We start from the raw sequence: 110,667 nt of genomic DNA, 5'->3' as shown, positions 1-110,667 counted from the left end.
CGGGCACGACGATCGTCTCGATCCGCACCGGCTCGTCCTTGCCGGGTGCGATCACGCCGCGTACTTCCTGCGCCATGCTGCTGACTCCTTCATCGGCCGTGTCCGTCTTCCCCGACCCTACGTGGGAATGATCGCTTCCGCCGCCCGCCGTGCGGTGGGTCCGCCCCCGCGACGTAGCCTGGACCTCCGACCGACGCCGAGGGGGGCGACGTGAGCATCGCGGCAGAGGAATCCGGCCCGCCCGTCTGGCGGCTGCTCCTCGGATACGTACGACCGCACCGGTGGGCCCTGCTGGGCGGCGCCGTGCTGTCCCTGATGACCGGGGCGACGGGGCTGATGCTGCCGCTGGTGGCCCGGGACCTGATCGACGACCTCTCGGACGACCGGGCGATCACCGGCGCGCTGCTGCTGATGTCGGCGCTCGTGGTCGCCAACGCCGTGCTGGGGGCGCTGGGTTCGTACGTGCTGCGGCGCACCGCCGAGTCGGTGGTGCTCGGGGCGCGGCGCTCGCTGTCGTCGTACCTGCTGCGGCTGCGGATCACCGCCGTCGACCGCACCGAGCCGGGCGATCTGATGGCCCGCATCACCTCCGACACCACCCTGCTGCGCGAGGTGACCACGGACTCGCTGGTCGGTCTCGGCACGGGCGGGCTGACCCTGATCGCGACCGTGGTGCTGATGGGTTTCGTGGACCCGGTGCTGCTGGGTGTCACCCTGGGTGTGATCGCGCTCGCGGGCACGGTGCTGGGGGTGATCGTGCCGCACATCAACCGGGCCTCCCGGCAGGCGCAGGACGCGGTCGGGGTGATGGGTGCCTCGCTGGAGCGGGTGCTCGGCGCGCTGCGCACGGTCAAGGCGTCCGGTGCCGAGCCGCGCGAGGAGCGCGCGCTGCACGAGGCCGCGCAGGAGTCGTGGCGGCAGAGCGTGCGCGCCGCCAAGTGGTCGGCCGCGGCGGGCAACACGGCCGGGCTGGCCATGCAGATCGCGTTCATCACGGTGCTCGCGGTGGGCGGCGCGCGGGTGGCGACCGACGCCATCGACATCGGGACGCTGGTGGCGTTCCTGCTGTTCGTGTTCTATCTGATGGCGCCGATCCAGCAGGTCGTCGGCGCGCTCACGCAGTACCAGACGGGCAGCGCCGCCCTCGCCCGGATCCAGGAGGCGCTGCGGCTGCCCGCCGAACCGGCCGCCGAGCCCGCGCGGCTGCCCGACACCGGCACGGCGCCCGCCGCGCTCGCCTTCGAGGACGTCCGCTTCCGGTACGCCGACGACCTGCCGTACGTCCACCACGGGGTGACGTTCACCGTGCCCGCGCAGGGCATGACGGCGTTCGTCGGTCCGTCCGGCGCGGGCAAGACCACCGTCTTCTCCCTCATCGAGCGGTTCTACGACCCCGACTCCGGGGTGATCACGCTCGACGGCCGTGATCTGGCCGACTGGGAGCTGCCGCGGCTGCGGGCCGCGATCGGGTACGTCGAGCAGGACGCGCCGGTGCTGTCGGGTTCCCTGCGGGACAACCTGCTGCTGGGCAACCCCGAGGCGGACGACGGCACCCTGACGCGGGTGCTGAAGACGACCCGGCTCGACGGTCTGGTGTCCCGGCTGCCGGACGGGCTCGACACCCTCGTCGGGCATCGCGGCACCAAGCTGTCCGGCGGTGAGCGCCAGCGGGTCGCCATAGCCCGCGCCCTGCTGCGCCGCCCCCGGCTGCTGCTGCTCGACGAGGCCACCTCGCAGCTCGACGCGGTGAACGAGGCGGCGCTGCGCGACACCGTCGCCGACGTGGCGCGCACGACGACGGTCCTGGTCGTCGCGCACCGGCTGTCCACGGTGACGGCGGCCGACCGGATCGTGGTGATGGACGCGGGCCGGGTACGGGCCGTCGGCACGCACCGGGAACTGGTGACCGCCGATCCGCTGTACGCGGAGCTGGCGGCCACACAGTTCCTGGCGACGGCCGGGTGAGCGGCGCCGGGCGGCGCGGGGGCCGGGCTTGCCGTGCCCGGCGGGCCGGAGGACGCTCGTAGGAGGGGCCGTCCCGGCCCGCCGGAGGTCCGGGCCGCGGCCCCGCGGAGGAGGTGGGTCGTCATGACGACCGCGTCACAACCCGTCTTCGGCACCGACACGCTCCGCCGGGGCATCGAGGCGAACACATCGGCGCCTCTGGTGTCGCTCTACGCCGACGACGCGGAACTGCGCATCGTGGACCGCAACACCCAGCCCAGTCACCCCAAGGTCCTGCACGGCCGGGACGAGATCGCCGCCGTGCTGGACGACGTCTACAGCCGCGACATGACGCACACGCTGGAGGCGTGCGTCGTCCAGGGCGATCACGCCGCCTACTGCGAGAGCTGTCGGTACCCGGACGGGGTGCGGGTGCTGTCGGAGTCGATGCTCACGCTGCGGGACGGCAAGATCACCGGGCAGGTGATGATCCAGGCCTGGGACGAGTAGGAACGCCGGTACGGAGGTGATCAGCGCGTCCAGGCGCTGTACCGCATGACACGGCCCGCCCGCACACCGTACTCGGGCCGGTCGGTGGTGAACGTCTCCTCCAGGCCGGGGACGGAGCCCGTGGGCGGGTCCGGGCTCAGCAGACGGCGGACGCCGGGGCGGCCGTCGTACACAGGGGCCCGGCCGGTCCGGCACCCCTCCCGCCGGCAGCGGCCCTTCGGCGTCCGCCGGCGGCCGGGCGAGCGCGGCGGACTCGCGGGCGCCGGGCGTCCAGTGGCCCAGCAACCGCGCGGTGGCGTCGAGGAGTCCGGGGGCCGTCCGGATCTCGCCGCACGCCGCCTCGGTGAGGTGGGCCCGCGGCCGGCCGGCGCCGTGCGGCCTCCGGGCCGCGGCGGGACGCGCCGTCCGGCGCTCCGGTCGTCCGGTGATCGGCCGAGCCGGTGTTCCGCGCGGTGGCCGAGGGGCCGGCGCCGAAGCGAGGGCCTCCCCCACCGGACCGGCCGCACCTGATTTTGTCGTGTACGCGCTCTTGCCGCGGACGGTTCCCTTCCTTACTTTTCAGTAAGTTGCTTTTCAGGGCACGTGATCCCGGATTGTGGGGAGAGCCGTCATGCCGGTCCGCAGAACCAGGCACCTGTGCGCCATCGCCGCCGCGCTCGTCCTCACCGCCACGGCGCCCACCGCCGCGGCCGCCGACTCCTCCCCCGCCCTGCGGGAGGTGCTGTTCGTCGGCAACAACTGGGACGGCACCGCCGATGTCATCGAGTCCACCGGTGACTTCGCACGGATCGGCCGGATCGACGTCGTCCCGGACAAGGACGAGCGGATGGCCGAGATCAACGCCGACCCGATCCGCTGGATCTACTTCATGGCGATCCGCAACGGTGTCGGCGAGGGCCACGACCAGTTCGTCGACGACATGTACTCCACCCCGGACGGCACCTCGGTGGTGGTCTCCCGGCCGAGCTTCGCCGACGTGGTCTCCCTCGACCTCGCCACCGGGCGGATCAACTGGCGCTTCCCGGTGTCGGGTTACCGCTCCGACCACATGGCGGTCTCCCCCGACGGCAACCGCGTCGCCGTCTCGGCCTCGACCTCCAACACGGTGCACGTCCTGGACATCGCGACCGGTGACGAACTCGGCTCGTTCAAGACCGGCGACAAGCCGCACGAGAACGTCTTCGGCAAGGACGGCAAGCACATCTGGAACATGTCCATCGGCGAGGTGAACACCGCGCTCGACGCGACCTGGCTGGACTGGACGAAGGGCGACCGCCGCATCACGGTCGTCGACGCGACCACCTTCAAGCAGGTGAAGGTGATCGACATGCGGGAGCGGCTCGACGCCATCGGTCTGAAGGACCACTCGGACGCGGTGCGCCCGGCCGCGTTCTCCCCGGACGAGTCGAAGCTGTACTTCCAGGTGTCGTTCTTCAACGGCTTCTTCGAATACGACGTCGCCACCGACCGCATCACCCGCACCAAGACCCTGCCGAAGAACCCGGCCACCAGCGACGACCGCACCACCTGGGTCAACGACTCGCGCCACCACGGCATCACCATGCGGCCCGACGGCACCAAGCTGTGTGTGGCGGGCACCATGGACGACTACGCGACCGTCGTCGACCGCGCGACCCTCCAGCAGGGTCCGCTCGTCACCGCGTCCAAGCCGTACTGGGCGACCGTCAGCGGTGACGGCAGGTCCTGCGTGGTCTCCGAGAGCGGCGCCGACCGGGTCACCGCCATCGACTTCGCGACCGGCGAGAAGACCGTGTCCGTACCCGTCGGTGACCACCCGCAGCGGGTGCGCCTCGGCCATGTGGAGGCCGGCTGGTCCGGCGCGGAAGGCGGGCGGTAGGGCCCGGCCACCCGCCCCCCGCAAGCGGTGCCGGACCGCCGGACAACTCATCACATATTGCACCTATTCGGATACGGCAACCAGTACCGACACCGCTGCCGTCCGCCCGTCCACCTGGGGCCGGGGCAGTCCGTCCGGCCCCTCCAGCCCCCTGACTCACCCGACTCACCCGACTCACTTGTTCCTCACCGGTCACGGCGGGACGACGACCCGGCAATCGGGAGGAAAACCCGGAAATCAGGTGTGTGAGTCCCGCGGGAGGGGGTAGTCGCCCGGTATCACCTCCGATCGTGGGAAGGAGGTCCGTGAGAGCGCATCTACTCGCAATGCCCGGGCCGCTTCCACCGACACGAAGCGGCCCGGCCCGTCAGCGCGGGGGCAGCCGGTGGAGTTCCACCTCCGTGAGCCGGCCCCCGGTGACCGTGGCGGTCATATAAGTGCAGTAGGGCTGTCGGCGGCGGTCCGTCGGCGATCCCGGGTTGAGCAGACGGAGTCCCGTGGGAGCGGTGGTGTCCCACGGGATGTGACTGTGACCGAACACCAGCACGTCAACCCCGGGGAAGCGCGCGGCACACCGGCTCTCCCGCCCCCGCGCCGGACCCGTCTCGTGGACCACGCCGAAGCGCAGCCCGCCAAGCTCCGCGTACGCGATCTCCGGCAGCCGGGCCCGCAACTCGGGCCCGTCGTTGTTGCCGTACACGCCGATCAGCCGCCGGCTGCGGCTCTCCAGAAGATCGAGGGTGCCGGTGTCGACCCAGTCCCCCGCGTGGAACACGACGTCCACGCGGGGGAGTTCGTCCAGCAGCGGTGTGGGCAGCCGCTTGGCGCGCTTCGGCAGATGGGTGTCGGAGGTCAGGAGCAGTCGCACGAACGGCAGACTAGGCGGCGCCGTGCCCTCGGTGGGACGCCACGCCTCGAGTGACCCGGCGAGCACGCCGGTCGGCGGGTGCGGAAGGGCCGTCACGGCGGGCTCCCGGCGGCGGGGCGGAGCGGGAAACGCGGCGGCCGTGGCACTACGATCGGGCGACGCGCACCAAGCCCGCACGTTCGACGGCGAGAGACCCGAAGGGCCCAGATCCAGATGCCGGTCAAGGTCAGCGTCATCATTCCCGTGTACAACCCGGGGATCTACCTCGAGGACTGCGTCTCCTCGCTGCGGCGGCAGTCGCTGCCGCCCGACGAGTACGAGGCGATCTTCGTCGACGACGGCTCGACCGACGGGACACCGGCCCGGCTCGACCGGCTCGCCGCCGAGGACCCCCGGATGCGGGTGATCCACCAGGAGAACTCCGGCTGGTCGGGCAAGCCCCGCAATGTGGGGATCGACGCCGCGCGGGGCGAGTTCGTGATGTTCGTCGACAACGACGACTACCTCGGCGACGAGGCCCTGGAGCGGATGTACGCGTACGGCACGGCCCACGGCGCCGATGTCGTCGTGGGGAAGATGGCCGGCAGGAACCGCGGGGTGCCGGTGGAGTTGTTCCGCCGCAACCGTCCGCGGGCGACGGTCGGGAACGCCCCGCTGATCGACAGTCTCACCCCGCACAAGATGTTCCGCCGGGAGTTCCTCGACCGTATCGGGCTGCGGTTCCCGGAGGGGCGGCGGCGGCTGGAGGACCACGTCTTCGTCACCGAGGCGTACCTGCGCGCGGGCAACGTGTCCGTGCTCAGCGACTATGTCTGCTACTACCACATCAGACGCGACGACGCCTCCAACGCCGGTTTCCAGCGCTTCGACCCCGCGGGGTACTTCGGCAATCTGCGGGAGGCGCTCGACGTCGTCGAGCGGTACACCGAGCCGGGCGCGGTACGGGACCGGCTGTTCCGCCGCTGGCTGCGGGTGGAGATGGTGGAGCGGCTGCGGGGCCGGCGGCTGCTGGGGCTGCCGGACGACTACCGCAGGGAGCTGTTCGCGGAGATCCACAAGGTCGTCGTCGAGCGGTTCGGCCCGGGTGTCCCGGCCGGGTTGCAGCCGACGCAGCAGGTCGTCGCCGCGCTGGCCGAGGCCGACCGGTACGACGACGTGGTGGCCTTCGCCGAATGGGAGGCCGGGATCGCGCCGACGGCGACGCCCGTGGGCGTGGAATGGCACAACGGCTCGCTGCACATCGGTTTCACCGCCGAGTACACCTCCGCCCGCGAGCCGATGACCTTCCCCGCGGACGCCGCCCGCACCCCGCCGGCCGGCACCCCGGAGAACGTGGAGGAGGCGGTGGCGTGGGTGGGCGCTCGGACCGCGGCCGGGTTCGGACAGGCCACCGCGGACCTGCTGCTGCGTGAACGGTCCAGCTCCGCCCAGTACTTCCAGCCCGTGGAGGTCACCCGGGAGACGGTCCCCGTCGACGGCGGCGAGCGGGTGCGGCTGGTGCTGCGGGCGACCGCGACCGTCGACCCCGCGGAGCTGCCGGGCGACGGGGTCTGGGACGCCGTCGTACGGGTGAGGCTCGGGGGCTGGACCAAGGAGTGCCGGCTCGGCCCCGCCCTGCGCGCCACGCGCCCCGGGCCGTGCGCGGCTGTGACCGGCCGTCGCGCGGTCCTGCCGTACTGGACCGAGCCGCACGGGAATCTCTCGCTGGACACGGGCGTCAAGGGCAGGCGGCTCGGCCTGGTCGGTGTGCGGCGGCCGGACGTCACCGTCTCCGGGACCCGGCTGAGCGCCCGGATCCCGCTGCACACGGCCGGGGGCGCCCGGGTGGGGCTCAGGTTCACCGCTTCCGGCAGGACGCTGCACGCGTCCGGCACGCTCACCGGTGAGGCGGACGGGCCGGGCTCCCTGCTGGAAGCCACGCTGCCCGTCCGGCTCCCCCGGGGAATCTGGCGGACCGCCCTGAGCCCGGACCCCGATGCCGCGCAACCCGCTTGGAGCGAACTGCCGTTCGCGCTGCGCGCCGTCGGCGACCGGACGCTGGTGGTGTCCGTACCGCGCTCCGGGACGGTGCGGAAACTGGCGCGCGGGGTGCGGCGTGTGCTCGGCACCGCCCGTACGAAGGCGGCTTCCGTGATCAGCGGAAGGCGGTGACGGAGCGCGGGCAGCGGGAGGCGGCCCGGCTCCGCGAGGACACCCGGCACGCGGTGTTCCTCGCCGAAGGCCCCTAGCCCGCCTTCATGGCGCTCGGTGTCGGTCCCGGACCGGGAACGGTGACACCAGGACGGTCCGCGGCCCCGGTGCGGACGGCGGCGCCGTGAGGGGCCGCGCCTGCGCACGGATCCGGTGGGCCCGGCGTGCGGCGGCCACGGGGGCGGGCCCCGCCGTGGGGCCCGCCCCCGTGCCACTGACGCGCCCCGGAGTCAGGACTTGGCGTAACGCTGCTTCAGAGCGCTGCGCTTGTTGGAGCCCTCGGCGTTCTTGCCCTTCTCGATGATCACCAGGTTGTGGTAGAAGTGCACACCGACCACGTTGCGGTCCGTATAGGTCGGCTCGTAGCTCTCGTCCACGAACTCCTCGTAGTTCAGCCCGTCCGTCAGACGCTTCAGCAACCCCATGCTGGTGTCCTTCGCGTCGAGGTCCTCGCTGCCCATCCATTCGGGCCAGTACGACGACTGGGTGTCCTCGACGGCGTAGATGCCACCGTCCTTGAGCAGGGGGAAGAGCGTCTCGAACGTCGTGATCACATGCGGGCTGCGGTGGCTTCCGTCGTCGATGATGACGTCGATCTCGCCGATCTTCTCGGCGATGGCGTTCAGGGAATCGGGGTCGGACTGGTCACCGATGAAGGTCGTGATGCGGTCCTCGTCGACAAAAGACTTGTCCTGGATGTCCATTCCGAAGATCTGCGCGTTAGGGAAGAACGCCTTCCACATACGCAGCGACGCCCCGCCCTGGCCGGCCCGGTTGTATCCGCCGATCCCGATTTCCAGAAGGTTGAACTTCTCGTTCTTCAGGTGCTGGAGATGGCGCTGGTAGTGCCGCGTGTAACGGTGCGTCCCCCATTTGTCCGTCTTGAAGTGCACGGCCAGTTTGCTGAGGTCGTGGGAGATCGCGTCCAGCCCGGTCGGCTTGACCGGCGCGGCCGGCTTGCCCGTGATCTGCCGCTTCAACTGGCGCAGGACCCGCACGTTCCTCTCGCCCAACGCGGACTTCACCATTGGCCTGATCGACATCGCGAGACGTTCCTTTCACTGGGACAGCTCTTTGCGGATGGGGGGAGCGCTGCGGGCCGCGGGAGGGCCGCACCGGTGGCGGGCCGTATGCGCCGGTCGTCGAGGGCGTCGACGGTGGGGCGGCGGGATTCGGAACCGATCATCGTCCGCACGAAGTTAGTGCCGTGGAGCCCGTGGAGCCAAGGGGTACGCACCGCGGCGCCCGCACCGGGCGGTTCCCGCGGCACGGTCCGCCCGCCGGCGGGTTCGAAGCGGCCGCGGGCGGTGCGCGGGCCGGCGGGGCGGCCCTGGGCGCGGTGACGGGTCGGGGCGGGCAGGCCGTCGCCGTGTGCCGACTCCGTCCGGAAGTGGCCGAGTTCAGGGACGTCGAAGGTGCCGGCGCGGGTGAGCGCGTCCAGCACGGTGCCCCTCGGCACGCCGGACGCGAGCGGCGCACGGGGGCGGCGGCCGGCCTCCAGCGGGGCGACGGCGGTGTCCTTCCGGTGGCCCTGGACGGCCGTACGGCGCGCGCCGGCGCAAAGGCCGGCCGGATGCCGGACGGTGGGGGCGGTCAGCGCCGCGCGGGCCGGTCGCGGAGGATCTCCCCGGGGAATGCGCGCGGCCCGCGGACAGGATTCCGATCCGCCGCCGACCGTGTCCTCGGTCTCCGCGGCCGTGTCACCGACGACGGTCCCGGCATCGGTGGTGCCCGCGTCCTCCGGAGACTCCGGCTCGTGGAAGAGCACGGGCCCGTCGGCCACGGGCACTAATCGTCCGGCCGGGGTGTGGATGATCGGCCCCGGCCGGATTCCGGCACCGCCGGACAGCACGAGAGCCTTCATCCGGCTCACCATAGTCGTGTTCCGGCGGATGGAACATCACTTGCTTTACTCGTGCGCCACGAAATCCCGCGAGAGGGCCGATCGGCCACCCGAACGCGGGCTAATCATCGCCCCTTACGATATTCCCCTCCGCACTCGTGTTCGAGGTGGTGGAGGTGGTACCGCGGTCCACGGCGGGGAGGCAGGTCCGCAGCGGGTCCTCGCCCCGCAGTCGCCGGGCTCGCGCCCAGCCGGTCTCCGCCCGGCGGGGTCGGGGCTGGTCAGTGGTCTCCGAGATCACGACTCATCATCTTCCTTCTGTCCGCTGCCCCCCGGGTCCCCGGCGCCGCGCCGGACAAACACCCGTCCGCCGTACAGGCTTCCGCCTCCTCGACACCCCGGCCCGGACGGGGAGTTCCCGTCCGGGCCGGCGTCCTCGTCAGCGGTTGGGCCGGGCCACGCTGATGTCGCCCAGGGCGGACTCCGGGTCGCGCTCCATGGCGGTGTCGCCCAGCGAGACGACACCGACGGGGCGTCCGTCCTCGACGACCGGGATACGGCGCACGGCGTGTTCGCGCATCAGCCGCACCGCGCGGTCCAGGTCGTCGTCCGGTGCCACGGTCACCGGGTCGTCGCTGCACGCGCCGGCCACGGTGATGTCCTCGGGATCGCCGCCCCGGGAGACCGACCGCACCACCAGGTCGCGGTCGGTGACCAGTCCGCGCAGCCGGTCGCCGTCGGTCACCAGGACGGACCCGAGGTCGCGGTCGCGCATGATGCGGGCGACCTCCGCGACGGAGGTCTGCGGCCCGACCGTCACCGGCGCACCGGTCATGATGTCGCGCACGTGCTGTGCCATGACGTGTCCTTTCTCCTGTCCCTCGACGGCGTCCCGGGTACCCGGCGGGGCGGTACGGTCACCGGGCGCGGGCGTTCCCGGCCGGCGGACCCGGCGGCCGTCAGGGCCGCAGCACGAACTCCGCCCACACCTGCTTGCCCCCGCTGACCGGAAGGGTTCCCCAGCCGGCCGACACGGCCTCGACGAGGAGGATGCCGCGGCCTCCGGTGGCCTCCCAGCCGATGCTGGTGGGCTTCACGGGGGTGCGGGGCGAGGCGTCGGCGACCGCGAGGCGCAGCCGGTCGTTGACCAGGGAGATGTCGAGGCGGACCGGCCCTTCGGTGTGCACCAGGGCGTTGGTGACCAGTTCGGAGACGACGAGCAGGGCGCCGTCGACGTCCGCGGTCACCCCCCAGGAGCGCAGGGTGCGCCGGGTGAAGCGGCGGGCGTGCCCGACCGCCTGGGGCACCCGCCACACCGTCCAGCTCTCCCGCAGCGGACGGGAGGCCATGCCGTCGTAGCGCATCAGCAGCAGGGCGACGTCGTCGCTGCGCGGCGCCTTGCCGAGCAGGGCGTCCGCGACGAGCCCGAGGTGGGCGGGGTCGGCGGCGGACAGCTGCCGGGCGAAGCCGTTCATGCCCTCGTCGATGTCGGAGTCCGGGGACTCGACCAGGCCGTCCGTGGTGAGCGCGACCAACGTGCCGGGTTGCAGTCTGAGCGGGCTCATGGGGAAGTCGCTCTGCCGCACCACGCCCAGCGGCGGGCCGCCCTCGGCCTCCGCGATCTCGGTACGGCCGTCCGGGTGACGCAGCACCGGCGGCAGATGTCCGGCGCGGACGCACCAGGCGAAACCCTCCTCCATGTCGACGTCGACATAGCAGCAGGTGGCGAAGAGGTCGGTCTCCATGTCCATGAGGAGCCGGTTGGCGTGGGAGACCACCACGTCCGGGGGGTGGCCCTCGACGGCGTAGGCGCGCAGCGCGGTGCGCATCTGGCCCATGAGGGTGGCGGCACCGGCGCTGTGGCCCTGGACGTCGCCGATGACGAGGGCGACGTGGTTGTCCGGCAGCGGGATCACGTCGTACCAGTCGCCGCCGAGCTCCAGGCCGGCGGTGCTGGGCAGATAGCGGGCGACGGCGACCGCGCCGGGCAGCCGGGGCAGGCGGCGCGGCAGCAGCTGGCGCTGGAGCATGCCGACCAGTTCGTGCTCGGCGTCGAAGGCGCGGGCCCGCGTCAGGGCCTGTCCGGCGAGGCCGGCGGCGGCGGTGAGCAGGGCGCGTTCGTCGGGGCCGAAGTCGTGCGGGGTGTCCCAGCCGATCAGGCAGGCGCCGGCTATCCGGTTCCCGGCGGGCAACGGCAGCATGGCCAGGCCGCCGGGGCCCACCTCGGCGAGGGCGGTCTCCAGCGGGGAGCCGGCCGGCCAGATCCGGGCGCGTCCCTCGCGCAGGACGGCGGCGAGGGTGGGCATGGTGCGCACGGGCGCGTCGGGCCACTCGGTGCGCCACTCCGCGCGCCACAGATCCGGCCATGCCTCCGGTTCCGGCGGGTCGAGAACGGTGACGACGAGCCGTTCGCTCTCCAGCTCGGCGAGCGCGATGCGGTCGGCCCGCAGCGGCCGGCGCAGCGCGGCGACCACGGCCTTGCCGACGTCGCGGACGGTGACCGCGGTGGCGAGCGCGGCGGCGAGACGCTGGATCCGGGCCACGTCCGTGATGTCGGAGCGCAGCGTGGAGGCGTCGGCGACGGAGCCCACCAGCCGGGCGGGGCGCCCCTCCTCGCCCGGCACCAGCCGGCCGCGCAGCCGCAGCCACTTGGGCGGGCCGGCGGGCTGGAGCACCCGGAACTCCAGTTCGCGGTCGCCGATCGTCATGTGGTCGGCCTCGACGACGGACATCAGTGAGGGCAGGTCCTCCGGCACCGTCAGGCCCAGCAGGGTCTCGACCCGCCCGTCGAAGTCGTCCGGGTCGAGGCCGAACAGCTCCAGGATGTCCTCGCCGACCTGGACCCGCCCGGTGTCCATGGCGAGGCTGAAGCCGCCGGGCCGCAGGTCGGCGCCCTCGGCGGTGGCGGCCGGCGCGGGGAGGGCGAGGGCGTCGGCGACGAGGCCGAGGCAGCGGCGGTCGTCGGCGTCGAAGCCGCCGGCGCGCTCGCTGACCGCGAGCAGGCAGCCGCCGTCGTCGCGCAGGGGCAGCGCCGCCAGGAAGAAGTCACGGCTGGGCACGCGTCGTGACTGCGCCTGCGCGGCGAGGTCGTCCGGGCCCAGCCACACCGGCCGCCCGCGGTGGGCCTCGGCCACCGGGGTGTGCCCGGCGACGGGGTAGCTGTCCCGCACCCCGCACAGGGTCCGCGGCACCCCGACGGACTCCGCCAGGTACAGCAGCTCTCCGTCCGCGCCGGCCGTGTACACGGCGGCGAACGCGGCACCGGCGAAGACGAGGGCCTGCTCCAGGATCCTGCGCACCCGGTCGGACGACTCGGGGTCGGCCGCGATCGCCGTCAGGGCACCTTCCGCACGCAGCGTCCTCGTGCTGCGTCCCGCAGCGCCCTCACCGACCACGTTGGCCATTACAGCGCTTATGGGACACCCGCGCAGCCCCTGTGCGCGTTCGGCGGCCCCCGGGGTGCGCGGGGCGCGGAACACCCCGGGCGGTCCTACGGGCCGGGGTCCGGGGTATACGGGGGGTGCGTGACCCCGCGCTCTCCCCGTCGCTCGTCGTGCGCGACGGCCCGGCAGGGGGGAGATTGGGTCCCGGGGCCGGTGGCGCGGCCGTGCGAGGAGGTGGTCGGCGTGTCCGAGGGGCAGTCGTCCGCGCGGGCGCCAGTAGGCCGTCCGCTGCTGTCCCTGACGCTGGCCTCGATGATGGACGAGGTGCACGCCCACTCCGGGGCCGTGTACCTGCTCTCGCCGGACCATCCGGTGCTGGAGATGGCGGTGATGGCGGGGCTGCCCCGCGCCTTCGCGGCCCCGTGGGAACGGGTGGGGCTGAGCGCGCCGATCCCGGTCTCCGACGCGGTGCGCGAACGGCGGCTGGTGTGGGTGGGCGGCGAGGAGGAGATGGCCCGCCGCTATCCCCGGATCGCCGTGGTGCTGCCGTATCCCTTCTCGCTGGCCGCGCTGCCGGTGGCGACGGGGACGAAGGCGTACGGCGCGGTCTTCGTGACCTGGCCCGGCACGCATCCGCAGGAGCTGTCCGACTGGGAACGTGATCATCTGACCGCCGCCTGCGACCGGCTCGCGGTGCGGCTGGAGCGGGCCGCCGAGCAGAGCCTGCCGCTGGCACCGGAGCCGGATCTGCTGGCGGCTCCGCTGGTGGGCGGCGTGGCCGGCACGCTCGGCACGGTGGAGGCGGCACGAATGGTGTCCCGGCTGCCGTACGGCCTGTGCTCGCTCGATCTGCACGGGCGGGTCGGCTTCGCCAACGCCGCCGCCGCGGAGCTGCTGGGCGTGCCGGCGGACCGGCTGCTCGGGGCCCAGATGTGGGCGTCGGTGCCGTGGCTGAACGATCCCGTGTACGAGGACCGGTACCGGGCCGCGCTGTTCAGCCAGCACGTCACCTCGTTCGTCGCGCTGCGCCCCCCGGACGAGTGGCTGTCGTTCCGGCTGTATCCGGGTACCACCGGGCTCAGTGTGCGGATCAGCCGGGCGCGCGCGGTGACGGAGATGAACCGCGCGGCACCGCGGGCCAGGCAGGGGCAGCCCCGGCTGGTCACCATCAGCCAGGTACTGAGCCTGGCCGGTGCGCTGACCGAGACGGTCGGGGTGGAGGACGTGGTGCGGCTGGTGGCGGCCGAGGTCGTCCCGGCGGTGGGCGGCCAGGGGCTGGTGATCCTCGGGTCCCGGGCGGGCCGGCTGCGCGTGCTGGGGCACCGGGGGTACGCGGACGCGCGGGTGGTGGAGCGGTTCGACGGGATGCCGCTGTCGGAGCCGACTCCCGGCAGCCAGGTGCTGCGGTCCGGTGTGCCCGCCTTCTTCGAGAGCCGGAAGGAGATCGAGCGCCTGTATCCGGCGCTGCTGGTGAACCCGTCCGAGTTCGCGGCGTGGGCGTATCTGCCGCTGATCGCCTCGGGGCGCCCGGTGGGGACGTGCGTGCTGTCGTACGCGGCGCCGCACCACTTCACGACGGAGGAGCGGGCGGTGCTGACCAATCTGGCGGGACTGATCGCCCAGGCGCTGGAACGGGCCCTGCTCTACGACGTCAAGCACCGGCTCGCGCACGGGCTTCAGGAGGCGCTGCTGCCGCACACGCTGCCGTCGCTGGCGGGGATCGAGGCGGCGGCCCGCTATCTGCCGGCCACCCAGGGCATGGAGATCGGGGGCGACTTCTACGACCTGGTGCCGACGCAGGGGATGGCGGCGGCGGTGATCGGGGACGTACAGGGGCACAACGTGACGGCGGCCGGGCTGATGGGACAGGTCCGTACGGCGGTGCGCGCGTACACGGCCGTCGGGCAGGCGCCCGAGGAGGTGATGCGCAGCACCAACCGGCTGCTGCTGGACCTGGGTTCGGAGCTGTTCGCCAGCTGTCTGTACCTGCGGCTCGATCCCGCGCACGGGCGGGCCGTGATGTCCCGCGCGGGTCACCCGCCGCCGCTGCTGCGCAGACCGGACGGGCGGGTGCGGGTGCTGGACCTGGCCGGGGGCCCGCTGCTGGGCATCGACGGCTCGGCGGCGTACCCGTCGACCGAGGTCGATCTCTCCCCCGGTTCGCTGCTCGTCCTCTACACGGACGGTCTGGTGGAATCCCCCGGAACCGACTTCGAGGACGCCGTCGCCGACCTGTGCCGCCGTCTCACCGACCTCGGCGACCTGCCCCTGGACGATCTCGCCGACGCCCTGGTCCAGCACGGCGCGGACGCGGAGAACCGGCTGGACGACATCGCCCTGCTCCTCCTGCGTGCCCTGCCGGACGGCTGACCCGGCCTGGCCGCTTCAGGAGTGCGGGGCTGTGCGGCTCCGCCGCGTGAACGCGAAGGGGGTCCGGCGGAAAGGGGCGCGGGGAACTGCGCACGGGGGTCTGGGGGCGGAGCCCCCCGGGACGATGGGGGTACCTCCCGCTCATGGGGGTCCCCCGCTCGAGCGAAGCCGAGAGTGGGGGAGGGAAGGGGCGGCGGGGGCGAGAAAGGGCTCGGGATCCTAGGGCGACACGGGCCGCGGGACCACGAGGGACGCTCCGACGGCGTGGCAGACCACGGCCCCGGCTCCGCCGCAGGAGTGATGGAGCCGGGGCCGTGGTCGGGGCAAGGGTGCGTCAGTGGGTCCCGGTCAGGCCGGAGTCCTCCTGGGCACCCTGCTCCGCGCCGTCACCGGCGCCCGTGTCGCCGAGGGTCGCGCCGACCGCCGCCAGAGCCGTGGTGACCGGCTGGAAGAACGTCTCGCCGCCCGAGGTGCAGTCACCGCTGCCGCCCGAGGTCAGCCCGACGGCGAGGCCGTCCCGGGTGAACATCGAGCCGCCGCTGTCGCCGGGCTCGGCGCAGACGTTCGTCTGGATGAGCCCGGTGACCGTGCCCTCCGGATAGTTCACGGTGGCGTTCAGGCCGAGCACCTGGCCGTCGGCGAGCCCGGTGGTGCTGCCCATCCGGAACACCTCCTGGCCGACGGTGGCCTCCGCGGCTCCGGATATGGGGAGGGTCTGGTCACCGAGGTTCACCTCGCTCGGCGCGACGGTCGCGGGATCGTCGTACCGGACGAGCGCGAAGTCGCCCTCGCCGGGGAAGACCGCCTGGTCGACCGTGGCGATCGGCTGTCCGCCCTGCGCGTCGGACCACTGCTCGGCCGCGACACCGCAGTGACCGGCCGTCAGGAACGCCGGAGAACCGTCGCCCGCGGTGACGTTGAAGCCGAGCGAGCAGCGCGCCCCGCCCGAGAAGATGGCGTCGCCGCCGGAGGCGAAGGTCCTGAACGTGCCCGCGGACTTCTCGATGGTCGCCATGCCGGAGCCGAGGCTCTCGACGGTGGACTCCAGTCTGTTCCACTTGTCGCCGGTCACCGTGCTGTCCGCGGTGACCAGGATCTTGTTGGCGCGCGGGTCGACGGCCCAGGAGGTGCCCGGGATGGTCGCCTCCGACTTCAGCGTCCGCGCCCCGGCCTCCAGTTCGGTCATGCTGTTGTCGACCTCGCGGACGGCCGCGCCCGCCTTCTTGGCCTGCACGATCACGTTGTTGTCGTCGCCCGGTACGACGTTGACGACGAGCTGCTTGTTGTGGCCGTCGTAGTAGGAGCCGGCGAACGCGTCGCCGAGGAGCCCGGCGAGCCGCGAGGCGAGATCCGAGGCATCGCCCGCCTTCAGGGTCTTCGGCGCCGCCGCGGCGCCGTCCGGCGTGCCGTCCTGGGACGCGTTCGCGTTCGGGAGCAGGAACGCGGCGGCGCCGAGTGCCACCGCACCGCCCACCGCCATCACGGCCCTGCGCTTCGGAATTCGCTTGTGACTCAAACTTCTCGACCTCCTGGGGGGAACCGGAGTCGCGCCGGTGTTCGGCAACTGTGGGGCGCCCGGACGGCTGTTGGTACGCACGGGCCGCGAGGGGCGTTCAATCCCGTCCGGCCGGTCACACTCGGCGACCGGCCATGAGCGGTCGGTCGCCGTCACGTAGCGGAATCCTGGCTTCAGCGAATCTGCACATCGAATGCCCAACCCGGTCACCGGAGCCGGGATTCGTCCACAGGCCGACGGGCCGAGCCACACCTTTGGGGCCGGTGTGCCGGATTCCGGCCACCGGGGCGCAAGGGGCCGGACGAGTCGATGCGGTGGGCCATGTGAAGAAGTCGCCGCCGAGCCGTGCCCGCGTCTGCACGCCTGCACCCTCGTGGAGCACGAATTGCCTGGTGAGACGTTTGATTGATTGGAAGGCCGCGCCCGCCGCGTGCTTTGATCCATCGCACCGCAAGGCCGCTTCGGGCTCCCGGCGACGGGCGTCCGGCGCCCGCGGTCGCGGCCTTCATCCGTCACCGGAGGGGGCCGCTCTCCCCCCTTGTGAAATACCCATACGAAGGGAAGTTCCATCATGAACTCCACCCCCCGGGTCGAGACCGCCGAGATCTCCGACGCCGACCTCGACAACGTCTCCGGCGGCCTGTCCGTGAACGCCGTGAACACCCTCACGGGCGCGGTGGACGGCATCGCCCCGGTCTCCGGCCTGGTCGACACGGCCGTCGGCACCGTCGAGGGTGTCACCGGCCTGAACACCGCCCCGGTCACGAACCTGGTCGCCGGTCTCTGATCGCGCCTCGGTACCGCCGAGTCCCGGAGCCGCCCGCCGGCCCCGGGACTTCGCGGTGCCCCCGCGGTCCATACGTCACGTCGCACAGTTCACCCAGGTGAGGGAAGACCCGTGCAGTTCCGCCAACAGGCCCTCGCCAGGCTCCAGTCACCGGAGGAGCTCGACCTGCCGGTGCGCTTCGCGCGCCCGCAGGGCTGGCTGGTGCTGTCCGTGACCGTGGTGGCGATGGCGGCCGCCTCGGTGTGGGCGCTGACCGGCTCGGTGTCCTCCACGGTCGGCGCGCCCGCCGTCCTCACCTACGGGCAGGGCAGTTACGTCCTGCAGAGTCCCGTCGCCGGCCAGGTCACCGCCGTCCTCGCGGAGGAGGGCGAGCGGCTGCCCGCCGGCTCCCCCGTCCTGAAGGTCCGTACCGAGCGGGGCGACGAGATCGTCCGCACCCTCGACGCGGGCCGGGTCACCGCGCTCGCCGCCAGCACCGGGCAGATCATCTCCACCGGCGCGAACGTCGCCGCCGTGGAGAAGGTCGCCCGTGCGAAGACCCCGCTGCGGGCGACGGTGTACGTCCCCGCCGAGAGCGCCGCCGGCATCCCCGCGCACGCCCCCGTCGACCTGACGGTGCAGTCGGTGCCGAGCCAGGAGTACGGCGTGCTGCGCGGCGAGGTGACGTCGGTGGACCGCTCGGCGCAGTCCGCCCGGCAGATCGCCGCGTTCCTCGGGGACGCCCAGCTCGGCGAGCAGTTCACGAAGGAGGGCAGGCCGGTGGCCGTCACCGTCGAGCTGGAGAAGTCGTCCGGCACGGAAAGCGGCTACGCGTGGTCGTCGGCGGACGGTCCGCCGTTCGAGCTGACCTCGATGACCCTGGCCACGGGTTCGATCCGGCTGGCCGACCAGCGTCCCGTCGACTGGCTGCTCCCGTGACCACCGCCCAGGAGACGCGCGGCGGACGCCGTGCCGCCCCGCCGAAGCGCAAGGTGCCCAGGTCCCGGGTGAAGACGGTCCGTACGCCCACCGTGCTCCAGATGGAGGCCGTGGAGTGCGGTGCCGCCTCGCTCGCGATGGTGCTCGGCCACTACGGCCGCCATGTCCCGCTGGAGGAGCTGCGCATCGCCTGCGGCGTCTCGCGGGACGGCTCGCGCGCCAGCAACCTGCTGAAGGCGGCCAGGAGTTACGGGCTGACCGCCAAGGGCATGCAGATGGACCTGGCCGCCCTCGCCGAGGTGACGGCACCGGCCGTCCTGTTCTGGGAGTTCAACCACTACGTCGTCTACGACGGCATGGGCCGCCGCTTCGGCCGCCGCGGGGTCTACATCAACGACCCCGGCAAGGGACGGCGGTTCGTCCCGCTGGAGGAGTTCGACGGCAGTTTCACCGGGGTCGTGCTGGTGATGGAGCCCGGCGAGGACTTCACCCGGGGCGGGCGCAGGCCGGGCGTGCTCGGCGCGATGCCGGCCCGGCTGCGCGGCACGGCGGGCACCATGCCCGCCGTGGTGCTGTCGAGCCTGCTGCTGGTGGCGGTCGGCGCGGCGGTGCCGGGGCTCAGCCGCACCTTCATCGACGAGTTCCTGATCGGCGGCCGCACCTCCATGCTGGGCGTGCTGTTCACGTCCATGGGCGTGTGCGTGCTGCTCACGCTGGTGCTGACCTGGCTGCAGCAGGGCAATCTGCTGCGCGGCCGGCTGATCTCCTCCACCCTGTCCAGCGCCCGCTTCCTGCGCCATCTGCTGCGGCTGCCGGTGACGTTCTTCGCCCAGCGCAGCCCGGCCGACCTGGTGCAGCGGCTGCAGTCCAACGACGCGGTGGCCGAGACGCTGGCCCGCGACCTGTCGGCGGCGGGCGTGGACGCGGTGGTGGTCGTGCTGTACGCGGTGCTGCTGTACACGTACGACCCGCAGCTCACGTTCGTGGGCATCGGGGTGGCGCTGCTGAACATCGTGGCGATGCGGATCGTGATCCGGCTGCGCGCGACCCGTACGGCGAAGCTCCGCGCGGACAGCGCGCGGCTCACCAACACGGCGTACACCGGTCTGCAGTTGATCGAGACGCTGAAGGCGACCGGCGGGGAGGACGGCTACTTCCGCAAGTGGGCCGGGCAGCACGCCACCACGCTGGAGGAGCAGCAGCGGCTCGGGGTGCCGAGCGCCTGGCTCGGCGTCGTCGCGCCGACGCTCGCCACGCTCAACAGCGCGCTGATCCTGTGGATCGGCGGCATGCGGGCGGTCGAGGGGCACATCTCGGTCGGGCTGCTGGTCGCCTTCCAGGCGCTGGTCGCCCGTTTCACCGCCCCGCTGACCCGGCTCAACGGCGTCGCGGGCCGGATCCAGGACTTCGCCGCGGACGTGGCCCGGCTGAAGGACGTGGAGAACTTCCGGGCGGACCCGCTCTACGGCCGCCTGGGCACCGGCGAGTCGACCCGCCGGCTGCACGGCCACGTCGAGCTGCAGAACCTCACCTTCGGCTACAACCCGCTGGACAAGCCGCTGCTGACCGGCTTCGACCTGACCGTGGGTCCGGGAGAGCAGGTGGCGCTGGTGGGCGGTTCCGGCAGCGGCAAGTCCACGGTGTCCCGGCTGATCTCGGGGCTGTACACGCCGTGGGAGGGCGTGATCCGGATCGACGGGCAGCGCATCGAGGACATTCCGCGCGGGGCACTGGCCGCCTCCGTCTCCTTCGTCGACCAGGAGGTGTTCCTCTTCGAGGGCACCGTCCGGGACAACGTGGCGTTGTGGGACCCGTCGATCCCGGACGAGGCGGTGGTGGAGGCGCTGAAGGACGCGGCGCTGTACGACGTGATCCTGCGCCGGCCGGGCGGCATCCACAGCCCGGTCGAGCAGGACGGCCGGAACTTCTCCGGCGGTCAGCGCCAGCGCCTGGAGATCGCGCGGGCGCTGGTGCGCCGGCCGAGCATCCTGGTCCTCGACGAGGTGACCAGCGCGCTGGACGCGGAGACCGAACTGGTGGTGATGGACAACCTGCGCCGGCGCGGCTGTGCCTGTGTGGTGATCGCGCACCGGCTGAGCACGGTGCGCGACAGCGACGAGATCGTCGTGCTGGACCACGGCACGGTCGTGGAGCGCGGACGGCACGAGGAGCTGGTGGCGCGCGGCGGCGCCTACGCGGCGCTGGTCAGGGAGCGTTGAGATGACAACCGTGCACGGGAGTCAGGGCGGCGACCTCGTCCTGGGCGCGCTCGGGGCGCTGGGCACACCGGTCGACTGCTCCGGGTTCGGCCGGCTGGAACTGGAGGGGCCGCAGACGCTGTGGCTGATCGCGTCCGGTGCCGTGGACCTGTTCGCGGTGGACGCCGGGCAGCAGGGCCACTGGCACCATCTGGGCCGGCTGGAGGCGGGGTCGCTGGTGCTGGGCCCGGTGGCCGGTCCGGCGCACACGCTGGTGGCGCGTCCGCTGCGGGACTGCGTGGTGCGCCGCATCGCCCTGCGCGAGCTGTACCAGCCGGCGAGCACCCAGACCTGGTCGTACGACGAGTACGGCAACCCGCAGTACGTACCGCCGACGACGAGCCCCCTGGAGTACGCGCTCGCGCTCGGGGTGGGCCGTGGTCTGGCGGTGCTGTTCCAGGCGCCGATGGCCACGGAGCGGGCCACCGCGCCCGGCGACGACGACGTGTTCTGGATGCAGGTCCCGCCCGGCAGTGTGCAGTACGGCTCGCTGTACGGGGCCGAGGCCGCCGCCGATCTGCTGATGGATCCGGCCCTGTGGCAGAGCATGGTCGACCAGCAGTACCGGCTGATGACCACGCTGGACCGGTGGATCGAGCAGCTGGAACAGACGCACGAGACGCGGACGGCGGAGGGCATCGCGGCCGGTGAGGCGGTGCGTGCCCGGGCCGACCGGACGCTGCTCGCCGCGATCGGCAAGCGGTCGGGGCAGCGCACGACGGCGGCCGACACGGACGCCACGTACGCGGCCTGCGAGCTGGTGGCACGGGCGGCCGGGATCCCGCTGACCGCGCCCGCCCGGTCCGGCACCGGCGGGGACCGGCTCGATCCGGTCGAGCGGATCGCCCTGGCCTCCCGGGTGCGCACCCGTGTCGTACAGCTGGACGGCCGCTGGTGGCGGGAGGACGTGGGGCCGCTGGTGGGGCACCGGGTCCTGTCGGGTGCGCCCGTGGCGCTGCTGTGGCGGCGCGGCGGTTATGTGGCGGTGCATCCCGCGACCGGCCGGGAGACCCCGGTCGAGAAGGCGAACGCCGAGGAGTTCGAGCCCCGCGCGGTGATGTTCTACCGTCCGCTGCCCGAACGGCGGCTGAGCCCGCTGCGGCTGCTGCGGTTCTGCATGACGGGTACGCGGGGCGATCTGACCGGTCTGCTGCTGAGCGGTCTGGTGACGGTGGCGATCGGGGCTCTGGTGCCGCTGGCCACCGGCAAGGTGCTCGGCGAGTTCGTGCCGGAGGCGCGGACCGGACTGATCGTGCAGGTGTGTCTCGCGGTGATCCTGAGCAGTGTGGTGGCCGCCGCCTTCATGCTGCTGCAGAACCTCACCCTGCTGCGTCTCGAGGGCCGGGTGGAGGCGACCCTCCAGCCGGCCGTGTGGGACCGGCTGCTGCGGCTGCCGACCACGTTCTTCACCGAGCGTTCGACGGGTGAGCTGGCGAGCGCGGCCATGGGCATCAGCGCGATCCGCCGCATGCTGGCCGGGGTCGGTCCGACGGTGGTCCAGTCGGTCACCGTGGGCGCGGTGAACCTGGGGCTGCTGCTGTGGTTCAGCGTGCCGATGGCGCTGGCCGCGCTCGGGATGCTGGTCGTGATCGCGGGGGTGTTCCTGGGGCTCGGGCTGTGGCAGGTGCGCTGGCAGCGGCGGCTGGTGGTGCTCACCAACAAGCTGAACAACCAGGCCTTCCAGACGCTGCGCGGGCTGCCGAAGCTGCGGGTGGCGGCGGCGGAGAACTACGCGTACGCCGCCTGGGCGTCCCAGTTCGCCCGCGGCCGCGAGCTCCAGCAGAAGGCCGGCCGGATCAAGAACCTGACGGCGGTGCTGGGCGCGGTCTATCTGCCGCTGGTCACGCTGGCGATGTTCATGCTGCTGGCCGGGCCGGCCCGCGGCTCGATGTCGGCGGCTCAGTTCCTCACCTTCAACACGTCGGTGACGATGGTGCTGACCTCGGTCACCCAGCTCACCGGGGCGTTCGTCTCGGCGGTCGCCGCGCTGCCGCTGTTCGAGCAGATCAAGCCGGTGCTGGACGCCACGCCCGAGGTGCGCGCGGCGAGCACCCGGCCGGGCCCGCTGTCCGGGGCGGTCGAGGCGCGGCGGCTGTCCTTCCGCTACTCCGACGACGGTCCGCTGGTCCTGGACGACGTGTCCTTCGAGGCGCGGCCGGGCGAGTTCGTGGCGGTGGTCGGCCCCAGCGGCTGCGGCAAGTCCACGCTGCTGCGGCTGCTGATCGGCTTCGACCGGCCGGTGTCCGGCAGTGTGCTGTACGACGGCCAGGACCTGGCCGCGCTCGACCGGTCGGCGGTGCGGCGGCAGTGCGGTGTGGTGCTCCAGCACGCGCAGCCGTTCACCGGATCCATCCTGGACGTCATCTGCGGGAGCGAGCCGTACACGCCGGAGGAGGCCATGGCGGCGGCGGAGATGGCGGGCCTGGCCGAGGACATCCGGCGGATGCCGATGGGACTGCACACCATCGTCTCCGGCAGCGGTGCGGTCTCCGGGGGCCAGCGGCAGCGGCTGATGATCGCCCAGGCGCTGATCCGCCGGCCGCGGATCCTCTTCTTCGACGAGGCGACCAGCGCCCTGGACAACGAGACGCAGCGCGCGGTCATGGAGAGCACCAAGGCCCTGGAGGCGACCCGGATCGTCATCGCGCACCGGCTGTCGACGGTGCTCGACGCGGACCGGGTGGTGGTGATGGAGGGCGGCAAGGTGGTCCAGCAGGGCCCGCCCGCCCAGTTGCTCGCCGACACCGGCGGGCGGCTGCACGAACTGGTGCGGCGGCAACTGGCGTGAGGCGCCGGGCGGTCATGACCTCCATGTCAACGGCTGGTAACCATCCGGTCACGCCTGGGACGTCTCTTCGCCATATGCGGGGGCCGCCCGTTGCTCCGCGCGGTAAGTGGGTACCCACGGGCCATGCGGACCAGCGTGGTGGATGTCGGATCGAAGACCGTCAGACTCGTCGTGGCGGACACGGCGGGCGGGGCGCCGCTGCCGGTGCACACGGCGAAGTGGCCGCTCAGGCTGTCCGAGCAGGTCACGCCCGGGGAGCCGGTGCCGGAGCAGGCCGTGGAGCGCCTGGTGGACGCCGTCGCCGCGGCCAACAGGACCGCCGCGCGGTGGGGCGCCTCGGGTCCCCTGGCGTTCGCGACCGCCGTGGTGCGCGGCGCCCCGAACCGGCAGGAGGTGCTGAGCACGGTCCGGGCCCGCACCGGTGTCGACCTGTGCACACTGCCCGGTGAGGTGGAGGCCGAGCTCACGTTCCTCGGGGCCCGGCGCTGGATGGGCTGGCGCTGCGGACCGCTGGCGCTGCTGGACATCGGCGGGGGTTCGCTGGAGGTCGCCTTCGGGCGCGGCCGGCTGCCCGACTTCGTCGCCTCGCTGCCGCTGGGGGCGGGTCGGCTCACCCACGAGTACTTCGCGGAGGCGGACCCTCCGTCCCCGGAGCAGGTGCGGGCGCTGCGCCGGCGGGTACGTCACCAACTGCGGGACGTGGCGGCCCGGATCCGCTGGGAGGGGCCCCGTACGGCGGTGGCCACCTCCCGCACCTTCCAGCAGCTGGGGCGGCTGTGCGGGGCCGCGCCGGGGCGGCACGGCCCGTTCGTGGAGCGGGAGCTGTCCTGCGCCGACCTGCGGGTGGCGATCGACCGGCTGGCCGCCCTGCCCGCCGCCGAACGCGCCCGGCTGCCCGGGATCTCCGCCCCGCGCGCCGCGCAGAGCCTGGCGGGTGCGGTCGTGGGGCACACGGCGATGAAGCTGACCGGCCTGGGGACGGTGACGATCTGTCCCTGGGCGCTGCGCGAGGGGGTGCTGCTGCGCCACATCGAGGACGGCCCGTCCTGGTGGGCGGGGATCGTCCGTCTCAACGAGAAGGAGACGGCGGCCGACGGCCCCGTACCGCTGCGCATCGCCACCGCGCGCGGCTAACCCGGACGTACGACGAGAGGAGACACCCCGTGTCCGAGCGGGACGACCGCGAGAAGCCCGAGACGGCCGTCGAGGAGGTGCTGCGCGAGGTCGAGGAGGCCGAGCTGCGCGGCGAGGACTCCCCCGGACGACGCCGTCACCGGGGCGAGGCCGGGGAGGCCATCACCCCGAACACCGGAGCGCAGGAGGAGTCCCAGGGCGACTGATGCCGTCCTTCTACTGCGGTGGCGGGCCGAGGGGCCGCGCCTCCAGGGCCCGGGCCACGCCCAGCAGGTTGGCGGCCATGGCGCGGCCCGTCCTGCGGGACCAGTCGTGGCCGCTTCCGCCGTCCAGGAAGCTCGGTCCGGGGCCGGGGCCCTGGTTCCAGTAGGTCCACGCCTGGCCGGGGATGGTGTAGCCGATGTCCTGCAGGCCGCCGGTGATCTCGCTGATCACATGGTGCGCGCCGTCCTCGTTGCCGGTGACGACGACGCCCGCGACCCGGTTGTAGGCGACCGGCCGGCCGTCGTCGTCCGTCTCGGACAGCATGGCGTCCATCCGCTCCAGGACTCTTTTGGCGACCGACGACGGCTGCCCGAGCCAGGTCGGCGAGGCGATGACGAGGATCTCGGAGGCGAGGAGTCTCTCGTGGACGCCCGGCCAGGCGTCGCCCTCGTGCACGGCCTCGCTGACCACGCCCGGAGCGATGTCCAGGTCCACCGCGCGGACGACGTCGACCTCGACGCCGTCCTTCCGCAGCTGCTCGACGACGGTCCCGGCCAGCGCCTCGGTGTGGGAGGTCTCCGGTGACTTCTTGAGGGTGCAGTTGATCACTAGTGCCTTCACGTGGTCACGGAGTACCCCGCGGGCGGTCGGTCGCCACGCGGACACGGATGCCGCTGGGCCGTCCGGGTACCCGGGACGCATGGAACACCCCTGTGAAGAACCCCGGCTGCCCGCACCGCGCGGCCCCCTGAGCAGCGCCGTCGAGGACCATCTGAGAGGCACCGGCCCGCTGCCACCCGACGAGGAGATCGCCGCCGCCCCCGTGTACGGCGACGACCTCCAGCTCGCCCTGTACCTGTGCTACGAGCTGCACTACCGCGGGTTCGCGGGCGTGGCGGCGGACCTCGAATGGGACCCGGAACTGCTGCGCGTCCGCACCGCCCTGGAGGACCGCTTCCTCACCGCGCTCCGCGCGGACGCCCGGCGGCACGACGGCGTCGACGAGGCGCTCGCCGGTCTCCTGGTGGAACCGGTGGACGGCACGGGCGTCAGCCACTTCCTGCGCGACAAGGGCGAGTTGTGGCACGTCCGCGAGTACGCCGCCCAGCGGTCCCTGTACCACCTGAAGGAGGCCGACCCGCACGCGTGGGTGCTGCCCCGGCTGTGGGGGCGGGCCAAGGCGGCGATGGCGGCGGTCGAGTTCGACGAGTACGGCGGCGGCCGCGCCGACCGGGTGCACGCCCGTCTCTTCGCCGACCTGATGACCGATCTGGGACTGGACACGACGTACGGCCGTTATCTGGACGCGGCCTGCGCCGAGCTGCTCGTGACGGTGAACCTGATGTCCCTCTTCGGACTGCGCCGCTCCCTCAGGGGCGCGCTGGTGGGTCACTTCGCGACGGTCGAGATCACCTCGTCGCCCGGCTCGCGGCGGCTCGCCGAGGCGATGCGCCGCACGGGCGCGGGGCCCGCCGCCGAGCACTTCTACGACGAGCACGTGGAGGCCGACGCGGTGCACGAGCAGGTGGTGCGCCACGAGGTCGTCGCCGGGCTGCTGGAGGTGGAGCCGCACCTCGCGGCGGACATCGCCTTCGGCGTCGACGCCACCGTGTTCGCCGAGGACCGCCTCGGCGAGAGGCTGCTCGCGGACTGGAGCGCGGGCCGCTCGTCACTGCGTACTCCGCTGCCCCGGGAGTTCACCCATGCTTCTTGACGGCGGGGGTACCCGGCGGTCCGTGAGTCCACTGGCACCACCGGGCGTGTACGCCCCTCAGGAGGACACCGAGCTGCTGGCCGGTGCCCTGTACGACGAGCCCGTCCCTCCGGGCGCGGACGTCCTCGACGTGGGAACGGGATCCGGCGCGCTGGCGGTGGCGGCCGCCCGGCGCGGCTGCCGGGTGACCGCGGTCGACGTCTCCCGGCGGGCGGTGTGCGCTGCCCGGCTGAACGCGCTGCGGGCCGGTGTGCGGGTCCGGGTCCGGCGCGGCAACCTGTTCGAGCCGGTGCGGGGCGAGGCGTTCGATCTGATCCTCGCCAACCCGCCGTACGTCCCGGCGCCCGGCGACGGCTCGCCGCCGCGGGGCGCGGCCCGGGCCTGGGACGCGGGCGGTGACGGACGGCTCGTCCTGGACCGGATCTGCGGGGAGGCGCCCGTGCTGCTGCGGCCGGGCGGTGTCCTGCTGCTGGTGCAGTCGGCGCTCAGCGACCCGGGGCTGACGGTCGGGCGGCTGCGGGCGGCCGGGACGAAGGCCGCGGTGATCCGGCGCCGGCGCATCGCCTTCGGCCCGGTGGTACGGGGCAGGGAGCGCTGGCTGCGGGAGCGGGGGCTGCTGTCCGGGACCGAGGACAGGGAAGAGCTGGTGGTGATCCGTGCCGAACTCCCCGTCTGACACCCCGCGTCGCGTCACCGTCCAGCGCAAGGGGCCGCTGCTGGTGGAGGGCCCGGTGGAGGTCGAGCTGGAGGACGGCACGGTCGTCACCTCCGACCGCTTCCGGGTGGCCCTGTGCACCTGCCGCCGCAGCCGGCGGTATCCGTGGTGCGACACCAGCCACCGGGACCGGGCGTGAGCCCCGGGGCCGGGGGCCTGTGAGAAGCCCGGAGGCCGGCGGGCGGCCCCACTCCGCCCGCCGGCCTCCTTGCGCGGGATCGCACGTTCCGCGAGAGGGCCGGTACTCCCCAGTACGCCGGCCGTCGCGCGGTCACGGGAAACCGTGCGATCCCGGTCTCAGAACGCGAAGACGCTCGAACCGTGAGCGTTCATCACGCACGCGTTGGAGAAGACCCGCTCGTAGGAGACGCGCTGTCCGCGCCACACCCCGTCGACGGTGACGAGCACCGGGTCGTACTGCTTGGTGCAGAAGACGCCCTCTCTCATCGTCAGGGCGTCGAGGTCACCGCTGACGCGGTCCATCTCCGCACAGGCGTCCCCCGCGGCCGGGTGGGTGCCCGAGGGGCCCGGGGCACAGGTCAGGGTGACCGCGCGTTCCGGCGTGACGGTCGCCGCGCTGTCGCCGTGGCCCAGGGTGAGCACCAGGGCCGAGGGGGCGTAGAGCGCGGACGGGTCGCTTCCTTCAGCGGCCGGCGCCGCCCCGGACAGGGGTACGCAGACGGCTGCGGCCGTGAGGCCGAGGGTGGTGGCCCAGCGCGCGGTGTTCCGCATTGTGTGCATCCTTCCGCTCGTGTCGACGAGTCGCCGGCCCGTGCTCGGTCGGTGCCGAACCGGCGTGCCGGAGTCTGCCGAGTCCGCGCCGGAACTTCACATCGCACATACGGATTTCGGTAACCTTGCGTATTGAATCAGTGGCTCGAAGTCACGGAAGGTGCGAGGTGCCGCCCTGTAACCGCACGGACTCCGGGCACGCGAAGTGGCCAGATGGCCGGAATGCGGCTGCTCGTTAATCGGCCTGAAACATTCCGATTCCGCTCTCGGCGGACCGTTCCGTGATGCCTTGTGTTCATGGGCAGGGCGAGTAATCGTCATTACATGATTACGGCAGAGCAGCGAGAGCAACTGCGGGGCTGGTTCACCGGCCGGATCCCCGACGGTCTCTTCGAGGAGCTGACCGAGGTCACGGCCGACCGTGAGGAGATCACCGTCATCGGCCGCATTCCCGGTCCCCGGCCGGCGGAGGGCGCTTCTCCGGCCGAGCGGGAGGCGGCGGTCGAGGGCCGCGTCCAGGAGTTCCGGGAACGCACCCGGGAGGACCGGATCGCGGTCGCCCGGGACGCCGAGCACCGCTTCGGCCGGAAGGTCTCCTGGGGCGTGGAGTGCGACGGACGCCGCGCCCTGTTCACGCACGTGGCCGCGCCCGTCATGACCCGGCTGCGCCAGCCGGAGCGGCAGGTCCTCGACACCCTCATCGCGGGCGGGGTCGCCCGCAGCCGCAGCGAGGCGCTGGCCTGGTGCGTACGGCTGGTCCAGCGGCACACCGACGACTGGCTCACCGAGCTGCGCGAATCGCTGGAACACGTCCAGCGGGTGCGGGCCCAGGGGCCGGACAGCGGGCCCGAGGAGGCGGAGCCCGGTACCGCCGGCCGCTGATCCACGGCCGCCCGGCGCTGGACGCGCCCCGCGCATACCGGTCAGTATGCTCCGGGACGACGCGGCGCGACGAGACAGGGCGGGGCGGATGGCGAAGCACTGGGCCGACTTCCAGTACGAGATCTACCTGAACGGGATGACGAGGGCCGTGCCCCGGCTGCCGACCGATCTGACCCGGCTGGAGGAGCTGACCGAGCAGCGGCTCGGTCCGGGTCCGGTCGGGTACGTCGCGGGCAGCGCGGGCGACGGCAGCACCGCTCGCGCCAACCGGGCCGCGCTCGACCGCCGTCGGATCGTGCCGCGCGTGCTGCGGGACGTGCACGCACGTGATCTGTCGGTCGAGGTGCTGGGCCGGTCGCTGCCGGCGCCACTCGCGCTGGCGCCGGTCGGAGTGCTGTCGATCGTGCATCCGGACGCCGAGTCCGCCGCCGCCCGGGCGGCGGCCGCGCAGGGTGTGCCGTTCGTGCTGTCGTCCGCGTCCAGCACGCCGATGGAGCAGGTCGCGGAGGCGATGGGCGAGGCGGAACGCTGGTTCCAGCTGTACTGGCCGAAGGACGTGGAGGTGGCCCGGAGCTTCCTGGACCGGGCGAGGGCCGCCGGGTTCACGGCGCTCGTCGTCACCCTGGACACTCCCCTGCTGTCCTGGCGTCCACGCGACCTGGACCAGGCGTATCTGCCGTTCCTGCACGGGGTGGGCACCGCGAACTACTTCTCGGACCCGGCCTTTCAGGCGGGTCTGGCCAAGCCGGTGCACGAGGACCCGGACGCGGCGGTGATGCACTTCGTCGGCATGTTCGCCGATCCCGCCAAGTCCTGGCCGGACCTGGCGTTCCTGCGGGAACACTGGGACGGGCCGGTCGTCCTCAAGGGCGTGCTCCACCCCGACGACGCGCGGCACGCCGCCGACGCCGGGATGGACGGTGTGGTGGTGTCCAACCACGGCGGGCGTCAGGTGGCCGGGGCGATCGCCGCGGCGGACGCGCTGCCCGGCGTGGTGGAGGCCGTCGGCGACCGGCTCACCGTGCTCTTCGACAGCGGGGTGCGCACCGGCGACGACGTCTTCAAGGCCCTCGCCCTCGGCGCACGGGCGGTCCTGCTGGGGCGTCCGTACGTCTACGGGCTCGGCCTCGACGGACAGGCGGGGGTGGAGCACGTGATCCGCTGCCTGCTCGCCGAACTCGATCTCACCATGGCCCTGTCGGGCCACGCCACCCCGGCCACGATCGGCCCCGAAGCCCTCACGGGGGCAGCGGGCTGACCCGCCCCGGGCCGCACCACCACGGCGCGTGCCGGCGGTCGGGGCAGGGGATCTCCCGGCTCGAAGCCCTGCCCGGCCCGCACCGTCGCGGTGCGGCACCACCACGGCACGTCCCGAGCCGGGGCAGGGCGGCCTCCGGGACCGGACCCCCGCCCCGGCCGGAGGTCACGTCACCGGCTCGGCCAGCTCCGCGCGCCGGGCCGCCGGACCGCCGGTGCCGCTGATGGACAGGGAGTTCCCGGCCGTCCGTACCGGTTCGGCCGCCCAGCGCTGGTCCACGGTCCGGTCGCGTACCTTGACGACGATGTCGGCGTTCGCGTCAGGGGTCGCCGGGGTGAGGGCCAGCTGGACGTCCCAGCGGGGCACCAGCTCGCCCTGCACGGTGAGGTCGTACCGCACGTCGGCGCCCCGCTGGTCGCCGGGGTCGGCGCAGGTGCCGAGGACGACGACACCGGCGTCCTTGTGCGAGTCCAGGCACAGACCGGGGTCGGCCACGCTGCGCAGCAGCCCGTCGTCCTCGTACGTCCACTGCTGGGTCCACTCCGAGGAGCAGTCCGCAAGGCGGGTCCCGGAACCGTCCCGGGGCTCGCCCCGGGTGTCGAGGCACAGGCCGGAGGCGACGTTGCGCAGCCGCGTCCGTCCCGGTGCGGTGGGAAGCCCGGCGGCGCCGGGCGGGGAGGCGGACGGCACGGCCGCACGGCCGCCCGCCGCCCCGGTGGAGCCCGTCGGGTCGGCGGCACCTCCGTCCGGGGTGGAGGACCCGGCGATGAGCACGCTCACCAGCACCCCGGCCGAGACCGCGCCGATGCCGGTGAGCAGGGTCCTGGTGGAGCGCACCGGGTCCGGGAACGCGATGCCCGTCAGCCGGGCGGGGACGGGGATGCGGGACAGCACGCGGTACCGGCCGCCGCCGGACGGTCCGTCCCCGCCCCGGCGCCGGCGGCGGGCGGCGCGTCCGCCGCGCGGGCCGGCCGTCGTGCGCCCCGGACGCGAGTCGAGGTAGCGCCGGGCCCCCCACCCGAGCACCGCCTCGGCGATCAGCGGGCCCAGGCCGCCCTCGAAGTGGCTCAGTTGCTCGGCCGCGTTCCGGCAGTGGCGGCACTCCGCCAGATGCTGCCGGACGTCCGGCAGCAGGGCCCCGCCCCGGCGGATCGGGACGTCGAGGAGGCGGTTGTAGAAGCGGCAGTCCTTCGTCGGTGCCAGTTCCTGATGGGCGTGGACACAACCTTGACGGAATGTGTCACGTGCCTGTTCGAGTGCGCCCGACGCGATGGCGAGGTCCATGCCGAGCAGACCGGCCGGTACGGAAATCGGCTCGGCCTCGACCTCGGCGTGCCAGAGCAAACAGCGCGCGCGTGCGGGCAGCGACCGGAATGCCCGTTGAGCGAGGGAGCGATTTTCCGGAATCATGGTGTTCGCCGCGCGCATGCCGCGCCCGCCGGCCGGTTTCTGCAGTTCCGGCACAACTCCGGTTATCCGGTCGTCCGCGGCCCACTCGCGGACCGTGTCCCGCACCGCCACCAGCAGCGCGGGCCGGAGCGCGACGGCCGATTCGCCGACGGCGACCCGGTCCAGTACCCGGTGCAGGGCGGCCGCGGTGACCATGGCGGCGGTCTGCCCCGACGACGCGAGGCAGACGGCCGCGTAGTCGTGCATCGACTGCCAGTGCCGCGCCGTCAGGAGTGCGACGGAGTGGGCGGCCTCGCCCTCCGGACGGTTCCGCAGCCGGGCGGCGAGGAACTCGTCGGATTCCCCCGGATCCCCGCCGGGCGGGGGATACGGGGGTCGAGGGGGGTGGGGGGTGTGCACTGAGATGGTTCCTTCCCACAGCGCATGGTGCCATTCGAGGGTTTCCGACGCCGAAAAGGACGACCGATGGGTGCATACCTCTTTGGCGGGGCGCGGGGGGCGCGAATTCACCGACGGTGAATCGGACCCGGTTCATCGACTCGCGTGCGACCCCGGCCTTTACCCCCCGCACGGGTGGCTCACTCTCGCACAACCCGCGCTCGGCCAACAAGGCGCTCGGGCAACATCCGCGCGTTGACAGAAAGTCAGAAAGGGAGACCGGTCCGCGACCCGCGCCCCGGTTTTCGGCCCGGGTTTTCACGCCGTTCACATCCGGCCCGGCACAGGGGGTGTCCGGGAGCGCTCCCAGCGTCCGGCGCGGTTCAGATCTGCCAGGAGCGCAGCCGGTCGGCCGCGGCGTAGACGTCCGCCTCGCCGGAGATCAGGTCGCGCGCCAGATCGACCAGGGCGCCGTAGGGCGGGTCGATGCCGACCCCGCTGACGAACATGTAGGCGACCGCCGTGGCACAGGCGAAGCGGGCGTTGGCCGAGGGCAGCGGCCGGAGCACGGCGAGGGTGTGCAGCAGGGCCGCCGCCCGCCAGGCCGGGTCGGAGTCGACGCCCAGCCGGGGCGGGTCCACGCGGTGACGGGCGACGGCCGCGACGAGGGCGGAGAAGTCGTTGACGACGGGCTGGTCCGGGAGGACCTCCTCGTGCCGCTGGAGCAGCCAGGGCACGTCGATGTGGAGCACGGGTGCCATCGGTCAGGCGGCCCGCCCCGCGCCCCTGGCGGAGGCTTCGTCGTCCGGGAAGGCGGCGGCGAATTCGTCGGCGTGGGAGGCGAAGAACCGGCGGAAGGCCTCGGCGCCCTCCTGCAGGGCGCGGTGGCGGGCTATGTCCGCCGCGGCCGCCTCCCGTACGAGCGCCTTCATGGACGTACCGCGTTCCTTGGCGATCTGCCGCAGGTCCTCGAGCTCGCGGTCGCTGAACTCCACGTTGAGAGCTGGCATGCCTTCACGGTACCGCTCGGGTACTGGATCGTAAATACGCGCAGGTCAGACGATATGCGAGGGAGTACCGACGGGGGCCGGCGGCCGAGTGGCCGCCGGCCCCCGCGGGGAGGGGTGTCAGCCCTGGTCGGCCACGAAGGAGGCCATGCGGGTCAGAGCCGCGTTCCAGTTGATGGTGTGTTCGTTGGTGGACCAGGACTGGATGTCGTCGATGAAGCAGAACTGACCGACGCAGCCCTGGAGTTTCGACTGGGCGAAGGGGTCCTGGATGCTGGAGTTGGGTCCGCCGGAGAGCGTGCCGGCGGGCGGGGCCGGCAGGTTCGGGTCGAGCTGGTTCGCGTACCAGCGGCTGTGCTGGCGGTGCGCGTTGACCTCGCCGTAGCCGGTGACGTACGACATGTTCAGGGCGTTGCGGCCCAGGATGTAGTCCATGCTCTGCAGCGCGCCGTCCCGGTACTTCGAGGCACCGGTGAGGTCGTAGGCGGTGGCGAGGACGACCGCGTTGTTGAGGACCTGGTGGCTGGAGCCCCAGTCGTAGACGTTGCCGGGCGGCGCGTACGGCATGCCGTACGGGTGGGCCTTCAGCGTGGCCAGGTAGCCGTCGGCGCCCTTGATCACGGACTGGCGGACCTTGTCCCGGCCGGGAAGCCGGTTGGGCACGGTGGCGAGGTCGAGCCGGCCGGCCGCGGCGGTGCGCGCCCAGTCGAAGCCGAGGGGGCCGAAGATGTCCGCGGTGTGCACCGGGGAGTTCAGGACGTACTCCTTGAACTGACGTTCCCCCGTGGTGAGGTACAGCTCGGCGGCCGCCCAGTAGAACTCGTCGGTCACGGTGTCGTCGTTGTAGGCGCCGCCGCCGATGCCGTCGCTCGGGTCGGCGAGGACGTCCGGGTGGGCGAGGGCCGCCGCCCAGGCCTTGCGCGCGGCGGCCAGGGTCCCGGCCGCGAACTCCTTGTCGTAGGAGCGGTACAGCCGTGCCGCCTGGGCGGCCGTGGCCGCGAGGTTGAGGGTGGCGGCGGTGGTCGGCGGGTGCAGTTCCCGCTTCTGCGGGTCGTCGCTGGGCAGCAGCGGCAGTCCGGTCCACTGCTCGTCGTGGATCTTGTGGTGGGCCATGCCGGCCAGCGGCTCGCCCTCGGGGACCTGCATCTTCAGCAGGAACTCCAGTTCCCAGCGGGCCTCGTCGAGGATGTCCGGGACCTTGTTGCCGCTCTCCGGGATGTTCAGCGTGCCGTCGCCGAGCTTGTCCGCCTCACCGGTGCGGGCGTGCCGGGCGCGTTCGTAGGTGCTGAGCACCTCCCAGGTGCTGATGCCGCCGTTGACGACGTACTTGCCGTGGTCACCGGCGTCGTACCAGCCGCCGGTGACGTCGAGGGTGTAGTCGCAGGCGCCGGGCCGGCAGGGCACGTCGCCGTCGCCCTGGTTGGGGGCGACGTCCGCGTGTCCGGCCGGGCGGCCGTAGCCGGGGCGCAGGTCGTCGCGGATCGCCGTGCCGCTGCGCTGGGTGTAGTAGTACTTCGCCGAGTCCAGCCGCAGCCGTTCGTAGGCGCTCGCGTCGATGTCGAAGGGCCGGCTGGTCTCGCCGTCCACGACCAGGGTGTAGCCGGTCCCGCGCCCCCGGTGTCCGCCGAAGTCGATGGAGTGGACGTTCTGCCCGGAGGAGCCGTCGATGCCGCGCGGTACGGTCCAGCCGCGCCGGACGGCCCGGCCGTCGTCGTCCTCCAGCCGCCAGGGCAGCCGCTCGGTCGCGTCGGTGACCAGGGTGGCGTTCTTCGGCCCGGAGGGCAGGTAGGCGACCTGGTTGACGCGGATCCGGGGCCCGGTGTCGGGCTCGTACGGCTCGGGGGCGACCCCGCCCAGCAGGGACACGTCGTCCACGCAGAACCGCCAGGGGTCCGCGCTGCCGCCGAGCTGGAAGCCGACCTGGCCCCGGGCGGTGTCGACGGGCGAGGTGAAGGTGTACGAGTAGGTGTCCCCGGAGACGCTGACCTGCGGGGACACCTCGTAGTAGGTGTCGTACGGCTCCACCTGGAGGCCGACGATCGCCCGCACGACATGACCCGCGGGCGAGCCGGTGGCGCTGAACGAGAAGCGGTACGACTCGCCCTTCACCAGGGTGATGTCGTTCTGGCCGACGGCCGCGTCCCACCGGTTGGCGGTGCCGCCGGGGACGTCGGCGCACAGGCGGCCGTCGGACGGACCCGCGGTGACGTTCGCGGAGGCCCACCAGGGGTCGGTGCCGGTGTCGAAGGTGCCGTTGCGGACCTGCTCGACCTCGTCCGCCCCGGCCGGGGCGGCGGGCAGCGCGGTGAGCGCGGTCGCCAGCAGTCCGGTGAGGGACAGCAGAGCGGTTCTGCGTCTGTTCACGTCTGGGCTCCTGTTGGGGAGGGGCGAGGGTTTGGGAGCGCTCCCATTTCCGTACGCGGAACATGGTTGTGGCAGGTGTGACACTCCGTCAACGGTTGGGACAGGACTGGTGACGGTCACCCGGAGCGGAGGTTCGCAGTCCGCGCCGGGCCGCGACCCACTAGGCTGGAACTCAGGCGATACACCGGTTCACGGTGAGTGTGCGCGATGGAGTGGCGACGATGAGGCCGGACGACCCGTTCGACGATGCCGTGACGGCCCGGGCCGTCATCGCCGCCGACGGCACGCTCACGCGGTGGAGCGAGGGTGCGCGCCTGCTGCTGGGACACACGGCCGAGGAGGTCCTCGGCCGCCCGGCCGCCGACCTGCTGGCCGGGGGTTCGGGCCCGCCCCGGCTCCCGGCCGCCCGCTGGAGCGGCACCCTCGCCCTGCGGCACCGCGACGGCTCCACCGTCACGGTGTGGGTGCTCGCCCACCACAGACAGCCGGCGGACGACGGCCCCGGCGACTGGCTCGCCGTCACCCCGCTGGAGGCCACGGACCAGGAACTGCCCGACGACCCGCTGGTCAGGACGGCCGTGTTCCAGTCGCCCTGCGCCGCGATGGTCTTCGACGACGAGCTGCGCCTGCGCGGGGTCAACGACGCCATGGCCCATCTCCTCGGCCTGCCCGCCCCCCATCTGCGGGGACTCAGGCCCACCGACATCGGCGGGCGGCCGCAGCACACCGAACTCGAACGGCACCTGCGCCAGGTGCTGCGCACCGGCCGCCCGCACGACATGCAGACGTACATGAAGGCCACCGGCGAGAACCGTGCGCACGCCTGGCTGGCCCGGCTCGCACCGCTCACCGACCGGTCCGGCCGGGTGCGGGGCGTGTGCGCGACGGCCCACGACCTCACCGAGCAGTACCGGGCGCGGGAGCGGCTGCAACTGGTCAACGAGGCCAGCAGCCGCATCGGCACCACCCTGGACGTCACCCGGACGGCGCAGGAGCTGGCCGAGGTGTGCGTGCCCGCGCTCGCCGACTTCGTCAGCGTGGACCTGCTGGAGCCCGAGGAACCCGGAGGCGAGCCCACCGGCCCGCTGACCACGCCGGTCTCACTGCGCCGGGTCGCCCATCAGTCCCTCACGCCGGGCAGCCCCGAGTCGGTCGCCCGCACGGGCGAGGTGGTCGTCTACCCGGCCGCCGCGCCCCAGGCCGACTCGCTGATCGCCGGCCACAGCATCGTGGCCTCGGTGCCCTCCGGCGATCTCGACCCGTGGCTCGCGGTGGACGAGGCACGCGCCCGGCAGGTCCGGGAGTTCGGCGTCCACTCCATGCTGTCCGTCCCGCTCCAGGCGCGCGGTACGACCCTCGGGGTGGCCGCCTTCACCCGCTTCACCTGTCCCGAGGCGTTCACCCACGACGACGTGCTGCTGGCCGAGGAGGTCACCGCGCGCGCCGCCGTCTGCATCGACAACGCCCGCCGCTACTCCCGCGAGCGCGAGACCACCCTCGCGCTCCAGCGCAGCCTGCTCCCCCGCGCCCTGCCGCGCACGGCCGCCGTGGAGGCGGCCACCCGCTATCTGCCGGCCGCGCGCTCGGGGGTGGGCGGCGACTGGTTCGACGTGATCCCGCTGTCCGGGATGCGGGTGGCCATGGTGGTCGGGGACGTCGTCGGGCACGGCATCCAGGCGTCCGCGACCATGGGCCGGCTGCGCACGGCGGTGCGCACCCTCGCCGACATCGACCTCGCGCCCGACGAACTGCTCACCCACCTCGACGACCTGGTGCTCCACCTCTCGCACGAGTCGGGCGGCGACCCCGGGTCGGGCGAGGTCGGCGCGACCTGCCTGTACGCGGTGTACGACCCGGTGTCCCGGCGCTGCACCCTGTCCCGCGCGGGGCACCCCCCGCCGGTCCTGATCCCGCCGGGCGGTCCGGCCCGGCACCTCGAACTGCCCTCCGGGCCGCCGCTGGGCCTGGGCGGGCTGCCCTTCGAGTCGGTCGAGCTGGAGCTGCCCGACGAGGCGGTGCTGGCGTTCTACACCGACGGGCTGGTCGAGTCCCGCGGGCGGGACACCGAGACCGGTCACGCCCTGCTCCGTGAGGCGCTGTCCAACGCCGCCGGCCCGCTCGACGAGACCTGCGACCGGGTCCTGCACACCGTGCTCGCGCCGGGCGGCGCCACGGACGACGTGGCCCTGCTGCTGGCCCGTACCCACGGCCTGCCTTCCGCGCAGGTCGCCACCTGGGACATCCCCGCCGATCCGGCGCTGGTCGCCCCCATCCGCAAGCAGGTCCTCGACCAACTGGCCACCTGGGAGCTGACCGAGGCGTCGTTCACGGCGGAGCTGGTGGTGAGCGAGCTGGTCACCAACGCCATCCGGTACGGCGCCCCGCCCATCCGGCTGCGGCTGATCCACGACGCCTCGACGCTGATCTGCGAGGTGTCCGACACCAGCCACACGGCGCCGCACCTGCGGCGGGCCAAGACCTGGGACGAGGGCGGCCGGGGCCTGCTGCTGGTCGCCCAGCTCACCCAGCGCTGGGGCAGCAGACACACCGCCGACGGCAAGACCATCTGGTCGGAACTGGCCCTGGTGGACGAGATGTGACGCGAGGTGAACCATGGCGAACGGGTCACGGCACGCGACGGCGGCGGTGGCGGGCGCGCTGGCCCTGCTGGGCGCGCTGACCTCCTGCGGCACCGAGAGCGGAGGGGCGGGCCCTTCGCCGCGGCCCTCCGCGTCCGCCGGACGGCCGGCCGGGGACTCCCCGCACAGCGCCGTCCCGAGCGACGCCGCCGGCTCCACGAACGACCGGTCCCCGGCGTCCGCCGGGCACACGGACCGCCCGGTGTCCCGGTGCCGCACCTCCGAGCTGAGCGCCGCCGTCGGCCGGATGGACCCGGGTGCGGGACAGCGCAACTTCCCCGTCGTGCTGACGAACGTCTCCTCCCGCGTCTGCACCCTGTACGGCCATCCGGGCGCCGCCTTCGTGGACGCGGCCGGTGAGCGGCTGGGCCGGGACCCGGAGCGCACCCCCGGTGACCCGGCGACCGTCACGCTGCGGCCCGGCGCCAGTGCCTGGGCGGGGCTGCGCTACGCGAGCCCCGGCGTCAGCGGCGCCCGTACGGCCACCCCGGCGGCGCTCCTCGTCACCCCACCGGACGAACGGGACCCCCTGAAGGTGCCGTGGAAGGCCGGCGCGGTCCCGGTGTCCGGCAACGCGTCCTCGGTGTTCCTCACGGTGCTTCAGCCGGGCACCGGCCCCTAGGGCCCCTCAGTGACCGGCGACCGGGTGCGGGACGTAGGGCTGCCGGAGCTCCTCCAGCTCCTCGTCGGTCAGCTCCAGTCCGACGGCGGCCACGGCGTCCTCGATGTGATGGGGCCTGGCCGCCCCGACGATGGGCGCGGTGACCGTGTCCTGGTGAAGCAGCCAGGCGAGGGCGACCCGGGCGCGCGGTACGCCGCGCCGTTCGGCGATGCGGGTGACCGCCTCGACGATCGCACGGTCCCCCTCCTGGTACAGGGTGCTGCCGAACACGTCGGTGGCGCTGCGCCCGGTGGTGGCGTCCCAGTCCCGGGTAAGCCGGCCCCGGGCGAGCGGGCTCCAGGGCAGGACGCCCACGCCCTGGTCGGCGCAGAGCGGCAGCATCTCGCGCTCCTCCTCGCGGTAGAGGAGGTTGTAGTGGTTCTGCATGGACACGAACCGGGTCCAGCCGTGCCGTTCCGCCGTGTACTGCGCCTTGGAGAACTGCCAGGCGTACATCGAACTGGCCCCGATGTAGCGCACCTTGCCCGCCTTGACGACGTCGTGCAGCGCCTCCATCGTCTCCTCGATCGGGGTCCCGGGGTCCCAGCGGTGGATCTGGTAGAGGTCGACGTAATCGGTGCCGAGGCGGGTGAGGCTGTGGTCCAGCTCGGTCATGATCGCCTTGCGGGACAGGCCGCCACCGCCCGGGCCGGGCCGCATCCGGCCGTGCACCTTCGTGGCGAGCACGATGTCGTCCCGGCGGGCGAAGTCGCGCAGCGCCCGGCCGACGATCTCCTCGCTGGTGCCGTCCGAGTACACGTTCGCGGTGTCGAAGAAGGTGATGCCCGCCTCCAGCGCCTGCCGGATCAGCGGGCGGGACGCCTCCTCGTCGAGGGTCCACTCGTGGTTGCCGCGGTCGGGCGCGCCGTAGGTCATGCACCCCAGACAGATCCGCGACACCTCCAGGCCCGTCGAACCGAGCTTCACGTACTGCATCGTTGCTGCTCCTGTCTGCGGGAACGGTCGTCGTCAGGGGGAGCGTACGTGCTGGTGCGCACTCGAAGCCGGGGGCCGGCCCTCGCGTCGGTGCTGCGGCCGGTCCTGGGGCCGATGCGCTGGGTCTGCGTGGTGGTGCTGCCGGCGGCGTGGGGCGCGGCCGGCGCCGTACGCCGGTACCGGGGCCGGCGGCTCACCGCCCGTCCCGGAGCCGCTCCCCCGGACGCCGCCCGCGCGTTCCTGTCGCTGCTCGGGACCACCCTGCTCAACCCCACCACCGTGATCTACTTCGCGGCGCTGGTGCTCGGCTCGCGAAGCGGCGCGGCCGCCGGGCCGGTGGAGCAGGGCGTGTTCGTGGCGGTGGCCTTCGCCGCGTCCGCGAGCCGGCAGGTGCTGCTCGCCGGCGGCGGCGCCCTGCTGGGCCGGGCGCTGACCGGCCACCGGGGCCGGCTGGTGACCGCGCTGGTGGCGAGCGGCGTGACGGCGGCGCCCGCGCTGCGGACGGCGGTGGCGCCCGCCTGACGCCCGGTTCGGATGAATTCGGCGTGCGGTGGTGTTGCAGGAGTGATCGACTCGGTCGCAGTACACGAGAACGACGGGATGGATGCCATGCCCCTGCAAGGCGAGTACGAGCCCAGTCCGACCCAGTGGGTGCGCGAACAGGTGGAGTTGTACGAGAGTTCCGGCGGCACGAAGGGGACGACTCTGCAGGGCAGGCCCGTCATCGTGCTGACCAGCCGGGGCGCGAGGAGCGGCAGGCTGCGCAAGACCCCGCTGATGCGGGTCGAGCACGAGGGGCGCTACGCGGCGGTCGCCTCGCTGGGCGGCGCGCCCAAGCACCCGGTCTGGTACCACAACGTCAGGGCCGACCCGCGCGTCGAGCTCCAGGACGGGCCGGTCAAGCAGGACATGACGGCCCGTGAGGTCACCGGGGAGGAGAAGGCCGAGTGGTGGAAACGCGCCGTCGCGGCCTTCCCTCCGTACGCCGACTACCAGAAGAAGACGGACCGCGAGATTCCGGTCTTCGTGCTGGAGCCGGACGGACAGCGGGACTGAGCCCCGGGGAATTTCCCGTGTTCCGGTGTGCATGAAGCCCCGGGATCCGGGCACGCGTGGTTCAGGCCCCGCCGCGTTCCCCCGTCGCGGCGGGGCCTTCCCATGCCTCCCGCGCCTCCGGGGCCCCCCGCTCGGTGACGTCGAGGAATATCTGTTCCGCCTCGGGCACCGCACGGGCGATGGACCGCTTGATGCGTACGGCGACCTCCTCCACCCGCTCGCTGTCCATTCCGGGCACCAGGTCGACGCGGGCCGCCACCAGGGCGGTGTCCAGGCCCGTCTTCATCGTGAAGAGCGCCTCCACGCTGTCGATCTCGGGCTGCTCCTTCAGCAGCTCCCGGATCCGGTCGCTCGCCTCCGGGCCGGCGGCCTCGCCGATCAGCTGGTCGCGGGCGTCGCGGCCGAGCCGGAAGGCGACGTAGACCAGCAGCGCCCCGATGGCGAGCGAGGCGGACGCCTCCCACACCACCTGTCCGGTGATCATGTGCAGCACCATGCCCGCGATGGCCAGGGTGACGCCCACCACCGCGGTGCCGTCCTCGGCGACCACCGTGCGCAGCGCCGGATCGCGCAGTCCGCTGCCCAGGCCGCCCTGCCGGCGCACCTGGTACAGGGCGCGCAGCAGGGAGCCGCCCTCGGCGAGCAGGGCGACGCCGAGCACGACCAGTCCGGCGACATAGCCGTTCAGGTCCTCCTCGCTCCCGCTCCTGAGCGCCTCGACGCCCTGGTAGAACGAGAAACAGCCGCCCATCACGAAGATCCCGACGGCGGCGAGCAGCGACCAGAAGAACCGCTCCTTGCCGTAGCCGAACGGGTGACGGCGGTCGGCCGGGCGCCGGCTGCGCCGCAGCGCGGCGAGCAGGAACACCTCGTTCAGGCTGTCGGCGACCGAGTGCGCCGCTTCCGACAGCAACGCGGGGGAGGACGCGGCCAGTCCGCCGACGGCCTTGGCGACGGCGATCACCAGATTGGCTGCGAGTGCCACCAGGACGGTGATCCGGGTTCTGCGATCCGATCGAGTACTCACCCTCGGCCGATTGCCCCGGTCGGCCCACGCCACACCGTGCCGTCGGCGGAAAACGGGGAACGCGGTCACAGGGACGTACCGACGGCGGGAAGGAGACCATCATGGGCGGCCGCGACGACGGGGGCGGCGGCAACAGCGCGTACGGCAGGAAGGCGTTCAAGCGGTCGAAGGCCCACTTCGCGGACCGGATCACGGCGGACGGGCGGGACGGGTGGCCGGTGGAGGCCGGGCGCTACCGGCTCGTGGTCAGCCGCGCCTGCCCGTGGGCGAGCCGGGCGCTGGTGTCCCGGCGGCTGCTCGGGCTGGAGGACGCGCTCTCCCTGGCCGTCGCGGACCCGGTCCAGGACGACCGGAGCTGGCGCTTCACCCTGGATCCGGACGGCCGCGACCCGGTGCTCGGCATCCGGTACCTGAGCGAGGCGTACGACCGGCGGGAGACGGACTACCCGGGCGGGGTGAGCGTGCCGGCGGTCGTGGACGTGCCCAGCGGGAAGCTGGTCACCAACGACTACCAGCACATCACCCTGGACCTCGCGACGGAGTGGACGGCACTGCACCGCGAGGGGGCGCCCGACCTGTATCCGCGGGCGCGGCGCGACGAGATCGACGCGGTGGCGGAGGACGTCTTCCAGGACGTCAACAACGGCGTGTACCGGGCGGGGTTCGCCACCGGCCAGGAGGAGTACGAGGCCGCGTGCACGGCGGTGTTCCGGCGGCTGGAGCTGCTGGCGCGGCGGCTGGAGGGGCAGCGGTACCTGGTCGGCGACACCATCACCGAGGCGGACATCCGGCTGTTCACCACGCTGGTGCGGTTCGACGCGGTGTACCACGGTCACTTCAAGTGCAACCGGTGGAAGCTGGCGGAGAACCGGGTGCTGTGGGCGTACGCCCGCGACCTGTACCAGACGCCCGGCTTCGGTGACACCGTGGACTTCGACCACATCAAGCGGCACTACTACCAGGTGCACACCGGTATCAATCCGTCCGGCATCGTGCCCCTCGGTCCCGACCTGGCCGGCTGGACGACGCCCCACCACCGGGAGGAGCTGGGCGGCCGGCCGTTCGGGGACGGCACTCCGCCCGGTCCGGTGCGGGCCGGTGAGGAGGTGCCGGCGCCGGGGCGTCCCTGAGCCGCCCGGTCCTCCCCCACGATCCGTCCACCGACGAGACCATGCAGCCGATTGAGGAGATCCACGTGGCGAAGAAGAGCAAGAAGGCGAAGAAGAAGCTGCCCCTGGCGTACAAGCCGATCGGCTTCGCGCTGGGCTGGACCAGCGGCACCGTGGCGGGGATGGCGTTCCAGAAGACCTGGAAGGTGATCCGGCACGAGGACGACGCTCCGGACGCGCTGGACCGGGACCGCCGCTGGGGCGAGATCCTGCTGGCCGCGGCGATCCAGGGCGCCATCTTCGCGGTGGTGCGCAGTGCCGTGGACCGGGCCGGCGCCAAGGCCATCGAACGCTCCACGGGCACCTGGCCGGTCCCGGACAAGGGCGGTCGCGACTGAGACACCGTACGTACGGCCGGCCCGCCGCCCCCGTGGCGGCGGGTCAGCCCTGTTTGGGCGCCGTCGACGTGCCCCGGCGGATGGTGAAGGAGTGGCCCGCCGGGTCGGCGTAGACGCGTTCCTCGGTGGGTCCCGAGGCGTCGCCCGTCTCCACCTGGCGCCCGCCGAGGCCCACGATCAGGCGTTCCACCGCGTCCGGGTCGTCCACCACGAACTCCAGGTGCGCCTGGAGGGAGTTCTCCGGGCGGGGCCAGCTCGGGGCGGTCGCGTTCACGTCGCGGCGCAGCGCCAGCCGGAAACCGCCGGCGGCCCGGATCTCCACCCGGTTGACGTGGGCGTCGACGTCCTCGGTGGCCAGCAACTCCTTGTAGAACTCGGCGAGTTTCTCGGGTTCGGCACAGTCGAGCACCACCACGCCGGCCGTCACCAGGGTCATGTCTCCTCCGCGGGAGTCCGGGCGCGGGGCGCTGCTGCCCCGCCCTGTACGTGACACCTGTCCCCGCTCACCGGATTCAGTCATGTCCACGTGCGGGCGCGCACGCCTCAACCGGCCTACGCGGTAACGGAGATCGCCATCGGCCACCAGCCGTGCCGGACGACGGGGTCCCGCGCCGCCGGTGGCGGGGCGGGGAGTTCCAGCCGCGCCCTTCGAAGCGACACGGGGGGGTGTACGAGAGGGCCACGCGTATGAGTACGCACCACGAAGCGATCCGTCACGGAGCGGCCAACTCGCCGTGTCGGCAAGGACTTTATCGGGTCGGCGGCCCTGTGGATCACGTCCGTCCGCTGCCGGAAGTGAGGATGACGTCACGCTCCGACAAGGCTCGCCGGGACCGACCGACCGGTTCGGAAGAAGTCGGTCGCAATTCGAAGACATATGTCAAACGAACATGCTCAAATGCACTCGTCCGAAGGTAACTTGCAGGGTGTGAACCGGTGTTGGGACCGGTTCGCTCCCCCGTTGCACGGAGCAGGCTGGAGGCGATGGCGTCGTGCGGTACGAACCTGCACCGCTGACCCGGCATCTGCGCGTCCGCCACGACCGGGGGCACACGGTGCTGGAGCTCCGCGGTGAGATCGACATCGCCGCGGCCGCGGAGATCGTTCCGCACCTGGACATGGCGACCGCCGAACCGGACGCCCGGATCGTGATCGACCTGACCCACGTCGAGTTCTTCGACCTCTCCGGGCTGCGCCTGCTCTACCGGGCCCGGCAGCGGATCGCGGACGGATCCGGCCGGCTGCGCCTGGTGTGCGCCCACCCGCTGACCCTGCGCATGCTACGGATCACCGGCACGTCCCGTCTGCTGCCGCCGTGGCCGACCCTGGACGCGGCCCTGGAACGGCCTGAGGCCCCCTCGGGACCGGCCTGACCGCCGGATCCGCGGCCTGCCGCCCACCGTGCGCCCCCGCGTGCCCCCGGTGCGGTCGTCCGTCCCCCGACTGCCCTGTCTGTACCGGTGACTGAGGGGCATTCGGTCAGGAGGAAGGAGGGCCGTCGCCATGACGACTCCGACGACTCCCGCGAAGGGACCGATCGCGCGCGTACCCGGATGGGCGAAGGCGCTCGGCGCGGTGGCGCTGCTGCTCGTCGTGCTGTTCGCCGGGATCCGGCTGAGCCTGCTGCCGGGCCTGAAGGACCTGTTCGGCACGGAGACCGAGGACCGCTCCGGGCCCGCGCTGCTGGAGTCCATCCAGGACATCAGCCGTTACGACGCCGCCTCGGGCAACTTCCAGGTGGTGGTGGATCTGGAGAAGGACGCGAAGTTCCTGCCGGACGCCGTCCGCGGCACCCGCACGCTGTACGTGGGCGCGGGCACCGTCGACGCCTATGTCGACCTCGGGAAGCTGGACGAGGGCGACGTACGGGTCGACGAGGACCGTACGTCCGCCACGCTGCGGCTGCCCCACGCCCGCCTGGGCAAGCCTGCCCTGGACCCCGAGCGCTCCTACGCCGTGTCCAAGCAGCGCGGGCTGTTCGACCGGCTCGGCGACCTCTTCTCGGACAATCCGGGCAGCGAGCAGGCCGTCCAGAAGCTCGCCGTGCGGCACATCGGCGACGCGGCGAAGGAGAGCGGACTCACCACCCGGGCCGAGACCAACACCACGGAGATGCTCGAAGGGCTGCTGCGCTCCCTGGGGTTCGAGAAGGTGCGGGTCAGCTACGGCGAGTGACCCGCACAGCCGGGGGTAACCGGCGTACCACATACGGAAGTTGACGACTGGAGGACAGAATGGCCCGCGCCGTCCCGCATCCGCGCTCCCTGTTCCACCGGCGTCCGCGGCCGTCCGGGCGCGGCACCGCGGAGGGCGGCCCGGGGCGCCCGCTTCCGTTGTTCCCGCGCTTGCTGGCGATGCTGTGCGCCTTCGTGTTCATGGTCGTCTTCGCCGTGGTCCTGGCCCGGCTCACCCTGCACCCCTCCCCCGCCTCGGAGGCGCTGACCCACACCAATCTGCATCCGGGCCGCTCGCTGAGGGCCTATCTGGACCAGCCCGCGCTGCGCGACGCCGTCCGTCAGATCGGCGGCAACATCCTGCTCGGCGTGCCCTTCGGGGTGCTCGCGCCGGTCGTCGCACCACGCACACGGGGGTTCCTGCGGGTACTGGTGCTGACGGCCGTCGTGATGCTGCTGGTGGAGTGCGCGCAGGGCGCCCTGGTGACCGGACGCGCCTTCGACATCGACGACGTCATCCTGAACACCGGCGGGGCGTTGCTCGGTTACCTGCTGGTGGGCCGCCGGCTGAGCCGGGCCGTGCACGCCCGCCGCCCGAAGGCCTGACCCCTAGGGGGTCCGCGGGGCTCGGCGCAGGGTCCAGGTGAACTTGTCGCCGCCCACCCAGCGGACCACGTCCGGGTCGTCCAGGTCGTGGACCGTGATCCCGAACGCGGCGGCGGCGTGCAGCACGTCGGTGACGGTCCTCGCCTCGCCGACCACCTGTCCGTCGATCTCCACGATCCGGAACGGCGGAGTCCCGGGCTGTACCCCGAGCACCATGATCCGCGGGTGCGACATGTACGGGCTCGCGCTTTCGGTCATGCATCGAGGGTAGAGCGCGAACGGGGCGAACGCGGCGTACGGGTCCGCCGCCGGTCGTCGCCCTCCGGGCGCGGCGGGGAAGGCGATGGCCCGGGCGGCCTCACGGACGCCGCCGGGACGGCACGTCCCCGGGTGCGCCCGTGTGCGGGAGCGCCGGGTGCCGTCGGAGTGGCGGGCGGCTGGGGTGGTACCCGTACCACCCCCTCAAGGAAGGATCACGTATGGAACGGGCTGCCGTGTTCGACGTCGACGGCACTCTGGTCGACACCAACCATCTGCATGTGACGGCCTGGTGGGAGGCTTTCCGGCAGGCGGGGCACCGGGTGCCGATGCACGCCGTCCACAGGGCCGTGGGGCTGCCCTCCTCCGACCTGGTCGCCCATCTGCTGGGCGAGGACCGGGACACCGGCCGCGACGACGAGCTGAGCGCGGCGCACAAGGCACTGTACGGGCAGTACTTCGACCGGCTGCCCGCACTGCCGGACGCCGGCCGGCTGCTGGAGCGGCTGCACCGGGACGGCTGGACGGTGGTGCTCGCCACCTCGGCGGGCGGTGCCGAGCTGAGCGCGCTGCGCCGGGCGATCGACGCGGACGAAGCGATCGACGCGACGGCGAGCGCCGACGACGTGTCGGAGGGCAAACCCGCGCCGGAGCCCGTCGAGCACGCCCTGGAGCTGGCCGGGGTGCCCGCGGAACGGGCGGTGTTCGTCGGTGACACGGTGTGGGACATGCGGGCGGGCGGCCGCGCCGGGGTGCGCTGCGTGGGCGTGCTGTGCGGCGGCATCCCGCGCGCCGACCTGGAGGAGGCCGGCGCGGACGCGGTCTACGCCGGCCCGGCGGATCTGCTGGCGTCCCTGTCGGACAGCCCGCTGGCATGACGCGGGACATGGCACGGGTGCGGGAAAGGACCGGACGGGGCGACGCCGTGGGGCGGACGGCCCCGGTGACACGGGTGCGGGACGCCGTGCGGTGGGACGCGTGGTCCGTCGGCCGCGCGGCACGGGCCGCGTGGCGGGGGCCGGGACGGGAGCGGGATCTGCTCGTCCAGTCGCTGAAGGCCGCCGCGGCGGCCCTGCTGGCCTGGCTGCTGGCGCGGGTGTGGCTCGACGACCCGATGGCCCTCATGGCGCCCTGGGTGGCGCTGGTCCTGGTGCAGGCCACCGTCTACAGCTCGCTGATGCAGGCGGCGCGGCAGTTCACGGCGATCTGCGTGGGAGCCCTCGTGGCGTCGGGGGCGCAGGCGGTCACCGGCGACACCACGGGCGCCCTGGCGCTGTCCGTGCCGGTGCTGGTGCTGCTGTCGAACTGGCCGCGCTTCGGCGACCAGGGCATCTACGCCGCCACCACGGCCGTCTTCACCATCGCCACGGGAACGGTGAGCGCGGTCGCCGTCGGGCACCGGCTGGGGCAGGCGGCGCTCGGCGCGGTCATCGGTGTCGCCGTCAACGCGCTGGTCCTGCCGCCGATCCATCTGCGGGACGTACGGGAGAACCTGGCGGCGCTCGCCCGTGAGGCGGGGGACGTGCTGCACGCCGTCGCCGGGGATCTGCGCGGGGACGAGTGGGACGCGCAGAGCGCCGCGGACCGGCTCGGCGACGCGGCGCGGCTGCAGAGCCGTCTGGAGGCGCTGCGCTCGGCCCGCGGCTGGAGCAAGGAGAGCCTGCGGCTGACCTCGGGCATCCTGCGCGCCCTGTACCGGGCGCCGACGGAGGCTCCGCCGCCGGAACACGAGGACGAGCGGTTCAGCCGCGTCACCGGACACCTCACGGCACTGGCCCGCACGCTCGCGGTGGCCGCCGACGAGGACCGTACGCCCACCGCGCCCGACGCCGCGGTGCTGGGCTGCTACGCGGAACTGCTGGAGCTGCTCGGCGACGCCTGCCACGCGGAGGCCGGCCGGCTGCTGGGCGGCGGCACGCGCGTGGACACCCTCCTGGACGAGCGGACCGAGGCGGTGATGCGGGAGCTGCACGAACGGCTCCAGGACGGGCTGCGCGAACAGGCCGGGCAGGGCGCCGCGCGGACGGCCGTCCTGGGCACGCTGGTGCTCCAGGCCGAGAACCTCTGGGCCGACCTCGACAGCGGCGCGCGGGGCCGGTGACACACGTCACTCCCGCAAACGGCCGGACGCGGAACACTCGGGGGTGGTTCTCCGTTGAACAGACCGTGGGTGCGGACGGGACAGTGTCCCCGGGCCTCACCATTCGCCCACAGGGACGATCGTCCGGCTGAAGCCCTGTGGAGCCCCTCGCCGAGAGGCGACCGCCGTGCGCGCCCACCACCGAGCCGCCCCGGCCGTGATTCCCCCGTCGCGGCCGGGGCTTCCTCTTGCCCCGCGCCGGGCGTCGCTTGACTTCGAGAGCGCTCCAATCCGTAGCGTGACGGACATGAACGACAACAGCGGCGCACAGCACCCCATCGGCTCGGGCTTCGGCGCCCGCAGCACCGCGGACGACGTCCTCGAGGGCGTCGACCTGACCGGACGGCTCGCGCTGGTCACCGGCGGCTACTCCGGACTCGGTCTGGAGACCACCCGCGCCCTCGTCAAGGCCGGCGCCCGGGTCGTCGTCCCCGCGCGCCGCCCCGGCTCCGCGCGGGAGGCGCTGGACGGCCTGGAGCGCGTCGAGGTGTCCGAGCTGGACCTCGGCGACCTGGAGAGCGTGCGCGCGTTCGCCGACCGTTTCCTGGCGTCCGGGCGGACCCTGGACATCGTGATCGGCAGCGCGGGGATCATGGCCTGCCCCGAGACCCGGGTCGGGCCCGGCTGGGAGGCCCAGTTCGCCACCAACCACCTCGGGCACTTCGCCCTCGTCAACCGCCTGTGGCCGGCCGTCGAGCCCGGCGGCGCCCGCGTGGTGTCCGTCTCCTCGCGCGGGCACCACGCCTCCGGCATCCGCTGGGACGACGTCCACTGGGAGCGCGGCTACGACAAGTGGGGGGCGTACGGGCAGGCGAAGACCGCCAACGTGCTGTTCGCCGTGCACCTCGACCGCCTCGCCCGGGACCGCGGCGTCCGTGCCTTCTCCCTCCACCCGGGCGGCATCCTCACCCCGCTCCAGCGGCATCTGCCCCGGCAGGAGATGGTGGACCGGGGCTGGATCGACGAGCAGGGCAACCCGCTGAACCCCGAGGGTTTCAAGACCCCGCAGCAGGGCGCGGCCACCCAGGTCTGGGCCGCCACCTCGGCGCGGCTGGACGGCATGGGCGGGCTCTACCTGGAGGACTGCGACGTCGCCGGGCCGGCCTCGGACGACGACGGTCGCACCGGGGTCAAGGACTGGGCGGTCGACCCGGAGCAGGCGGCCCGCCTGTGGGAACTCTCGGCCCGCCTGACGGGCGTGAACGCCTTCGCGTGAGGGGTACTCGGCCGGTTCCGCGGAGCAGCGGCCGAGAGGAGCGGAAGGTGAGCAGCACAGCGGGCAGGAGGGTCGTCGTCACGGGCGCCACCGGCAACGTCGGGACCAGCGTGGTGCGGGTCCTCTCGCAGGAACCGGAGGTCGGCTCCGTACGGGGCCTGGCACGGCGGGTCCCCGACCTGTCGCTCCCGAAGACCGAGTGGTCGGCGGTGGACCTGGCCTCGGACCGGTCCGATCTCGTCGGGGAGTTCACCGGCGCGGACGCGGTGATCCACCTGGCGTGGGCGTTCCAGCCGACGCACGATCCGGCGGCCACCTGGCGCACCAATGTGCTGGGGGGCATGCGGGTGTTCGACGCGGTGGCCGAGGCGGGGGTGCCGGCGCTGGTGCACGCCTCGTCGGTGGGGGCGTACTCGCCGGGTCCGAAGGACCACGCGGTGGACGAGTCGTGGCCGACGCACGGCTGGCCGGACGCCGCGTACTGCCGGGAGAAGGCGTACCTGGAGCGGGCGCTGGACACGTTCGAGCGTGATCATCCGGAGACGCGGGTGGTACGGATGCGGCCCGCCTTCCTCTTCAAGCGGGAGTCGGGGAGCGAGCAGCGCCGCATCTTCGGCGGCCGCTTCCTGCCGGGTCAGCTGGCGCGGCCCGATCTGCTGCCCGTCCTCCCGGACATTCCGGGGCTGCGGGTGCAGGCGCTGCACACCGACGACGCGGCCCACGCCTACCGGCTGGCCGTGCTGTCCGCGGAGGCGCGGGGCGCCTTCAACCTCGCCGCGGAGCCGACGGTCGACGCGGAGCTGCTCGGGGAGATGCTCGGCACGCGCCGGGTACGGCTGCCGCGTACCGCCGCGCGCTCGGCGGTCGCCGCCGCGTGGGGGCTGCGGCTGCTGCCGGCGTCGCCGCATCTGTTCGACGCCGTGCTGAGGCTGCCGCTGATGGACTGCACGCGTGCGCGCGTGGAACTCGGCTGGCGGCCGGAGCACACGGCGACGCAGGTGGTGGAGGAGTTCCTGCTGGGCATGGAGCAGGGCGCCGGGGAGGACACGGAACCGATGAGGGGCCGCAAGGTCGGCTGAGCACCGGGTTTCACCGGTCCGCGCGGAGGTACCCGCGAGGGTCGCGTACGAACGAGAAGGGAGAGCGCCGTGACCGACCACCGCCTCGAAGGACCCGGCGAGAACGGTGCCGGTGTCCCCCGCGACCTGCCCGACCAGCAGGCCGGCCCCGGTGAGGACCCTTGGGAGGTCGCGCCCGCCGCGGCGGAGCGGGAGAGCGAGCGGAAGGCCGACGAGTCGGAGGAGCCCGAGTCCGGCGAGGCCGGGTCCGGCGTGCCGGACACGGACGAGGCCGGCACCGGCCGGCAGGGCGCCCCGCACTCGGCGTCCTCCAACCCGGAACAGCCCGTACCGGACGAGTCCTCCGCGTGACCGGGCCGTGCGGGGCAGGGCGGCGGCGTGCACGTCACACACGGCCGCCCCGCCACGCAGGGCCGTCGCGCCGGGCCCCGCGGCCTTCTGGGGGCGCGTCGTTCGGATCGTGCCGGGGTCGCGGGCCCTGGCACGCACTCCCCCGGAGGGAGGACCCCAGCGGCGTTGTCGTCGGTCCTCGGCTCCCCCACACTCGGCTTCGCTCCAGCGGGAGGGACCCCCATCGCCCCCGCTCGGCTCGGCTGCGAGGCGCCGTCGCCTGAAGCCGGCCTGACCCGAACGACACCCCTTAACGCGGGGTGCGTTCCTGGAGGGCCGTGTGCCAGGCGGGCGGCGGGGACTGCGGGTCCGGGTCGGGGCGGCGGCCGCCGCGGGCGAAGAAGTCGGCGAGCGGCAGGATCGCGGCGCCGACGGTGACCGCGTCGGGGCCGAGGCGGCCCAGTTCGATCGTCACCTTCTCGGCCGGGTGGCGCAGCGCGTACGACAGGGCGTGCCGGTGCACGGCCGGCAGGAAGCGGGCGCCGAGCTGGAGGCCGGCCCAGCCGCCCATGAGGATGCGCTCGGGCTGGAAGAGGTTGATCAGGTCGGACAGGCCCGCGCCCAGGTACTCGGCGGTCTCCTCCAGCACGGCGAGCGCGACGGGGTCGGGGGCGCTGTCGTCGGCCGGGTAGGCGGCGGCGAGCATGGCCGTCAGCGCCGTCTCCTCGTCCGTGCCCCCGGGCACCCGGCCGCCCTCCTCGCGCCACCGGGCGAGCAGCGACTCGGCGCCCGCGTACGCCTCCAGACAGCCGAGCGCGCCGCAGCGGCAGCGGCGTCCCCTGACCCGTACGGTCAGGTGCCCCCATTCGACCGCCCGGCCGTGTTCCACCTCGGGCGTGACCAGGCAGGCGCCGACGCCGGAGCCGAAGAGGACGACGAGGGCGTTGCGGGCGCCGCGTCCGGCGCCGAACCACATCTCGGCCTGGCCGAGGGTCTTGGCGCCGTTGTCGATGAAGTACGGCACCGTGCCGGGCAGCGGGGACCCGGCGCGCAGCAGGGATTCCAGGGGGACCGCGTCCCAGCCGATGGTCTGGCCGTGCACGACGGCGCCCCGGTCGGGGGTGTGCTCGACGATGCCGGGGACACCGATGCCGACGCCGAGCAGCCGCTCGGGGGCGAGACCGGCACCGGCGAGCACCTCGGCGATGCCGGAGCGGATGTGGTCGACGATGACCTCGACCTCGTAGCGCTGCTGCTCCAGCGGGCGCTGTGCGCGGGCGAGCTCGGTGAGGGTCAGGTCGAACAGTTCGACGCGGACCCGGGTCTCCCCCACGTCGACGCCGATCATGTGGCCGCTGACCGGTGCCACCCGCAGCAGGGTGCGCGGACGGCCGCCGTCGGAGTCGACGCTGCCGGCCTCCTCCACGAGGCCGTCGGCGACCAGGTCCGCGACGACGTTGCTCACCGATCCGGAGCTGAGCCCGGTCGCGGGGCCGAGCTCGAAGCGGCTCAGCGGGCCGTCGAAGTACAGCCGCTGCAGCACGGCCGTGCGGTTGGCCCGCCTGAGGTCGCGCACCGTGCGCCCGTTCCGCCCCGCCATGTGACTCCTTCCGAAACCCTGCCCGACCTGCAACATACCGCCGGGAACCGGCCGGGCGCGACTTTTCAGCACCCTTATTTCATGATGTGAACTAACAGGGTTCGCCGATGTCGTCCAATGCGGCCTCCAGCTCCGGGGCGACGGTGGCCTGAAGCCATCGTCCGTGCTCGTCCCCGCTCGCCCGCGGAACCGCCTCGGTGAGCATGATCAGGTAGAGGTAGGCGCGGTAGAGGGCGAGCCGGACACGGGCCGCCGCGTCGAGGACGGCCCGGCCCCCGGCCTGTCCGTACCCGGCGAGAAACGCCTCGTCCGTTCCGATGTCGCCGAGCAGCGCCAGGGAGACGAAGTCGGCGAGCGGGTCGCCCCAGAACATGCGCTCCCCGTCGACAATCCCGCCGATCCGGGCCTCCCCCGCCGGCGTGCGCTCCACCAGGATGTTGCCCGGCCACAGGTCGAAATGGACGAGGACCGGCACCGTGACCTCGTCGAGCGCCCCGGCGGCGGTACGGATCACGGCGGCCACCTCGTCGACGGGGCGCGGCAGCCGGGCGCCGTAGTCCCGGGCGTCGGCGAGGACGGCGTCGGTCATCGCGGTGAACGCGGTCCGCCAGTCGGGGGCGAGCGGGCCGAGGGCGCCGGACGGGTAGCCGAACCCCGGTCCGGTCACCCGGTGCAGCCGGGCCACCTGACGGCCGAGCTCCGCACGCAGCGCCGCCCGCTCCCCGCCGGCCGGCTCCACCCGCGTCCAGGGCTCGCCCGGACAGGCGGTCATCAGCAGGTACGGCACGGAGGTGTCACCGCCGGCGGACACGGCGTGCGGGGCGGGTACGCCGGCCTCGGCGGCTCCGGCGCAGAAGTCCGCCTCGGAGACGAGCAGGCGCCGCTCGTACCGGAGACCGGGGACGGCGGGCGCGGGCGGGACCTTGAGCACATAGCGGCTGCCGTCGGCGAGGAGGAGCTCCTCGACGGTGTTGTAGGTGCCCCCGCTCAGCGGGCGCACCCCGGTGAGCGCGCCGGACGGCAGTCCCGCCTCCGCGAGCACCCGGCGGGCCCGCTCCCAGGAGTCCCCCATCGTCCGCACCACTCCCCTTCGGCGACTGCGGTACAGCGTACGGAACGCACGGGGCCACGGTCCCCGGGAAAATCGCTGGCTCCCCCCGACGCCGGATATCTACCCTGAACCAGAAACCTAGACCCCCTAGGTTTCGAAAGAGCACGCCAGGAGACGACCCCCATGAGAGCACTCACCGAGCAGGACATCCGCGGTTCGTTCATCAACTGCTCGAAGGGTGAGGCCAAGCGGCTGGCCGTACCACGCGACCTGGGCGAACGCCCCTGGGACGATCTCGACTTCCTGGGCTGGCGCGATCCGGGCGCACCCGACCGCAGCTATCTCGTCACCGAGCGGGAGGACCGTCTCGTCGGGGTGGCCATGCGCTTCCAGCCGGCCCGGCGCGGCTTCCTGCACCGCAGCATGTGCTCCCTGTGCCTGACGACCCATCCGCGCGGCGGTGTCGCCCTGATGACCGCGCGCAAGGCGGGCCCGGCCGGCCGCGAGGGCAACTCGGTCGGCGCCTACATGTGCACCGACCTCGCCTGCTCCCTCTATCTGCGCGGCATGAAGGTCCCGGAGACCGGTGCCCGCTTCGAGGAGAGCCTCACCCTGGAGGAGCAGATCGCCCGTACCAGGGGCAACCTGTTCGCCTTCCTCGACAAGCTGTAGGCCCCGCCCGGCTGTCCTCCGGGTGACTGCTGTCGCAGGTGAGCACGTTCGTCGCGTCCGGGGAAGGGGAACCGTCCCAGGATGCAAGTGGTACGTGAGATGACAGCGCCGGCCCTCGAGTTCGTCAAGCGGCACCGGGACCCGGTGACCGTGCAGATGGTGAGGTCGGCCGCAGCGGCGACCGTCGCCTACGTCATCGCCCTGCGGCTGAGTCCGGAGGCCGCCCCGCTCACCGCGCCCCTGACCGCGCTGCTCGTCGTCCAGGTCACCCTGTACTCCACCCTCACCACCGGGGTACGCCGGGTGAACTCCGTGGTGACCGGGGTCGTGGTGGCCATCCTCTTCAGTCTGCTGGTGGGTCTGACCTGGTGGAGCCTGGGTCTGCTCATCCTGGCGTCGCTGATCGTCGGCCATCTGGTGCGGGTGGACGAGTTCGTGCCCGAGGTGGCGATCAGCGCGATGCTGGTGCTCGGGGTGACCACGCACGGGGACACCGCCTGGGCCCGCATCGTGGAGACCCTGATCGGAGCATTCGTCGGAATGGGGTTCAACCTCCTGCTCGCCCCGCCCGTATGGGTGGAGGAGGCCGGCCAGTCGATCGAGGAGCTGGCGCGCCGGGTGCGGCAGCTGATGCTGCGGATCGGCGAGGAGGCGGCGGGCCGTACGCCCCCGCACCGCGCGGCGGCCCGGCTGCACGAGGCCCGCCGCCTGGACCACGACATCACCGAGGTCGACGCGGACCTCCGGCAGGCGGAGGACAGCCTGCGGCTCAATCCCCGGGTGCGTGAGGGCCTGCTGCACCGGGTGGTGCTGCGCACCGGCCTCGACACGCTGGAGATCTGCACGGTGGTGCTGCGGGTGCTGGCCCGCACGCTGACCGACCTGGCCAAGGAGCGCGACCCGGACCGGCTGTTCGATCCGGAGACGGGCGCCGCCTTCGAGGAGCTGCTGTCCGAGATCGCGGACGCCGTGGTCAGCTTCGCGGTGCTGGTGACCACGAGCGTGAGCGCGAACGCCGAGTCGGCGGAGGAACGGCTCGCCTCCCAGCTGCGGCAGGCGGCCGCCACCCGGGACAGGCTGGCCCGGCTGCTCTTCGAGCAGGCCCGGCGCGACGCCCGCCAGTGGCAGTTGCTGGGCGCCGTGCTGACCGAGGTCAACCGCATCCTCGACGAGATGGACACCGAGCACCGCACGCGCCGGCTGTTCGAGGAACTGGACCGGCACTCGCAGGAGCAGCGCGAGCGGCTGCCGCGGCTCGCCCGGACGTGGGAGCGGCTGCGCCGCAAGCGCGGGGGCGCCTCCCACCGTTCCACGTGACGTACCCGGCCGGGGGCCACCCGTGCGGCCGGGGCCTCCGCGTCATCCGTCGCCGTCCGTGCGCTGCCGTTGCAGCGCACGGGGGCGGGAGGCGGCGCCCGCCTGGGCGAGCAGCACGTGCATGCGCTCGGTGAGCTGCGAGACGTCGTCGGCGGGCGCGTGGAACGGCAGGCGTACGTCGCCGTCCGTGCGGAGGCGTTCGATGCGCAGGGTCAGTCCGTGCCGGTCGACGGCGAGTGGCTGGACGCGGACCGCGCCGTGCAGGCTGCCGTGGTCGACCAGCCGGGTCAGCCGTTCGACCGCGTCGGCGTGGCAGCCGGCGAGGTGGGTCAGCAGCCGGGCTTCGGCGGTGGCGAGCCGGTCGGGCTCGGCGGCGGCGAACTCCTCGACGTCGACGACCAGGGCGCCGGACGGCTGCCGCAGCACCACGCGCGTGGGCCGGAGGACGAGGTGCCCGTCCCGCACGGCGAACCAGCCGGCCAGCCACAGCCGGGCGCGGATCCGGTTGCGCACGGGGACGGGTGCCACGTCGGCGAACTCCAGCACGGCGGACGGCTCGCCGCGGGGCGCGCAGAGCGCGGCGGCGAGCAGGGCGCTGTCCTCGGGCACGTGCAGCAGTACCCGCCCGTCGTCGGTCACGCCGTGCGCGCCGACGAGCTCCTCCCGGGTTCCCTCCGCGGTCACCGTGCAGGACCACGCGGCGGCGAGCACCGAGCGGGCCCGTTGCGCCGCACCGGGCGCGGCCGTCCAGCCGTGCGTGTCGTCAGCCATCCCCGAACCTCCTCTTAGGTAAGCCTTGCCTAACCTATCGAAGATCGGGGTGCGCGCCAACCGGGTCGCGTGATCTCCATGAGACCTTTCCGGGCGCGCCGGGGCCGGACGGGGTGAGGCACGCGGTCCGGCGCTTGCCGGGTGTCTCCTCCAGAGGGGACCCGGAGGAGGAACCCCCAGCCCGCCCGTGCCGCCCTGCGGCACGACTGCCCGCGGCTACCGCGAGTGAACGAGGCGGTCCGGGCCGGCCAGGATGTCCATGGCTGTGATGCGGTGGTCGGCGATGGTGACGGACATGACCGACCGGATGCGGCCGTCGACCACGCCGAGCAGGCCCAGGGAGTCGTTGGCCAGGGCCGTCCGGCCGGCCGCGCTGGAGCGGGCGAACATGACCGCCGCCTCGGCCACCGTCTTCGCGCCCCGGAGGATCTTGGATCCGGCCACGTCCCGGATCAGTTCGCCCGCGTCCGCCCGCGGCATCACGTCCGGTCGGTCAGCGAGCCGGGCATGCGGCAGGCGACCGCCTTGAGACGCCCGCGGTACTCCTCGAAGCGCTCCGCCGGCAACTCCTTGTCGTCGGCCACGGGGCTCACCGGGAGAACAGCTCGAAGGCGACCGCGGGCCGGTTCCCGAACCGCTTCCCCGTCTCCTCGGCGAAACCGGTCAGCAGACCGCGGGCGTACGCCTCCGGGTCCTCGTCGGTCAGCGCCTCGATGTAGGTCCGGTGTTCGAGCAGCGACGCGATCGCCCGCTCCAGCCCGTCCGTCGCGTCCACCGCGTGCGTGGGGCTGCCGGAACCGGCGACCGCCACCCAGCGGACGCCGTTCCAGGGTTCGAGGCCCCGCTCGGCCGGCTCCGGGAAGATCCAGCGGTTGCCGGCGTCACCGGCCGCGTCGAGCACGGCCCGCCCGACGGCCACGTGGTCCGGGGTGTTCCAGTAGGTGCCGCCCCAGGTGTCCCGGTGGTTCAGGGTGATCACCAGCTCGGGCCGGTACCGGCGGATCGCGGCGGCGATGTCCCGGCGCAGCGCGGGGCCGTACTCGACGACCCCGTCCGCGTGGTCGAGGAAGCCGACCTCCGAGACGCCGACCACGGCCGCGCTCGCCCGCTGCTCGCGTTCCCTGAGCGGGCCGCACTTCGCCGGCTCCAGGGTGTCGATGCCCGCCTCGCCGCGGGTCGCCAGCACGTAGGAGACCTCGCGGCCGGCGTCGGTCCAGGACGCGATCGCCGCCGCGCAGCCGTACTCGAGGTCGTCCGGGTGGGCCACCACGGCCAGGGCGCGCTGCCAGTCCTCGGGCATGGGCGGGAGTTGACTGGTCGTCGGCTCGGTCATGCCCGCAGACTAACCCGCCGCACCGGCATCCCGCCGGGTCCGCGCCCGGCCCCGGACTCACACCTCGTCGCGCGCCAGGGCGAGCAGCCGGTCCAGGACGCGGGGACCGCCGGCCCGGACACCGTCGTGCTCGAACTCGTCGGTGACCCAGGTGCGCAGGCCGCGGATCACGCGGGCCGTCTCCAGGGAGTGGGCGGTGTCGACGTACATGTCGTCGTGGTAGACGGCCGCCGCGACCGGGACCTCGTTGACGGCCAGGCGCGCCGGGTCGTACAGGGGCGTCCAGTCGGTGCGCGCGGCGAGCAGTCCGGCGGTCTCGCGCAGCGGGCGCAGCGCGGGGTCGCAGTCGAACATCCAGGGGTGGATGGTCTCGCCGGTGAACAGCAGCGGCTCGTCGCCGGCGAGCGTCTTGGCCGCGTCGAACCGCGGGAACTCCGCGCGCACACGCTCGGCCGACCAGGCGGTGGGGCGGGCGTCCTGGCCGTAGCACGCCTCGTGGACGAGTGCGTACAGCGGGTGCCCGGCGTACGACAGCAGGCCCTGCGCCTGCTCCTGGAAGGCGTCGGAGAGTTCGGGGCCGCCCGGGGTGCGGACGAAGGCGTCCTCCAGGAGGTGGTGCAGCCGGTGGCTGCCCTCGCCGCTGCCGAGCATCCGGCCGAGCGACTGGAACGCCTCGACGGTGAACCGGTAGCCGTTCGGGAGGATGACCTCGTGGGTGAGGAGGTGGTCGGCGATGCGGCGGGCGCGTTCGACGTCCTGCGGGTAGCGGGCGTAGTGGGCGGCGACCTTGCGCTCGACGCGCGGGTAGGCGGCCCGGTAGACGTCGTCGGCGTGGGCGTCGAGGGAGGGCAGTCCGCCGGTGATCAGGGCGGTGTCCAGGCCCTCGGGGGCGGTGGAGAGGTAGGCGACGGCGCAGAAGCCGCCGAAGCTCTGGCCGAGGACGGTCCAGGGGGCGCCGCCGGTCACCTCGGGGCGGATGGCCTCGCAGTCGCGCACGATCGAGTCGGCGCGGAAGAGGGTGAGGAAGTCGGCCTGTGCGGCGGGGCCGCCGCGCAGCGGGAGGGTCTGCCGGTTGGCGGGGGTGGAGGCGCCGGTGCCGCGCTGGTCGAGGAGCAGGACCCGGTAGTCCTCCAGGGCCCGGCCGAGCCATGCCTCCTTCCCGACGAAACGGTTCGCCCCGAAGCCGGGGCCGCCCTGGAGATAGAGCAGCCAGGGCAGGTCCTGGCCGGCCTTGTCACTCGCGACGGCCTCACGCGCGTACAGCTCGATCGTCTCCCCCGAGGGGGCGTCGTGATCGAGGGGCACGGTGAACCGGCGGTCGGTGAGGACCACGCCGGGCTGGCGGTAGCTGACGGTCAACGGGACTCCCGGGACGAACGGATTGTCGGACCGTGACCCAGTTCAGCACATGTCCGTCCGGCCAACGAGCCCAGGATCATGGAATTTTGCCGAATGTCCGTCAGCGGGCCGCCAGGCTGGAGCGCCGGACCACCAGTTCCGGGCGGAGCACGACCCGGCGGTGCTCGTGCGGCTCGGCCGCGTTCTCGCTCTCGGTCTCCTCCAGCAGCAGCTCGGCCGCCAGGGCGCCCATGGTGACCGCGGGCTGCCGCACCGAGGTCAGCGGCACGGCGGCCGCGGCGGCGAACTCGATGTCGTCGTAGCCGACGATCGCGAGGTCGTCGGGGACGCCGACGCCGGCCGCGTACATCGCCTGGAGCACACCGAGGGCGAGCAGGTCGTTGGCGCAGAAGACGGCGGTGGGCCGGTCGGCGAGTCCGAGCAGGCGGGCGCCCGCGTCGCGGCCGGCGGCGACGTCGAGCCGCTCGGTGGGCAGTTCGCGCAGGTGGTCGGGGCCCAGTCCGGCCTCGGCGAGGGCGTTCAGGGCGCCGGTGCGGCGGTCCCGGACCTGGTTCAGTCCGGGCGGGCCGCAGACGTACGCGATGGAGCGGTGCCCGGCGTCGACGAGGTGCCGCACCGCCAGCGCGCCGCCCGCCACGTCGTCCACGGAGACCGAGCACTCGGTGGTGCCCTCGGCGACCCGGTCGACCAGGACGAAGGGGATGCCGTGCCGGCGGAACGCCTCGATGTTGCGGCCGGTGGCGTCCGCCGGGGTGAGCAGGACGCCCCGCACCCGCTGTTCGGCGAAGAGGGAGAGGTACTCGGCCTCCTCGCCCGGGTTCTGGGCGCTGTTGCAGACCATCACGCCGAGCCCGGCCTCGCGGGCGGCGCGTTCGGCGCCGCGGGCGACGTCGACGAAGAACGGGTTGCCCATGTCGAGGACGAGCAGGCCCATGATGCGGCTGCGGCCGGCGCGCAGCTGGCGGGCGGACTCGCTGCGCACGTAGCCGAGCCGGTCTATGGCGGACAGCACCCGTGCCCGGGTCTCGGCGGCGACCGTGTCCGGGCGGTTGATCACGTTGGAGACCGTGCCGACGGACACTCCGGCGACGCGGGCGACGTCCTTGATACCCACCGACTGGGCCATCGGGCAGGGACCTCCAGAAAGAGCGGGGCGACGCGGCGGGCCATCACACTACCGGCAGCGCCGCCCCTGAGCGGTCACGGTCAGGCGGGCAGCCTGAGGTCGACTACGTGCGGGAGCGAGGGTGTCGTACCGGTGGACTTCTCCCGGTACACGGCCGACAGCACCCCGTCCCGGGCGACGCACATGTCGTCGACGACCACCCGGCGGGTGACGACGGCGCCCCGGCCGGCGGTGTGCCGGACCGCGTACCGCCGGCTGTCGGGCATGGTGCCGCCGGTGCAGGTGACCGACGGCCCGGACGCGGCGGCCAGGGCGGGGGCCGCCGCGGCGCCGAGGAGCACGCCGGCCGGGAGAGTGCGTCGTCTCATCGCGGGCTTTCGTCGTCAGGCGAGGTGGAAGACCTCGGTCAGCGGTGTCATCGCCTCGTCCGGCCGGGAGCCGTCGAGGGACTCGAAGAAGGGGGACATCTCGGCCTGCCAGCGGGCGTTGACCTCGGTGGCCTCCATGCCGGCCCTGGCCGCCTCGAAGTCCTCGGTCTCCAGGTAGCCGACGAGGAGGCCGTCGTCGCGCAGGAAGAGGGAGTAGTTGTGCCAGCCGGTGGCCGAGAGCGCCTCGCACATCTCGGGCCACACGGCGGCGTGGCGTTCGCGGTACTCGGCGATCCGGTCCTGTCGGACCTTGAGCAGGAAACAGACGCGTCGCATGAAGTACCGCTCCTTCAGGGGGAAGTGGGGATCAGAAGTCGAACTGGTCGATGTTCTCGGCGTTGAAGACGGTGGGCTTGCCGAGGTTGATCACGCCGTCCTTGCCGATGGTGTACTCGCCCATCGCGCCGGCCGTGAAGGTCTCGCCCTCCTTGCCGGTGATCTGGCCGGAGGACAGGGCGACGGCGGTGCGGGCGGCCAGCTCGCCGAGCTTGGCCGGGTCCCAGAGCTCGAACGCCTCGACGGTGCCGTTCTTGACGTACTTGCGCATGTCGTTGGGGGTGCCGAGGCCGGTCAGCTTGACCTTGCCCTTGTACTTGGAGCCGGACAGGTACTGGGCGGCGGCCTTGATGCCGACGGTGGTCGGGGAGATGATCCCCTTCAGGTCCGGGTACTCCTGGAGCAGGCCCTGGGTCTGCTGGAAGGACTGCTGGGCGTCGTCGTTGCCGTAGGCGACCTTGACCAGCTTGATGTCCTTGTACTTGGGGTCCTTGAGTTCGTCCTTCATGAACTCGATCCAGGCGTTCTGGTTGGTCGCGGTCTGCGCGGCGGACAGGATCGCGATCTCGCCCTTGTAGCCGATCTGTTCGGCGAGCAGCTGCACCTCGGTGCGGCCCAGGTCCTCGCCGCTGGCCTGCGAGACGAAGGCGTTGCGGCAGTCGGGGGTGGTGTCGGAGTCGTAGGTGACGACCTTGATGCCGTTCTTCATCGCCTGCTTGAGCGCGGTGCACAGGGCGCCGGGGTCCTGCGCGGAGACGGCCATGGCGTCGACCTGCTGCTGGGTCAGGGTGTTGACGTAGGAGACCTGGCCGGCGGTGTCGGTGGCGCTGGAGGGGCCGACCTCCTTGTAGGTGGAGCCCAGTTCCTCGACGGCCTTCTCGCCGCCCTTGTCGGCGCTGGTGAAGTAGGGGTTGTTGACCTGCTTGGGCAGGAAGCCGACGGTCAGGCCCTTCTTGGTGGCCGCGTTCGGGTCGGCCTTGCCGGCCGAGGCCGCCGCGCCGCCGCCCTCGTTCTTGACGTCCTCCTTGGTGGTGCCGCCGCAGGCGGTGGCGGCCAGGGCGAGCGAGGTGACGGCGGCGAGGGCCGCGCAGGTGCGGCGGATGGATGCCTTGCGCATGGTGGGTTCCTTAGAGGACGAGAAGGGCTCAGGAGGTGGGAGTGGGGGTCTTGGAGACCGGTGGTGACGCGGTCGCCCGGCGTCCGGCCCTCGCGACGGCGATCTGCCGGGCGACGCGCGGTCCCAGCACGGACAGCACCAGGAGCACACCGGTGACGACGATCTGCGACTGCGCGGAGACGTCCTGGAGGCTCATCACGTTCTGCAGCGCGCCGAGCAGGAACACACCGGCGATCGCGCCGCCGAGCGTCCCCTTGCCGCCGTCGAAGTCGATGCCGCCGAGCAGCACGGCCGCCACGACGGAGAGTTCGAGGCCGGTGGCGTTGTCGTAGCGGGCGCTGGCGTAGTGCAGGGCCCAGAAGACGCCGGTGAGGGAGGCCATCAGACCGGTCAGGGTGAACAGGATCAGCTTCTGCCGCCTGACGCGGATGCCGGCGAACCGGGCCGCCTCCTCGCTCGCGCCGACCGCGAACAGCGACCGGCCGAACGGGGTGGCGTGCAGGGCGACGACGGCGATGGCGAGCAGCACCAGGAAGGGCAGGAGGGCGTACGGAATGAACGTGTCGCCGATGCGTCCGGCGGCGAAGTCCAGGTACGGGGTGGGGAAGTCGGTCACCGCGTCGGAGCCGAGCACGATCTGCGCGATGCCCCGGTAGGCGGCCAGCGTGCCGATGGTGACGGCGAGGGACGGCAGCCCGAGGCGGGTCACCAGCAGGCCGTTGACCAGACCGCAGACGACGCCGATCACGAGGCAGATCGGGATGATCGTCTCGATGGTCATGCCCTGGTTCCACAGGGCGCCCATCACCGCGCCGGACAGGCCGGCCGTGGAGGCCACGGACAGGTCGATCTCGCCGGAGACCACGAGCAGGGTCATGGGCAGGGCGATCAGCGCGATCGGCAGGGTGTTGCCGATGAGGAACGACAGGTTGAGCGCGTTGCCGAAGCCGTCGACGGTGGTGAAGGACAGCAGCAGGACGACGACGAGCAGGGCGCCGACGACCGTGTCCCAGCGGACCGCGCGCGTGAGGGACTCAGGCATGGCAGGCGTTCCTCTTCTTCAGGGCCAAGGCCACGCGCAGCGCGACGATCCGGTCGACCGCGATGGCGAGGATGAGCAGGATGCCGTTGATGGCGAGCACCCACACGGAGCTGACGCCGAGGGCGGGCAGCACGCTGTTGATGGAGGTCAGCAGCAGCGCGCCGAGGGCCGCGCCGTAGACGCTGCCGGAGCCGCCGGTGAAGACCACGCCGCCGACCACGACCGCGCTGACGACGGTGAGTTCGTAGCCGTTGCCGGTACTGGAGTCGACGTTGCCGAACCGGGCCAGGTACAGGGCGCCGGCGAGTCCTGCGAGGGCGCCGCAGAAGGTGTACGCGGCGAGGATCCGCTTGCGCACGGGGATGCCGGCGAGCCGGGCGGCCTCGGGGTTGGAGCCGAGCGCGTACAGCTCGCGTCCGCTGCCGAAGTGCTTGAGGTAGTACGCCGTCGCCACGAGCACCGCGAGCGCGATGAGCGCCAGGTAGGGCACGGCCGAGATGCCGCCGGAGCCGAAGTCGACGAAGGAGCCGGGGAGGTCGGCGGCGGTGATCTGGCGGGAGCCGACCCAGATGGAGTCGATGCCGCGGATGATGTAGAGCGTGCCGAGGGTGACGACGAGGGCGGGGACCTGGCCGAGGCTGACGAGCAGGCCGTTGAGCAGTCCGAAGCCGATGCCGAGCAGCACGGCGAGGGCGACGGCTACGACCGGGTTCCCGCCGTCCTGGAGGTAGGTGCCGGCGGCGAAGGCGCTGATGCCGAGGGTGGAGCCGACGGACAGGTCGACGTTGCGGGTGATGACGACCAGGGACTGGCCGGTGGCGACCAGGACCAGGATGGTCGCGTTCAGCAGCAGGTCCTTGATGCCCTGTTCGGACAGGAACTCGCTGTTGCCGGCCTGGGTGACGGCGATCATCACCAGGAAGACGACCAGGATGGCGAGTTCGCGCATCTTGAAGACGCGGTCCACCAGCCGGGTGGCGCCGGCCTTGGGCACCTCGGCGACGGGGGCTTCTTCGGGAGCGGCGACCGTCATGCGGCGGCCCTCCCCGTGGCTGCGGCCATCACGGTTTCCTCGGTGGCGTCGGTGCGGGGGATCTCGGCGGTGAGCCGGCCCTCGTGCATCACCAGCACGCGGTCGGCCATGCCGAGGATCTCGGGCAGGTCGGAGGAGATCATCAGGACGGCGACGCCGTCGGCGGCGAGCTGGGAGAGCAGCCTGTGCACCTCGGCCTTGGTGCCGACGTCGATGCCGCGCGTGGGCTCGTCGACGATCAGCACCTTCGGGCCGGTGGCGAGCCACTTGGCGAGGACGACCTTCTGCTGGTTGCCGCCGGACAGGGTGTTCACCGTGTCGGCGATCCGGGCGTACTTGACCTGGAGCTTGACGGCCCAGTCGAGGGAGCGGCTGCGTTCGGCGCCGCGGTCCATCAGGCCGGCCCTCACGGTCGTACGGAGTCCGGTGAGGCCGATGTTGCGCTCGATGGACATGTCCATCACCAGGCCCTGGGCGCGCCGGTCCTCGGGGACCAGGGCGAGGCCCGCGGCCATGGCCGTGGACGGGGCTCCGTTGGTCAGTTTCCGTCCGTCGACCTCGACCTCGCCGGCGTCCCAGCGGTCGACGCCGAAGACGGCGCGGGCCACCTCGGTGCGCCCGGCGCCGACGAGTCCGGCCAGGCCGACGATCTCACCGCGCCGCACGTCGAAGGAGACGTCGGTGAAGACGCCCTCGCGGGTCAGCCGGCGCACGCTCAGGGCGATCTCGCCCGGCGTGACGTCCTGCTTGGGGTAGAGCTCCTCGAGGTCGCGGCCGACCATGCGGCGGACCAGGTCGTCCTCGGTCATGCCGGCCAGCGGCTCGCTGGAGATCCAGGCGCCGTCGCGGAGCGTGGTGACCCGCCGGCAGATCTCGAAGATCTCCTCCAGGCGGTGGGAGATGAACAGCACCGCGGCACCCTGCTCGCGCAGCGTGCGCACGACGCCGAAGAGGCGGGCGACCTCGCTGCCGGTGAGGGCGGCGGTGGGCTCGTCCATGATCAGGACGCGGGCGTCGAAGGAGAGCGCCTTGGCGATCTCGACGATCTGCTGGTCGGCGATGGACAGGCCGCGGGCCGGACGGTCCGGGTCGAGGTCGACGCCGAGCCGCTTCATCAGGGCGGCGGTCGCGTCGTGGGTGGCGCGGTGGTCGATCCGGCCGAGCGCCTTCCGGGGCTGCCGGCCCATGAAGATGTTCTCGGCGATCGACAGGTCGGGGAAGAGCGTGGGCTCCTGGTAGATCACGGCGATGCCGGCGTCGCGGGCGTCACCGGGGCCGTGGAAGACGACGGGGGCACCGTCGAGCAGCACCTGGCCGGTGTCCGGACGGTGCACTCCGGCGAGCGTCTTGATGAGGGTCGACTTGCCGGCTCCGTTCTCGCCGGCGAGGGCGTGCACCTCCCCGGGGAACAGCTCCAGGGAGACGTCCCGCAGGGCGCGGACCGCACCGAAGGACTTGGAGATGCCCTTCAGCGCGAGAACCGGGGCCGGACCCGTGTCGGACGGGTGGGTCATGAGGGCTCCTCGACGACGCCGACGGGAGGCCCCACGGCGTCGTGAAAGGTTTCAACTGGGTTGCCGGGACGTTAGGCGCGCGACGCATGTCACGTCAATGGGTCCCGGCCGAAAAACTTTCGACACCTTCAGGTCTCGGCCTGGTCACGGAGGATCGTCTGCGCCGAAGGGGTTGACACCCCTTCGGGAGACCCATAGCTTCCCGTTCTGAATCGTTTCACTCAGTGGTCGTTACGACCCGATGTCACAGGAGCCCTGACGTGACCGAGCTCGCCGCGGTGAAAGCCGCTCTCAAGACACAGGCCGTGGAGACGCCGTCCTGGGCGTACGGGAACTCGGGGACCCGGTTCAAGGTGTTCGCGCAACAGGGCGTCCCCCGCACCCCGCAGGAGAAGCTGGACGACGCCGCCCAGGTGCACGCGTTCACCGGTGTCGCACCGACCGTGGCGCTGCACATCCCGTGGGACAAGGTCGAGGACTACGCGGCGCTGGCCGAGCACGCCGAGGACCGCGGGGTGAGGCTCGGCGCGATCAACTCCAACACCTTCCAGGACGACGACTACAAGCTCGGCAGCATCTGCGCCCCCGACGCGGCGGTGCGCAGGAAGGCCGTCGACCACCTGCTGGAGTGCGTCGACATCATGGACGCGACCGGCTCCAAGGACCTGAAGCTGTGGTTCGCCGACGGGACGAACTACCCCGGGCAGGACGACATCCGGGCCCGCCAGGACCGGCTCGCCGAAGGGCTCGCCGAGGTGTACGAGCGGCTCGGGGACGACCAGCGGATGCTGCTGGAGTACAAGTTCTTCGAGCCGGCGTTCTACACGACGGACGTGCCGGACTGGGGCACCGCCTACGCGCACTGCCTGAAGCTGGGCGAGAAGGCGCAGGTCGTGGTCGACACCGGTCACCACGCCCCGGGCACCAACATCGAGTTCATCGTGGCGACGCTGCTGCGGGAGGGGAAGCTCGGCGGGTTCGACTTCAACTCGCGGTTCTACGCCGACGACGACCTGATGGTCGGCGCCGCCGACCCGTTCCAGCTGTTCCGGATCATGTACGAGGTGATCCGTGGGGGCGGGTTCACTCCCGAGGTGGCGTTCATGCTGGATCAGTGCCACAACATCGAGGCGAAGATCCCGGCGATCATCCGTTCCGTCATGAACGTCCAGGAGGCGACGGCGAAAGCGCTGCTGGTCGACCGGGCGGCGTTGGGCGAGGCACAGGCCTCGGGGGATGTGCTCGAGGCGAACGCCGTGCTGATGGACGCGTACAACACGGACGTGCGTCCGCTGCTGCGTGAGGTGCGGGAGGAGATGGGGTTGGACCCCGAGCCCCTGGTCGCCTATCGGCGGTCCGGGTGGGCCGAGAAGATCGTCGCCGAGCGGGTTGGCGGAGAGCAGGCCGGGTGGGGGGCGTAGGCGTCTGCCGGGTTTCTGTTTGTCGCGGGCTGCGGGCCGTTTGTGGCTGGTCACGCAGTTCCCCGCGCCCCTAGGTATGTGCACTCACCCCCTCAAGTAAGGACTGGATGTCATGGCGCCCCACACCGAAGCTGCCGCTCTGCTCGCTCGATCGCACCGGCTCGGTGCCGACCCCCGCAACACCAACTACGCCGGCGGCAACACCTCCGCCAAGGGCACCGGGACCGACCCCGTCACCGGGGGTGACGTCGAGCTGATGTGGGTCAAGGGGTCCGGGGGCGACCTCGGGACGCTGACCGAGACGGGGCTGGCCGCGCTGCGGCTGGACCGGCTGCGGGCGCTGACCGGTGTCTACCCGGGTGTCGAGCGCGAGGACGAGATGGTCGCCGCGTTCGACTACTGCCTGCACGGCAAGGGCGGTGCGGCCCCGTCGATCGACACCGCGATGCACGGGCTCGTCGACGCCGCGCACGTGGACCACCTCCACCCCGACTCCGGGATCGCGCTCGCCTGCGCGGCCGACGGGGAGAAGCTGACCGCCGAGTGCTTCGGCGACACCGTGGTGTGGGTGCCGTGGCGGCGGCCCGGTTTCCAGCTCGGGCTGGACATCGCCGCCGTGAAGGAGGCCAACCCGCAGGCCATCGGCTGTGTGCTCGGCGGGCACGGCATCACCGCGTGGGGCGACACCTCCGAGGAGTGCGAGCGCAACTCGCTGCACATCATCCGCACCGCCGAGGAGTTCCTCGCCGAGCGCGGCCGGCCGGAGCCGTTCGGCCCCGTGATCGAGGGGTACGAGGCGCTGTCCGGGCAGGAGCGGCGGGAGCGGGCCGCCGCGCTGGCGCCGTACGTCCGCGCCGTCGCCTCGCAGGACCGGCCGCAGGTCGGCCACTTCGACGACTCCGACGCCGTACTGGACTTCCTGGCCCGTGCCGAGCACCCGCGGCTGGCCGCGCTGGGCACCTCCTGCCCGGACCACTTCCTGCGCACCAAGGTCCGCCCGCTCGTCCTCGACCTGCCGCCGTCCGCCCCGCTGGACGAGGCGGTCGCCCGGCTGAAGGAGCTGCACGCGGCCTACCGCGAGGAGTACGCCGCCTACTACGCGCGGCACGCGCAGCCCGATTCTCCCGCGATGCGCGGCGCCGACCCGGCGATCGTGCTGGTGCCGGGCGTGGGCATGTTCAGCTTCGGCAAGGACAAGCAGACCGCGCGGGTGGCCGGCGAGTTCTACCTCAACGCGATCAACGTGATGCGCGGGGCCGAGGCGGTCTCCACGTACGCGCCGATCGAGGAGTCGGAGAAGTTCCGCATCGAGTACTGGGCGCTGGAGGAGGCCAAGCTCCAGCGGATGCCGAAGCCCAAGCCGCTCGCCACCCGGGTGGCGCTGGTGACGGGTGCGGGCAGCGGGATCGGCAGGGCGATCGCCCAGCGGCTGGTGGCCGAGGGCGCGTGCGTCGTCGTGGCCGACCTGAACGGGGAGAACGCCGAGCGGGTCGCCGAGGAGCTGGGCGGGTCCGACAAGGCCGTCGCCGTGACCGTCGACGTGACGTCGGAGGAGCAGATCGCGGATGCCTTCAAGGCCGCCGTGCTCGCCTTCGGCGGGGTCGACCTGGTGGTGAACAACGCCGGTGTCTCGATCTCCAAGCCGCTCCTGGAGACGACCGCGAAGGACTGGGACCTCCAGCACGACATCATGGCCCGCGGTTCCTTCCTCGTCTCGCGCGAGGCGGCCCGGGTGATGACCGCGCAGGAGCTGGGCGGCGACATCGTCTACATCGCGTCGAAGAACGCGGTGTTCGCCGGCCCGAACAACATCGCCTACTCGGCCACCAAGGCCGACCAGGCGCACCAGGTGCGCCTCCTCGCCGCCGAGCTGGGTGAGCACGGCATCCGCGTCAACGGCGTCAACCCGGACGGCGTGGTGCGCGGCTCCGGGATCTTCGCGGGCGGCTGGGGTGCCAAGCGCGCCGCCGTGTACGGGGTGCCGGAGGAGAAGCTGGGCGAGTTCTACGCCCAGCGGACGCTGCTGAAGCGCGAGGTGCTGCCCGAGCACGTGGCGAACGCCGTGTTCGCGCTGACCGGCGGCGACCTCACCCACACCACCGGACTGCACGTCCCGGTCGACGCCGGCGTCGCCGCCGCGTTCCTGCGATGAGTGCCGTGAAGTCCTACGCCGCGGTCGACCTCGGTGCGTCCAGCGGACGCGTCATGGTCGGCCGCGTCGGCCCCGACAGCCTGGAGCTGACCGAGGTCAACCGCTTCCCCAACCGGCCGGTGCGCGTGCCCGAGGGGCTGCGCTGGGACGTCCTGGCGCTGTACGCCGGGGTGCTGGACGGGCTGAGGGCGACCGGCGCGGTGGACTCCGTCGGCATCGACAGCTGGGCCGTGGACTACGGGCTGCTGGACGCGGACGGGGCGCTGCTCGGCAACCCGGTGCACTACCGCGACGGCCGTACCGACGGGATCGCGGAGAAGGTGTGGGCGACCCTGCCCGCCGGGGAGCTGTACGCGGCGACCGGTCTGCAGTACGCGCCGTTCAACACGCTGTACCAGTTGACGGCGGCCCGCGGCTCGGTCCAACTGGCGCAGGCCCGGCGGCTGTTGCTGATTCCGGATCTGCTGACGTACTGGCTGACCGGCGAGCAGGGCACGGAGCTGACCAACGCCTCGACCACCCAGCTGATCGACCCGCGCACCCGCGACTGGGCGCACGGGGTCGCGGAGCGCCTCGGCATCGACCTCTCGCTGTTCGCGCCGCTGCGCCGGCCCGGGGACGCGGCCGGGGTGCTGCGGCCCGAGGTCCTGGAGGAGACCGGGCTGACCGGGCCGGTCCCGGTGACGGCGGTCGGCTCGCACGACACCGCGTCCGCGGTGGCCGCCGTCCCGGCGGACGGCGAGCGGTTCGCGTACATCTGCACCGGCACCTGGTCGCTGGCCGGTCTCGAACTGGACGCGCCGGTGCTCACCGAGGAGAGCCGGGCCGCCAACTTCACCAATGAGCTGGGGCTGGACGGCACGGTCCGCTATCTGCGCAACATCATGGGCCTGTGGCTGCTCCAGGAGTGCCTGCGGGCCTGGGGGCAGCCGGATCTGGGCGCGCTGCTGCTCGACGCGGCCAAGGTGCCGGCGCTGCGGTCGGTGGTGGACGCCGGGGACGCGGCGTTCCTCGCGCCCGGGCGGATGCCGGAACGGATCGCCGAGGCCTGCCGGGACTCGGGACAGCCCGTGCCGGCCACCCCCGCCGAGATCACCCGGTGCATCCTCGACTCGCTCGCCCTGGCCCACCGCAAGGCCGTCACCGACGCGCAGCGGCTCGCCGGGCAGTCGGCCGACGTGGTGCACATCGTGGGCGGCGGTACCCGCAACGCCCTGCTGTGCCAGCTGACCGCCGACGCCTGCGGGCTGCCGGTGGTGTCCGGGCCGACGGAGGCGGCGGCCCTGGGCAACGTGCTGGTGCAGGCCCGTGCCCACGGACTGGTCGGCGACCTGGCCGGGATGCGGCGGCTGCTCACCCGTACGCAACCGCTGACGCGGTACGAACCGCGCGGCGGTACGCAGCGGTGGCAGGCGGCGCAGGCCCGGCTCGCCCGGGGCTGACGCGGTCTCCCCCGGGCCCCCGCTCCCCCACTACCCTGCATTCACCCGATGATCGATCTCACTAGGAGCCGCGATGCGTGTCGCACTGTTCCTGACCTGTGTCAACGACACGCTCTATCCGGACACCGGGCGCGCCGTGGTGAAACTCCTGACCAGGCTGGGCGTCGACGTCGACTTCCCGATGGCGCAGACGTGTTGTGGCCAGGCGCACTACAACACGGGCTACCGGCACGAGGCCGAGCCACTCGCCCGGCACTTCTCCGATGTCTTCAAGGACTACGAGGCGATCGTGACGCCGTCCGGGTCGTGCGGGGCGATGGTGCGGGAGCTGTATCCGCGGATGGGTGAGCGGGCCCGGGCGGAGGGCCGCGGGGACACCCTCGCGGCGACGCTGGCGCCGGTGGTGCCGAAGACGTACGAGCTGACGGAGTTCCTGGTGGACGTGCTGGGGGTGACGGACGTCGGGGCGTACTACCCGCACAAGGTGACCTACCACCCCACCTGTCACGGGCTGCGCGGTCTCGGTCTCGGCGAGCGGCCCCTGCGGCTGCTGCGGGCGGTGAAGGGGCTGGAGCTGGCCGAGCTGCCGGGCGCCGAGGAGTGCTGTGGCTTCGGCGGCACCTTCGCGCTGAAGAACTCCGACGTCTCGGCGGCGATGGGCACCGACAAGGTGCGCAACGCCGAGTCGACGGGCGCCGAGGTGCTGTGCGCGGCGGACAACTCCTGTCTGATGCACATCGGCGGAACGATGACCAGGCTGCGGACCGGCATGCGCCCGGTGCACATCGCGGAGATCCTGGCGAGCACGGAGGAGGAACCGGCCGTATGAGCGGGACGTATCTCGGGATGCCGGCGTTTCCCGAGGCCGCCCACGAGGCGGTCGGCAACGCGACGCTGCGCGGCAATCTGCGGCACGCCACGCACACCATCCGCGCCAAACGCGCCACCGCGGTCGCCGAGGTGTCCGACTGGACCGAGCTGCGCGAGGCCGGCAAACGGATCAAGGACCACACGCTCCGTCATCTCGACCGGTACCTCGAGCAGTTGGAGGAGTCGGTGACGGCGGCGGGCGGCACCGTGCACTGGGCCACGGACGCCGACGAGGCCAACCGGATCGTCGCCGGACTGGTGAAGGCGACCGGTGAGTCGGAGGTCGTCAAGGTCAAGTCGATGGCCACACAGGAGATCGGCCTCAACGAGGCCCTGGAGGCGGAGGGCATCGCCGCCTACGAGACCGATCTGGCCGAGCTGATCGTGCAGTTGGGCAAGGACCGGCCCTCGCACATCCTGGTGCCGGCGATCCACCGCAACCGCGGGGAGATCCGGGAGATCTTCGCCCGCGAGATGAGCGAGTGGGGCCGCCCCGCCCCCGAGGGGCTGACGGACACGCCCGCCGAACTCGCCGAGGCGGCCCGGCTGCACCTGCGGGAGAAGTTCCTGCGCGCCAAGGTGGGCGTCTCCGGCGCCAACTTCATGGTCGCCGAGACCGGCACGCTGGTGGTGGTGGAGTCCGAGGGCAACGGGCGGATGTGCCTGACCCTGCCCGAGACGCTGATCTCGGTCGTCGGCATCGAGAAGATCGTGCCGACCTGGCAGGACCTGGAGGTGTTCCTGCAGACCCTCCCCCGTTCCTCGACCGCCGAGCGGATGAACCCGTACACGAGCACCTGGACCGGCACCACCGACGAGGACGGCCCGCGCGACTTCCACCTGGTCCTGCTGGACAACGGCCGCACCGACACGCTCGCCGACGAGGTGGGCCGGCAGGCACTGCGCTGCATCCGCTGCTCGGCCTGTCTGAACGTGTGCCCGGTGTACGAGCGGGCCGGCGGCCACGCCTACGGCTCGGTCTACCCGGGCCCGATCGGCGCCATCCTCAGCCCTCAACTCCGGGGAACGGGGAGCGAGATCGACGCCTCCCTGCCGTACGCCTCGTCGCTGTGCGGGGCCTGCTACGAGGTGTGCCCGGTCGCCATCGACATCCCCGAGGTGCTGGTGCACCTGCGGGAGCGGGTGGCGCAGGGCGGGGAGGTGACCCGGGGCGGCAACAAGGTGGTGCTCAAGCCGGCCAAGGGGCACGCCGCCGAGCGTGCCGCGATGCGCGCCGCCCGCTGGGCGTTCACGTACCCCGGAGCCCTGCGCACCGGCCAGCGCCTCGCCTCGCGCACCCGCCGCCTCCATCCGCGCACCCTGCCGGGCCCCGGCCGGGCGTGGAGCGGGACCCGGGACCTGCCGCCGGTGCCGGCGGAACCGTTCCGGGACTGGTGGCAGCGTACGCGGAGCGGGAAGGGAGCGGCCAAGTGAGCAGCAGGGAACGGATCCTGGGCCGGGTACGGCGTGCCCTCGCCGACGTGCCGAAGGACGACACCCCGTACGAGCGGGCGGTCGTCCGTGACTACCTGCGCGAGCACGGTGAGCGCACCGTCGAGGAGACGGTGGACCTGCTCGCGGAGAACCTGGCCGACTACCGGGCCGTCGTGCACCGTACGGACGCGGCCGGGCTGGCCGGGGTGGTCGCCGGGCTGCTCGCGGCGCGCGGCGCGTCGTCGGTGCTGGTTCCGCCCGGCCTCGACGAGGGCTGGCTCGCCTCGACGGAGGTGACACGGGTGGCGGACCGGGCGGAGAGCACCCCGCAGGAGCTGGACCGGGTCGACAGCGTGGTCACCGCCTGCGCGATCGCCGTCGCCGAGACGGGCACGATCGTGCTGGACGGCTCCCCCGACCAGGGCCGGCGCCGGATCACCCTGATCCCCGACCACCACATCTGTGTGGTCCGGGTCCCGGACCAGGTCGTCTCCTCCGTCCCCCAGGCCCTCGAACGCCTCGACCCGGCCCGTCCGCTCACCTGGATCTCCGGCCCCTCGGCGACCAGCGACATCGAACTCGACCGGGTGGAGGGCGTGCACGGACCGCGCACGCTGGAGGTCGTGCTGGTCGGGTGAACCCCTCCGGGGGGTGTCCCTGACTACACCCCCCGATACGGGCTCTGCGCCCAGTGTGGTGCGGCCGTCTCCTCCGTAGCGTCTTCGACAGGGCACAGGACGTGCCGGACGGAGGAGATGACGATGTTTCGCAACGGGTCACGACGCGACCACGACACGGGACCCGCCCCCGAGGCGCTGCGGCTGGTGAAGGTCAGCAAGTCCTACGGGACGGCGGACAGCGCCGTGACCGCCCTCGACGAGGTGACGCTCGGCCTGGCGCGGGGCACGTTCACCGCGGTGATGGGGCCGTCCGGCTCGGGCAAGTCGACGCTGCTGCAGTGCGCGGCGGGTCTGGACCGTCCGGACAGCGGGATCGTGCGGGTCGACGGGACCGAGCTGACGGGCGGCGGCGAGGCGGAGCTGACGAGGTTCCGGCGCGGGCGGATCGGGTTCGTGTTCCAGCAGTACAACCTGCTGGAGACGCTGACCGTCGCGCAGAACACGGTGCTGCCGCTGAAGCTGGCCGGCAGGCGCGTGGACCGGAGGCGGGCCCGGGAGATCCTCACCGCCGTCGGCCTCGGCGACCGGCTCGGGCACCGGCCCGACCAGCTCTCCGGTGGTCAGCGGCAGCGCGTCGCGATCGCGCGGGCGCTGGTCACCGAACCCCGGGTGATCTTCGCGGACGAGCCGACCGGCGCCCTGGACACGCGCAGCGCGCGGGAGGTGCTGGCGCTGCTCCAGCGGGCGGTGCGGGTGCACGGGCGGACCGTGGTGATGGTGACGCACGACCCGGTCGCCGCCTCCTACGCCGACAGCGTGCTGTTCCTCGCCGACGGCCGGCTCGCCGGCCGGCTGGACGCGCCGACGGCGGACGCGGTGGCCGAGCGGCTGGCACACCTGGGCGACGACACGATGGCGGGGGTGTGAGCCGTGTTCGTACTGGCCCTGCGGTCGGTCCGGCATCGTCCCGGACGGTTCCTCGCGACGCTGCTGTCCGCCTTCCTGGGCGCGGCGATCATCATGGTGTTCCACTCGATGCACGACACGGCCGGGCAGCCGGGCGTGGACCCGGTGAGCTCCGACACCCTGGGCACGGCGGCCGGCGTCGTCGGCGGGTACGGCACGCTGCTGGTGTTCTTCGCCGTCGCCTCGACGCTGACGGTGAACGTGCGGCAGCGGACGGCCGAGCTGGAACTGCTGCGCTGCTCGGGGGCGACCCCGGCGCAGATCAAGCGGATGGTCGTGGGTGAGGCGGCGGCCGTGGCCCTGGTGGGCGCGGCGCTGGCGATCGGCCCGGCGATGCTCGGCGGGCGGGCGCTGCTGGACATGTTCCAGGACGGCGGCCAGGTCGCGCGGTCGGTCGAGTACTCCTTCGGGCCGATCGCGCTGCTGAGCGGCGTGGACATCACGCTGCTCGCGGCGGCGGGCGCCGCGTTCCTCGCCGTGCGGCGGGTGACGCGGCGCGGTAGGGAACGAGCGGGGGCACGGCGGCTCCTGACGTACGCCGCGCTGGCCACCGGCGCCGCGGGGGCCTGCGCCACCTTCTTCCTCTCCGCGACGGACGAGATGCTGATGGCGCCGGCCGCATACGGGGCGATCCTGCTGTCGGTCGGTCTCGCGCTGCTGTCGCCGCGGCTGCTGAGGGGCGTGCTCCACCGGCTGCCGCTGAGCGGTGCGAGCGGCTGGCTGGCCGTGCGCAACCTTCGTGAGCGGTCCGGGGAACTCGCCGGGATCCTGGTGCCGCTGATCATGTTCACGGCGGTGTCCACGGCGACGATCACCATGCAGGCGGTGGAGAGCGACGCCGTCGCGGCCTCGGGCCTGGTGAAGTCGGTCGACGCGAAGAACCTGGAGACGCTCAACCTCACGGTCGTCGGCATCATCGCCGTCTTCGTCTGCGTCATGCTGGTCAACTCGCTGTACGCGGCGACGACCTACCGCTCCCGTGAGTTCGGGCAGCAGCGCCTGGCGGGGGCGACTCCGGGGCAGGTGCTCGGTGTGGTGGGTACCGAGGGGGTGATCCTCACGGTCACGGGGGTGCTGCTCGGCACGTCGGCCGCGCTGGCCGGGGTCGTACCGTTCACGGTCGTCCGCACGGACGGGGTGCTGCCGGACCAGTTCCTCGGGACGTGGCTCGCCATGGTGTCGGTGACGGCGGTGGCGACCTTCGGGACGAGCCTGTCCACGGCCCGGCGCGTGCTGCGCACACCGGCGGTGCGGGCGGTCGCGCCGGCCGCGTGACTGGTCGGCCCCGGAGCGCCGGGGACCGCTCACCTCACCACCGGAGCAGGGAACTCACCGGGACGGCAGGTCCGAGCGCTCGGAGCGTGTGTCCTTCGCCGGAGAAGCCGTGACCGAGGGGATCGATCCGACAGAAGGGGCGGGCGATGTCCAGCTCGCGGGGGCCCTATTGGTTTCGTCAACCTGTTGCGGCGGGTTGACGAAACCAATGGAGGCACCCCCGGGAAAGAACGGGCCTGCCGAGATCGGGCTGCGGCCTGGAACGACGACTACGGCTTCGGCCGGGTGAACGCCTCTCAGGCCATCGCAATGGCCGTCCGGATGGGGCCGTGAACGACGCGGCACGTACGGTGTCGGCGTCCACGAGCTCACGGGGATCATCCACGGCACCGTCCGCCGCACCGACACCATCACCGAACTCGACCACGGCGGCCGGGCCGTCCCCGGCGGCTCCGGGAACCGCACCGGTTCGGCTGTCCCGCTCCACCATGTAGAACGGCAGGTCGAGAAGGAACTGCTTTTCGTCGGAGTCAGGGGTGTCGTCGAACGCCTTGAGCGCCTCCGCGTGGGCCTCGTCGGTCAGTGACCTGGCCCGCGCCCGTACGGTTTCGACGCATCCCGAGGCCGGCAGCTCACCGTGCATCCTCTGTGCTTCCTCCTCTGTGCGCTCGGCCCGGGTCTTACCCAGGAAGCGCTCCACCTGTGCCCGCTGCACGGCGGTACGGCTGCGCATGTATTCGATGAGGACGAGCGTGCGCTTGCCTTCCCACAGGCCCCCGGAGATCTCCTTGCCGTACCGCGAACAGGAGAACCGCCCACGCCGGGTTCGGACCGAGCGCCCACCGGCCGGCCATCAAGTGCCGCAGTGCCGGCAGGTTGGTCGCACCGCCGAAGGTTTTCCGGACCGGAGGTGTCCGGGCAGGTTCCGTTCCGGCGGGTCGAGCACGCTCTTCCTGCCGTCGCCGGCGAGGAGAGGGACGGGAAGCGTGCCGCGCACAGTCGGCCGAGTGATCAGGGATGGTGGCCGCCGCCCGGCGTCCGGGATCGGCAGTCGGCAGTCGGCAGTCGGCAGTCGGCAGTCGGCAGTCGGCAGAAGACTGACGCCGCTCGACCGTCGGTGCCGAGAGGAAACCCGAGGAAAGATGAATTCAAGATCCGTCCACCATGTTCCACGAGGCATTCACCGGTTCCGGTGTCCGCGTAAGATGGAAGGAGATCTGCGATTCGATGGCAACCGTGGTGAACATTACGGGTCCGACGCAGAGGGCAACCACTCCAGATTCGAGGCACTCCGGGAAAGCCGCGCGTTTCCTCCCCGTCCGACGCACCGGAATGACACGGCGCCGCGCGCGATCTCAGCAGACGGAAGGAGGCGGCGATGGCCAGGTACCGCGAAGCCACATGGCTCCCCATACCCGAAACCACCACCCAACCCCGCATCACCCCGACCCAGCTCATTCTGCACAGCACCGCCGCACCGTGGTCACCGAAGCGCCTGCGGGATTTCTGGAACGAGAGGGGCGTCACCACCGAGAGCCACTTCGGGGTCGGGTACGACGGGAAAGTCGGACAGTTCATGGACACCGGCGTCCGCGCCGATGCCAACGCGTCCGCGAACAACCGCGCCATCTCGGTCGAGACCGCAGCCGACACCGAGAACAGCGATCCCTGGACTCCCGACCAGATCGAGGCCCTGGTCGAGATCATGGTCTGGGCGCACCGGACGCACAGAATTCCGGCGCACGTCTGTCATTCCGACACCGATCCCGGATTCGGTATCCACCGCATGTTCAGGAAGTGGTCCCTCGACGGGACGGAATGCCCTGGAAACGCGCGTGCCAGGCAGTTCACCGACACGGTGTTCCCCAGGTTCCTGGAATCCCTCGGGGACGCCCCGGCACCGGCCGGCCCCATCGTGGAACTGGAGAACCTGAGGTACGGAAAGACCAATGGAGACGTCACCGACCTCCAAAGGGCCCTCATCAGGCGCGGAGAGAAGATACCCGCCGGAGCGACCGGGTACTACGGGGACCAGACCAGGGCCGCCGTCGCGTCCTTCCAGAGGAAACAGGGCTGGACCGGCGCCGACGCGGACGGCATTCCGGGAACCGAGACCTGCGCACTCCTCGACCTCAGGGTGGCGTAGTCATGGCAACCACGATCAACTACTCGCACGTCGCGTTCGGCAGGAAGGATTCCTGTGTCCAGGCCTTCCAGAAAGCCCTGATCGCCAAAGGATACAAGATCGCGAACGGGGCGACCGGGTACTACGGGGACCAGACCAGGGCCGCCGTCGCGTCCTTCCAGAGGAAACAGGGCTGGACCGGCGCCGACGCGGACGGTCTGCCCGGACCCCAGACCTTCACCAAGCTGGGTCTCGCCAACAGTTCCCAGCACCCCGGAGGCGGAGGGGGTGGACGAGTGCCCTCCCCCGTCCCCCGATACTCCGTCAGTTACCCCTACGGTGTTCCCAACCCCCGGTACATAGCCGGCTACCACACGGGGAACGACTACGCGGCTCCCCGTGGCACCAAGGTCGTGGCGGTCCGGGACGGGACCATAGAGTGGTCCAACGACAACGGCGGCGCGTACGGTCGGTGGGTGGGCCTGCGCGTCGGCAACGGCCGTACGTACGTCTACTGTCACCTGTCCGATCGCTCGGTGCGGGCCGGGAACAAGGTCAGGGCGGGCCAGGAGATCGGCGCGGTGGGCTCCTCGGGCAAGACCAACGGCCCCCATCTGCACTTCGAGGACCGGCCTCACGGCGGAGGCTACGGAGCGGTCCGCAAACCCACCTGGTGACCTTGGCAGACCGGGCCCCCGGCCACCGGGGGGCCGGCCGCCGGTGTGCTTCAGGCGACGCGGGAGGACCGGCGGGAGAGGGCGGGCCTCGGGTCGAGGAAGTCACCGTAGGCCGAGAAGGCTTCCGCGGTGAACGCCTCCTCGGGCACGTCGGCCCGGCGGAACTCCACGCAGGAGGTCTGGGGTTCCGCCGTGCTCGCGCCGAAACGGCAGGCGATCCCGGTGAGCCTGATGGTGATGAAGTCCGCGATCTGGGAACCGAACCGGATGGGCCTGCCGGCGATGGTGATGTCCCCGACGCCGAAACCCTTCTCCGGTGGCACCTGGTAGACGGCCCTGACGCGGTGCTCCGCGTCCCCCCTGAGATAGGTCCAGTAGCTCTTGGGATCGGACCCGTCGGGCGTCTCCCAGCCGTCGGTGGACAGGTCGTCGAAGTACAGGCCGACGGGATCGGCGAGGGTGATGTCGGCTCTCCGGCGGGCGAGGGCGTTGACGCCGGCACCGATGTGGGGGTCGCTGTTGCGGTCGGGGGCTCCGTACTTGCCGCAGGCGATGAGCTCCTGTTCGGTGGTCAGCTCCGTACCGTCGACGACGCGCCGGATGGTGGCCGCGGCGGCCAGCTCGATCTCGGCGCCGAGGGTGTTGTTGCGCTGGATGAGGTGCATGGCGCCGTGGCTCGTGGAGTCGTTCCACTTGTTGCGTGGCCGGTATCGGCCGGTGGGGGAGAACAGGTCCTCCGGACGGACGTCAGGACTGATGTGGTGCCGGTAGAGCTCGATGAGCTTCTGCGGGTTGGTCTCCGCGAGCACCTCCCAGTACTCGGGGCCTTCACAGGTGAACGTGACCTGTGTGATCTTGTTCGTGCTGTCGCGCGTGACGCTCCATTCGCAGTACTCGTCCTGGACGTCGCGGCTGGCGTCGGCGCGTTCCCACCGCTGGACGTCGGAGTTTGACGTGATCTTGACGGTACGGGGGAACGCGGTCCAGCTGATGGTCGCCAGGGTGGCGTCCTCGGCTGTGTCCGTGCTGGTCAGGTTGTAGAACTGGGGTCTCGGACTGTTGTGCAGCACCTCGTGGGGGTCGGGTCCGGTGATGGACGTGTCCACCGTGTCCGAGATGAAGGCGTTCCACGCCTTGCGGCCGAAGTCGTCGAGGTCGTCGAGGTTTCCCGGAGGGGCGTAGGCATCGAGTTTCGTCATGGTCCGTTCCTTCCTTCCGTACGAAGCGGACGGCGTGGTGGCCGAGCGCATGGGCGGTGGTTCAGGGCAGGGGGACGGTGGTGGCGTCCTCGCGCATCGCCAGCGGCGGCACGTCGGCGGAGATGTCGGTGACCGGCAGGGTCAGCTGGAACTCGTTCAGCCTCATGGCCCGGAACCGCCGACGGCGGGATTCGGCGAGGCGGACGCAGTCGTCGAAACCGTCTTCGGTGCGGACCCGCGCTGCGGCCGTGCGCAGGTAGGCGTCCACGCGTTGTCCGAACACCGCCCGCCAGGCGTCGTCGGGCACCTGCCAGTGCGCGGCGAAGCGGCCCTCGGGGCTGTCGGCGGGCAGGTCGCGTGCGGCATCCGTGATGGCCAGGGCCATCCGGTCGCACAGCGCCGAGGGCTCGGTCGCCACGGTGGGCGCGTAGCGCATGAGATGTGCGCGGGGCAGGCTGAAGACCGGATTGGGGAAATCGACCATCAGCACGCAGGCGGCGAACTTCGCCGAGAGCAGCCCGTTGCGGATCATCTGCCGTACCACTTCGTTGTCCTCGTGAGCGGCCTCGGGCACCACGAAGGCGAAGAAGGTGTCGCCGGGCCGGCGGAAGGCGATACCGCCGTCCTCGGCCCGCTCCTCCAGCCGGAAGCCGAACCGGGTCAGGCTCGCGCGGTACCGGGCGGCGGGTACCGCGGGCGGTGCGGCCCGCGTCGTCAGGCCGAGGTCGTCCAGGAGGACATCCTGATTGAGCCAGAACCCCATGGGGAGCACCAGGTCGGACGACTCCGGGGTGATGACGCTGCTCTGTCTGTCCGTGCTGGCGAGGTTGACGGTGGTGGTGGTGAACAGGTGGCGGAGCAGGCGGTCGGGATGTTCGACGACGCCGTTCGCGGTGACCGCGGCGAGTCGCGCGGCCGTCCATCTGGTGACCAGCGACCTGACGGTCAGCTCCAGCTTCTGGGCACCTGTGACCTGCTGGTAGAGAGGATCACGGCGCAGCGGGTCGTCGTCGGCCAGCCGGATCGTGGCCCTCTCGGACTGCCAGTTGATCCAGGGGATCCTGAGTTCCTTCATCACGGCGCTTCCGTTGACATGGCTGTCGAAACAGCCCTTGCCGCGGGAGTCCGGCTCCAGGGCGTCCCAGGAGTTGCCCGCCCACACCCAGGCCGGGCCGAGGCGCATATAGAAGTTGAAGACCTTCGCCTCAGGGTCCCAGGCCGCGACCTGGAGGAACGCCGCGGCCTGGTCGCCGCCGGCCTGGGTGCTGATCAGCAGGTCCGGCTGGCCGGCCCGCACGGCCACGGTGATGGCGAAGCGCAGGTCGCGGTGGAGTCCGGGAGCGGTGTCCGGCGCGATCTGCCCGGCTTCACCGACCAGGTACACCCGCCGAGAGGCGGCGACCGTCCCCGGCAGTCCGGACAACAGCTCATGCACCGTCATCGGGAACACGCTCTTGTGGAAGAACTCGGTGGCCATCGGGTCGTTCAGGCCGGCGAGCTCTTCCGCGCTCACCGGTCGTGCCTGCTCGTCCCTGCCGCTGACCCTGCGGTACAGCTGCCCTGCCACCAGCGCGGAGGGGTCGGTTCCGCAGGCCTCGTCGGCCCCGTCGTGTCCCGTCTCAGCCGCTTCCGGAAGTGCCGTCTCAGCGGCCCTGCGGTCACTCTCGAGCGTGCCGTCGGCGGTCGGCCGGCGCCACGCGGTCGTCCGCCGCACCTGGCTGCGCTCGTGGTGCACGACGATCCTCCCGCCGAATGCCTTTGACACGAAAATCCTTGTTCATCCCGCTTCAGGAATTCTCATGGCCGCACGGGCCGATGGCCACCGCGGTGCTCCGAGCTGATGACCTCGCTCTCGTCCCGCAGGCCACTCCCGCCGTGCCGACGGCGGCCCCGGCATCCCGCTCCGGGGACCGGGCGGGCCGCCCGCGCGGGTTCCGGCCGATACCGCGTGCGGGCACGGGGCCTCCCGCCGCGCGGCGGGAGGCCCCGTGCCCGCGGTCCCCCGGGAATTCGCTCGGCCGCGGCGGACGGTACCGGTGGTCCGGCGCGGACCGCCTCCGCCGCGGGACGTCTCTCCCGGACGCCGGGCGCTCCGGGGTGCGCGCTCATGGGCTCGTCCCGGGAGTCCTCCGAAAGCCCCTGACGGGTCCGCCGGAGCGTCGAGGCCGTGCCGGCGTATCGGTCATGACCTGCCGGCGGCGCCCGACGGCCTGGAACGAGGCCGGGGTGCGGGGAAGACGCATCAGGTGCCGCTGATGAGGCTGCGGTCGGCGAAACGACCGGACTGGTCGCGGGCGGTGATCGGCTCTTCCCACGTGCGGGCGGCCCGGCGCGGCCCAGAAGCGGTCCCAGCCCGGTCGACCGCGCCCGGCCGGGCAGTAAGCGCCACGTCCTCACCGACGGCCGGGGCATCCCGCTCGCGGTGTCGCTGACCGGCGGAAACCGCAGGCGACGTCACCCAGCTCCTGCCCCTGCCGGACGAGGTCCCACCGGTCGCCGGCGTCGTCGGCAGGCCACGGCGAAGGCCGGACATGCTCTTCGCGGACCGCGACCACGACACGTACCGACGGCTGCTGCCGAAACGCGGTATCCGGCCCGTGATCGCCGAAGGTGGCCAGCCGCACGACTCCGGCCTGGGCGTCTTCCGCCAGGTCGTGGAGCGCACCATCTCCTGAGCCGCACGGCTTCCGCCGCCTGCGGATCCGCTGGGAGAGGCGCGACGACATCCACGGGGCCTTCCTCGGCCTTGTCACCCGCCTCATCACCCATCGACACGTCCAACGCCTTTATCAGGACCTCTCAGTCGGCCTTGGCGTATTCCTGGGCCATGCCGCCCGCGAAGTCGTGCACCACGACCTGGTCGTCGCCGACGACCCACGCGTCGTGGCCCGGTGCGCAGACGAAGACGTCGCCGGGGCCGACCTCCTGCTCCGCGCCGTCGTCCATGCGGATGTGCATGCGGCCCCGGACGACATAGCCGTTGTGGTGGATCCGGCAGCTCTCCGTCCCCGCGATGGGACCGACGGACTCGGACCAGCGCCACCCGGGCTCGAAGGTGGCCACGGCGAAGTCCAGCCCTGTCATGTGGACGGCTTCCAGGTGTCCCCTGGGGAAGTCGCGCCTCTCGTCCGGCTTGTCCATCGTCTTGATCTCGAGCATGACCCTGTTCCCTTCCGACCGTCTCCCTGCACGGCCGGGTCCGGTCTCCGTCCGCCTCGCACGGCACCGGCGGGGGCCGGGCCCCACCACTCCATCGTCCGCCTGTCCACTCGGGGCCGCCATTCGGGTGAAGCCGGTCCGTCAGTCGCCCGGACCGCAGAGCCGGGCGAAGCGGCCGGCGTCGATGTTGCCGCCGGACAGGATCAGGCCGACGCGGGGCGGGAGGGGGCCCGCGCGGCCGGTGAGCAGTGCGGCGAGCGGGGTGGCGCCGCTCGGCTCCAGGACGATCTTCAGCCGCTCGAAGGCGAACCGCATCGCGTCCCTGATCTCGTCGTCGCCGACCAGCACGATCCCGTCCAGGAGCCGCCGGTTGAGGGAGAACGTCAGCTCGCCCGGGGTGTGCAGGGCCTGGCCGTCGGCGATGGTGCGCGGGACCGGGATGCTGACGCGCCGGCCCGCCTCCAGGGACCTCTTGGTGTCGTCGCCGGCCTCCGGCTCCACGCCGATCACCCGGGTCGCGGGGTGCAGGCCCTTGACGGCGGTGGCGCTTCCGGCGATCAGCCCCCCGCCCCCGACCGGCGCGAGCAGAGCCCCCAACTCCCCTGTTTCTTCGACGAGTTCGAGGGCCGCCGTGCCCTGCCCCGCGATGACGTGCGGGTGCTCGTAGGGCGGGATGAGGGTCAGGCCCCGCTCGGCGGCGAGGGCCTCGGCGACGGCGACACGGTCGCCGCTGTAGCGGTCGTAGGTGACGATCTCGGCGCCGTACCCCTCGGTGGCCGCCCGCTTCGACGGCGGGGCGTCCTCGGGCATGACGATGACGGCGGTGGTGCCCAGCTCCCGGGCGGCCAGGGCGATGGCCTGGGCGTGGTTCCCGGAGGAGTAGGCGGCGACGCCCCGGGAGAGCCGGTCGGGGGTGAGCCGGGAGGCCGCGTTGTAGGCGCCGCGGAACTTGAAGGCGCCCACCCGCTGGAAGTTCTCGCACTTGAGGTGGACCTCGGCGCCGACGAGCGCGTCCAGGGTGCGGGAGCGCAGCACGGGCGTGCGGTGGGCGACGCCCTTGAGGCGTTCGGCGGCGGAGAGGACGTCGTCGAGGGTGACCGGCGGGGTGGTGGTCGTCACGGGGTGCCTCCAGCGGGGGTCGGGTCGGTCGTCGTCCGGGACTGGGAGAGGTAGCTGTACGCGGAGGCACGGGAGATGCCGAGCCGGCCGGCGACCTGCTCGACCGCGCGCCGTACGGCGAAGACACCCCGGGCGTCCAGGTCCCGGAACAGCCGCAGCCGTTCCTCGCGGTCCAGCTGGGCCCAGCCCCGCTGCCGCAGCGGCTGGTGGTCGTCGACGATGGCCTCGACCACGGAGTCGATGTCGTCGCCGAAGGTGGTCGTCGGCGGTTCGGCCGGGCCGCCGACGAGGCCGGCGAGCGCACCGAGCAGGGTGTGCGCCTGACTCACGGCGGTGACGTCGACGTTGACGCACAGGGCGCCGAACACCGCTCCCGTGGAGTCCCGCAACGCCATGGTGGAGGACTTCACGAGGGTGCCGGTCGCGGTCCGGGTGAGGTAGTTGAGCTCGTCGGCGGCCTCGTCGCCGCGGGCGAGCATCCGCATGCCGATCTCGCTCATCGCTCCGCCGACCGTCCGCCCGGTCACGGAGCCGGCCACGGCGACCACCGATTCCTCCGGGCGCCGGTAGTCGTGCAGCACCACCTCGCAGACCGGCCCGAACGTCGCGGCGATCCCGTCGACGACCGGTGCCAGCGCGGCGAGGATCGCCTCCCGTCCGGCGTCCAGGTCTTCCGCGGCCGCCATGGCCCACCTCCTGTCGGCGTCACCATTCTTCGTCAGACTACACGTCCAGACGTTGGACTGTCAGTCCAGGCGTGTGTCGGGTACGGCCGTGCCCGCCTCCTCGGCCTCGGCGATGAGGGCGGTGAGCGTCATCCGCGCGCGGGCCACGCGGGAGCGGACCGTGCCGACCGGGCAGTCGCCGAGCGCCGCCGCCTCGGTGTACGGCAGTCCGAGGAGCTGTGTGAGGACGAACGCCTCGCGGCGCTCCTCCGGGAGGCGGTCCAGCAGGTCGAGCAGCACGATGCCGTCGTCGAATCCGGGCAGCCCGCGCGGCTGGGCCCGTTCGACGGTCAGCTGCCAGTCGGACACCTCGGCCTTCCGGGGCCGTACGGCCGTGTACCGGTGACTGTCGGCGACCGCGCGGCGGGCGATGGCCAGCAGCCAGGTGCGGGCCGAGGAGCGTCCCTCGAACCGGTGCAGGCTGCCGAGTGCCCTCAGGAACGTGTCCTGGGTCAGATCGTCCACCGCCTGCGGGTCGGCGCACAGATGGGCGACGTAGCGGATGACGTCACGGTGCAGGGCGCGGACGAAGCGGTCGACGGCGTCGGAGTCACCGCCGCGCGCGGCCAGCGCCCAGGCCGTCGCCGCGTCGTCGGTGGGTCTTCCGGCAGGGGTGGGCAGGGTGGAAGTGATCACCTGAGGTCCTTCGCGGGAGAACCGGGAACCACGGGCGTGCGCGGACCCGGTCGGCGGGGATGCGGCCGCGGGCGGTACGCGGAGCAGGGCTGTACCGGCACACGGCCGGAGCCCGGGGCGCGCAGGGGCGGCCCGGGGTGTCACCGGCTGCCGTCAGACGGCAGCGGCCCCGGCGGGCGGACCGCGCGAGGTGATCGCGTGGACGAGGAGGAGGAGACGCGGCGCGCGGTCCGAGCGGCGGCGCCGGCGGACGCGGGGGGACGGACGGCTCGGCGGCACCGGCGCGAGGAACAGCGGCCGCACCGGGGCGGCCAGCCATCCGCCGACGGTCCGCAGCACCCGGAACACCGCCCGCTCGCCGTACCCGAGCCACAGGCCGCACAGCAGCGCGGCCAGCAGGTGGGCGGCGAGCATGCCGGCGGAGGAGTCACCGGAGGGCGCCATGTGCCCCTCCATGCCCGTACCGGTCCCCATGGGCATGGGCATGGAGTGCATGCCGTGCGGCACCGCGCTCCCGTCCATGGGGTCGGCGTGGGCGGGCTCCACCAGGGAGAAGGCCGTGTGCAGAATCGTCTGGGCGGCGACGGCGACGGCGGTGATCAACGGCAGTCCGCGCTCACGCCCCGCGAGTCCCCAGCCCAGGGCACCGGTCACGGCCCAGCCGGCCGCCAGCGTCCGGAGGGGAACGTGGTCGCCGGACATCATGACGTGCCCCAGGGCGGCGAGCACGACACAGACGGCCGCGAACACCGCGGCCCGTCCCGTGCGAGCACCCCACCCAGCAGTCATGGCCCCTCATCGTCGCATCCGGGCGCCCACCGGCCACCCGTGGATACGGTCCCTCCCACGCCCGCAACTCATTCCCCGGCATGTGATCCAGAACACCTTTGCCGGGCACCGGAGTCGGCCCGTGACCACGTCCGTCCCCCGAGCGAGCTACGGGCAAGTGTCCACTGCACGGTGACGATTCCCGGCCGCCGGATCCGTAGCGTCCGTTGCGACACGCGGCACCGGGCCGTGGATCCGACGAAGGAGTCATCGATGAGAGTGGTCTGGCAGATCCTGGCCGTGGCGGCGATCTCCGCCATAGGGGGACAGAGCGTGAACGCGGTGCGGGACAACCCGTGGCTCACGCTCGCCCTCGGAACGCTGACCGCCGTGCTCTCGGTGCCGGTCTACCGGTGGGTGGTGGGGCGGACCGAGCGCCGGCCGGTCACGGAGCTGGACCCGGCCGGTGCCGCGCCGGCGTTCGGCCGGGGGACGCTGATCGGCGTCGTGATGTTCGGCATGGTCATCACGAACCTCTTCACCTCCGGGAACTACGAGGTGCACGGCCTGGGTTCGCTGAGCGGCACGGCCGGACTGTTCGGCTTCATGGCCGCCGCCGCCGTCACCGAGGAACTGCTGTTCCGCGGGGTGCTGTTCCGGATCGTCGAGGAGTATCTGGGCACCTGGATCGCGCTGACGCTGACCGCGCTGCTGTTCGGCCTGGCGCACCTGCCCAACCCGGACGCCACGGTGTGGGGCGCCTTCGCCATCGCGATCGAGGCCGGTGGCATGCTCGCCGCCGCGTACGTCGCCACCCGCAACCTGTGGGTACCGATCGGCGTGCACTTCGGCTGGAACTTCGCCGCGGGCGGCATCTTCAGCACCGTGGTCTCGGGCAACGACACCGAGCAGGGACTGCTGGACTCCACGGTGTCGGGCAACAAGTGGATCACCGGTGGTGACTTCGGCCCGGAGGGGAGCGTGTACTCGGTGCTGTTCGGTGTGCTGCTGACGATCGGGTTCCTGTGGCTGGCCCACCGGCGCGGCAATCTGGTGCCCCGCCGCCGACGCGCGGAGCGGATCGACGCCACCGCTAGACTGCCCCGGTGACCGCTCCTCACCGGCTCCGGGAACGGTGGCACCGGCTGGACGTCACCGTCAGGGATCTTCTGCTCGGGCTGCTCGTCCTCTCGTTGTCGCTGTGGCCGGACTTCCAGAACCACGGGACGCTCCTCGGCGGCGTTCCGGAGCGTCCCTTCGACGCCCTCGCCTTCGTGGCGGTGGCCCTCCAGGCCCTTCCGCTCGCCGTGCGCCGGCGGTGGCCGGCCGTCTGTCTCGCCCTGGTGGTGGCCGGGTTCGCCCTCGACCAGCTCCGCGGCTACCACTCCCCCGCGGGCATCGCGCTGCCCATCGCGCTGCTGAGCACCGGGGCGTACCTGGAGCGGTACCGGCGCACCACCGCGGTCCTGTGCACCGTCGCCTACGTGGCGCTGACGGTCACGTTCCACCGGCTGGGTCCGGGCGAGCCGGCGAGCGAGTTCGTGACGTTCTACCTGGCGGTGGCCCTCGCCTGGGGCATCGGGGCGTGGCTGCGCTCCACCCGGATCGCTGAGGCCGAGCGCCGGCGCCGTGTCGCCGAGGACTCCCGGACCGCCGAACGCGCCCGGATCGCCCGCGAGTTGCACGACGTGGTGACCCATCATGTGACGGCCATGGTCGTGCAGGCCGAGGCGGCCCGCTATCTGACCGCCGCGCCCGACCGGCTGGACCGGACACTGACCGCCGTGACCGACACCGGCCGTCGGGCCATCACCGACCTGCGGCACCTGCTCGACCTGCTCAACCCCGACCACGGCCCCGGGGCCAGGACACCGCCGGCCGGCCGGCTCCTCACGCTGGTGGAGCAGACCCGCCGGGCCGGGCAGCCGGTGGAGTTCACCGAGGAGGGCACGCCGGCGGCGTCGACCGGCAGCGCCGATCTCGTCGCCTACCGGGTCGTGCAGGAGGCCCTGACGAACGCCCTCAAGTACGCCCACGGCGGCGCCACCCGGGTCGTGGTGCGGCACAGCGAACGGCAGATCACCGTGGAGGTCGGCACGGACGGTTCCGGCACCCCGGTGTCCTCCTCCCCCGGCGGGAGCGGCCGGGGCCTGGCGGGTCTGCGGGAGCGCGTCGACGTCCTGGGCGGCGACTTCAGCGCGGGACCGGAGGCGGGTGGCGGCTTCGTCGTACGGGCCCGCATACCGACGGGGAACACGGTGACGGCGGGGGCGACGGCGGAGAACACGGTACCGACGGGGAACACGGCATGACCGCACCGATCCGGGTCCTGGTCTGCGACGACCAGATGCTGATCCGCACCGGCCTGGTGACCATCATCGACGCCCAGCCCGACCTGGAGGTGGCCGGCGAGTGCGGTGACGGGCAGGCCGCCGTCGACCTCGCCGGCCGGCTCCGTCCGGACGTCGTGGTGATGGACGTACGCATGCCGGTGCTCGACGGCATCGAGGCCACCCGTCTGCTGGCCGGCGCGGGGGTGCCGCATCCGGTGAAGGTGCTCGTGGTGACGACGTTCAACCTGGACGAGTACGTCTACGAGGCGCTGCGCGCGGGGGCGAGCGGGTTCCTGCTCAAGGACGCGCCGCCGGACCGGCTGCTCCACGGCATCCGGACCGTGGCCATGGGCGCGGCGCTGCTGGACCCGGAGGTGACCCGCCAACTCGTGGGCCGGTACGCCGCCCGGATCCGCCCCGCCGAGGGCGGGGCGCCGCGGGACCTCCCCCTGACCCCCCGCGAACTGGAGGTTCTCCGCCTCATCGCGGACGGCCTGTCCAACAGCGAGATCGCCGCGGCCCTGCTGATCAGTCAGGAGACCGTGAAGACCTTCGTCTCCCGCATCCTCGCCAAACTCGGCCTGCGCGACCGCGTCCAGGCCGTGGTCTACGCCTACCGCCAGGGCCTGGCGACCTGACCGGCCGGTGCGTGGAATACGGGGCCGTCCGGGCCCGTTGTCGGCCTCGAAGGAGGCCAGAAGTGGACACCACGTACTACGACCACGGGACGCCGGCCGAGCGCTGGGAGCGCGCCGGGATGTTCTTCGACGCCAAGGACTACGCCGCCGCCGCGCGCGTTCTCGGCGGGCTGGTCGAGGAGGTGCCGGAGCAGACCGGGCCGCGGCTGCTGCTGGCGCGCGCCTACTACCACTCGGCGCAACTGCGGCGCGCGGAGGCGGAGCTGAGGGTCGTCGTGGAGCGTGACCCGGTGGAGCACTACGCCCGGCTGATGCTGGGGCGCACCCTCCAGCGGCAGGGACGGGACGACGAGGCCCGGCCGCACCTGCGGATCGCCGCCGCGCTGGGCGGCTCCTTCGACGAGGAGTGAGGGCGGGCCGGTGCCCGGTTCCCCGCGACGGGGAGCCGGGCACCGTGCGTCAGCGCGCCGCCGTGCCGCTCGTGTACGTCCGCCGGCCCCGGCGGTGGGCCACCTCCCCGAGCACGATGTCGACGGCGAGGAACACCGCCAGGGGGATGCCGAGGAGCGGGACGAAGTAGCCCAGGACGGCGATCGCCGCCAGCAGGGGGACGAGTACGTACGGCGGCACCTGCTGCCAGGCCCCGCGCGGGACCGGCCGGCCGAAGGCGGAGCCGCGGCCCCGCTGCCACCACATGCGGTAGCCCCACAGGATCAGCAGGATCAGGGTGAGGGCCAGGGCCATCAGGGCGATCTGGTTCACCAGACCGAACAGGTTGCCGGTGTGCAGGTCGATGCCCCAGCGGGTGAGTTTCGCGAGGACCGGGTAGTCGTCGAACCGCAGGACGTCGGTGACCTCGCCGGAGGCGGGGTCGACGGCGACCGAGTCCTGCTTCTCGGGCCAGCTGCGCTGGATCTGCCGTACGACGTACGCGGACTTCTCGTCGGCGGGCGGCACGATCTCCACCGGGTCGCCCAGGCCCTCGGCCCGTGCCGCCCCGAGGACCTTGTCCAGGCCGACCCCGTGCGCCGCGTCGCCCGCCGTACCGCCGGCCGCGTCGTGGCCCGCGTGTTCGCCGGCCGCCTCGGCCGACACCGAGGGGGTCTCCTGGCCGAGGGAGGTGCGCAGCTCGCCGATGTTCGCGCCGGCGTAGGTGGACCAGGTCAGGCCGGTCGCCGAGAGGAAGACGAAGCCGGCCGCGGCCCACACGCCCACCCCGCCGTGCAGGGCCAGCGTGCGGCGCCGCCCACTGGTGCCGCGCAGCTTGCGCAGGGCGCGGCGCCGGGAGAACCACAGCACCAGTCCGCCGCCCGCGATCACCCACAGCCAGCTGGCGGCGAACTCACTGTAGAGGCGGCCCGGTTCGCCCAGGTGCAGATCGCGGTGGAACTCGTCGATCCAGGTGCGCAGGGGCAGCGCACCCGTGGAACCGTACTGTTCCAGTTCGCCGCGCACCTTCGCGGTGTACGGGTCGACGAACACGGCCAGGGTGTGGTCGGGGTCCACACCCGGTGTGCCGGACAGCATCACCCTGGTGGTGGCGTCCGCCTCGGGTGAGGGGCGTACGGCGGAGACCGTGCCCTCGGGGTGGGCCTCGCGGGCGGCGGCCACCTGCTCGGACACGGGCAGCTTCCGGTCGCCGACGGGAACGGTCAGCTCGTGGTCGTAGACGATCTTCTCGGCCTGGAAGGAGGCGGCGTACAGCAGGCCGGTGAGGGCGGCGACGAGGAGGAACGGCGCGACCAGGACGCCCGCGTAGAAGTGCAGGCGCAGGACGAGGGGGCGCAGGCCGGTCCGGGCGCTCTTCGCGGGTGCGGGTTCGGGGGCGGGGGGTTTCGGTGCCTCGTCCGTGGGGGTCGAGGGAGCGGTGGTCATCGGTGGGGTTCTCCCGGGGGCGTCTCGGCGGGCGGGGTGGTGGTGCAGTAGTCGGGGCGGCGGGGCGTCCGGTTCCCGGGAGTTGCATGTGACCTGCGCCACACGCGGGAGGCGTGCGATCCTGACGGGATGGGAACTCCGGACGATCGCGCGCCCCTGGCCGAGCGGGTCGAGCAACTGCTCGCCGTGAAAGGGCCGTTGCCCATAGTCGCGGCCGGTGACCCGGTGCTGCGCGGTGGTACCGAGCCGTACGACGGGCAGTTGGGGCCCGAGCTGCTGGCCCGGTTCGTGGCGGCGCTGCGGGTCACCATGCGCGCGGCGCCGGGCGTCGGGCTGGCCGCGCCGCAGGTCGGGGTGGGGCTGCGGATCGCGGTGATCGAGGATCCGGCACCGGTCCCGGAGGAGGTGCGCCTCGCGCGCGGGCGGGTGCCGCAGCCGTTCCGGGTGCTGGTCAATCCGGTGTACGAGCCGGTCGGCACCCGGCGGGCCGGGTTCTTCGAGGGGTGCCTGAGCGTGCCGGGGTACCAGGCGGTGGTGGCACGGCCCGCCGAGGTGCGGCTGCGGGGGCAGGACGAGCACGGGCGGGCGCTGGACGAGGTGTTCACCGGCTGGCCCGCGCGGATCGTGCAGCACGAGACGGACCACCTCGACGGCACGTTGTACCTCGACCGGTCCGAGCCGCGCTCACTGTCGTCCAACCGGTTCGTGATGGAACGCTGGTCGCAGCCGACGCCGGAGCGGGCGGCCCGGGAGCTCGGCTTCGAGCTGCCGTGACCGCGTCCCGGTCGGCGTCGGCGTCGGCGTCGGCGTCGGCCCAAGGGTGGTTCGCCCCCGCCGCCCCTTCCCTTCCCGTCCCTGGGGGCTTCGCCCCCAGCTCCCCATCGGCCCTGAACGGGCCTCGTCCTCAAACTCCCCCAGAGGGGGTACCCCCGGACGGGCTGGTTGTGGTCAGGCGTCCCGGTAGGCCTCCAGGAGGCGGAGCCAGACCTCGCTGATCGTCGGGTAGGACGGGACCGCGTGCCACAGGCGGGCGACCGGGACCTGGGCGGCGACGGCGATGGTCGCGGAGTGGATGAGTTCGCCGACGCCGGGGCCGACGAGGGTGAGGCCGCGCAGGATCTCCTCCTCGAGGTCGACGATCATGCGGGCGCGGCCCTTGTAGCCGTCGGCGTACAGGGCGGCGCCGGCGACCGAGGACAGGTCGACGTCGACGGCGCGGACGCGGTGGCCCGCCCGCTGCGCCTCGGACAGGGTGAGGCCGACGGAGGCCGCCTCCGGGTCGGTGAAGACGACCTGGGGGACGGCGGCGTGGTCGGCGGTGGCGGCGTGCGCGCCCCAGTCCTCCGCGGATACGGGCTCCCCGGCGGCCCGGGTGACGATGGCGGCGCCCGCGATCCGGGCCTGGTACTTGCCCTGGTGGGTGAGGAGGGCCCGGTGGTTGACGTCGCCGACGGCGTACAGCCAGTCATGGCCGGTGACACGGAGGCTGTCGTCCACGGTGAGCCAGGAGCCGGGCTCCAGGCCGATCGTCTCCAGGCCGATGTCGTCGGTGCGGGGGGCCCGGCCGGTGGCGAAGAGGATCTCGTCGGCCTCGATCCGGTCACCGTCGTCGGTGACGACCAGGACCGTGCCGTTCTCCCTGGTCACCGACTTCACGGAGGTACCGGTGCGGATCTGCGCGCCGGCCTCGGTGAGCGCCTCGGCGACCATCTCGCCGGCGAACGGCTCCATGCGGTTCAGCAGGCTCTCGCCGCGGACGAGGACGGTGACCCGCGAGCCGAGGGCCTGCCAGGCGCAGGCCATCTCGGTGGCGACGACCCCGCCGCCGACCACGACCAGCCGGCCGGGCACGGACTGCGCGCCGGTGGCCTCGCGGCTGGTCCAGGGCCGGACCCCGTCGAGTCCGGGCAGGTCGGGCAGCCGGGCGCGGCTGCCGGTGCAGACGGCGACGGCGTGCCGGGCGGTGAGGACCCGCCTGCCGCCGCCGGCGTCCGTGACGGTGACGGTGCGCGGGCCGGTGAGCCGTCCCCGGCCGCGGTACAGGTCGGCTCCGGTGCCCTCCAGCCACCGGACCTGGCCGTCGTCCTTCCAGTCGGAGGTGAAGGAGTTCCGGCGGGCGAGTACGGCGTCGGCGTCCAGGGGCCCCTGGACGGACCGGCTCAGGCCGGGGAGGCGCAGGGCGTCGGCCCGGGCGATGACCGGGCGCAGCAGGGCCTTGCTGGGCATGCACGCCCAGTAGGAGCACTCGCCGCCGACCAGTTCGCTCTCCACGACCGCGGTGGTGAGTCCGGCGGCGCGGGTGCGGTCGGCGACGTTCTCGCCCACGGGTCCGGCGCCGAGCACCACGACGTCGTAGGCGGTTGATTCCGGTTGCGTCGATTGCGTTTCCGTCATGGCGTCAGTCTGGTGGGTGGTGTGCGCTGTGGCCACATGGGTAGGGGCGCGGAATACGTGACCGCCCGGCCGTGTTGTGCCGACGGCCCGACCCGACCCCAGGAAGAGGGAACGCGCGATGAGCAGCACCGTGGAGCTCACCAAGGAGAACTTCGACCGGACGGTCACGGACAACGAGTTCGTACTGATCGACTTCTGGGCGGCCTGGTGCGGTCCGTGCCGCCAGTTCGCGCCGGTGTACGAGAAGGCGGCGGAGGAGAACCCGGACCTGGTGTTCGGCAAGGTGGACACCGAGGCGCAGCCGGAGCTGGCCGCGGCCTTCGGCATCCAGTCGATCCCGACGCTGATGATCGTGCGTGACCAGGTCGCCGTGTTCGCCCAGCCGGGTGCGCTGCCCGAGGCCGCTCTGACGGACGTCATCGGGCAGGCCCGCAAGCTGGACATGGACGACGTCCGCAAGCAGATCGCCGAGCAGCAGGCGCAGCAGGGGGAGGCGCCGGGCGCCTGAGACGGCCTCGGCGGCGGTGAGGGGGCGGTGGGGCGGGTTCTCGCCCCCGCCGCCCCTTCCCGTCCCTGGGGGCTCCGCCCCCAGATCCCCGTTCGCGCCCACGCGGCGGAGCCGCACATCAGCACAGCCCCGCGCCCCTTCAGTCAGCTGGACTCGCGTCGGACCACCGACGCCCCCAGCACCTTGTGGGCCTCGGGGGCCGTGGCCGGGTCGCGTACCGCTCGGTCGACCAGTCCGGCCAGTTCGCGGCCGGACGGCAGTTCCAGGTGGACGGTGCTCAGGCGGGGGCGCAGCAGTCGGCCCAGCATCAGGTTGTCGGCGCCGATGACGGCGGTCTCCTCCGGGATGCGGACGCCCTCGTCCTGGAGCGCTCGCATCAGCAGCATCGCGTACTCGTCGTTGTACGTGAATACGGCGTCGAGGCCGAGCTCGCGCCAGCGGGCGGCCAGCCGGGCGGCGGCGCCCTCGTCGTGCGCCAGGGGCAGCTCGGTGACCGTGGCGTCGGTGCCGCGCAGGGCGGCGCGCACGCCGGCCAGGCGGGGCGCGGAGAACGCCTCCAGGCCGGGCTCCCTCGGGACGACCACGCCGATCCGGCGGCGGCCCCGGTCGAAGAGGTGGGCGCCGGCGCTGTGCCCGACGACGTCGTGGTCCATGAGCAGGGCGTGCGCACCCTCGACGGGCTCGGGACCGAGGGTGACGACGGCCCGCGCCCCGGAGCGTTTGAGCACCTCGACGCCGCGCGGGCCGAGCCCGGAGCCGGGTACCAGGACCGCCACGGGCCGCAGCTCGGCCCAGGCGCGGGCGGCCTCGTCGTCGTGCAGGCCGACGGTGCCGTACTGCACGACCGTGTAGTCGAGGCCGGCGAGGGAGCTCTGGAGATCGTTGATGAACTGGCTGTAGAGCGGTCCGACGGGGAAGGCGGGCGCGGGCATCAGGACCGTACGACTGTGTCCGGCGCGCAGGCTGCGGGCCGCCGCGTGCGGCACGTACCCGAGTTCCTTCGCGGCCTCGCGGACCCGGCGGCGGGTGGGCTCGCTGATCCGGACGGCACCGGCGTTGTTCAGGACGTAGGAGACGGTCGCGCGCGAGACGCCGGCCAGGCGGGCCACATCGGCACTCGTGGGTACGGAGCGCGTCGGTGCGGGGGACGCGGGCGCGGGCGTGTTCGTTATCTGCACCATGACGTACGGCATCCTTGCAGAAGCCGTAACCGGGCATTCAGGCGGGTGAGTTGATACACCGTCAGCGGCCGGGCGCCTGGCCCGTCACCCGGTCGACCAGGTCCAGCCACGCGGACTCCAGCCGCTCCGGCGGCATGCCGCACTGACGTATCAGGTGGTGGATCAGGGCGGGGTCGAGCTGGGCCATCAGCGTGTGGGCGAGGAGCTCGCAGTCCGCGCCCGGGACCGCCTCACGCAGCAGCAGGGCCACGTGGTGGCGCAGGACGCGGCGGGGCGGGCTGGTGAAGCGGCGGCCGGCTTCCGGTTCGGCCGCCAGTTGCAGTTCCAGCTCCTCGGCGGTGCGGCGGAGCATCGCGAGGCCGAAGGCGCGCAGCCGTTCGACCGGGGGCGCGCCCGGCCCGAGCGGCGGGGGTCCGGTGAGGAAGGCGGCCTGGAACTTCTTCTCGGAGTGGTCGAGGAGGGCGGTGAGCAGACCGGTGCGGTCGCCGAAGCGGCGGAAGACCGTCCCCTTGCCCACGCGGGCCGCCGCCGCGACCTCCTCCATGGTGATGCCGTCGGCCCCGCGCTCGGCCACGAGCAGCGCGGCCGCCTCCAGCAGGCGGGCCCGGTTGCGCGCGGCGTCGGCGCGCAGGCAGGGCTCGTCGGGGTCGGTGCCGAGTTGCGGCAACTCCTGCGGCTGTACGGGGTCCTGGGATGCCGGGACGGGCGGCGGCGCGGCGGACATGAAGCCAGCGTAAAGCATCGGGAAGAAACTGGACCGCGGTCCGGTTAGGATGCTACAAAGAAGAAACGGACCCCGGTCCGGATTGTTTCGGCAATATTTCAGCGCCCCCCCCTGGAGTTTCCCCATGTCTGTTCGCATCCTCGCCCTCGTCGGCAGCCTCCGCGCCGGTTCGCACAACCGTCAGCTCGCCGAGGCCGCCGTCAAGCTCGCCCCCGCGGGCGCCGAGGTGGCGCTCTACGAAGGGCTCGCGGAGATCCCCTTCTACAACGAGGACATCGACGTCGAGGGCACCGTGCCGGCCGCCGCCGTCACGCTGCGCGAGGCCGCCGCCGGCGCCGACGCGCTGCTGCTCTTCACGCCCGAGTACAACGGCACGATGCCGGCCGTCCTGAAGAACGCCATCGACTGGCTGTCCCGCCCCTACGGCGCCGGCGCCATCAGCGGCAAGCCGGTCGTCGTGATCGGTACCGCCTTCGGCCAGTACGGCGGTGTCTGGGCCCACGACGACGCCCGCAAGTCCGTGGGCATCGCGGGTGGCAAGGTGATCGAGGACATCAAGCTCTCCATCCCCGGCTCGGTGACCCGCTTCGCCGAGACCCACCCGGCCGACGACGACGAGGTCGCCGCCCAGCTGACCGAGGTCATCACCCGCCTCCACGGCCTCGCCGGCGAGCCGGCCGCGGCCTGAACCACCCCGAAGGGGCCGGAGCACTCGCTCCGGCCCCTTCACCGTTTCCGCCCCGCCGCTCGCACCCCCGGAGAGGCTGGACATCAGCCCCTCCGGGGGTGCCTCCTCCGGGGGAGGTCGAGCAGCGGGGTCCGGGGCGGAGCCCCGGGTTCGGGACGGGAAGGGGCGGCGGGGGCGAAAAACCCCTCACCCGACGGGAACCGGCCCCGTGTCCGAGAAACTCAGGCAGCCGCCGACGCGGACCGCCCGTCACGGTGGATCGGCGTTCGCGAGCCCGTCAGGGGAACCCCCGTACCACCCCGACGGCTGGCGACGATCTCCGCCGCGATGGACAGAGCCGTCTCCTCCGGAGTACGCGCACCGAGGTCGAGGCCGATCGGAGAGCGCAGCCGGGTCAGCTCCCGCTCCCCCACCCCCGCCTCCCGCAGCCGCCGCTCCCGGTCGGCGTGGGTGCGCCGGGAACCCATCGCGCCGACGAACGCCACCGGCAGCCCCAGAGCCACCTCCAGCAGCGGTACGTCGAACTTCGCGTCGTGGGTGAGGACGCACAGCACCGTGCGCGCGTCGGTCTCCGTGCCCCTCAGATAGCGGTGCGGCCAGTCGACCACGATCTCGTCGGCCTCCGGGAAACGGGCCCCGGTCGCGAACACGGGCCGCGCGTCGCACACCGTGACGTGGTAGCCGAGGAACTTGCCCACCCGCACCAGCGCCGCCGCGAAGTCGATCGCCCCGAAGACGATCATGCGGGGCGGCGGCACCGAGGACTCCACGAGCAGGGTCAGCCCGCCGGGGCAGTACGACCCGTCCTCCTGGACGCGGACCGTGCCGGTGCGGCCGGCCTCCAGCAGGGCCCCGGCCTCCCCGGCCGCCGCCCGGTCCAGTTCGGGAACCCCGCCGAGGCCTCCCTCGTACGCCCCGTCCGGATGGACGAACAGGGCCCTGCCGAGGAGCTCCGCCGGGCCTTCGACGACCCGGGCGAGCGCCCCCGGCCCGCCCCGCAGGACGGTCGACAGCGCCACCCCGAGCGCCTGCCGGGCGGGGGCCCGCCGGCCGACCGGGGTCACCATGATGTCGATGACCCCGCCGCAGGTCAGGCCGACGGCGAAGGCGTCCTCGTCGCTGTAGCCGAACCGTTCGACACGGGTCTCGCCGTCCGCGAGCGCCCGGGCGCACAGTTCGTACACCGCGCCCTCCACGCACCCGCCGGACACCGAGCCGATCGCCGTGCCCTCGCGGTCGACGGCGAGGGCGGCACCGGGGCCGCGCGGCGCGCTGCCGCCCACGGACACCACCGTGGCCACGGCGAACTCCCTGTCCTCGGTCAGCCAGCGGTGCAGCTCGCCGGCGATGTCAAGCACGTGGTCCTCCCGCCTCCAGTACCCGGTCCGGACGGATGGGCAGGTTCCGGTGCCGTACGCCGGTCGCGTGCCAGACCGCGTTGGCGACGGCCGCCGCCGCGCCCACGATGCCGACCTCGCCGATGCCCTTGATGCCGACGGGGTCGTCGGGGTCCGGGTCGTCGACCCAGTCCGCCTCGACCGCCGGCACGTCGGCGTGGGTGGCGACGTGATAGCCGGCCAGGTCGGCGCCGTAGAGGCCGCCGAAGGCCCGGTCCCGGACCGCCTCCTCGTGCAAGGCCATCGAGATGCCCCAGGTCATGCCGCCCACGAGCTGACCGCGCGCGGTGAGCGGGTTGACGATCCGGCCCGCCGCGAAGATGCCGAGCATCCGGCGCACCCGCACCTCGCCGGTGGTGACGTCCACGGCCACCTCGGCGAACTGCGCCCCGAAGGAGTGCCGCTCCTTCTGGGCGAGGCCGGCGAGGGCGGCGGTGGTGTCGGACCGTACGGTGATGCCCTCCGGCGGCACGACGCCTCCCGGAACGAGCCTCTCCCGCAGTTCCCCGGCGGCGGCCGTGATCGCCCAGGCCCAGGAGCGGGTGCCCATGGAGCCGCCCGCGATCCCCGCCGGGCCGAAGTCGCTGTCGCCGATGCGCACCCGGACCCGGCCGGTGGGCACCCGCAGCGCGTCGGCGGCGACCAGGGTCAGCGCCGTGCGCGCCCCGGTGCCGATGTCGGCCGCGGCGATCCGCACGGTGAAGGTGCCGTCCGCCTCCGCGGTCACCGCGGCCGTCGACGGAAGGGCGCCCGAGGGGAAGGAGGCCGCGGCCGTGCCCGTGCCGAGCAGCCAGCGCCCCTCGCGGCGCGTCCCCGGGCGCGGGTCGCGGCCGGCCCAGCCGAAGCGGCGGGCGCCCTCGCGGAAGCAGGCGGCGAGGTTGCGGCCGGCGAACGGCAGCCCGGAGACCGGGCCGCGCTCGGGATCGTTGCGCAGCCGCAGCTCGATGGGGTCGACCCCGCACCGCTCGGCCAGTTCGTCGAGCGCCGACTCCAGGGCGAACGATCCGGGCGCCTCGCCCGGCCCGCGCATCCATGTCGGGGACGGCACGTCCAGCCGTACGACCTCGTTCGAGGTGCGGTGGGCGTCGGCGTCGTACATCACGCGCGCCACACCGGCGCTCGGCTCGACGAACTCCCAGACCGTGGACGTCTGGTTCAGTGAGCGGTGCTCCAGGGCGCGCAGCCGGCCGTCGGCGTCGGCGCCGAGCCGGACCCGCTGGACGGTGGGGCTGCGGTAGCCGGTGAGCGAGAACATCTGGCGGCGCGTCAGCACGACGCGGACCGGCCGCTGCAGGACGGTCGCGGCCATCACGGCGGACACCTGGTGGGCCCGTACGCCCTTGCTGCCGAAGCCGCCGCCGATGTGCTCGGAACGCACCCGTACCGCGGACGCGTCCAGTGAGAACATCCGCGCGAGCTCGTCGGCGACCCAGGTGGTGCCCTGGTTGGAGTCGACGACCTCGAGCCGGCCGCCGTCCCAGAGGGCGGTCGCCGCGTGCGGTTCCATCATGCCGTGGTGTTCTTCGGGCGTGGTGTACTCGGCGTCCACCACATGGGCCGAGGCGGCGAGTCCGGCCTCCAGGTCGCCCTTCTCCGTCACCGCGGGCATGTGCCCGTCCGCCGCGTAGGCGTCCGGGCGGTCGCCGGAGAGCGCGACGTCGTGCGGCTCCTGCTCGTAGGTGACGACGAGCCGCTCGGCGGCCTCCCGGGCCTGCTCGGACGTCTCGGCGACGACCAGCGCGACGGGCCAGCCGGCGTGCGGGACCCGGTCGTTCTGGAAGACGGCGGCCGTCGGGTCCGGCGGAACGCCCAGCATCCCGATGTAGTCGATGTCGAGGCGCGGGGCGTTCCCGTGGTGCAGGACGGTGAGCACGCCCGGCATGCCGAGCACCGGCTCGGTCTCCACCGACAGGATCCGGCCGCGGGCGACGGTGGACAGCACCAGCCAGCCGTGGGCGAGATCGGCGAAGGGTATCTCGCCGGCGTACCGGGCGGCGCCGGTGACCTTGTCGCGGCCCTCGACGCGGGTGTGCGCGGTGCCGACGGCTCCCGCCGTCGTGGCGCCGGTCGTGGCGGTGGTCATCGGGCGGCCTCCTCGGCGAGTTCGGAGAGCACGGCCACCACGAGGTTGCGCATGAGGGTCACCTTGTATCCGTTGTCGGGCAGCGGCCTGGCGGCCGCGAGTTCGGCGTCCGCCGCCGCCGCGAAGTACTCCGCGGTGGCCGGGGCGCCGTTCAGTACGCGCTCGGCGGCGCGGGCCCGCCAGGGCCGGGACGCCACGGCCCCGAGGGCGAGGCGTGCCTCGCGCACGACTCCCCCGCTGACGTCGAGGGCGGCGGCGACCGAGCCGATCGCGAAGGCGTACGAGGCGCGTTCGCGGACCTTGCGGTAGCGCGAGCGGGCGGCGACCGGCACGGGCGGCAGGGTGACGTGGGTGATGAGCGCGCCGGGCGGCAGGGCGGTCTCCCGGTGCGGGGTGTCACCCACCGGGAGGTAGAGGTCGGCCAGCGGCAACTCCCCCGGCCCGTCGGCGGTCTCGTAGGAGACGACCGCGTCGAAGGCGGTCAGTGCCACACCCATGTCGGAGGGGTGGATCGCCACGCAGTGGTCGGAGGCGCCCAGGACGGCGTGGTTGTGGTGTTCGCCCTCGACGGCGGGGCAACCGCTGCCGGGCGCCCGCTTGTTGCAAGGCTTGGTCACATCGGTGAAGTAGCCGCAGCGGGTGCGCTGGAGCAGATTGCCGCCGACGGTGGCCATGTTGCGCAATTGCCCGGAGGCACCGGCGAGCACGGCCTGGGTGAGGGCGGGGTAGCCGGTGCGGATGCCGGGGTGCGCGGCGAGGTCGCTGTTGGTGACGGTGGCGCCTATGCGCAGTCCGCCGCCGTCGGCCGGTTCGATCCGGTCCAGCGGGAGGGCGCGGACGTCGACGAGCCGGGCCGGGCGCTCGACGCCGTTCTTCATCAGGTCGACGAGGTTGGTGCCGCCGCCGAGGTAGCGGGCGTCGGGGTCGGCGTCGAGCAGCGCCACCGCGCCGGAGACGTCGTCGGCGCGCCGGTAGTCGAACTCCCTCATGCCGCGGCCTCCTCGGTCTCGTTCCGGCTCTCGGCGGCCGCGCGGGCGACCGCCTCGACGATCTGCACGTACGCGCTGCAGCGGCACAGGTTGCCGCTCATGCGTTCCCTGATCTCCTCGGGGGTCAGGGGCGGCGGTCCCGCCTCGGGACGCACGTCCCCGGTGACGGCGCTGGGCCAGCCCGCCGCGTGCTCCTCGATGACGGCGACGGCCGAACAGATCTGGCCGGGGGTGCAGTAGCCGCACTGGAAGCCGTCCAGGTCGAGGAAGGCCTGCTGCACCGGGTGCAGCCGGTCCCCGTCGGCCAGGCCCTCCACGGTGGTGATCTCGCGTCCGTCGGACGCGACGGCCAGTTGCAGGCAGGACACGGTACGGCGGCCGTCGACCAGGACCGTGCAGGCGCCGCACTGTCCCTGGTCGCAGCCCTTCTTGGTACCGGTCAGGTCGAGGCGCTCGCGCAGCGCGTCGAGCAGGGTGGTGCGGTGGTCGACGGACAGCGTGTGCTTCTCGCCGTTGATGTTCAGGGTGACGCTGCTGGACGTCGAGGGGGCCATGAGCAGCCTTCTTTCACGGATCTGGAAGGCGGAACGAGTCGATGACATGGGGCTGTACGGAAGGCGGGGTGTCCGGGACCATGCGGAAGAGGGGAAGGGCCGGGAACACACCGGTCGTCGGGGGCATGCCACCGGGTGTCCCGCCGTCCGTGTCCGCCGATACGATGGACCCGAAACGGACAGCTGTCCGCTACCCCTGAAAACGTAATGGACAGTTGTCCGGTTAGCAAGGACGGGTTTCGGTCACGACCCGGGAGGAGGGCCAGTGGGACACAAGGAGGAAGCGTCCCCGTGCGCGCGGACACCGCGGAGCGCGGCGGCGCCCCTGCGCTCGGACGCGCAGCGCAACCGCGAGCGCATCCTGGAGGTGGCCCTCGTCGAACTCACGCGCTCGGCGGACACCCCGCTGAGCGTGATCGCCAAGAAGGCGGGCGTCGGACAGGGCACGTTCTACCGGAACTTCCCCAGCCGCGAGGCACTCGTCCTGGAGATCTACCGGTACGAGATGCGGCAGGTGGCGGACAGCGCGGCGCAGTTGCTGAGCATGCTGGAGCCCGCCTGCGCGCTGCGCGAGTGGATGGACGGGCTGGCCCGCTTCGCCATGGCCAAGGCCGGGCTGGCCGACGCCATCCGGCAGGCCACCAGCGGGCCGGGGAGCCCGGCGAAGCCGGGACACAGCCCGGTGACCGAGGCGGCGGAACTGCTGCTGCGCAGCTGCGAGGAGGCCGGATCCATCCGCCCCGGCGTCACCGCGGACGACCTCATCCTCGCCATCGGCGGCCTCTGGCAGCTCGACCCGGCCGAGGACTGGCAGCCGCGCGCCACCCGGCTGCTGGACCTGGTCATGGACGGGCTGCGGGCGGGGGCACCGGGGCGGTGATCCGCCGGCCCGACGCGCCGGCCGGAACGCCGGCCCGCCGGTGGACGGCCCCCTGCCGGCGCCTCCCCGGCGGGCCCCGCACGGACACCCGCGCGGCATGGACGCCGTCCGCTCCCGGGCGACCGCCGCGGGGCGTGGCCGTGAGGCGGAGGAGTACGCCGGCGCGCCGGGTCTCCCCCTCGCGAGCGTGGTCGAACACGGCGGCCGGCGACGGCGCCGCGGCCGGTCGTGCCGGATCCCGCGGTCCCGCGTGGTCCGCCGGACCGGCCCTACCGGGGCTGTCGGGGCTGCCGCTGGTGCAGCGCGTCCAGGACGTCGTCGTCCGTCAACTGGTCGAACTCCTCGTACCACTGACCCACGGCCATGAACGCGGCCGGCTCGTGCAGGCACACCACCTCGTCGGCCTCGGAGCGCATCAGCGCGACGCCCTCCGCCGCGCCGACCGGAACGGCCAGCACGAGGTGCCCGGGGTCCTGTGCCCGCAGGGCGCGCAGCGCGGCGCGGGCGGTGGAGCCGGTCGCCAGCCCGTCGTCGACGACGACGACGGTCCGTCCGCGCAGCCCGGGGGCGGGGCGGCCCTGGCGGTAGCGCTGTTCGCGGCGGCGCAGCTCGGTGCGCTCGCGCTCGACGACGGGCGCCAGGTCGGCCTCGTCGATGCCCAGCCGCCGCAGGGCGTCCTCGTCGAAGAGCGGAACCCCGTCGCCGGCCATCGCGCCGACGCCGAACTCCTCGTGGAAGGGGGCGCCGATCTTCCGTACGACGAGGACGTCGAGCGGGGCGTCCAGTGCCCCGGCGACCTCGACGGCCACGGCGGCACCGCCGCGGGGCAGGGCCAGCACGACGGGGTCGGGCAGGGCCCCCTCGTCCTGCCTCTCCCGCAGCCGTGCGGCCAGTTCGCGGCCGGCCTGCCGGCGGTCACGGAACCGCATGACGGATGCCCTCCCTCCGTACCGGAGACGGCACCTGAAGCACCTGGTCCGCACCCGTGTACCCCGCTCTCCGGCACTCGAAGCGCACGGCGCCCGGCATGGGTGCGCGGTCGTCGGGCAGGCGGATTCCATGGTCGGTGACACGAGCGACTACGGGCAGGCGCGGCGGCCGGACGAGAGCGGGCACCGGGCGGTGGCGCAGGAGGACGAGTTCCGGATCGAGGCGTGGGCGACGAGCCGGGAGAACTGTCTGGCGGAGGCGGTGGCGGCGATGGTGGAGTGCTTCGCCGACGTCTCCGGGGTGCGGCCGACGGACGTGGGCCGCGTCCGGCTGGCCGGGGCCGGTGACGACGATCTGCTGGCGGCGCTGCTGGACGAGATCCTGTACCGGCTGGAGGAGTACGGCCAGGTACCGGTCGACGTGGAGGCGGACGAGACCGACGACGGCCTCGACATACGCCTGGCGGTGGCCGCCCTGGCCGACGTACGGGTCACCGGACGGATGCCGACGGCCGTGGCCTGGGAGGAACTACGGATCCACCCGGGCCCGTACGGCTGGACGTGCGCGCTCACGGTGGACGGGTGACAGCGGAACCAGCCCCTCCGGCGTTCGAGGAGCGGGGTCCCGGGGCGGAGCCCCCGGGACGGGGCGGCGGGGCGAAAAACCCGCGCTCAGTGCGTGGGCGCCGCCGCGCTGATGTCCGCCAGGGCGGAGTGCGGATCCTCCGTCGTGGCGAGATCCCCGAGACTCACCACCCCCACCGGACAGCCACCGCGTTCCACCACCGGGAGCCGCCGGACGGCGTGCCGCCGCATCAGCTCCACGGCGTGATCGGTGGTGTCCTCGGGGTCGAGGGTCACCAGGGGCGGGCGCGTGCAGAGGGAACCGACCGTCGTGGCCTCCGGGTCGCACCCCTCGGCGACGCCCCTCAGCACGATGTCGCGGTCGGTGAGCACACCGAACAGATCACAGTCGTACGCGACGAGGACATCGCCGATGTCCTGCTCGCGCATCAGGCGCGCGGCCCGCGCCACCGTCGTCATGGGTTCGACGGACGCGGTGTCCGTGGACATCACGTCCCGTATCCGCGTGGTCATGGGCACCTCCCGGTACGTGGCCGGCCTGGACTCCCCGTGTCCGTCGCGTAGCCCGCCGCGCGGCGCGTAAACCGGCCGGCCGGGGGCGGGCGTGCGGAACACGCCCGCCCCCGGTCCGGCTACACGGTTACACGGCCCCGGGAACCTCCTCGGTGACGCCGTTCAGCGGCGAGGCCGGGTCGGTGCCGTACGGGAGGGTGATGGCCTCGAGGCCGTGGCCCGCCGGGTCCCGGAAGTAGACGCCGCGACCGCCGTCGTTGCGGTTGATGCGGCGGGGGTGCCTGCCGTGCGGATCGGCCTGGAGGGGGATCCTGGCGTTCACGAGCCGGGTGAGGATCGCGTCGAACTCGTCCTCGGAGACGAGGAACGCGTAGTGCTGCGCCGGGATGTCGATGTCGACGGTCGCGAAGTCCAGGGTGACTCCGTTGGCGGTCGTCACCGGCAGGAACATTCCGGCCGGTTCCCCGACCTCCAGGCCGAGGACGTGGGCGAGGAAACGGGCGGACTTCTCCCGGTCACGGGTGAGAACGATGGTGTGGTTGAACTCGACTGACACGAGGGCAATGCCTCCACGGGCATCCGCGGCGCCTCCATGCCTCACCCGGCCGGTGACCGGCACGCGATGCCGCGCCGAGGAGCCTAGACGGCACATCCGGCGGCTGTCGAGCCGTCGACCGGGGGCGCCGGTACGCAAGGCGCGGGTCAGGCCGGGGCGCCGTGCCCGCCCTGGGCCGCGGTGGCCTCGTCCACGCGGCCGGCCACCCAGTCCAGGAAGTCCCCGACCGCCTCCCCGGGCAGCGCGGGCGCGGACTCGCGGGGGCGTTCGAAGCTGCGCAGCGCGTCCGTGATCAGGGGCCGGAAGTCCGCCTCCGCGTCGGCGACGATCCCGGCCGCCGCGCGTTTGGCGAACCAGTGGCCGGTGCGGCACCACACCACGGAGCGGCAGCCGTTGAGCACCCGGTTGTCGGCCGTGTGCCCCTCCCCCTCGGCGTGTTCCCGCACGGAGGCGCGGAGCGCGGCGAGCACGTCGGCCCGCTCCGGTGCGGCGATCACGTCCCGTACCGGCCCGCCGAACAGCGACAGACCGGCCTGGTGGGCGAGGGAACGGTCGAGGACGTACCAGAACGCGGGCCCCTCCCCGGGGTCGTGGCTGACCCGCTCGGGCAGGGACGGTCCGGTGTTGAGGTCCATGAGGTACCCCGCGCCGCCGGACGGACGGCAGGCGAAATCGGCCGGGTAGACGACCAGTTCCAGTCCGGCCGCGGGACAGGCCAGGGCGGGGTGGGCGAGCGCCCCGGCCAGTTCGGGCAGGGCGCGCCGGGGAAGCGAGCGGTCCACCACGACGGTCACGTCGACGTCGCTGCGTCCGTGCCGGTAGTCGCCGAGCGCGAGGGATCCGACGGCGAGGACGCTCACCAGGCGGGGGCCGCAGACGGCGCGCGTGCGGTGGACCAGCTCGTCGAGGTAGGGGCGGACCTCACGGGGCGGGACGGGGGTACGGCTCATGGGACCAGTGTCGGCCCGCGGGTCCGCGGCGCGTCAGTTCCACAGTTCGTCGCTGCCGCACACCCGCGCGCCCATGTTGCGTTCCATCATCCGCAGGGCGGCGTCCGCGAGGTCGGCGTGGATGTGGGCGACGGCGTCACGGGGGACGGTCACGTCGAAGTGGCGGATGTGCGCGTCGAGCGACGAGTACAGGACGCACTGCTCCGTGACCTGGCCGCACAGCACGAGCCGGTCGATGCCCTGCTGGTTGAGCAGGTAGCCCAGCGGGGTCTCGAAGAAGACCGAGTGCCGTGCCTTGACGACGAAGAGCGAGGAGTCGTCCGGCAGCAGCGGTTCCACGAGGCGCGCGTGCGGCCCCGACAGGGCCTTGTCGAGCAGCTCGCCGTGGTGGGAGCGCCATTCGCCGAAGTTGTCGTTGACGTAGATCACCGGCACGTCCCGGCGCCGCGCCCGTCCCAGCAGGGCGGAGACGACCGGTACGACCGACTCGGCGGACGGGATCAGGCGGTCGGCGTCCGCATGGTCGTAGGTGTTGATCATGTCGATGACGATCAGCGCGGTCTTGCTCATGTCCCCCGGGTTCCACCCGCGCGGGAGGGTCAGACATGTTTGCTCGCGCGACCGTGACGGCTGGGGGCGGAGGCGTACGACGGCCGGCCCCGCAGGTCCGCCCGCGGGGCCTCGTGTGCCGGGTCCTGAGAGTCATCAGGGCCGTCCGGCCCTAGCCCGGCAGGGGTCCGCCGCCGACGATGGGGGAATGATTCACAGCGATGGTTTCCGGCCGCTCGACCGCCAGGAGTGTCTGCGCCTGCTGGCCAAGGTGCCGGTCGGTCGCGTCGTCTACACCCGGCAGGCACTGCCCGCCGTCCTCCCCGTCAACTTCGCCCTGGACGCGGACGCCTCCGTGGTGCTGTGCACCTCCGCCGCGTCCGATCTGGTCCGGGCGGTCGACGGCGTCGTGGTCGCCTTCGAGGCCGACGACTTCGACGCCGGGAGCCGGTCCGGCTGGAGCGTGGTGGTCACGGGCCGGGCGGCCGTGGTGACCGACCCGGCCGGGCACGAACGTCTGCTGCGGACCGGTCCCCGCTCGTGGATGCCGATGCACGACGGGGTGTTCGTCCGGATCGAGGCCGAGATGGTCACGGGCCGGGAACTCACGGGGCGGCCCGGGCCGGGCTGAACCGGTGCCCGTGTGAGCGGCCCGCGACGGGCCCGTCGATGCCGGGTCCCGCGATCCGCGCGGGCGGCCGGACGGTCCCGGGGCCGGCGCCCGCGCGCCGGCCGCCGGGAAGGCGACCTCGCGGGCATTCGTCGAGCGGCCCCCGGGACGGCTCGGGACGGTCCGGCCCTCCCCGCACGCCTTCCGGCCCACACGGAGGCGGCCGACGTCGTAGGCCGTGTGAGGGGTGCCGTACGGTACGCCTGTGACCGCCTTCAGCCCTGAGAACGCCCCGGGCCGCCACGGCCCTTACGCCACCGTCGAGGCCGCGCCCCGTGAGGTGGGCCGGGTGCGTACCGAGTACTCGCCCGCGCACGACGGCGACCCCGACCCCGGGGAGATCGTCTGGACCTGGGTGCCCTACGAGGAGAACGACGGCCGGGGCAAGGACCGTCCGGTGCTCGTCGTCGCCCGGGAGGCGGCCGGGAGTTTCCTCGCCGTGCAGTTGTCGAGCAGGCGGCACGACGGGGACCGGGAGTGGGTGCCGATCGGCAGCGGGCCGTGGGACCGGTCGGGCCGCGACTCGTGGGTCGACGTGGACCGGGTGCTGCGGCTGCACGAGGAGGGCATGCGCCGGGAGGCGTGCGCGCTGGACCGGATGCGGTTCAACCTCGTGCGTCAGCGGCTGCGGGAGCGGTACGGCTGGAGCTGATCCCCGCCGGGCCGGGCAGCAGGTCCGCGAAGGTCCGCTCGAACGCGGCGCGGACCGCGCTGTCGCGGGTGCGGTCCAGGATGCCGAACACCACGTGCGCGAAGGCGCCCGCGAAGCGTCCGCCCGGCTCCAGGTGCGACCGGAACGCCGCCGCCACCTGGGCGGGGTCGTTGCGGAACACCCCGCAGCCCCAGGCGCCCAGCACGAGCCGCCGGTAGCCGTGGGCGGCCGCGGTCTCCAGCACCCGCCCGGCCCGTACCACCAGGGCGCGGGGCACCTCGTCCGCCCGCTCCGGCGCCGTGCGCAGGATCACTCCCGCGTTGGGCGCGGGCGAGGTGAGGAAACCGGCCGTGAACGGCTCGTCCAGGAGGCGTCCGCGGTCGTCGCGGAAGACCGGCACGGCGGGTGAGTGGATCACCCGGTCCGTGTAGAACGGGTCGCGGTGGGCGCGGTGGTGGTCGTAGAAGCCCGGGGCCCGCAGCAGGCAGGTGTACAGCGCGGAGGCGCGGCACAGGGCCTCCTCCTGGGCCTGGGCGCCGTTGAGGTATCCGCCGCCCGGATTGCGGGCGGAGGCGAAGTTCAGCACGGCCACACCGTCCGCGAGCCGCCGGGCGGCCTCCAGGCTGCTCTCGCCGGTGACCTCGAACCGGGTGCCGGCCGGCCGGAACGCCGGGAACGGGACCGGCCGCGGCCCGTACGTCCGCGTTCCGCGGGCCGCGGCCTCGACCGCCGCCCCGATGGACACCTCGTGGCCGCCGGGTGCGCGGTAGACGCCGGCCGCCACGATCTGTTCGGTCTCCCGGGCGATGCCGCGCAGGCGCGCGCTCACGGCGCCACCCCCGTAGCCGCCGTGACCACGCGCCGCGCGGTCTCGCTCGTCGTGCTCATGCAGGCATCCTGAGCGATGCTGGTGAGGCGGCGCAACGGAGTTTCCGCCTCCCGAGAAGGCCCGGGAAACGGGCGGGAAACCGCCCGGGAACAGGCCGGACGAAAGGATGACCGAACCGGAACGCCCCGCCAGGCGCCCTTGTGCCCGCCGACGCGAAGGTTTTGGCTGGACGGGTTGACGCCGGCCGGGAGCGGCGAAGCTCCGGGCCGGCGACATGGTGGAATCTCAGGAGGATCCCGACATGTCCGATTCGGCAGGCGGCTGTGTGGAGCCGCGTACCGCCGTCACAGAAGCCGAGGTGGAAGCCCTGGTGCGGGGCATCTGCTTCAAGACCGGACCGCCGCGCCGCCTCGGGATCGAGGTGGAATGGCTCGTCCACGAGCTGCGGGACCCGCGGCTCCCCGTGTCACCCGAACGACTCGAAGCGGCCTACGCCGCTCTGCGGACCGTGCCCCTGAGGTCGGCGCTCACCGTCGAGCCCGGCGGCCAGCTGGAGCTGAGCTCGCCGCCCGCCGCCTCCCTGATGGAGTGCGTCGGTACCGTCTCCGCCGACCTGGACGCCGTCCGCGCGGTGCTGCGCGAGGACGGTCTGGTCCTCGTCGGCCTCGGCCACGACCCCTGGCACACCCCCCGCCGGTTCCTGCGCGAACCGCGGTACGACGCCATGGAGGCCTGTCTCGACCGCACCGGACCCGCCGGCCGGGCCATGATGTGCGCCTCCGCCTCCGTGCAGGTGTGCGTGGATGCCGGGTACGAGGAGCCCGGCCCGCTCGGCCATGTGCGGCGCTGGTGGCTGGCGCACCAGTTGGGCGCGGTCCTGGTCGCCGTGTTCGCCAACTCCCCGGTCGCCGGCGGCCGGCCGACCGGCTGGCTGTCCACGCGACAGCTCCGCTGGACGCAGATCGGCACCGGCCGGGCGGGCGGCCCCGTCCTGGACGCCGACCCGCGCGGCGCCTGGGCCCGGCACGTCCTGGACGCGCCGGTGATGTGCGTACGGCGTGACAGCGGGCCCTGGCACGTGCCGGACGGGCTCTCCTTCCGGGAGTGGACCAGGTCCGGCACACCCGGACCGCCGACCCGGGACGACCTCGACTACCACGTCACGACCCTGTTCCCGCCGGTGCGGCCGCGCGGCCACCTGGAACTGCGCATGATCGACGCGCAGCCCGGTGACGACGGCTGGATCGTGCCTCTGGCCGTGGTCGCGGCGCTGTTCGACGACCCGGAGGCCGCCGAGACCGCCTACCGGACGGTGAAACCGCTGGCCGAGCGGGCGCACGGCATGCCCGCGCCGCACAATCCGCTCTGGCGGGACGCGGCCCGCGTCGGCCTGGCCGACCCGGAGCTGCGCGAGGTGGCCGCCATCTGTTTCGCGGCGGCGCTGCGCGCCCTGCCCCGGCTCGGTGCCGGCGCCGAGGTGGTCGACGCGGTCGCGGCGTACCGGGACCGGTACGTCGCCCGGGGCCGCTGCCCGGCCGACGACTCGCTCGACGAGCTGCGGGCGACGGCCCGCAGCACGCGCCCCCGCCCCACGCACCCGCACGGGAAGGACACCCCCTCATGACCGACCCCGCCCTCGACGCCGAAGCCCTGCGCGAGCGCGCGGTCGCCTCGCTGGTCACCGCACGGGACCGCACCACGCTGCTCACCAGCTGCGTCGACGGTCCCGACCTGACCGCCCAGCACTCACCGCTGATGTCGCCGCTGGTGTGGGACCTCGCCCACATCGGCAACCAGGAGGAGCAGTGGCTGCTGCGGGCCGTCGCCGGCCACGAGGCGATACGGCCCGAGATCGACACCCTGTACGACGCCTTCGAGCACCCGCGCTCCGAACGCCCGAAGCTGCCGCTGCTGCCGCCGGAGGAGGCCCGCCGGTACGCGGCCGACGTACGCGCCCGGGCGCTGGACGTGCTGGAGCGGGCCGCGTTCCACGGGACGCGGCTGACCGAGGCGGGCTTCGCCTTCGGGATGATCGCCCAGCACGAGCAGCAGCACGACGAGACCATGCTGATCACCCATCAGCTCCGCAAGGGGCCGCCGGCGCTGACCGCCCCGGACCCGGAGCCGGTGCCGCTGTTCACGGGCCCGGCCGAAGTCCTGGTCCCGGGCGGTCCGTTCACCATGGGCACCTCGGACGAGCCATGGGCGCTGGACAACGAACGGCCCGCGCACCGGCGCGAGGTGGCGCCGTTCTTCATCGACACCACGCCGGTGACGAACGCCGCCTACCAGGCGTTCATCGA

Annotated in this window: 107 protein-coding genes and 2 pseudogenes (1 of these 109 only partly in view); 56 read left to right on the top strand and 53 right to left on the bottom strand. The window is 72.9% G+C overall.

Annotated features, from left to right (window positions below; translation table 11 throughout):
- Positions 1–76, bottom strand: the 5' portion of a protein-coding gene (locus ACF1DX_RS29015) for an S-(hydroxymethyl)mycothiol dehydrogenase (RefSeq protein ID WP_391794085.1). Its footprint begins 1,010 nt before the window's first position; the window shows 76 of its 1,086 coding nt (coding positions 1–76); its start codon is at positions 74–76; its stop codon lies off the left edge, out of view.
- A gap of 134 nt (positions 77–210) precedes the next feature.
- Between ACF1DX_RS29015 and ACF1DX_RS29010 the strand changes: the two genes are divergently transcribed.
- Positions 211–1,965: an ABC transporter ATP-binding protein gene (locus ACF1DX_RS29010; RefSeq protein ID WP_391794084.1), complete on the top strand. Its 1,755-nt coding sequence runs from the start codon at positions 211–213 to the stop codon at positions 1,963–1,965.
- A 123-nt stretch (positions 1,966–2,088) separates the two neighbouring features.
- Positions 2,089–2,454 (top strand): nuclear transport factor 2 family protein, encoded by a 366-nt coding sequence (locus ACF1DX_RS29005; RefSeq protein ID WP_391794083.1) that lies wholly within the window; start codon positions 2,089–2,091, stop codon positions 2,452–2,454.
- Positions 2,455–2,474: 20 nt separating this feature from the next.
- On the opposite strand, the gene ACF1DX_RS29000 is transcribed toward ACF1DX_RS29005, so the two are convergent.
- The gene (locus tag ACF1DX_RS29000) at positions 2,475–2,627 is read right to left on the bottom strand and encodes a hypothetical protein (RefSeq protein ID WP_391794082.1); all 153 of its coding nucleotides are present in this window, start codon (positions 2,625–2,627) and stop codon (positions 2,475–2,477) included.
- A 437-nt stretch (positions 2,628–3,064) separates the two neighbouring features.
- On the opposite strand from ACF1DX_RS29000, the gene ACF1DX_RS28995 reads away from it, so the two are divergent.
- On the top strand, positions 3,065–4,312 hold the full coding sequence (locus ACF1DX_RS28995; RefSeq protein ID WP_391794081.1) for a YncE family protein: 1,248 nt from the start codon (positions 3,065–3,067) through the stop codon (positions 4,310–4,312).
- A 367-nt stretch (positions 4,313–4,679) separates the two neighbouring features.
- Here ACF1DX_RS28995 and ACF1DX_RS28990 read toward each other — a convergent pair whose 3' ends face one another.
- The gene (locus tag ACF1DX_RS28990) at positions 4,680–5,180 is read right to left on the bottom strand and encodes a metallophosphoesterase family protein (RefSeq protein ID WP_391794080.1); all 501 of its coding nucleotides are present in this window, start codon (positions 5,178–5,180) and stop codon (positions 4,680–4,682) included.
- 213 nt (positions 5,181–5,393) lie between these two features.
- Between ACF1DX_RS28990 and ACF1DX_RS28985 the strand changes: the two genes are divergently transcribed.
- Positions 5,394–7,331, top strand: a complete 1,938-nt coding sequence (locus ACF1DX_RS28985) for a glycosyltransferase family 2 protein (protein WP_391794079.1) — start codon at positions 5,394–5,396, stop codon at positions 7,329–7,331.
- A 269-nt stretch (positions 7,332–7,600) separates the two neighbouring features.
- Here ACF1DX_RS28985 and ACF1DX_RS28980 read toward each other — a convergent pair whose 3' ends face one another.
- The 4 genes from ACF1DX_RS28980 to ACF1DX_RS28965 all read right to left on the bottom strand — a co-directional run bounded on the left by ACF1DX_RS28980 (position 7,601) and on the right by ACF1DX_RS28965 (position 12,617).
- Positions 7,601–8,413: a hypothetical protein gene (locus ACF1DX_RS28980; RefSeq protein WP_391794078.1), complete on the bottom strand. Its 813-nt coding sequence runs from the start codon at positions 8,411–8,413 to the stop codon at positions 7,601–7,603.
- Positions 8,392–9,234, bottom strand: coding sequence for a sugar nucleotide-binding protein (locus ACF1DX_RS28975; RefSeq protein WP_391794077.1), 843 nt, complete (start codon positions 9,232–9,234; stop codon positions 8,392–8,394). Before ACF1DX_RS28975 ends, ACF1DX_RS28980 begins: the two co-directional genes overlap by 22 nt.
- 418 nt (positions 9,235–9,652) lie before the next feature.
- A complete protein-coding gene (locus ACF1DX_RS28970; RefSeq protein WP_391794076.1) occupies positions 9,653–10,072 on the bottom strand; it encodes a CBS domain-containing protein in 420 nt (139 codons plus the stop codon).
- 100 nt (positions 10,073–10,172) lie between these two features.
- Complete coding sequence (locus ACF1DX_RS28965; RefSeq protein ID WP_391794075.1) at positions 10,173–12,617, bottom strand: SpoIIE family protein phosphatase; 2,445 nt, start codon at positions 12,615–12,617, stop codon at positions 10,173–10,175.
- Between the two features lie 222 nt (positions 12,618–12,839).
- Between ACF1DX_RS28965 and ACF1DX_RS28960 the strand changes: the two genes are divergently transcribed.
- Positions 12,840–14,966 (top strand): SpoIIE family protein phosphatase, encoded by a 2,127-nt coding sequence (locus tag ACF1DX_RS28960; RefSeq protein ID WP_391794074.1) that lies wholly within the window; start codon positions 12,840–12,842, stop codon positions 14,964–14,966.
- Positions 14,967–15,300: 334 nt separating this feature from the next.
- On the opposite strand, the gene ACF1DX_RS28955 is transcribed toward ACF1DX_RS28960, so the two are convergent.
- On the bottom strand, positions 15,301–16,482 hold the full coding sequence (locus tag ACF1DX_RS28955; protein ID WP_391794073.1) for a S1 family peptidase: 1,182 nt from the start codon (positions 16,480–16,482) through the stop codon (positions 15,301–15,303).
- A 571-nt stretch (positions 16,483–17,053) separates the two neighbouring features.
- On the opposite strand from ACF1DX_RS28955, the gene ACF1DX_RS28950 reads away from it, so the two are divergent.
- From ACF1DX_RS28950 to ACF1DX_RS28925, 6 genes are all read left to right on the top strand, one after another.
- The gene (locus tag ACF1DX_RS28950; protein ID WP_344557226.1) at positions 17,054–17,269 is read left to right on the top strand and encodes a type A2 lantipeptide; all 216 of its coding nucleotides are present in this window, start codon (positions 17,054–17,056) and stop codon (positions 17,267–17,269) included.
- Positions 17,270–17,380: 111 nt separating this feature from the next.
- Positions 17,381–18,187, top strand: coding sequence for an HlyD family efflux transporter periplasmic adaptor subunit (locus tag ACF1DX_RS28945; RefSeq protein WP_391794072.1), 807 nt, complete (start codon positions 17,381–17,383; stop codon positions 18,185–18,187).
- A complete protein-coding gene (locus ACF1DX_RS28940) occupies positions 18,184–20,406 on the top strand; it encodes an NHLP family bacteriocin export ABC transporter peptidase/permease/ATPase subunit (RefSeq protein WP_391794071.1) in 2,223 nt (740 codons plus the stop codon). The genes ACF1DX_RS28945 and ACF1DX_RS28940 overlap by 4 nt, the downstream gene beginning before the upstream one ends.
- A gap of 1 nt (position 20,407) precedes the next feature.
- Positions 20,408–23,233 carry an NHLP bacteriocin export ABC transporter permease/ATPase subunit gene (locus ACF1DX_RS28935; RefSeq protein ID WP_391794070.1) on the top strand — a complete coding sequence of 942 codons (2,826 nt, stop codon included), beginning with the start codon at positions 20,408–20,410 and terminating at the stop codon, positions 23,231–23,233.
- 123 nt (positions 23,234–23,356) lie between these two features.
- Positions 23,357–24,367, top strand: a complete 1,011-nt coding sequence (locus ACF1DX_RS28930) for a Ppx/GppA family phosphatase (RefSeq protein WP_391794069.1) — start codon at positions 23,357–23,359, stop codon at positions 24,365–24,367.
- Between the two features lie 29 nt (positions 24,368–24,396).
- Positions 24,397–24,573, top strand: a complete 177-nt coding sequence (locus ACF1DX_RS28925) for a hypothetical protein (RefSeq protein WP_391794068.1) — start codon at positions 24,397–24,399, stop codon at positions 24,571–24,573.
- A gap of 10 nt (positions 24,574–24,583) precedes the next feature.
- Here the strand turns inward: ACF1DX_RS28925 and ACF1DX_RS28920 are convergent, their stop codons facing one another.
- On the bottom strand, positions 24,584–25,192 hold the full coding sequence (locus tag ACF1DX_RS28920; RefSeq protein ID WP_391794067.1) for a flavodoxin family protein: 609 nt from the start codon (positions 25,190–25,192) through the stop codon (positions 24,584–24,586).
- 79 nt (positions 25,193–25,271) lie between these two features.
- Here ACF1DX_RS28920 and ACF1DX_RS28915 point away from each other — a divergent pair, with 79 nt between their 5' ends.
- Genes ACF1DX_RS28915 through ACF1DX_RS28905 form a run of 3 tightly spaced genes read left to right on the top strand, consistent with a single transcriptional unit; the run spans position 25,272 to position 27,139 of the window.
- Positions 25,272–26,285, top strand: a complete 1,014-nt coding sequence (locus ACF1DX_RS28915; RefSeq protein ID WP_391794066.1) for an iron-containing redox enzyme family protein — start codon at positions 25,272–25,274, stop codon at positions 26,283–26,285.
- A complete protein-coding gene (locus tag ACF1DX_RS28910) occupies positions 26,275–26,961 on the top strand; it encodes a HemK2/MTQ2 family protein methyltransferase (RefSeq protein ID WP_391794065.1) in 687 nt (228 codons plus the stop codon). Before ACF1DX_RS28915 ends, ACF1DX_RS28910 begins: the two co-directional genes overlap by 11 nt.
- On the top strand, positions 26,942–27,139 hold the full coding sequence (locus tag ACF1DX_RS28905; RefSeq protein ID WP_030863789.1) for a CDGSH iron-sulfur domain-containing protein: 198 nt from the start codon (positions 26,942–26,944) through the stop codon (positions 27,137–27,139). The genes ACF1DX_RS28910 and ACF1DX_RS28905 overlap by 20 nt, the downstream gene beginning before the upstream one ends.
- 158 nt (positions 27,140–27,297) lie before the next feature.
- Here ACF1DX_RS28905 and ACF1DX_RS28900 read toward each other — a convergent pair whose 3' ends face one another.
- Positions 27,298–27,732 carry a subtilase-type protease inhibitor gene (locus ACF1DX_RS28900; RefSeq protein WP_391794064.1) on the bottom strand — a complete coding sequence of 145 codons (435 nt, stop codon included), beginning with the start codon at positions 27,730–27,732 and terminating at the stop codon, positions 27,298–27,300.
- Between the two features lie 324 nt (positions 27,733–28,056).
- On the opposite strand from ACF1DX_RS28900, the gene ACF1DX_RS28895 reads away from it, so the two are divergent.
- Positions 28,057–28,614, top strand: coding sequence for a hypothetical protein (locus ACF1DX_RS28895; RefSeq protein ID WP_391794063.1), 558 nt, complete (start codon positions 28,057–28,059; stop codon positions 28,612–28,614).
- Positions 28,615–28,702: 88 nt separating this feature from the next.
- Entirely contained in the window at positions 28,703–29,872 is a 1,170-nt protein-coding gene (locus tag ACF1DX_RS28890) for a lactate 2-monooxygenase (protein WP_391794062.1), read from the top strand.
- 165 nt (positions 29,873–30,037) lie between these two features.
- On the opposite strand, the gene ACF1DX_RS28885 is transcribed toward ACF1DX_RS28890, so the two are convergent.
- From ACF1DX_RS28885 to ACF1DX_RS28870, 4 genes are all read right to left on the bottom strand, one after another.
- Positions 30,038–31,681 carry an RICIN domain-containing protein gene (locus tag ACF1DX_RS28885; protein WP_391794061.1) on the bottom strand — a complete coding sequence of 548 codons (1,644 nt, stop codon included), beginning with the start codon at positions 31,679–31,681 and terminating at the stop codon, positions 30,038–30,040.
- A 362-nt stretch (positions 31,682–32,043) separates the two neighbouring features.
- Positions 32,044–32,421 (bottom strand): hypothetical protein, encoded by a 378-nt coding sequence (locus ACF1DX_RS28880; RefSeq protein ID WP_030863801.1) that lies wholly within the window; start codon positions 32,419–32,421, stop codon positions 32,044–32,046.
- A 3-nt stretch (positions 32,422–32,424) separates the two neighbouring features.
- Positions 32,425–32,670 carry a hypothetical protein gene (locus ACF1DX_RS28875; RefSeq protein ID WP_391794060.1) on the bottom strand — a complete coding sequence of 82 codons (246 nt, stop codon included), beginning with the start codon at positions 32,668–32,670 and terminating at the stop codon, positions 32,425–32,427.
- Positions 32,671–32,787: 117 nt separating this feature from the next.
- Positions 32,788–35,031 (bottom strand): glycoside hydrolase family 9 protein, encoded by a 2,244-nt coding sequence (locus tag ACF1DX_RS28870; RefSeq protein WP_391794059.1) that lies wholly within the window; start codon positions 35,029–35,031, stop codon positions 32,788–32,790.
- Positions 35,032–35,252: 221 nt separating this feature from the next.
- Between ACF1DX_RS28870 and ACF1DX_RS28865 the strand changes: the two genes are divergently transcribed.
- Complete coding sequence (locus ACF1DX_RS28865; RefSeq protein ID WP_391794058.1) at positions 35,253–37,631, top strand: SpoIIE family protein phosphatase; 2,379 nt, start codon at positions 35,253–35,255, stop codon at positions 37,629–37,631.
- A gap of 13 nt (positions 37,632–37,644) precedes the next feature.
- The gene (locus ACF1DX_RS28860; protein ID WP_391794057.1) at positions 37,645–38,292 is read left to right on the top strand and encodes a DUF4232 domain-containing protein; all 648 of its coding nucleotides are present in this window, start codon (positions 37,645–37,647) and stop codon (positions 38,290–38,292) included.
- Between the two features lie 6 nt (positions 38,293–38,298).
- Here ACF1DX_RS28860 and ACF1DX_RS28855 read toward each other — a convergent pair whose 3' ends face one another.
- The gene (locus tag ACF1DX_RS28855) at positions 38,299–39,267 is read right to left on the bottom strand and encodes an aldo/keto reductase (protein WP_391794056.1); all 969 of its coding nucleotides are present in this window, start codon (positions 39,265–39,267) and stop codon (positions 38,299–38,301) included.
- A 72-nt stretch (positions 39,268–39,339) separates the two neighbouring features.
- Between ACF1DX_RS28855 and ACF1DX_RS28850 the strand changes: the two are divergent.
- Positions 39,340–39,789 (top strand): annotated as a pseudogene (locus ACF1DX_RS28850) (lysine transporter LysE); the annotation flags it as partial.
- Between the two features lie 87 nt (positions 39,790–39,876).
- The gene (locus ACF1DX_RS28845; RefSeq protein WP_391794055.1) at positions 39,877–40,323 is read left to right on the top strand and encodes a nitroreductase family deazaflavin-dependent oxidoreductase; all 447 of its coding nucleotides are present in this window, start codon (positions 39,877–39,879) and stop codon (positions 40,321–40,323) included.
- Between the two features lie 61 nt (positions 40,324–40,384).
- Here ACF1DX_RS28845 and ACF1DX_RS28840 read toward each other — a convergent pair whose 3' ends face one another.
- The gene (locus ACF1DX_RS28840) at positions 40,385–41,308 is read right to left on the bottom strand and encodes a cation diffusion facilitator family transporter (RefSeq protein WP_391794054.1); all 924 of its coding nucleotides are present in this window, start codon (positions 41,306–41,308) and stop codon (positions 40,385–40,387) included.
- A 143-nt stretch (positions 41,309–41,451) separates the two neighbouring features.
- Between ACF1DX_RS28840 and ACF1DX_RS28835 the strand changes: the two genes are divergently transcribed.
- Both ACF1DX_RS28835 and ACF1DX_RS28830 read left to right on the top strand, forming a co-directional pair.
- Complete coding sequence (locus ACF1DX_RS28835) at positions 41,452–42,480, top strand: glutathione S-transferase family protein (protein WP_391794053.1); 1,029 nt, start codon at positions 41,452–41,454, stop codon at positions 42,478–42,480.
- Positions 42,481–42,521: 41 nt separating this feature from the next.
- Positions 42,522–42,857: a DUF4235 domain-containing protein gene (locus ACF1DX_RS28830; protein ID WP_234328206.1), complete on the top strand. Its 336-nt coding sequence runs from the start codon at positions 42,522–42,524 to the stop codon at positions 42,855–42,857.
- Between the two features lie 43 nt (positions 42,858–42,900).
- Here ACF1DX_RS28830 and ACF1DX_RS28825 read toward each other — a convergent pair whose 3' ends face one another.
- Positions 42,901–43,293: a VOC family protein gene (locus tag ACF1DX_RS28825; RefSeq protein ID WP_391794052.1), complete on the bottom strand. Its 393-nt coding sequence runs from the start codon at positions 43,291–43,293 to the stop codon at positions 42,901–42,903.
- 556 nt (positions 43,294–43,849) lie between these two features.
- Between ACF1DX_RS28825 and ACF1DX_RS28820 the strand changes: the two genes are divergently transcribed.
- From ACF1DX_RS28820 to ACF1DX_RS28810, 3 genes are all read left to right on the top strand, one after another.
- Complete coding sequence (locus ACF1DX_RS28820; protein WP_030863833.1) at positions 43,850–44,230, top strand: anti-sigma factor antagonist; 381 nt, start codon at positions 43,850–43,852, stop codon at positions 44,228–44,230.
- Between the two features lie 130 nt (positions 44,231–44,360).
- Positions 44,361–45,032: a DUF4230 domain-containing protein gene (locus ACF1DX_RS28815; protein WP_391794051.1), complete on the top strand. Its 672-nt coding sequence runs from the start codon at positions 44,361–44,363 to the stop codon at positions 45,030–45,032.
- 59 nt (positions 45,033–45,091) lie between these two features.
- Complete coding sequence (locus tag ACF1DX_RS28810) at positions 45,092–45,637, top strand: VanZ family protein (protein WP_391794050.1); 546 nt, start codon at positions 45,092–45,094, stop codon at positions 45,635–45,637.
- A gap of 3 nt (positions 45,638–45,640) precedes the next feature.
- Here the strand turns inward: ACF1DX_RS28810 and ACF1DX_RS28805 are convergent, their stop codons facing one another.
- Positions 45,641–45,895, bottom strand: coding sequence for a hypothetical protein (locus tag ACF1DX_RS28805; protein ID WP_391794049.1), 255 nt, complete (start codon positions 45,893–45,895; stop codon positions 45,641–45,643).
- A gap of 221 nt (positions 45,896–46,116) precedes the next feature.
- On the opposite strand from ACF1DX_RS28805, the gene ACF1DX_RS28800 reads away from it, so the two are divergent.
- The 5 genes from ACF1DX_RS28800 to ACF1DX_RS28780 all read left to right on the top strand — a co-directional run bounded on the left by ACF1DX_RS28800 (position 46,117) and on the right by ACF1DX_RS28780 (position 50,681).
- Entirely contained in the window at positions 46,117–46,773 is a 657-nt protein-coding gene (locus ACF1DX_RS28800) for an HAD family hydrolase (protein WP_391794048.1), read from the top strand.
- The gene (locus tag ACF1DX_RS28795; protein ID WP_391794047.1) at positions 46,770–47,996 is read left to right on the top strand and encodes an aromatic acid exporter family protein; all 1,227 of its coding nucleotides are present in this window, start codon (positions 46,770–46,772) and stop codon (positions 47,994–47,996) included. The genes ACF1DX_RS28800 and ACF1DX_RS28795 overlap by 4 nt, the downstream gene beginning before the upstream one ends.
- 286 nt (positions 47,997–48,282) lie before the next feature.
- Positions 48,283–49,251, top strand: a complete 969-nt coding sequence (locus ACF1DX_RS28790) for an SDR family NAD(P)-dependent oxidoreductase (protein WP_391794046.1) — start codon at positions 48,283–48,285, stop codon at positions 49,249–49,251.
- Between the two features lie 47 nt (positions 49,252–49,298).
- Positions 49,299–50,330, top strand: coding sequence for an SDR family oxidoreductase (locus ACF1DX_RS28785; protein ID WP_391794045.1), 1,032 nt, complete (start codon positions 49,299–49,301; stop codon positions 50,328–50,330).
- Positions 50,331–50,399: 69 nt separating this feature from the next.
- Complete coding sequence (locus tag ACF1DX_RS28780) at positions 50,400–50,681, top strand: hypothetical protein (protein WP_391794044.1); 282 nt, start codon at positions 50,400–50,402, stop codon at positions 50,679–50,681.
- A gap of 289 nt (positions 50,682–50,970) precedes the next feature.
- On the opposite strand, the gene ACF1DX_RS28775 is transcribed toward ACF1DX_RS28780, so the two are convergent.
- Both ACF1DX_RS28775 and ACF1DX_RS28770 read right to left on the bottom strand, forming a co-directional pair.
- Positions 50,971–52,260: an ROK family protein gene (locus tag ACF1DX_RS28775; RefSeq protein ID WP_391794043.1), complete on the bottom strand. Its 1,290-nt coding sequence runs from the start codon at positions 52,258–52,260 to the stop codon at positions 50,971–50,973.
- A gap of 91 nt (positions 52,261–52,351) precedes the next feature.
- Entirely contained in the window at positions 52,352–53,332 is a 981-nt protein-coding gene (locus tag ACF1DX_RS28770) for a phosphotransferase family protein (protein ID WP_391794042.1), read from the bottom strand.
- Positions 53,333–53,494: 162 nt separating this feature from the next.
- Here ACF1DX_RS28770 and ACF1DX_RS28765 point away from each other — a divergent pair, with 162 nt between their 5' ends.
- Both ACF1DX_RS28765 and ACF1DX_RS28760 read left to right on the top strand, forming a co-directional pair.
- Positions 53,495–53,983, top strand: coding sequence for an FBP domain-containing protein (locus ACF1DX_RS28765; protein WP_391794041.1), 489 nt, complete (start codon positions 53,495–53,497; stop codon positions 53,981–53,983).
- Between the two features lie 81 nt (positions 53,984–54,064).
- Complete coding sequence (locus ACF1DX_RS28760) at positions 54,065–55,300, top strand: aromatic acid exporter family protein (RefSeq protein ID WP_391794040.1); 1,236 nt, start codon at positions 54,065–54,067, stop codon at positions 55,298–55,300.
- A 42-nt stretch (positions 55,301–55,342) separates the two neighbouring features.
- Here ACF1DX_RS28760 and ACF1DX_RS28755 read toward each other — a convergent pair whose 3' ends face one another.
- From ACF1DX_RS28755 to ACF1DX_RS28705, 11 genes are all read right to left on the bottom strand, one after another.
- The gene (locus ACF1DX_RS28755; protein ID WP_391794039.1) at positions 55,343–56,071 is read right to left on the bottom strand and encodes a DUF2470 domain-containing protein; all 729 of its coding nucleotides are present in this window, start codon (positions 56,069–56,071) and stop codon (positions 55,343–55,345) included.
- Positions 56,072–56,287: 216 nt separating this feature from the next.
- The gene (locus ACF1DX_RS28750; protein ID WP_391794038.1) at positions 56,288–56,554 is read right to left on the bottom strand and encodes a hypothetical protein; all 267 of its coding nucleotides are present in this window, start codon (positions 56,552–56,554) and stop codon (positions 56,288–56,290) included.
- A 106-nt stretch (positions 56,555–56,660) separates the two neighbouring features.
- Complete coding sequence (locus ACF1DX_RS28745) at positions 56,661–57,404, bottom strand: PIG-L deacetylase family protein (RefSeq protein WP_391794037.1); 744 nt, start codon at positions 57,402–57,404, stop codon at positions 56,661–56,663.
- A gap of 57 nt (positions 57,405–57,461) precedes the next feature.
- Positions 57,462–58,763, bottom strand: a complete 1,302-nt coding sequence (locus ACF1DX_RS28740; RefSeq protein ID WP_391794036.1) for an alpha/beta fold hydrolase — start codon at positions 58,761–58,763, stop codon at positions 57,462–57,464.
- A 100-nt stretch (positions 58,764–58,863) separates the two neighbouring features.
- Positions 58,864–59,889 (bottom strand): LacI family DNA-binding transcriptional regulator, encoded by a 1,026-nt coding sequence (locus ACF1DX_RS28735; protein ID WP_391794035.1) that lies wholly within the window; start codon positions 59,887–59,889, stop codon positions 58,864–58,866.
- A gap of 80 nt (positions 59,890–59,969) precedes the next feature.
- Positions 59,970–60,257, bottom strand: coding sequence for a hypothetical protein (locus tag ACF1DX_RS28730; RefSeq protein ID WP_391794034.1), 288 nt, complete (start codon positions 60,255–60,257; stop codon positions 59,970–59,972).
- A 15-nt stretch (positions 60,258–60,272) separates the two neighbouring features.
- The gene (locus ACF1DX_RS28725; protein ID WP_391794033.1) at positions 60,273–60,593 is read right to left on the bottom strand and encodes an L-rhamnose mutarotase; all 321 of its coding nucleotides are present in this window, start codon (positions 60,591–60,593) and stop codon (positions 60,273–60,275) included.
- A 31-nt stretch (positions 60,594–60,624) separates the two neighbouring features.
- Complete coding sequence (gene rhaS / locus ACF1DX_RS28720; protein ID WP_391794032.1) at positions 60,625–61,710, bottom strand: rhamnose ABC transporter substrate-binding protein; 1,086 nt, start codon at positions 61,708–61,710, stop codon at positions 60,625–60,627.
- A gap of 28 nt (positions 61,711–61,738) precedes the next feature.
- Positions 61,739–62,752 carry an ABC transporter permease gene (locus tag ACF1DX_RS28715; RefSeq protein ID WP_391794030.1) on the bottom strand — a complete coding sequence of 338 codons (1,014 nt, stop codon included), beginning with the start codon at positions 62,750–62,752 and terminating at the stop codon, positions 61,739–61,741.
- Entirely contained in the window at positions 62,745–63,785 is a 1,041-nt protein-coding gene (locus tag ACF1DX_RS28710; RefSeq protein ID WP_391794029.1) for an ABC transporter permease, read from the bottom strand. The genes ACF1DX_RS28715 and ACF1DX_RS28710 overlap by 8 nt, the downstream gene beginning before the upstream one ends.
- Positions 63,782–65,299, bottom strand: a complete 1,518-nt coding sequence (locus tag ACF1DX_RS28705) for a sugar ABC transporter ATP-binding protein (RefSeq protein WP_391794028.1) — start codon at positions 65,297–65,299, stop codon at positions 63,782–63,784. The genes ACF1DX_RS28710 and ACF1DX_RS28705 overlap by 4 nt, the downstream gene beginning before the upstream one ends.
- A 260-nt stretch (positions 65,300–65,559) precedes the next feature.
- Here ACF1DX_RS28705 and rhaI point away from each other — a divergent pair, with 260 nt between their 5' ends.
- From rhaI to ACF1DX_RS28665, 8 genes are all read left to right on the top strand, one after another.
- Positions 65,560–66,720: an L-rhamnose isomerase gene (gene rhaI / locus ACF1DX_RS28700; RefSeq protein ID WP_391794027.1), complete on the top strand. Its 1,161-nt coding sequence runs from the start codon at positions 65,560–65,562 to the stop codon at positions 66,718–66,720.
- A 112-nt stretch (positions 66,721–66,832) separates the two neighbouring features.
- The gene (locus ACF1DX_RS28695; RefSeq protein WP_391794026.1) at positions 66,833–68,872 is read left to right on the top strand and encodes a bifunctional aldolase/short-chain dehydrogenase; all 2,040 of its coding nucleotides are present in this window, start codon (positions 66,833–66,835) and stop codon (positions 68,870–68,872) included.
- Positions 68,869–70,314, top strand: a complete 1,446-nt coding sequence (locus ACF1DX_RS28690) for a rhamnulokinase family protein (RefSeq protein WP_391794025.1) — start codon at positions 68,869–68,871, stop codon at positions 70,312–70,314. Before ACF1DX_RS28695 ends, ACF1DX_RS28690 begins: the two co-directional genes overlap by 4 nt.
- 73 nt (positions 70,315–70,387) lie before the next feature.
- Entirely contained in the window at positions 70,388–71,143 is a 756-nt protein-coding gene (locus ACF1DX_RS28685) for a (Fe-S)-binding protein (RefSeq protein WP_030863912.1), read from the top strand.
- Positions 71,140–72,618: a LutB/LldF family L-lactate oxidation iron-sulfur protein gene (locus ACF1DX_RS28680; RefSeq protein WP_391794024.1), complete on the top strand. Its 1,479-nt coding sequence runs from the start codon at positions 71,140–71,142 to the stop codon at positions 72,616–72,618. Before ACF1DX_RS28685 ends, ACF1DX_RS28680 begins: the two co-directional genes overlap by 4 nt.
- Positions 72,615–73,256 (top strand): lactate utilization protein C, encoded by a 642-nt coding sequence (locus ACF1DX_RS28675; protein WP_391794023.1) that lies wholly within the window; start codon positions 72,615–72,617, stop codon positions 73,254–73,256. Before ACF1DX_RS28680 ends, ACF1DX_RS28675 begins: the two co-directional genes overlap by 4 nt.
- 123 nt (positions 73,257–73,379) lie before the next feature.
- Positions 73,380–74,165 (top strand): ABC transporter ATP-binding protein, encoded by a 786-nt coding sequence (locus tag ACF1DX_RS28670; protein WP_391794022.1) that lies wholly within the window; start codon positions 73,380–73,382, stop codon positions 74,163–74,165.
- Between the two features lie 3 nt (positions 74,166–74,168).
- A complete protein-coding gene (locus tag ACF1DX_RS28665; protein ID WP_391794021.1) occupies positions 74,169–75,479 on the top strand; it encodes an FtsX-like permease family protein in 1,311 nt (436 codons plus the stop codon).
- Between the two features lie 178 nt (positions 75,480–75,657).
- Here ACF1DX_RS28665 and ACF1DX_RS28660 read toward each other — a convergent pair whose 3' ends face one another.
- Positions 75,658–76,212 (bottom strand): hypothetical protein, encoded by a 555-nt coding sequence (locus ACF1DX_RS28660; RefSeq protein WP_391794020.1) that lies wholly within the window; start codon positions 76,210–76,212, stop codon positions 75,658–75,660.
- 645 nt (positions 76,213–76,857) lie between these two features.
- Here ACF1DX_RS28660 and ACF1DX_RS28655 point away from each other — a divergent pair.
- Positions 76,858–77,625, top strand: coding sequence for an N-acetylmuramoyl-L-alanine amidase (locus ACF1DX_RS28655; RefSeq protein ID WP_391794019.1), 768 nt, complete (start codon positions 76,858–76,860; stop codon positions 77,623–77,625).
- A 2-nt stretch (positions 77,626–77,627) separates the two neighbouring features.
- The gene (locus ACF1DX_RS28650) at positions 77,628–78,281 is read left to right on the top strand and encodes a M23 family metallopeptidase (RefSeq protein WP_391794018.1); all 654 of its coding nucleotides are present in this window, start codon (positions 77,628–77,630) and stop codon (positions 78,279–78,281) included.
- Positions 78,282–78,331: 50 nt separating this feature from the next.
- Here ACF1DX_RS28650 and ACF1DX_RS28645 read toward each other — a convergent pair whose 3' ends face one another.
- Together ACF1DX_RS28645 and ACF1DX_RS28640 are read right to left on the bottom strand one after the other, a co-directional pair.
- Positions 78,332–79,480 (bottom strand): hypothetical protein, encoded by a 1,149-nt coding sequence (locus tag ACF1DX_RS28645; protein ID WP_391794017.1) that lies wholly within the window; start codon positions 79,478–79,480, stop codon positions 78,332–78,334.
- Between the two features lie 61 nt (positions 79,481–79,541).
- Complete coding sequence (locus ACF1DX_RS28640) at positions 79,542–81,245, bottom strand: hypothetical protein (RefSeq protein ID WP_391794016.1); 1,704 nt, start codon at positions 81,243–81,245, stop codon at positions 79,542–79,544.
- A gap of 271 nt (positions 81,246–81,516) precedes the next feature.
- On the opposite strand from ACF1DX_RS28640, the pseudogene ACF1DX_RS28635 reads away from it, so the two are divergent.
- Positions 81,517–82,228 (top strand): annotated as a pseudogene (locus ACF1DX_RS28635) (transposase); the annotation flags it as partial.
- Between the two features lie 51 nt (positions 82,229–82,279).
- Here ACF1DX_RS28635 and ACF1DX_RS28630 read toward each other — a convergent pair.
- The 5 genes from ACF1DX_RS28630 to ACF1DX_RS28610 all read right to left on the bottom strand — a co-directional run bounded on the left by ACF1DX_RS28630 (position 82,280) and on the right by ACF1DX_RS28610 (position 85,908).
- A complete protein-coding gene (locus tag ACF1DX_RS28630) occupies positions 82,280–82,639 on the bottom strand; it encodes a cupin domain-containing protein (protein WP_391794015.1) in 360 nt (119 codons plus the stop codon).
- A 141-nt stretch (positions 82,640–82,780) separates the two neighbouring features.
- Positions 82,781–83,758, bottom strand: coding sequence for a pyridoxal-phosphate dependent enzyme (locus ACF1DX_RS28625; RefSeq protein ID WP_391794014.1), 978 nt, complete (start codon positions 83,756–83,758; stop codon positions 82,781–82,783).
- Positions 83,755–84,444, bottom strand: coding sequence for a transcriptional regulator (locus ACF1DX_RS28620; RefSeq protein ID WP_391794013.1), 690 nt, complete (start codon positions 84,442–84,444; stop codon positions 83,755–83,757). Before ACF1DX_RS28620 ends, ACF1DX_RS28625 begins: the two co-directional genes overlap by 4 nt.
- Positions 84,445–84,504: 60 nt before the next feature.
- Positions 84,505–85,119 (bottom strand): sigma-70 family RNA polymerase sigma factor, encoded by a 615-nt coding sequence (locus tag ACF1DX_RS28615; RefSeq protein ID WP_391794012.1) that lies wholly within the window; start codon positions 85,117–85,119, stop codon positions 84,505–84,507.
- Between the two features lie 153 nt (positions 85,120–85,272).
- Positions 85,273–85,908 (bottom strand): hypothetical protein, encoded by a 636-nt coding sequence (locus ACF1DX_RS28610; protein WP_391794011.1) that lies wholly within the window; start codon positions 85,906–85,908, stop codon positions 85,273–85,275.
- A gap of 252 nt (positions 85,909–86,160) precedes the next feature.
- Here ACF1DX_RS28610 and ACF1DX_RS28605 point away from each other — a divergent pair, with 252 nt between their 5' ends.
- The 4 genes from ACF1DX_RS28605 (at position 86,161) to ACF1DX_RS28590 (ending at position 89,268) form a co-directional block, all read left to right on the top strand.
- A complete protein-coding gene (locus tag ACF1DX_RS28605) occupies positions 86,161–86,997 on the top strand; it encodes a CPBP family intramembrane glutamic endopeptidase (protein WP_391794010.1) in 837 nt (278 codons plus the stop codon).
- On the top strand, positions 86,994–88,199 hold the full coding sequence (locus ACF1DX_RS28600) for a sensor histidine kinase (RefSeq protein ID WP_391794009.1): 1,206 nt from the start codon (positions 86,994–86,996) through the stop codon (positions 88,197–88,199). The genes ACF1DX_RS28605 and ACF1DX_RS28600 overlap by 4 nt, the downstream gene beginning before the upstream one ends.
- On the top strand, positions 88,196–88,858 hold the full coding sequence (locus ACF1DX_RS28595; protein WP_391794008.1) for a response regulator: 663 nt from the start codon (positions 88,196–88,198) through the stop codon (positions 88,856–88,858). The genes ACF1DX_RS28600 and ACF1DX_RS28595 overlap by 4 nt, the downstream gene beginning before the upstream one ends.
- A 62-nt stretch (positions 88,859–88,920) precedes the next feature.
- Positions 88,921–89,268 carry a tetratricopeptide repeat protein gene (locus tag ACF1DX_RS28590; RefSeq protein WP_085575228.1) on the top strand — a complete coding sequence of 116 codons (348 nt, stop codon included), beginning with the start codon at positions 88,921–88,923 and terminating at the stop codon, positions 89,266–89,268.
- 49 nt (positions 89,269–89,317) lie between these two features.
- Here ACF1DX_RS28590 and ACF1DX_RS28585 read toward each other — a convergent pair whose 3' ends face one another.
- Entirely contained in the window at positions 89,318–90,733 is a 1,416-nt protein-coding gene (locus ACF1DX_RS28585) for a PepSY-associated TM helix domain-containing protein (RefSeq protein WP_391794007.1), read from the bottom strand.
- A gap of 129 nt (positions 90,734–90,862) precedes the next feature.
- Between ACF1DX_RS28585 and ACF1DX_RS28580 the strand changes: the two genes are divergently transcribed.
- Complete coding sequence (locus ACF1DX_RS28580) at positions 90,863–91,507, top strand: peptide deformylase (RefSeq protein WP_391794006.1); 645 nt, start codon at positions 90,863–90,865, stop codon at positions 91,505–91,507.
- Positions 91,508–91,681: 174 nt separating this feature from the next.
- Here the strand turns inward: ACF1DX_RS28580 and ACF1DX_RS28575 are convergent, their stop codons facing one another.
- Positions 91,682–93,127 (bottom strand): dihydrolipoyl dehydrogenase family protein, encoded by a 1,446-nt coding sequence (locus ACF1DX_RS28575; protein WP_391794005.1) that lies wholly within the window; start codon positions 93,125–93,127, stop codon positions 91,682–91,684.
- A gap of 118 nt (positions 93,128–93,245) precedes the next feature.
- On the opposite strand from ACF1DX_RS28575, the gene trxA reads away from it, so the two are divergent.
- Positions 93,246–93,635: a thioredoxin gene (gene trxA / locus ACF1DX_RS28570; RefSeq protein WP_030821481.1), complete on the top strand. Its 390-nt coding sequence runs from the start codon at positions 93,246–93,248 to the stop codon at positions 93,633–93,635.
- 143 nt (positions 93,636–93,778) lie between these two features.
- Here trxA and ACF1DX_RS28565 read toward each other — a convergent pair whose 3' ends face one another.
- On the bottom strand, positions 93,779–94,816 hold the full coding sequence (locus tag ACF1DX_RS28565) for a LacI family DNA-binding transcriptional regulator (protein ID WP_391794004.1): 1,038 nt from the start codon (positions 94,814–94,816) through the stop codon (positions 93,779–93,781).
- Positions 94,817–94,877: 61 nt separating this feature from the next.
- A complete protein-coding gene (locus tag ACF1DX_RS28560) occupies positions 94,878–95,540 on the bottom strand; it encodes a TetR/AcrR family transcriptional regulator (protein ID WP_391794003.1) in 663 nt (220 codons plus the stop codon).
- Between the two features lie 124 nt (positions 95,541–95,664).
- On the opposite strand from ACF1DX_RS28560, the gene ACF1DX_RS28555 reads away from it, so the two are divergent.
- A complete protein-coding gene (locus ACF1DX_RS28555; protein WP_391794002.1) occupies positions 95,665–96,228 on the top strand; it encodes an NADPH-dependent FMN reductase in 564 nt (187 codons plus the stop codon).
- Positions 96,229–96,449: 221 nt separating this feature from the next.
- Here ACF1DX_RS28555 and ACF1DX_RS28550 read toward each other — a convergent pair whose 3' ends face one another.
- From ACF1DX_RS28550 to ACF1DX_RS28535, 4 genes are read right to left on the bottom strand one after another with little or no spacing between them, the layout of a single operon-like run.
- Positions 96,450–97,586: an XdhC family protein gene (locus ACF1DX_RS28550; RefSeq protein ID WP_391794001.1), complete on the bottom strand. Its 1,137-nt coding sequence runs from the start codon at positions 97,584–97,586 to the stop codon at positions 96,450–96,452.
- Positions 97,579–99,708 (bottom strand): xanthine dehydrogenase family protein molybdopterin-binding subunit, encoded by a 2,130-nt coding sequence (locus ACF1DX_RS28545; protein WP_391794000.1) that lies wholly within the window; start codon positions 99,706–99,708, stop codon positions 97,579–97,581. Before ACF1DX_RS28545 ends, ACF1DX_RS28550 begins: the two co-directional genes overlap by 8 nt.
- Positions 99,705–100,697: an FAD binding domain-containing protein gene (locus ACF1DX_RS28540; protein ID WP_391793999.1), complete on the bottom strand. Its 993-nt coding sequence runs from the start codon at positions 100,695–100,697 to the stop codon at positions 99,705–99,707. Before ACF1DX_RS28540 ends, ACF1DX_RS28545 begins: the two co-directional genes overlap by 4 nt.
- Positions 100,694–101,251, bottom strand: coding sequence for a 2Fe-2S iron-sulfur cluster-binding protein (locus tag ACF1DX_RS28535; protein WP_391793998.1), 558 nt, complete (start codon positions 101,249–101,251; stop codon positions 100,694–100,696). Before ACF1DX_RS28535 ends, ACF1DX_RS28540 begins: the two co-directional genes overlap by 4 nt.
- 265 nt (positions 101,252–101,516) lie before the next feature.
- Here ACF1DX_RS28535 and ACF1DX_RS28530 point away from each other — a divergent pair, with 265 nt between their 5' ends.
- Entirely contained in the window at positions 101,517–102,131 is a 615-nt protein-coding gene (locus ACF1DX_RS28530) for a TetR/AcrR family transcriptional regulator (protein ID WP_391793997.1), read from the top strand.
- Between the two features lie 269 nt (positions 102,132–102,400).
- Here the strand turns inward: ACF1DX_RS28530 and ACF1DX_RS28525 are convergent, their stop codons facing one another.
- A complete protein-coding gene (locus ACF1DX_RS28525) occupies positions 102,401–103,060 on the bottom strand; it encodes a phosphoribosyltransferase (RefSeq protein ID WP_391793996.1) in 660 nt (219 codons plus the stop codon).
- Between the two features lie 130 nt (positions 103,061–103,190).
- Here ACF1DX_RS28525 and ACF1DX_RS28520 point away from each other — a divergent pair, with 130 nt between their 5' ends.
- The gene (locus ACF1DX_RS28520; RefSeq protein WP_391793995.1) at positions 103,191–103,646 is read left to right on the top strand and encodes an archease; all 456 of its coding nucleotides are present in this window, start codon (positions 103,191–103,193) and stop codon (positions 103,644–103,646) included.
- Positions 103,647–103,732: 86 nt separating this feature from the next.
- On the opposite strand, the gene ACF1DX_RS28515 is transcribed toward ACF1DX_RS28520, so the two are convergent.
- The 4 genes from ACF1DX_RS28515 to ACF1DX_RS28500 form a co-directional block, all read right to left on the bottom strand.
- The gene (locus ACF1DX_RS28515) at positions 103,733–104,158 is read right to left on the bottom strand and encodes a CBS domain-containing protein (protein WP_391793994.1); all 426 of its coding nucleotides are present in this window, start codon (positions 104,156–104,158) and stop codon (positions 103,733–103,735) included.
- A gap of 127 nt (positions 104,159–104,285) precedes the next feature.
- Positions 104,286–104,714: a VOC family protein gene (locus tag ACF1DX_RS28510; RefSeq protein ID WP_391793993.1), complete on the bottom strand. Its 429-nt coding sequence runs from the start codon at positions 104,712–104,714 to the stop codon at positions 104,286–104,288.
- Positions 104,715–104,860: 146 nt separating this feature from the next.
- Positions 104,861–105,664 (bottom strand): aminoglycoside adenylyltransferase domain-containing protein, encoded by an 804-nt coding sequence (locus ACF1DX_RS28505; protein ID WP_391793992.1) that lies wholly within the window; start codon positions 105,662–105,664, stop codon positions 104,861–104,863.
- 33 nt (positions 105,665–105,697) lie between these two features.
- A complete protein-coding gene (locus tag ACF1DX_RS28500) occupies positions 105,698–106,234 on the bottom strand; it encodes a cysteine hydrolase family protein (protein ID WP_391793991.1) in 537 nt (178 codons plus the stop codon).
- A 187-nt stretch (positions 106,235–106,421) separates the two neighbouring features.
- Between ACF1DX_RS28500 and ACF1DX_RS28495 the strand changes: the two genes are divergently transcribed.
- Positions 106,422–106,844, top strand: a complete 423-nt coding sequence (locus tag ACF1DX_RS28495) for a pyridoxamine 5'-phosphate oxidase family protein (protein ID WP_391793990.1) — start codon at positions 106,422–106,424, stop codon at positions 106,842–106,844.
- Between the two features lie 244 nt (positions 106,845–107,088).
- Positions 107,089–107,535 (top strand): type II toxin-antitoxin system PemK/MazF family toxin, encoded by a 447-nt coding sequence (locus ACF1DX_RS28490; RefSeq protein ID WP_030863986.1) that lies wholly within the window; start codon positions 107,089–107,091, stop codon positions 107,533–107,535.
- Here ACF1DX_RS28490 and ACF1DX_RS28485 read toward each other — a convergent pair.
- A complete protein-coding gene (locus ACF1DX_RS28485) occupies positions 107,489–108,364 on the bottom strand; it encodes a TIGR02452 family protein (RefSeq protein ID WP_391793989.1) in 876 nt (291 codons plus the stop codon). The genes ACF1DX_RS28490 and ACF1DX_RS28485 overlap by 47 nt on opposite strands.
- 301 nt (positions 108,365–108,665) lie before the next feature.
- Between ACF1DX_RS28485 and egtA the strand changes: the two genes are divergently transcribed.
- Together egtA and ACF1DX_RS28475 are read left to right on the top strand one after the other, a co-directional pair.
- Positions 108,666–109,988, top strand: a complete 1,323-nt coding sequence (gene egtA, locus ACF1DX_RS28480; protein WP_391793988.1) for an ergothioneine biosynthesis glutamate--cysteine ligase EgtA — start codon at positions 108,666–108,668, stop codon at positions 109,986–109,988.
- On the top strand, positions 109,985–110,667 hold a 683-nt coding region (locus ACF1DX_RS28475; protein WP_391793987.1), incomplete at its 3' end, for a DinB family protein. The genes egtA and ACF1DX_RS28475, both read left to right, overlap by 4 nt.

It is taken from the genome of Streptomyces sp. NPDC014676 (assembly GCF_043084105.1).
Taxonomy (GTDB): Bacteria; Actinomycetota; Actinomycetes; order Streptomycetales; family Streptomycetaceae; genus Streptomyces.
Note: the sequence above shows the minus strand (reverse complement) of the source record. Positions and strands in the feature narration are given on the sequence as shown.

What these genes read in the sequence shown, in the direction of transcription:
- ACF1DX_RS29005 (WP_391794083.1), top strand. Translation starts at nt 2,089, where the DNA reads ATGACGACCGCGTCACAACCCGTCTTCGGCACCGACACGCTCCGCCGG.
- ACF1DX_RS28995 (WP_391794081.1), top strand. Translation starts at nt 3,065, where the DNA reads ATGCCGGTCCGCAGAACCAGGCACCTGTGCGCCATCGCCGCCGCGCTC.
- ACF1DX_RS28985 (WP_391794079.1), top strand. Translation starts at nt 5,394, where the DNA reads ATGCCGGTCAAGGTCAGCGTCATCATTCCCGTGTACAACCCGGGGATC.
- ACF1DX_RS28980 (WP_391794078.1), bottom strand. Translation starts at nt 8,413, where the DNA reads ATGTCGATCAGGCCAATGGTGAAGTCCGCGTTGGGCGAGAGGAACGTG.
- ACF1DX_RS28975 (WP_391794077.1), bottom strand. Translation starts at nt 9,234, where the DNA reads ATGAAGGCTCTCGTGCTGTCCGGCGGTGCCGGAATCCGGCCGGGGCCG.
- ACF1DX_RS28970 (WP_391794076.1), bottom strand. Translation starts at nt 10,072, where the DNA reads ATGGCACAGCACGTGCGCGACATCATGACCGGTGCGCCGGTGACGGTC.
- ACF1DX_RS28965 (WP_391794075.1), bottom strand. Translation starts at nt 12,617, where the DNA reads ATGGCCAACGTGGTCGGTGAGGGCGCTGCGGGACGCAGCACGAGGACG.
- ACF1DX_RS28950 (WP_344557226.1), top strand. Translation starts at nt 17,054, where the DNA reads ATGAACTCCACCCCCCGGGTCGAGACCGCCGAGATCTCCGACGCCGAC.
- ACF1DX_RS28935 (WP_391794070.1), top strand. Translation starts at nt 20,408, where the DNA reads ATGACAACCGTGCACGGGAGTCAGGGCGGCGACCTCGTCCTGGGCGCG.
- ACF1DX_RS28930 (WP_391794069.1), top strand. Translation starts at nt 23,357, where the DNA reads ATGCGGACCAGCGTGGTGGATGTCGGATCGAAGACCGTCAGACTCGTC.
- ACF1DX_RS28915 (WP_391794066.1), top strand. Translation starts at nt 25,272, where the DNA reads ATGGAACACCCCTGTGAAGAACCCCGGCTGCCCGCACCGCGCGGCCCC.
- ACF1DX_RS28910 (WP_391794065.1), top strand. Translation starts at nt 26,275, where the DNA reads ATGCTTCTTGACGGCGGGGGTACCCGGCGGTCCGTGAGTCCACTGGCA.
- ACF1DX_RS28900 (WP_391794064.1), bottom strand. Translation starts at nt 27,732, where the DNA reads ATGCGGAACACCGCGCGCTGGGCCACCACCCTCGGCCTCACGGCCGCA.
- ACF1DX_RS28895 (WP_391794063.1), top strand. Translation starts at nt 28,057, where the DNA reads ATGATTACGGCAGAGCAGCGAGAGCAACTGCGGGGCTGGTTCACCGGC.
- ACF1DX_RS28890 (WP_391794062.1), top strand. Translation starts at nt 28,703, where the DNA reads ATGGCGAAGCACTGGGCCGACTTCCAGTACGAGATCTACCTGAACGGG.
- ACF1DX_RS28880 (WP_030863801.1), bottom strand. Translation starts at nt 32,421, where the DNA reads ATGGCACCCGTGCTCCACATCGACGTGCCCTGGCTGCTCCAGCGGCAC.
- ACF1DX_RS28875 (WP_391794060.1), bottom strand. Translation starts at nt 32,670, where the DNA reads ATGCCAGCTCTCAACGTGGAGTTCAGCGACCGCGAGCTCGAGGACCTG.
- ACF1DX_RS28865 (WP_391794058.1), top strand. Translation starts at nt 35,253, where the DNA reads ATGAGGCCGGACGACCCGTTCGACGATGCCGTGACGGCCCGGGCCGTC.
- ACF1DX_RS28860 (WP_391794057.1), top strand. Translation starts at nt 37,645, where the DNA reads ATGGCGAACGGGTCACGGCACGCGACGGCGGCGGTGGCGGGCGCGCTG.
- ACF1DX_RS28855 (WP_391794056.1), bottom strand. Translation starts at nt 39,267, where the DNA reads ATGCAGTACGTGAAGCTCGGTTCGACGGGCCTGGAGGTGTCGCGGATC.
- ACF1DX_RS28845 (WP_391794055.1), top strand. Translation starts at nt 39,877, where the DNA reads ATGCCCCTGCAAGGCGAGTACGAGCCCAGTCCGACCCAGTGGGTGCGC.
- ACF1DX_RS28835 (WP_391794053.1), top strand. Translation starts at nt 41,452, where the DNA reads ATGGGCGGCCGCGACGACGGGGGCGGCGGCAACAGCGCGTACGGCAGG.
- ACF1DX_RS28830 (WP_234328206.1), top strand. Translation starts at nt 42,522, where the DNA reads ATGCAGCCGATTGAGGAGATCCACGTGGCGAAGAAGAGCAAGAAGGCG.
- ACF1DX_RS28825 (WP_391794052.1), bottom strand. Translation starts at nt 43,293, where the DNA reads ATGACCCTGGTGACGGCCGGCGTGGTGGTGCTCGACTGTGCCGAACCC.
- ACF1DX_RS28815 (WP_391794051.1), top strand. Translation starts at nt 44,361, where the DNA reads ATGACGACTCCGACGACTCCCGCGAAGGGACCGATCGCGCGCGTACCC.
- ACF1DX_RS28810 (WP_391794050.1), top strand. Translation starts at nt 45,092, where the DNA reads ATGGCCCGCGCCGTCCCGCATCCGCGCTCCCTGTTCCACCGGCGTCCG.
- ACF1DX_RS28805 (WP_391794049.1), bottom strand. Translation starts at nt 45,895, where the DNA reads ATGACCGAAAGCGCGAGCCCGTACATGTCGCACCCGCGGATCATGGTG.
- ACF1DX_RS28800 (WP_391794048.1), top strand. Translation starts at nt 46,117, where the DNA reads ATGGAACGGGCTGCCGTGTTCGACGTCGACGGCACTCTGGTCGACACC.
- ACF1DX_RS28795 (WP_391794047.1), top strand. Translation starts at nt 46,770, where the DNA reads ATGACGCGGGACATGGCACGGGTGCGGGAAAGGACCGGACGGGGCGAC.
- ACF1DX_RS28790 (WP_391794046.1), top strand. Translation starts at nt 48,283, where the DNA reads ATGAACGACAACAGCGGCGCACAGCACCCCATCGGCTCGGGCTTCGGC.
- ACF1DX_RS28775 (WP_391794043.1), bottom strand. Translation starts at nt 52,260, where the DNA reads ATGGCGGGGCGGAACGGGCGCACGGTGCGCGACCTCAGGCGGGCCAAC.
- ACF1DX_RS28770 (WP_391794042.1), bottom strand. Translation starts at nt 53,332, where the DNA reads ATGGGGGACTCCTGGGAGCGGGCCCGCCGGGTGCTCGCGGAGGCGGGA.
- ACF1DX_RS28765 (WP_391794041.1), top strand. Translation starts at nt 53,495, where the DNA reads ATGAGAGCACTCACCGAGCAGGACATCCGCGGTTCGTTCATCAACTGC.
- ACF1DX_RS28760 (WP_391794040.1), top strand. Translation starts at nt 54,065, where the DNA reads ATGCAAGTGGTACGTGAGATGACAGCGCCGGCCCTCGAGTTCGTCAAG.
- ACF1DX_RS28755 (WP_391794039.1), bottom strand. Translation starts at nt 56,071, where the DNA reads ATGGCTGACGACACGCACGGCTGGACGGCCGCGCCCGGTGCGGCGCAA.
- ACF1DX_RS28745 (WP_391794037.1), bottom strand. Translation starts at nt 57,404, where the DNA reads ATGACCGAGCCGACGACCAGTCAACTCCCGCCCATGCCCGAGGACTGG.
- ACF1DX_RS28735 (WP_391794035.1), bottom strand. Translation starts at nt 59,889, where the DNA reads ATGGCCCAGTCGGTGGGTATCAAGGACGTCGCCCGCGTCGCCGGAGTG.
- ACF1DX_RS28730 (WP_391794034.1), bottom strand. Translation starts at nt 60,257, where the DNA reads ATGAGACGACGCACTCTCCCGGCCGGCGTGCTCCTCGGCGCCGCGGCG.
- ACF1DX_RS28725 (WP_391794033.1), bottom strand. Translation starts at nt 60,593, where the DNA reads ATGCGACGCGTCTGTTTCCTGCTCAAGGTCCGACAGGACCGGATCGCC.
- rhaS (WP_391794032.1), bottom strand. Translation starts at nt 61,710, where the DNA reads ATGCGCAAGGCATCCATCCGCCGCACCTGCGCGGCCCTCGCCGCCGTC.
- ACF1DX_RS28715 (WP_391794030.1), bottom strand. Translation starts at nt 62,752, where the DNA reads ATGCCTGAGTCCCTCACGCGCGCGGTCCGCTGGGACACGGTCGTCGGC.
- ACF1DX_RS28710 (WP_391794029.1), bottom strand. Translation starts at nt 63,785, where the DNA reads ATGACGGTCGCCGCTCCCGAAGAAGCCCCCGTCGCCGAGGTGCCCAAG.
- ACF1DX_RS28705 (WP_391794028.1), bottom strand. Translation starts at nt 65,299, where the DNA reads ATGACCCACCCGTCCGACACGGGTCCGGCCCCGGTTCTCGCGCTGAAG.
- ACF1DX_RS28695 (WP_391794026.1), top strand. Translation starts at nt 66,833, where the DNA reads ATGGCGCCCCACACCGAAGCTGCCGCTCTGCTCGCTCGATCGCACCGG.
- ACF1DX_RS28690 (WP_391794025.1), top strand. Translation starts at nt 68,869, where the DNA reads ATGAGTGCCGTGAAGTCCTACGCCGCGGTCGACCTCGGTGCGTCCAGC.
- ACF1DX_RS28685 (WP_030863912.1), top strand. Translation starts at nt 70,388, where the DNA reads ATGCGTGTCGCACTGTTCCTGACCTGTGTCAACGACACGCTCTATCCG.
- ACF1DX_RS28680 (WP_391794024.1), top strand. Translation starts at nt 71,140, where the DNA reads ATGAGCGGGACGTATCTCGGGATGCCGGCGTTTCCCGAGGCCGCCCAC.
- ACF1DX_RS28670 (WP_391794022.1), top strand. Translation starts at nt 73,380, where the DNA reads ATGTTTCGCAACGGGTCACGACGCGACCACGACACGGGACCCGCCCCC.
- ACF1DX_RS28660 (WP_391794020.1), bottom strand. Translation starts at nt 76,212, where the DNA reads ATGCGCAGCCGTACCGCCGTGCAGCGGGCACAGGTGGAGCGCTTCCTG.
- ACF1DX_RS28655 (WP_391794019.1), top strand. Translation starts at nt 76,858, where the DNA reads ATGGCCAGGTACCGCGAAGCCACATGGCTCCCCATACCCGAAACCACC.
- ACF1DX_RS28650 (WP_391794018.1), top strand. Translation starts at nt 77,628, where the DNA reads ATGGCAACCACGATCAACTACTCGCACGTCGCGTTCGGCAGGAAGGAT.
- ACF1DX_RS28645 (WP_391794017.1), bottom strand. Translation starts at nt 79,480, where the DNA reads ATGACGAAACTCGATGCCTACGCCCCTCCGGGAAACCTCGACGACCTC.
- ACF1DX_RS28630 (WP_391794015.1), bottom strand. Translation starts at nt 82,639, where the DNA reads ATGCTCGAGATCAAGACGATGGACAAGCCGGACGAGAGGCGCGACTTC.
- ACF1DX_RS28620 (WP_391794013.1), bottom strand. Translation starts at nt 84,444, where the DNA reads ATGGCGGCCGCGGAAGACCTGGACGCCGGACGGGAGGCGATCCTCGCC.
- ACF1DX_RS28610 (WP_391794011.1), bottom strand. Translation starts at nt 85,908, where the DNA reads ATGACTGCTGGGTGGGGTGCTCGCACGGGACGGGCCGCGGTGTTCGCG.
- ACF1DX_RS28605 (WP_391794010.1), top strand. Translation starts at nt 86,161, where the DNA reads ATGAGAGTGGTCTGGCAGATCCTGGCCGTGGCGGCGATCTCCGCCATA.
- ACF1DX_RS28595 (WP_391794008.1), top strand. Translation starts at nt 88,196, where the DNA reads ATGACCGCACCGATCCGGGTCCTGGTCTGCGACGACCAGATGCTGATC.
- ACF1DX_RS28585 (WP_391794007.1), bottom strand. Translation starts at nt 90,733, where the DNA reads ATGACCACCGCTCCCTCGACCCCCACGGACGAGGCACCGAAACCCCCC.
- ACF1DX_RS28580 (WP_391794006.1), top strand. Translation starts at nt 90,863, where the DNA reads ATGGGAACTCCGGACGATCGCGCGCCCCTGGCCGAGCGGGTCGAGCAA.
- ACF1DX_RS28575 (WP_391794005.1), bottom strand. Translation starts at nt 93,127, where the DNA reads ATGACGGAAACGCAATCGACGCAACCGGAATCAACCGCCTACGACGTC.
- trxA (WP_030821481.1), top strand. Translation starts at nt 93,246, where the DNA reads ATGAGCAGCACCGTGGAGCTCACCAAGGAGAACTTCGACCGGACGGTC.
- ACF1DX_RS28565 (WP_391794004.1), bottom strand. Translation starts at nt 94,816, where the DNA reads ATGGTGCAGATAACGAACACGCCCGCGCCCGCGTCCCCCGCACCGACG.
- ACF1DX_RS28560 (WP_391794003.1), bottom strand. Translation starts at nt 95,540, where the DNA reads ATGTCCGCCGCGCCGCCGCCCGTCCCGGCATCCCAGGACCCCGTACAG.
- ACF1DX_RS28555 (WP_391794002.1), top strand. Translation starts at nt 95,665, where the DNA reads ATGTCTGTTCGCATCCTCGCCCTCGTCGGCAGCCTCCGCGCCGGTTCG.
- ACF1DX_RS28545 (WP_391794000.1), bottom strand. Translation starts at nt 99,708, where the DNA reads ATGACCACCGCCACGACCGGCGCCACGACGGCGGGAGCCGTCGGCACC.
- ACF1DX_RS28540 (WP_391793999.1), bottom strand. Translation starts at nt 100,697, where the DNA reads ATGAGGGAGTTCGACTACCGGCGCGCCGACGACGTCTCCGGCGCGGTG.
- ACF1DX_RS28535 (WP_391793998.1), bottom strand. Translation starts at nt 101,251, where the DNA reads ATGGCCCCCTCGACGTCCAGCAGCGTCACCCTGAACATCAACGGCGAG.
- ACF1DX_RS28525 (WP_391793996.1), bottom strand. Translation starts at nt 103,060, where the DNA reads ATGCGGTTCCGTGACCGCCGGCAGGCCGGCCGCGAACTGGCCGCACGG.
- ACF1DX_RS28520 (WP_391793995.1), top strand. Translation starts at nt 103,191, where the DNA reads ATGGTCGGTGACACGAGCGACTACGGGCAGGCGCGGCGGCCGGACGAG.
- ACF1DX_RS28515 (WP_391793994.1), bottom strand. Translation starts at nt 104,158, where the DNA reads ATGACCACGCGGATACGGGACGTGATGTCCACGGACACCGCGTCCGTC.
- ACF1DX_RS28505 (WP_391793992.1), bottom strand. Translation starts at nt 105,664, where the DNA reads ATGAGCCGTACCCCCGTCCCGCCCCGTGAGGTCCGCCCCTACCTCGAC.
- ACF1DX_RS28500 (WP_391793991.1), bottom strand. Translation starts at nt 106,234, where the DNA reads ATGAGCAAGACCGCGCTGATCGTCATCGACATGATCAACACCTACGAC.
- ACF1DX_RS28495 (WP_391793990.1), top strand. Translation starts at nt 106,422, where the DNA reads ATGATTCACAGCGATGGTTTCCGGCCGCTCGACCGCCAGGAGTGTCTG.
- egtA (WP_391793988.1), top strand. Translation starts at nt 108,666, where the DNA reads ATGTCCGATTCGGCAGGCGGCTGTGTGGAGCCGCGTACCGCCGTCACA.